This is a genomic window from Lactococcus sp. S64 (genome assembly GCF_016516525.1).
Lineage (GTDB): Bacteria > Bacillota > Bacilli > Lactobacillales > Streptococcaceae > Lactococcus > Lactococcus lactis.
Genome location: NZ_JACVUQ010000003.1, coordinates 57,672 through 173,014, shown reverse-complemented (window position 1 = coordinate 173,014; position 115,343 = coordinate 57,672). Strand labels below are relative to the sequence as shown.

Annotated in this window: 113 protein-coding genes and 4 tRNA genes (2 of these 117 cut by a window edge); 102 read left to right on the top strand and 15 right to left on the bottom strand. The window is 35.3% G+C overall.

Annotation, left to right across the window (positions count from 1 at the left end):
• The 7 genes from IAE51_RS04840 to IAE51_RS04810 all read left to right on the top strand — a co-directional run.
• Positions 1–414 carry the 3' portion of a peptidoglycan amidohydrolase family protein gene (locus IAE51_RS04840; RefSeq protein ID WP_058204323.1) on the top strand. Its footprint begins 372 nt before the window's first position, so the window shows 414 of its 786 coding nt (coding positions 373–786); its start codon lies beyond the left edge, outside the window; it ends in the stop codon at positions 412–414.
• A gap of 122 nt (positions 415–536) precedes the next feature.
• Positions 537–625 (top strand) — tRNA-Ser (locus IAE51_RS04835).
• 3 nt (positions 626–628) lie between these two features.
• A tRNA-Asp gene (locus IAE51_RS04830) sits at positions 629–701 on the top strand.
• An 11-nt stretch (positions 702–712) separates the two neighbouring features.
• Positions 713–791, top strand: a tRNA-Ser gene (locus IAE51_RS04825).
• Between the two features lie 687 nt (positions 792–1,478).
• A complete protein-coding gene (locus IAE51_RS04820; protein WP_129880953.1) occupies positions 1,479–1,757 on the top strand; it encodes a hypothetical protein in 279 nt (92 codons plus the stop codon).
• 82 nt (positions 1,758–1,839) lie between these two features.
• Positions 1,840–1,924 (top strand) — tRNA-Leu (locus IAE51_RS04815).
• 70 nt (positions 1,925–1,994) lie between these two features.
• Complete coding sequence (locus IAE51_RS04810; protein ID WP_129880952.1) at positions 1,995–2,180, top strand: hypothetical protein; 186 nt, start codon at positions 1,995–1,997, stop codon at positions 2,178–2,180.
• Positions 2,181–2,429: 249 nt separating this feature from the next.
• Here the strand turns inward: IAE51_RS04810 and IAE51_RS04805 are convergent, their stop codons facing one another.
• Complete coding sequence (locus IAE51_RS04805; RefSeq protein ID WP_058204320.1) at positions 2,430–2,801, bottom strand: hypothetical protein; 372 nt, start codon at positions 2,799–2,801, stop codon at positions 2,430–2,432.
• Between the two features lie 1,009 nt (positions 2,802–3,810).
• The gene (locus IAE51_RS04800) at positions 3,811–4,059 is read right to left on the bottom strand and encodes a GlsB/YeaQ/YmgE family stress response membrane protein (protein ID WP_058204319.1); all 249 of its coding nucleotides are present in this window, start codon (positions 4,057–4,059) and stop codon (positions 3,811–3,813) included.
• Between the two features lie 320 nt (positions 4,060–4,379).
• On the opposite strand from IAE51_RS04800, the gene IAE51_RS04795 reads away from it, so the two are divergent.
• Positions 4,380–4,649, top strand: a complete 270-nt coding sequence (locus tag IAE51_RS04795; RefSeq protein WP_129880951.1) for a hypothetical protein — start codon at positions 4,380–4,382, stop codon at positions 4,647–4,649.
• A gap of 668 nt (positions 4,650–5,317) precedes the next feature.
• Here IAE51_RS04795 and IAE51_RS12175 read toward each other — a convergent pair.
• Positions 5,318–5,611 carry a hypothetical protein gene (locus IAE51_RS12175; RefSeq protein WP_233611033.1) on the bottom strand — a complete coding sequence of 98 codons (294 nt, stop codon included), beginning with the start codon at positions 5,609–5,611 and terminating at the stop codon, positions 5,318–5,320.
• A 749-nt stretch (positions 5,612–6,360) separates the two neighbouring features.
• Here IAE51_RS12175 and IAE51_RS04785 point away from each other — a divergent pair.
• From IAE51_RS04785 to IAE51_RS04710, 16 genes are all read left to right on the top strand, one after another.
• Entirely contained in the window at positions 6,361–7,197 is an 837-nt protein-coding gene (locus IAE51_RS04785; protein ID WP_129880950.1) for a metallophosphoesterase, read from the top strand.
• 93 nt (positions 7,198–7,290) lie between these two features.
• Positions 7,291–7,788 (top strand): CHAP domain-containing protein, encoded by a 498-nt coding sequence (locus IAE51_RS04780; protein WP_233611032.1) that lies wholly within the window; start codon positions 7,291–7,293, stop codon positions 7,786–7,788.
• A 3-nt stretch (positions 7,789–7,791) separates the two neighbouring features.
• A complete protein-coding gene (locus tag IAE51_RS12340) occupies positions 7,792–7,923 on the top strand; it encodes a hypothetical protein (protein WP_021722678.1) in 132 nt (43 codons plus the stop codon).
• A gap of 348 nt (positions 7,924–8,271) precedes the next feature.
• Positions 8,272–8,634: a TIGR02328 family protein gene (locus IAE51_RS04770; protein ID WP_200094866.1), complete on the top strand. Its 363-nt coding sequence runs from the start codon at positions 8,272–8,274 to the stop codon at positions 8,632–8,634.
• A gap of 81 nt (positions 8,635–8,715) precedes the next feature.
• A complete protein-coding gene (locus tag IAE51_RS04765; protein WP_017864799.1) occupies positions 8,716–9,180 on the top strand; it encodes a hypothetical protein in 465 nt (154 codons plus the stop codon).
• 155 nt (positions 9,181–9,335) lie between these two features.
• Positions 9,336–9,581 (top strand): type B 50S ribosomal protein L31, encoded by a 246-nt coding sequence (locus tag IAE51_RS04760; protein ID WP_003130760.1) that lies wholly within the window; start codon positions 9,336–9,338, stop codon positions 9,579–9,581.
• A 130-nt stretch (positions 9,582–9,711) separates the two neighbouring features.
• On the top strand, positions 9,712–10,242 hold the full coding sequence (locus IAE51_RS04755) for a DUF177 domain-containing protein (protein ID WP_200094864.1): 531 nt from the start codon (positions 9,712–9,714) through the stop codon (positions 10,240–10,242).
• 155 nt (positions 10,243–10,397) lie between these two features.
• Positions 10,398–11,090, top strand: coding sequence for a response regulator transcription factor (locus IAE51_RS04750; protein ID WP_003130756.1), 693 nt, complete (start codon positions 10,398–10,400; stop codon positions 11,088–11,090).
• 8 nt (positions 11,091–11,098) lie between these two features.
• Positions 11,099–12,574: a HAMP domain-containing histidine kinase gene (locus tag IAE51_RS04745; RefSeq protein WP_010906048.1), complete on the top strand. Its 1,476-nt coding sequence runs from the start codon at positions 11,099–11,101 to the stop codon at positions 12,572–12,574.
• A gap of 182 nt (positions 12,575–12,756) precedes the next feature.
• Positions 12,757–13,998 (top strand): ammonium transporter, encoded by a 1,242-nt coding sequence (locus tag IAE51_RS04740; RefSeq protein WP_200094862.1) that lies wholly within the window; start codon positions 12,757–12,759, stop codon positions 13,996–13,998.
• A 131-nt stretch (positions 13,999–14,129) separates the two neighbouring features.
• Positions 14,130–14,471 (top strand): P-II family nitrogen regulator, encoded by a 342-nt coding sequence (locus IAE51_RS04735; RefSeq protein WP_010906046.1) that lies wholly within the window; start codon positions 14,130–14,132, stop codon positions 14,469–14,471.
• Between the two features lie 491 nt (positions 14,472–14,962).
• Positions 14,963–16,315: a UDP-N-acetylmuramoyl-L-alanine--D-glutamate ligase gene (gene murD, locus IAE51_RS04730; RefSeq protein ID WP_200094860.1), complete on the top strand. Its 1,353-nt coding sequence runs from the start codon at positions 14,963–14,965 to the stop codon at positions 16,313–16,315.
• Positions 16,316–16,524: 209 nt separating this feature from the next.
• Positions 16,525–17,598, top strand: a complete 1,074-nt coding sequence (murG, locus tag IAE51_RS04725; protein WP_003130746.1) for an undecaprenyldiphospho-muramoylpentapeptide beta-N-acetylglucosaminyltransferase — start codon at positions 16,525–16,527, stop codon at positions 17,596–17,598.
• On the top strand, positions 17,599–18,777 hold the full coding sequence (locus tag IAE51_RS04720) for a cell division protein FtsQ/DivIB (protein ID WP_058223278.1): 1,179 nt from the start codon (positions 17,599–17,601) through the stop codon (positions 18,775–18,777).
• Positions 18,778–18,926: 149 nt separating this feature from the next.
• Positions 18,927–20,240, top strand: a complete 1,314-nt coding sequence (gene obgE / locus IAE51_RS04715; RefSeq protein ID WP_165379794.1) for a GTPase ObgE — start codon at positions 18,927–18,929, stop codon at positions 20,238–20,240.
• A 27-nt stretch (positions 20,241–20,267) separates the two neighbouring features.
• Positions 20,268–20,438 carry a hypothetical protein gene (locus IAE51_RS04710; protein WP_012898204.1) on the top strand — a complete coding sequence of 57 codons (171 nt, stop codon included), beginning with the start codon at positions 20,268–20,270 and terminating at the stop codon, positions 20,436–20,438.
• Positions 20,439–20,452: 14 nt separating this feature from the next.
• On the opposite strand, the gene IAE51_RS04705 is transcribed toward IAE51_RS04710, so the two are convergent.
• A complete protein-coding gene (locus IAE51_RS04705) occupies positions 20,453–21,070 on the bottom strand; it encodes a hypothetical protein (protein WP_058206965.1) in 618 nt (205 codons plus the stop codon).
• Positions 21,071–21,679: 609 nt separating this feature from the next.
• Between IAE51_RS04705 and IAE51_RS04700 the strand changes: the two genes are divergently transcribed.
• The 8 genes from IAE51_RS04700 to IAE51_RS04665 all read left to right on the top strand — a co-directional run bounded on the left by IAE51_RS04700 (position 21,680) and on the right by IAE51_RS04665 (position 31,974).
• Positions 21,680–21,985 carry a hypothetical protein gene (locus tag IAE51_RS04700; protein ID WP_023164347.1) on the top strand — a complete coding sequence of 102 codons (306 nt, stop codon included), beginning with the start codon at positions 21,680–21,682 and terminating at the stop codon, positions 21,983–21,985.
• Between the two features lie 60 nt (positions 21,986–22,045).
• On the top strand, positions 22,046–22,891 hold the full coding sequence (locus tag IAE51_RS04695; protein ID WP_015426740.1) for a WxL domain-containing protein: 846 nt from the start codon (positions 22,046–22,048) through the stop codon (positions 22,889–22,891).
• Between the two features lie 28 nt (positions 22,892–22,919).
• Positions 22,920–23,711, top strand: a complete 792-nt coding sequence (locus IAE51_RS04690) for a WxL domain-containing protein (RefSeq protein ID WP_012898201.1) — start codon at positions 22,920–22,922, stop codon at positions 23,709–23,711.
• 37 nt (positions 23,712–23,748) lie between these two features.
• Positions 23,749–24,507: a WxL domain-containing protein gene (locus IAE51_RS04685; RefSeq protein ID WP_058203050.1), complete on the top strand. Its 759-nt coding sequence runs from the start codon at positions 23,749–23,751 to the stop codon at positions 24,505–24,507.
• Positions 24,508–24,544: 37 nt separating this feature from the next.
• Positions 24,545–25,300, top strand: coding sequence for a WxL domain-containing protein (locus IAE51_RS04680; RefSeq protein ID WP_058203049.1), 756 nt, complete (start codon positions 24,545–24,547; stop codon positions 25,298–25,300).
• A 36-nt stretch (positions 25,301–25,336) separates the two neighbouring features.
• A complete protein-coding gene (locus IAE51_RS04675; protein ID WP_200094858.1) occupies positions 25,337–30,286 on the top strand; it encodes a hypothetical protein in 4,950 nt (1,649 codons plus the stop codon).
• Between the two features lie 122 nt (positions 30,287–30,408).
• The gene (locus tag IAE51_RS04670; protein WP_200094856.1) at positions 30,409–31,581 is read left to right on the top strand and encodes a DUF916 and DUF3324 domain-containing protein; all 1,173 of its coding nucleotides are present in this window, start codon (positions 30,409–30,411) and stop codon (positions 31,579–31,581) included.
• An 81-nt stretch (positions 31,582–31,662) separates the two neighbouring features.
• Entirely contained in the window at positions 31,663–31,974 is a 312-nt protein-coding gene (locus tag IAE51_RS04665; RefSeq protein ID WP_003130721.1) for a helix-turn-helix transcriptional regulator, read from the top strand.
• A 76-nt stretch (positions 31,975–32,050) separates the two neighbouring features.
• Here the strand turns inward: IAE51_RS04665 and queA are convergent, their stop codons facing one another.
• Positions 32,051–33,088 carry a tRNA preQ1(34) S-adenosylmethionine ribosyltransferase-isomerase QueA gene (gene queA / locus IAE51_RS04660; protein ID WP_129880944.1) on the bottom strand — a complete coding sequence of 346 codons (1,038 nt, stop codon included), beginning with the start codon at positions 33,086–33,088 and terminating at the stop codon, positions 32,051–32,053.
• A gap of 295 nt (positions 33,089–33,383) precedes the next feature.
• Between queA and IAE51_RS04655 the strand changes: the two genes are divergently transcribed.
• The gene (locus tag IAE51_RS04655; protein ID WP_200094854.1) at positions 33,384–34,346 is read left to right on the top strand and encodes an alpha/beta hydrolase; all 963 of its coding nucleotides are present in this window, start codon (positions 33,384–33,386) and stop codon (positions 34,344–34,346) included.
• 151 nt (positions 34,347–34,497) lie between these two features.
• Complete coding sequence (locus IAE51_RS04650) at positions 34,498–35,205, top strand: glucosamine-6-phosphate deaminase (protein ID WP_003130716.1); 708 nt, start codon at positions 34,498–34,500, stop codon at positions 35,203–35,205.
• A 60-nt stretch (positions 35,206–35,265) separates the two neighbouring features.
• Here the strand turns inward: IAE51_RS04650 and IAE51_RS04645 are convergent, their stop codons facing one another.
• Positions 35,266–36,420, bottom strand: a complete 1,155-nt coding sequence (locus IAE51_RS04645) for a hydroxymethylglutaryl-CoA synthase (RefSeq protein ID WP_017864763.1) — start codon at positions 36,418–36,420, stop codon at positions 35,266–35,268.
• A gap of 308 nt (positions 36,421–36,728) precedes the next feature.
• Here IAE51_RS04645 and IAE51_RS04640 point away from each other — a divergent pair, with 308 nt between their 5' ends.
• The 6 genes from IAE51_RS04640 to IAE51_RS04615 all read left to right on the top strand — a co-directional run bounded on the left by IAE51_RS04640 (position 36,729) and on the right by IAE51_RS04615 (position 42,054).
• Positions 36,729–37,868 carry a thiolase family protein gene (locus tag IAE51_RS04640; protein WP_081043122.1) on the top strand — a complete coding sequence of 380 codons (1,140 nt, stop codon included), beginning with the start codon at positions 36,729–36,731 and terminating at the stop codon, positions 37,866–37,868.
• 80 nt (positions 37,869–37,948) lie between these two features.
• A complete protein-coding gene (locus IAE51_RS04635; RefSeq protein ID WP_168784478.1) occupies positions 37,949–39,181 on the top strand; it encodes a hydroxymethylglutaryl-CoA reductase, degradative in 1,233 nt (410 codons plus the stop codon).
• A gap of 88 nt (positions 39,182–39,269) precedes the next feature.
• A complete protein-coding gene (rpsP, locus tag IAE51_RS04630) occupies positions 39,270–39,542 on the top strand; it encodes a 30S ribosomal protein S16 (protein WP_003130711.1) in 273 nt (90 codons plus the stop codon).
• A gap of 95 nt (positions 39,543–39,637) precedes the next feature.
• Complete coding sequence (locus IAE51_RS04625; RefSeq protein ID WP_003130710.1) at positions 39,638–39,877, top strand: KH domain-containing protein; 240 nt, start codon at positions 39,638–39,640, stop codon at positions 39,875–39,877.
• Positions 39,878–40,141: 264 nt separating this feature from the next.
• The gene (gene hemH / locus IAE51_RS04620) at positions 40,142–41,086 is read left to right on the top strand and encodes a ferrochelatase (protein WP_200094852.1); all 945 of its coding nucleotides are present in this window, start codon (positions 40,142–40,144) and stop codon (positions 41,084–41,086) included.
• A gap of 113 nt (positions 41,087–41,199) precedes the next feature.
• On the top strand, positions 41,200–42,054 hold the full coding sequence (locus IAE51_RS04615) for an alpha/beta hydrolase (protein WP_200094850.1): 855 nt from the start codon (positions 41,200–41,202) through the stop codon (positions 42,052–42,054).
• On the opposite strand, the gene IAE51_RS04610 is transcribed toward IAE51_RS04615, so the two are convergent.
• The gene (locus tag IAE51_RS04610; protein ID WP_058204304.1) at positions 42,044–43,003 is read right to left on the bottom strand and encodes an AraC family transcriptional regulator; all 960 of its coding nucleotides are present in this window, start codon (positions 43,001–43,003) and stop codon (positions 42,044–42,046) included. The two genes, IAE51_RS04615 and IAE51_RS04610, sit on opposite strands and share 11 nt — an antisense overlap.
• 142 nt (positions 43,004–43,145) lie before the next feature.
• Here IAE51_RS04610 and IAE51_RS04605 point away from each other — a divergent pair, with 142 nt between their 5' ends.
• The 16 genes from IAE51_RS04605 (at position 43,146) to IAE51_RS04530 (ending at position 58,289) form a co-directional block, all read left to right on the top strand.
• Positions 43,146–44,141 (top strand): DMT family transporter, encoded by a 996-nt coding sequence (locus tag IAE51_RS04605; protein ID WP_017864758.1) that lies wholly within the window; start codon positions 43,146–43,148, stop codon positions 44,139–44,141.
• A 70-nt stretch (positions 44,142–44,211) separates the two neighbouring features.
• Positions 44,212–45,024, top strand: coding sequence for a pyrroline-5-carboxylate reductase (gene proC, locus IAE51_RS04600; RefSeq protein ID WP_017864757.1), 813 nt, complete (start codon positions 44,212–44,214; stop codon positions 45,022–45,024).
• Positions 45,025–45,173: 149 nt separating this feature from the next.
• A complete protein-coding gene (gene rimM / locus IAE51_RS04595) occupies positions 45,174–45,689 on the top strand; it encodes a ribosome maturation factor RimM (protein ID WP_017864756.1) in 516 nt (171 codons plus the stop codon).
• 4 nt (positions 45,690–45,693) lie between these two features.
• Positions 45,694–46,437: a tRNA (guanosine(37)-N1)-methyltransferase TrmD gene (gene trmD / locus IAE51_RS04590; protein WP_003130706.1), complete on the top strand. Its 744-nt coding sequence runs from the start codon at positions 45,694–45,696 to the stop codon at positions 46,435–46,437.
• A 125-nt stretch (positions 46,438–46,562) separates the two neighbouring features.
• Positions 46,563–46,955 carry a DUF1149 family protein gene (locus tag IAE51_RS04585; RefSeq protein ID WP_015426726.1) on the top strand — a complete coding sequence of 131 codons (393 nt, stop codon included), beginning with the start codon at positions 46,563–46,565 and terminating at the stop codon, positions 46,953–46,955.
• Between the two features lie 17 nt (positions 46,956–46,972).
• Positions 46,973–47,818 carry a DegV family protein gene (locus IAE51_RS04580; protein WP_200094848.1) on the top strand — a complete coding sequence of 282 codons (846 nt, stop codon included), beginning with the start codon at positions 46,973–46,975 and terminating at the stop codon, positions 47,816–47,818.
• Positions 47,819–47,918: 100 nt separating this feature from the next.
• Positions 47,919–48,701 carry a 4-hydroxy-tetrahydrodipicolinate reductase gene (gene dapB / locus IAE51_RS04575; protein WP_003130702.1) on the top strand — a complete coding sequence of 261 codons (783 nt, stop codon included), beginning with the start codon at positions 47,919–47,921 and terminating at the stop codon, positions 48,699–48,701.
• A gap of 48 nt (positions 48,702–48,749) precedes the next feature.
• A complete protein-coding gene (locus IAE51_RS04570; protein WP_021722723.1) occupies positions 48,750–49,286 on the top strand; it encodes a GNAT family N-acetyltransferase in 537 nt (178 codons plus the stop codon).
• Positions 49,287–49,504: 218 nt separating this feature from the next.
• Positions 49,505–50,701 carry a CCA tRNA nucleotidyltransferase gene (locus IAE51_RS04565; protein WP_058204326.1) on the top strand — a complete coding sequence of 399 codons (1,197 nt, stop codon included), beginning with the start codon at positions 49,505–49,507 and terminating at the stop codon, positions 50,699–50,701.
• Positions 50,702–50,816: 115 nt separating this feature from the next.
• Complete coding sequence (locus IAE51_RS04560) at positions 50,817–52,241, top strand: C69 family dipeptidase (RefSeq protein ID WP_153242202.1); 1,425 nt, start codon at positions 50,817–50,819, stop codon at positions 52,239–52,241.
• 114 nt (positions 52,242–52,355) lie between these two features.
• Positions 52,356–52,901 (top strand): hypothetical protein, encoded by a 546-nt coding sequence (locus IAE51_RS04555; protein WP_021722725.1) that lies wholly within the window; start codon positions 52,356–52,358, stop codon positions 52,899–52,901.
• 102 nt (positions 52,902–53,003) lie between these two features.
• Positions 53,004–54,080 carry an iron-containing alcohol dehydrogenase family protein gene (locus tag IAE51_RS04550; protein WP_003130693.1) on the top strand — a complete coding sequence of 359 codons (1,077 nt, stop codon included), beginning with the start codon at positions 53,004–53,006 and terminating at the stop codon, positions 54,078–54,080.
• A gap of 97 nt (positions 54,081–54,177) precedes the next feature.
• On the top strand, positions 54,178–55,152 hold the full coding sequence (locus IAE51_RS04545) for a LysR family transcriptional regulator (RefSeq protein WP_081043120.1): 975 nt from the start codon (positions 54,178–54,180) through the stop codon (positions 55,150–55,152).
• Between the two features lie 76 nt (positions 55,153–55,228).
• A complete protein-coding gene (locus IAE51_RS04540; RefSeq protein WP_168784481.1) occupies positions 55,229–57,100 on the top strand; it encodes an ABC-F family ATP-binding cassette domain-containing protein in 1,872 nt (623 codons plus the stop codon).
• A gap of 6 nt (positions 57,101–57,106) precedes the next feature.
• On the top strand, positions 57,107–57,289 hold the full coding sequence (locus tag IAE51_RS04535) for a hypothetical protein (protein WP_021722729.1): 183 nt from the start codon (positions 57,107–57,109) through the stop codon (positions 57,287–57,289).
• Positions 57,290–57,314: 25 nt separating this feature from the next.
• Positions 57,315–58,289, top strand: a complete 975-nt coding sequence (locus IAE51_RS04530; RefSeq protein WP_129880937.1) for a Gfo/Idh/MocA family protein — start codon at positions 57,315–57,317, stop codon at positions 58,287–58,289.
• A 9-nt stretch (positions 58,290–58,298) separates the two neighbouring features.
• Here IAE51_RS04530 and msrA read toward each other — a convergent pair whose 3' ends face one another.
• Entirely contained in the window at positions 58,299–58,850 is a 552-nt protein-coding gene (msrA, locus tag IAE51_RS04525) for a peptide-methionine (S)-S-oxide reductase MsrA (protein WP_003130680.1), read from the bottom strand.
• Positions 58,851–58,990: 140 nt separating this feature from the next.
• Here msrA and IAE51_RS04520 point away from each other — a divergent pair, with 140 nt between their 5' ends.
• The 25 genes from IAE51_RS04520 to IAE51_RS04400 all read left to right on the top strand — a co-directional run bounded on the left by IAE51_RS04520 (position 58,991) and on the right by IAE51_RS04400 (position 80,823).
• Positions 58,991–59,926, top strand: coding sequence for a dihydroorotate oxidase (locus IAE51_RS04520; RefSeq protein ID WP_033901048.1), 936 nt, complete (start codon positions 58,991–58,993; stop codon positions 59,924–59,926).
• 116 nt (positions 59,927–60,042) lie between these two features.
• Positions 60,043–60,750 (top strand): hypothetical protein, encoded by a 708-nt coding sequence (locus tag IAE51_RS04515; protein WP_017864744.1) that lies wholly within the window; start codon positions 60,043–60,045, stop codon positions 60,748–60,750.
• 59 nt (positions 60,751–60,809) lie between these two features.
• Positions 60,810–61,079, top strand: a complete 270-nt coding sequence (locus tag IAE51_RS04510; protein ID WP_200094846.1) for a bacteriocin immunity protein — start codon at positions 60,810–60,812, stop codon at positions 61,077–61,079.
• A 111-nt stretch (positions 61,080–61,190) separates the two neighbouring features.
• A complete protein-coding gene (locus IAE51_RS04505) occupies positions 61,191–62,237 on the top strand; it encodes a zinc-dependent alcohol dehydrogenase family protein (RefSeq protein WP_168784482.1) in 1,047 nt (348 codons plus the stop codon).
• A gap of 179 nt (positions 62,238–62,416) precedes the next feature.
• Entirely contained in the window at positions 62,417–64,861 is a 2,445-nt protein-coding gene (locus tag IAE51_RS04500) for a cell wall anchor protein (RefSeq protein WP_129880935.1), read from the top strand.
• A gap of 3 nt (positions 64,862–64,864) precedes the next feature.
• On the top strand, positions 64,865–65,512 hold the full coding sequence (locus IAE51_RS04495) for a hypothetical protein (RefSeq protein WP_003130008.1): 648 nt from the start codon (positions 64,865–64,867) through the stop codon (positions 65,510–65,512).
• Positions 65,499–66,068: a hypothetical protein gene (locus IAE51_RS04490; protein WP_051880132.1), complete on the top strand. Its 570-nt coding sequence runs from the start codon at positions 65,499–65,501 to the stop codon at positions 66,066–66,068. Before IAE51_RS04495 ends, IAE51_RS04490 begins: the two co-directional genes overlap by 14 nt.
• Before the next feature lie 88 nt (positions 66,069–66,156).
• Positions 66,157–66,723 (top strand): hypothetical protein, encoded by a 567-nt coding sequence (locus tag IAE51_RS04485; RefSeq protein ID WP_226319274.1) that lies wholly within the window; start codon positions 66,157–66,159, stop codon positions 66,721–66,723.
• A gap of 32 nt (positions 66,724–66,755) precedes the next feature.
• Positions 66,756–67,358, top strand: coding sequence for a hypothetical protein (locus tag IAE51_RS04480; protein ID WP_129880933.1), 603 nt, complete (start codon positions 66,756–66,758; stop codon positions 67,356–67,358).
• Positions 67,355–67,807, top strand: a complete 453-nt coding sequence (locus IAE51_RS04475) for a hypothetical protein (protein WP_129880932.1) — start codon at positions 67,355–67,357, stop codon at positions 67,805–67,807. The genes IAE51_RS04480 and IAE51_RS04475 overlap by 4 nt, the downstream gene beginning before the upstream one ends.
• Before the next feature lie 95 nt (positions 67,808–67,902).
• A complete protein-coding gene (locus IAE51_RS04470) occupies positions 67,903–68,742 on the top strand; it encodes a thymidylate synthase (RefSeq protein WP_003130015.1) in 840 nt (279 codons plus the stop codon).
• Between the two features lie 106 nt (positions 68,743–68,848).
• Positions 68,849–69,295, top strand: a complete 447-nt coding sequence (locus tag IAE51_RS04465; protein ID WP_003130017.1) for a MarR family winged helix-turn-helix transcriptional regulator — start codon at positions 68,849–68,851, stop codon at positions 69,293–69,295.
• Positions 69,292–70,665: an MFS transporter gene (locus IAE51_RS04460; protein ID WP_017864738.1), complete on the top strand. Its 1,374-nt coding sequence runs from the start codon at positions 69,292–69,294 to the stop codon at positions 70,663–70,665. The genes IAE51_RS04465 and IAE51_RS04460 overlap by 4 nt, the downstream gene beginning before the upstream one ends.
• Before the next feature lie 223 nt (positions 70,666–70,888).
• Positions 70,889–71,641, top strand: a complete 753-nt coding sequence (locus tag IAE51_RS04455) for an SDR family oxidoreductase (protein WP_129880930.1) — start codon at positions 70,889–70,891, stop codon at positions 71,639–71,641.
• Between the two features lie 14 nt (positions 71,642–71,655).
• A complete protein-coding gene (locus IAE51_RS04450; RefSeq protein ID WP_017864737.1) occupies positions 71,656–72,024 on the top strand; it encodes a DUF2255 family protein in 369 nt (122 codons plus the stop codon).
• A 26-nt stretch (positions 72,025–72,050) separates the two neighbouring features.
• Entirely contained in the window at positions 72,051–72,365 is a 315-nt protein-coding gene (locus IAE51_RS04445) for a carboxymuconolactone decarboxylase family protein (RefSeq protein WP_033901035.1), read from the top strand.
• Between the two features lie 12 nt (positions 72,366–72,377).
• Entirely contained in the window at positions 72,378–72,671 is a 294-nt protein-coding gene (locus IAE51_RS04440; RefSeq protein WP_033901033.1) for an antibiotic biosynthesis monooxygenase family protein, read from the top strand.
• A gap of 15 nt (positions 72,672–72,686) precedes the next feature.
• Positions 72,687–73,088 (top strand): cupin domain-containing protein, encoded by a 402-nt coding sequence (locus IAE51_RS04435; protein ID WP_010906023.1) that lies wholly within the window; start codon positions 72,687–72,689, stop codon positions 73,086–73,088.
• 143 nt (positions 73,089–73,231) lie between these two features.
• Entirely contained in the window at positions 73,232–73,942 is a 711-nt protein-coding gene (gene purC / locus IAE51_RS04430; protein ID WP_010906022.1) for a phosphoribosylaminoimidazolesuccinocarboxamide synthase, read from the top strand.
• A 203-nt stretch (positions 73,943–74,145) separates the two neighbouring features.
• Positions 74,146–74,409, top strand: a complete 264-nt coding sequence (gene purS / locus IAE51_RS04425) for a phosphoribosylformylglycinamidine synthase subunit PurS (RefSeq protein ID WP_010906021.1) — start codon at positions 74,146–74,148, stop codon at positions 74,407–74,409.
• On the top strand, positions 74,409–75,080 hold the full coding sequence (gene purQ / locus IAE51_RS04420; RefSeq protein WP_058204711.1) for a phosphoribosylformylglycinamidine synthase subunit PurQ: 672 nt from the start codon (positions 74,409–74,411) through the stop codon (positions 75,078–75,080). Before purS ends, purQ begins: the two co-directional genes overlap by 1 nt.
• Positions 75,081–75,299: 219 nt before the next feature.
• The gene (gene purL / locus IAE51_RS04415; protein ID WP_200094844.1) at positions 75,300–77,519 is read left to right on the top strand and encodes a phosphoribosylformylglycinamidine synthase subunit PurL; all 2,220 of its coding nucleotides are present in this window, start codon (positions 75,300–75,302) and stop codon (positions 77,517–77,519) included.
• A 111-nt stretch (positions 77,520–77,630) separates the two neighbouring features.
• Positions 77,631–78,476, top strand: a complete 846-nt coding sequence (locus tag IAE51_RS04410) for an oxidoreductase (RefSeq protein ID WP_017864732.1) — start codon at positions 77,631–77,633, stop codon at positions 78,474–78,476.
• Positions 78,477–78,590: 114 nt separating this feature from the next.
• Complete coding sequence (gene purF / locus IAE51_RS04405; protein WP_129880928.1) at positions 78,591–80,090, top strand: amidophosphoribosyltransferase; 1,500 nt, start codon at positions 78,591–78,593, stop codon at positions 80,088–80,090.
• 109 nt (positions 80,091–80,199) lie between these two features.
• A complete protein-coding gene (locus IAE51_RS04400; RefSeq protein WP_180259729.1) occupies positions 80,200–80,823 on the top strand; it encodes an NAD-dependent epimerase/dehydratase family protein in 624 nt (207 codons plus the stop codon).
• A gap of 32 nt (positions 80,824–80,855) precedes the next feature.
• Here IAE51_RS04400 and IAE51_RS04395 read toward each other — a convergent pair whose 3' ends face one another.
• Positions 80,856–82,196: a hypothetical protein gene (locus IAE51_RS04395; protein ID WP_038600119.1), complete on the bottom strand. Its 1,341-nt coding sequence runs from the start codon at positions 82,194–82,196 to the stop codon at positions 80,856–80,858.
• A gap of 233 nt (positions 82,197–82,429) precedes the next feature.
• Between IAE51_RS04395 and clpB the strand changes: the two genes are divergently transcribed.
• The 4 genes from clpB (at position 82,430) to IAE51_RS04375 (ending at position 88,571) form a co-directional block, all read left to right on the top strand.
• The gene (clpB, locus tag IAE51_RS04390; RefSeq protein ID WP_017864728.1) at positions 82,430–85,033 is read left to right on the top strand and encodes an ATP-dependent chaperone ClpB; all 2,604 of its coding nucleotides are present in this window, start codon (positions 82,430–82,432) and stop codon (positions 85,031–85,033) included.
• 182 nt (positions 85,034–85,215) lie between these two features.
• Positions 85,216–86,238, top strand: a complete 1,023-nt coding sequence (purM, locus tag IAE51_RS04385) for a phosphoribosylformylglycinamidine cyclo-ligase (protein WP_200094842.1) — start codon at positions 85,216–85,218, stop codon at positions 86,236–86,238.
• Positions 86,239–86,266: 28 nt separating this feature from the next.
• Positions 86,267–86,815, top strand: a complete 549-nt coding sequence (purN, locus tag IAE51_RS04380) for a phosphoribosylglycinamide formyltransferase (RefSeq protein ID WP_129880924.1) — start codon at positions 86,267–86,269, stop codon at positions 86,813–86,815.
• Between the two features lie 166 nt (positions 86,816–86,981).
• On the top strand, positions 86,982–88,571 hold the full coding sequence (locus IAE51_RS04375; RefSeq protein ID WP_200094840.1) for an ABC transporter ATP-binding protein: 1,590 nt from the start codon (positions 86,982–86,984) through the stop codon (positions 88,569–88,571).
• A gap of 50 nt (positions 88,572–88,621) precedes the next feature.
• Here the strand turns inward: IAE51_RS04375 and IAE51_RS04370 are convergent, their stop codons facing one another.
• Positions 88,622–89,152: a TetR/AcrR family transcriptional regulator gene (locus IAE51_RS04370; protein WP_003130052.1), complete on the bottom strand. Its 531-nt coding sequence runs from the start codon at positions 89,150–89,152 to the stop codon at positions 88,622–88,624.
• A 130-nt stretch (positions 89,153–89,282) separates the two neighbouring features.
• Here IAE51_RS04370 and IAE51_RS04365 point away from each other — a divergent pair, with 130 nt between their 5' ends.
• From IAE51_RS04365 to IAE51_RS04350, 4 genes are all read left to right on the top strand, one after another.
• Positions 89,283–90,320 (top strand): NAD-dependent epimerase/dehydratase family protein, encoded by a 1,038-nt coding sequence (locus tag IAE51_RS04365; RefSeq protein ID WP_033901010.1) that lies wholly within the window; start codon positions 89,283–89,285, stop codon positions 90,318–90,320.
• A gap of 136 nt (positions 90,321–90,456) precedes the next feature.
• Positions 90,457–90,999: a hypoxanthine phosphoribosyltransferase gene (hpt, locus tag IAE51_RS04360; RefSeq protein WP_003130055.1), complete on the top strand. Its 543-nt coding sequence runs from the start codon at positions 90,457–90,459 to the stop codon at positions 90,997–90,999.
• 177 nt (positions 91,000–91,176) lie between these two features.
• A complete protein-coding gene (purH, locus tag IAE51_RS04355; RefSeq protein ID WP_003130058.1) occupies positions 91,177–92,733 on the top strand; it encodes a bifunctional phosphoribosylaminoimidazolecarboxamide formyltransferase/IMP cyclohydrolase in 1,557 nt (518 codons plus the stop codon).
• 176 nt (positions 92,734–92,909) lie between these two features.
• On the top strand, positions 92,910–93,602 hold the full coding sequence (locus IAE51_RS04350) for a YjjG family noncanonical pyrimidine nucleotidase (RefSeq protein ID WP_003130060.1): 693 nt from the start codon (positions 92,910–92,912) through the stop codon (positions 93,600–93,602).
• A 35-nt stretch (positions 93,603–93,637) separates the two neighbouring features.
• On the opposite strand, the gene IAE51_RS04345 is transcribed toward IAE51_RS04350, so the two are convergent.
• Positions 93,638–95,035 (bottom strand): MDR family MFS transporter, encoded by a 1,398-nt coding sequence (locus IAE51_RS04345; RefSeq protein ID WP_200094838.1) that lies wholly within the window; start codon positions 95,033–95,035, stop codon positions 93,638–93,640.
• 103 nt (positions 95,036–95,138) lie between these two features.
• Positions 95,139–95,765 carry a TetR/AcrR family transcriptional regulator gene (locus IAE51_RS04340; RefSeq protein WP_017864721.1) on the bottom strand — a complete coding sequence of 209 codons (627 nt, stop codon included), beginning with the start codon at positions 95,763–95,765 and terminating at the stop codon, positions 95,139–95,141.
• Between the two features lie 355 nt (positions 95,766–96,120).
• On the opposite strand from IAE51_RS04340, the gene purD reads away from it, so the two are divergent.
• Genes purD through purK form a run of 3 tightly spaced genes read left to right on the top strand, consistent with a single transcriptional unit; the run spans position 96,121 to position 99,033 of the window.
• Positions 96,121–97,359: a phosphoribosylamine--glycine ligase gene (gene purD, locus IAE51_RS04335; RefSeq protein ID WP_200094942.1), complete on the top strand. Its 1,239-nt coding sequence runs from the start codon at positions 96,121–96,123 to the stop codon at positions 97,357–97,359.
• 31 nt (positions 97,360–97,390) lie between these two features.
• On the top strand, positions 97,391–97,876 hold the full coding sequence (purE, locus tag IAE51_RS04330) for a 5-(carboxyamino)imidazole ribonucleotide mutase (protein WP_012898130.1): 486 nt from the start codon (positions 97,391–97,393) through the stop codon (positions 97,874–97,876).
• A gap of 50 nt (positions 97,877–97,926) precedes the next feature.
• Positions 97,927–99,033, top strand: a complete 1,107-nt coding sequence (gene purK, locus IAE51_RS04325; protein ID WP_017864719.1) for a 5-(carboxyamino)imidazole ribonucleotide synthase — start codon at positions 97,927–97,929, stop codon at positions 99,031–99,033.
• A gap of 144 nt (positions 99,034–99,177) precedes the next feature.
• On the opposite strand, the gene IAE51_RS04320 is transcribed toward purK, so the two are convergent.
• Positions 99,178–100,131, bottom strand: a complete 954-nt coding sequence (locus IAE51_RS04320) for an AraC family transcriptional regulator (RefSeq protein WP_058203011.1) — start codon at positions 100,129–100,131, stop codon at positions 99,178–99,180.
• A gap of 110 nt (positions 100,132–100,241) precedes the next feature.
• On the opposite strand from IAE51_RS04320, the gene xylA reads away from it, so the two are divergent.
• From xylA to IAE51_RS04285, 7 genes are all read left to right on the top strand, one after another.
• On the top strand, positions 100,242–101,561 hold the full coding sequence (gene xylA / locus IAE51_RS04315; RefSeq protein ID WP_023188758.1) for a xylose isomerase: 1,320 nt from the start codon (positions 100,242–100,244) through the stop codon (positions 101,559–101,561).
• A 66-nt stretch (positions 101,562–101,627) separates the two neighbouring features.
• Positions 101,628–103,133, top strand: coding sequence for a xylulokinase (xylB, locus tag IAE51_RS04310; protein WP_058208504.1), 1,506 nt, complete (start codon positions 101,628–101,630; stop codon positions 103,131–103,133).
• 2 nt (positions 103,134–103,135) lie between these two features.
• Positions 103,136–104,140, top strand: coding sequence for an aldose epimerase family protein (locus tag IAE51_RS04305; protein WP_195228890.1), 1,005 nt, complete (start codon positions 103,136–103,138; stop codon positions 104,138–104,140).
• 53 nt (positions 104,141–104,193) lie between these two features.
• Entirely contained in the window at positions 104,194–105,678 is a 1,485-nt protein-coding gene (locus tag IAE51_RS04300) for an MFS transporter (RefSeq protein WP_200094836.1), read from the top strand.
• A gap of 24 nt (positions 105,679–105,702) precedes the next feature.
• Entirely contained in the window at positions 105,703–107,382 is a 1,680-nt protein-coding gene (locus IAE51_RS04295; protein WP_200094834.1) for a glycoside hydrolase family 43 protein, read from the top strand.
• A 58-nt stretch (positions 107,383–107,440) separates the two neighbouring features.
• On the top strand, positions 107,441–108,043 hold the full coding sequence (locus IAE51_RS04290) for a sugar O-acetyltransferase (protein WP_200094832.1): 603 nt from the start codon (positions 107,441–107,443) through the stop codon (positions 108,041–108,043).
• A 168-nt stretch (positions 108,044–108,211) separates the two neighbouring features.
• Positions 108,212–109,588 (top strand): sugar porter family MFS transporter, encoded by a 1,377-nt coding sequence (locus IAE51_RS04285; RefSeq protein ID WP_012898121.1) that lies wholly within the window; start codon positions 108,212–108,214, stop codon positions 109,586–109,588.
• 64 nt (positions 109,589–109,652) lie between these two features.
• On the opposite strand, the gene IAE51_RS04280 is transcribed toward IAE51_RS04285, so the two are convergent.
• Together IAE51_RS04280 and IAE51_RS04275 are read right to left on the bottom strand one after the other, a co-directional pair.
• The gene (locus tag IAE51_RS04280; RefSeq protein WP_200094830.1) at positions 109,653–110,732 is read right to left on the bottom strand and encodes a GntR family transcriptional regulator; all 1,080 of its coding nucleotides are present in this window, start codon (positions 110,730–110,732) and stop codon (positions 109,653–109,655) included.
• 503 nt (positions 110,733–111,235) lie between these two features.
• Complete coding sequence (locus tag IAE51_RS04275; protein WP_200094828.1) at positions 111,236–112,603, bottom strand: sugar porter family MFS transporter; 1,368 nt, start codon at positions 112,601–112,603, stop codon at positions 111,236–111,238.
• 201 nt (positions 112,604–112,804) lie between these two features.
• Between IAE51_RS04275 and IAE51_RS04270 the strand changes: the two genes are divergently transcribed.
• The 3 genes in view from IAE51_RS04270 to araA are tightly spaced (at most 22 nt apart) and all read left to right on the top strand, a layout consistent with a single transcriptional unit that may run on beyond the window.
• Positions 112,805–114,388 (top strand): xylulokinase, encoded by a 1,584-nt coding sequence (locus tag IAE51_RS04270; protein WP_200094826.1) that lies wholly within the window; start codon positions 112,805–112,807, stop codon positions 114,386–114,388.
• A 15-nt stretch (positions 114,389–114,403) separates the two neighbouring features.
• The gene (locus tag IAE51_RS04265) at positions 114,404–115,105 is read left to right on the top strand and encodes an L-ribulose-5-phosphate 4-epimerase (protein ID WP_200094824.1); all 702 of its coding nucleotides are present in this window, start codon (positions 114,404–114,406) and stop codon (positions 115,103–115,105) included.
• 22 nt (positions 115,106–115,127) lie between these two features.
• Positions 115,128–115,343 carry the 5' end (the start) of an L-arabinose isomerase gene (gene araA / locus IAE51_RS04260; protein WP_200094940.1) on the top strand. Its footprint extends 1,209 nt past the window's final position, so the window shows 216 of its 1,425 coding nt (coding positions 1–216); it begins with the start codon at positions 115,128–115,130; the stop codon falls past the right edge of the window.

Here is a 115,343-nt window from a genome sequence, read left to right as displayed (position 1 = left end):
ACTCGCTTACCACATCACTTTTATCAAATTGTTGGCTCAGGCTCAGGTTCAGGAAATACTGACAATAAGCCACAAATGGTTATGTTAAACATTGATGGTCAATTTGGAAATGCGACTGCTAAACGGTTGCAAGAATACTTTGATACAACTGGTAAAGACGGAGTAATTAGTCACCAGTACAAACAAACCTTTAATCAAAATATATATGCTGCACAATTTGATTCATCACTGACAGGTTCAAATGTGGTCAAAGCATTGCAAAGATTCTTAGGCATTGGTCAAGACGGACTATTTGGCAAAGCTACGATTGAAGCACTACAAAAACATCTTGGAACAACACAAGACGGAACAATTAGCCCAGTATCTGATTCTGTGAGAGAATTGCAACGACGATTAAATGCGAATACATTATAAAAATTAACCCTGACTTCGGTCAGGACTTTTTTGTTTTATAAAAGAAAAAGTAATATATTCGTTACGTTAGTGTTTTATATTTGTTATATGAGAAAATAAATGATATACTAATTTAGTAGTTCGGAGGATTACCCAAGTCTGGCTGAAGGGAACGGTCTTGAAAACCGTCAGGCGTGTAAAAGCGTGCGTGGGTTCGAATCCCACATCCCCTTTAGGTTCTGTAGTGTAGCGGTTATCACGTCGCCCTGTCACGGCGAAGATCGCGGGTTCAATTCCCGTCAGAACCGTTTATAGTTTTGGGGAGTTACTTAAGAGGACGGTTTGCTAAATCGTTAGGTCGAGAAATCGTTGCGAGGGTTCGAATACCTTACTCCCCTTGAGCACTATCCACGAGTAGTGCTTGATTTCTCTTCGATATGAGGATTTCTTACAAATGCCTGTCACAAGACGGGCTTTTTTTACAAAAAAATCCTACTAGCAGCGGACTAGTAGGCTAATTTAAATATTTAACTAGAGGTAAAACATTGCAAAGAATTCTAGCGTAAATAATGAAGGAGGCGGGGATTGAACCCACTAAATAAAAATATTCTCCCAACCATTTCGGGTTTCCTTCTTAATTGATAGTTTAAGAATACCAATAAAAGAGAACGCTATCAAAAGAAATGCTCTAACCGTTATTGGCATATTTTTCTTTTGCTTGATTTAAGAAAGAAGTACTATAATAACTCTATTCCAAAAATAAAACTTTTTCATAAATACTCCTAAGCACCCCTTACTCCGGGTACTTTTTTTGATTTTCATTGTTGTTGACCTCAACAAATATGGTATAATGAAAGTCTTAAACATAGGTGTCAGCAATTTGCTGGTATTTTCTTATAAAAAATCCACTAGTCACAGGACAACTAGTGGATATCTCTGAAATTGTTTGTGTTGATATTGTTAACTATGACTGAGGAGTTATTCAATGCATTGTAATCATAGCAAAGCATTAGTAAATCTGGAAAAAAATTTTGCCTTTTTGTAATTAAAGTGATTTAATTACAAAAAAACAGTATGGAGGATTTATGGGATTAATTTATGACCCTAAGGATGCTGAAGGCTTAACTAAAGCGATAAAGGCTAACATTAATACGGGAGAACAACTTATTGAAAGTTTGCTGTTAGGATGTAACCATCTTATTTCTGTTGTAAATGGAAAGGAGTTATCTGGAGCAGCTTATACAGCTGGTAAAGGGTTATTTGAAGAAATTATTCTTCCTATGGTAAAAAAAGGAGAAGATGCACTAGAGGATTTGAAAAGTGATCTATCTTTAAAACTTAACATATTTATCAAAAAAAGGTAAAAAGTTAACATGCATACCCTATGTAACCATTTCACCTTTTTTCTTTAAAAACGTCAACTTTTCATGTTATAATATACTATCAGCTCGAATGGCGGAATTGGCAGACGCTGCGGACTTAAAATCCGTTGGTTATATAAACCGTGAGGGTTCAAGTCCCTCTTTGAGCATATTAAACTATAATTTAACACGAGGTATTGTGAAGGTAATAGGAATTTAATTGGACGTATAATTGAAGATATGGATTATTATGGTAAAAGCTTTAAAGTTTTTGCAATTAAGAGTAAAAAGAATTCAAATGTTTTTATTGATTATGTAAATGTAGACCAGCCTATTCACGATGATTATCTATATACAGACGACGAAGAGTTTGAAGAATTTATGAATTATTATAAAGAAGGTATTGGGAATCTGGAAGGCCGATAATACGAATGCATGACACTTCTGCAATTGCTTTAATATATTGAAAAATAGCCGGTCGCTGGTTCGAGTCCAGCAAGAACTATAAATATATAGTAGAAACTTCTTAAAATGAGTTTTTTTATTTTGGCTCTTTTGTGCGTTTTAACAAGAAAAAATTCCAACGAAAGGTTGGTATATACGAATTATTGATATATTTTATAAATAAATCTCCATTTTTCTTTACAACAAAAAAACAGGGATTGATCCTGTCTTCTAATATTGTTTTTTCACAAACTCGACTGCATCAGTAGTTCCTAATGTGCCATCTTTACTTATTTGTTGAAATTTTATATGAGTTTTATCAAGAGGAGTGATATGGAATTCAGTTCCTTTCTTACTAACAAGTTCGATCTCTTTTTTGTTATTTTCGTCAGTGTATTCTTGTGAACATCTTGCAATGGTATGCTCTCCATCCTTAATTACCCAGTCATCCTCATTTTGCATAATGATAGAATAAGTTACGTTCCAGTCCTTACTATACCAGTCTCCCTGTAGCCAATCCGAACTATCTTTTCTAGCCTGACAACTACTCAATACGATTAAACTAAAACCTAAAGCTAAAATTGTAAATAATATTTTTTTCATATTGTTCTCCAAGTATATTTTTAAAAAGAATATCAAAATGTAAATGATTATGCAAGGTATTTTAATCAAAACAATATTCTTTACAAAATAGTGTGATGGTAATATAATAATTCTACGAGTAGTATTTTAATAGTGTTTCAGAAAGCACCTTTTGGCTAGGGTGTTTTTCTTTGTTATTGTTCAGAAGTTTAGTATAATAAGTTTCTAACACTGACTCCCCGTAATTGGGGCTTTTTTTGTTAACAAATGTTATTTCGTCATTTTATTGATGTTGTTATAATGATGAAATCATGAATGCTATTCCAATCACAAATACAAATAGCTCAGTATTTATGAAGAGATAAATTGCCCTTTTCCAAAGCGAAGGCGTTTTTCTTTACAGTAAAAAGTATAAATTATATAATGTAGTTCCCCTATAAAATAAGTTTTTTTCATAATAACTTTCGCGCTATTCTTTTATAGAGTAGTTTTTTATTTCACAAGTCGTTTCAGTTTACACTATATTATACAAAGAGTATAGTAATAATACATTCAAATTATAAACGCTTGAACACCTTGCCGCCATGCAGGGTGTTTTTGTTTACAAAATTCTGATTAAAGGTTATACTGTATGTAGTTTTGCAACTATAACACCGTTTTTGACTAAGTGACGGTGTTTTTTTATTATTCGTTTAAGAAATAAGTTCTATAATACATTTATTCCGAAAAAACTTTCATAAAGTTTACTCCGAAGCGCCCCTCTCCTAACTGGGGCGCTTTTTTATGTTATAATGTATCCGAGCGGTTTAGAACTCCTGCTCACCTCGTATAGCCATTCTTCGGAGTGGCTTTTTTATTTCGTGTTAAATATTTAGCTTGGGTTAAGAAATAAGACTTATAATATAGGTGTTCCTACGAAAGTAGGAGTGTGTTTTTCTAAGGGTACCCGTCAGCCATAGGGCGGGTATTTTTATATTAATATGAAAAACCACTATAATGAATAGTGGTTTTACTTTTGGATTTTAAAAAATTATTTTTTGTTATTTAAAGCTCTAATAATGAATGAAGCGATAAGAATAACAATTACTGCACCAATAATTGAAGGAATAAGAGCCATACCAGCAAGTGATGGACCCCATGTTCCTAATAGTGCTTGCCCAACGAAAGACCCAACAAGTCCTGCGATAGTAGTAACTATCCAACCCATACTTGAGTTTCTAGAAGTCAAAGCACCTGCAATAACACCAATTAAAGCGCCTACAATAAGTGACCAAATCATAAAAAGTTCTCCTATAAAAATGTTTGTTAATAATAACAAAAATTATTATATCATTGTAACTAGTCAAAACATAAGATTGTGACTCACAAATATATGATATAATTAAAGTCTTGAACATAGGTGTCAGCATTTGCTGGCGTTTTTTATTTTTGGAAGAATATTGTATAATATTATTGTTGACAAGCTAAAGCGTAAATTTATTAATTTAGCTAGTAATACTTTGCAAACGCTCGGACTTCAGATTCGTTGATTTTTTTAACCGCGAAGGTTTAAGTTCCTGTTTGAGCATATAAAACTATATTTTAACATGAGGTATTGTGATGGGTAATAGAAATTTAATTCTACATACAATTGAAGATATGGCTTGTTATGGCAAGAGTTTTAAAGTTTTTGCAATCAAGGATAAAGATGATTCGAGGGTCTTTATTGACTATGTACATGCTGATCAACCCATTCATGAAGACTATGATTATACAAGTGATAAGGAGTTCGAAGGAATTTTAAATTTTTATAGAGAAGGTATTAAAAAATTGGAAGGTAATGATTTTGAATGTATGACTCTTTTGGAGTTACTAAAACGCATCGAGTAACCGTTCGATCACTGGATAGAGTTCAGCAAGAACTCTAAAAACAAGTAGCATAAAAGTAGCAGAAATAGTCTAAAACTGAAAAAAATTATGCATCTTTAATTTTATTAAAAGTGCTATAAACCCTTTAATATAGGAGGTTTTCTAGTTTTGGTAAATACCAAAAAAAGTTGGTAATGCATGGATCTCATGGATAATTTTAAAAAATAGGATATTGATATAAATGTCTTTGAGTGTGTGACAGTATATTGCTCGTTAGATAATAAAAAAACTCAGAACTACTGAGTTTTTTTATTATCTATTTTTGTATAAGATTGTTACTGCTGAACTTATTATTATGATTCCGATTAGTACAAAACTAAGATCTATATTGCTATTAACACCAGTTTCTGGTAATGTTTTTATATTTTCTTCTTCTGAGGCTTTTGTAATCTTGTTATCCAAGACAATAGAATCTTTTGAAATATTTAATGTATTTTTATTTATAGAGGGAGCAGGTTCAGAATTTTGAATAGGTTCAGTATCAGGATCTGGATCGGGCTTAGGTGCCTCATTAATCTGAATAATATTTGTTATTGAATAGGGAGTTACATGCCGATCATTTTCAGGAAGTGCATCTGTAACGTTAAGTTGAAATGTCTAGCTTCCAGAACTAATATTAGAAGTATCTATCATAATATCAAAGGTACCGTATGGGAATTATTATCAATAGTGATATTTGAAATAACTACATAGTCAAGGTTAGAGTTCACAATTATGTCATGAGTTGTAAGGGAGTCACCACCATAATAACCGAAGGTAGCCCTCCCAGTGATAATGTCACCTTGTGTTACTTCAACAATTCCAGAGTCAAGTCCCATATTGAAAAATTCAATCGTTGAAATACCATACCATTCTTGTTCGACTTTTGCAGAAATATCCGATGATGGAGTATCGAGTTGGTCCGCCATTGAAGGTGAAGGCAAAGTAATTAATAGTATACATGTTAAAAGAGTACATGTAGATAATGCAACAATTGATTTTTTCGTTTTTAAAACTCCTGTAAGATATAAAATACATTTTAACACATTATTTCAATAATTAAAAAGACAATTTTACAAAATTGTCTATTATTTTACTAAAAATACTTTGAGGTTATTGAAAATATGGTCTTAAATTAGAGAAGTTCAGTTATAGGGAACTTGTCTTGTATTGGCTGTTAATGATTCTTATTTTCTCCGAAGCCGAAGACTCAAAAAAGTATAAGTTATTAATTATTTTTTATTATTCATTTAAGAAATAAGTTCTATAATAAATCTATTCCAAAAAATAAACTTTTTCATAAATACTCCTAAAGCGCCTACTAATCTAGGCGTTTTTTTATCCTCTCGCTTACAAGTTTTATTACTTCAGAAAGTGAATAAAATATTTTTAGAGGCATTATCAAGCATACAAAGTATTTTAGAAGTTGAGATTCAAAGTGATACTCAAAATATTAACAATAAAAAGGCATAGGGATAGGTTTTTTCTAAGTTAGTTTTTATCGAGAAGAAAATGTTCTTCACTTATTTACTGGTAAAATAATCAAATTTCCTTATCAATTTTTGTTTATAAATTTTAAATTTCAACTAATCTATTGATTACGCATTTCTATAATTATATGTAGCATGCACTTAGAAAAAGTGAATTCTTTTTGTAAGTTTAAAAAATACGCAATATGTTATAATCTAGAAATATGAAAATTAAAAAAATAGTATTTTCACTTATTATTCTTATAATATGTACTGTTATAGGAGTCTTTTACTATGCTTTTAAAGTTGAACCTTACCGTTTAGTAGTCAATGAGCATCAAGTGAATAATACAAATTCTAAAGAAAATTTGAAAATTGTTCAGTTATCCGATTTACATATTAAAAAGGATTTTAATGCTGATCGATTAGATAAAGTGATTCAAAAAACAAATGAACAAAATCCTGATTTTATTATTTTCTCGGGAGATTTATATGATAATTATTCGCAATACAATGAAAATGAAGCTGTTATTTCTAAGTTAAAAAGTCTGAAAGCAAAATATGGGAAAATTGCAATTTGGGGCAATCGAGATTATGGTGGGGGAGCTGTCAGAGAATATGCAAATATTATGGCTGAATCTGATTTCTCTCTTTTAAGAAATGAAAATCAAGTTTTTACTTTGGATAATGGTAAGAAAATTTTATTCACAGGTTTGGATGATGCTTTGTTAGGAAATCCGCAATTTCCCTCGCCAAATCAAATGGCTGAAACGAGTTATGATATATTATTGACTCATGAGCCAGATGAAGTTAGCCAATATCAAAATAAGGGTTATGAATTAATTCTTTCTGGTCATAGTCATGGCGGTCAAATAAACGTCCCACTTATTCCTCAAATTCAAAAAAAAGCTACGGCATTGATGAGCCATGCGAATAACTATACTGGTGGACTTTATCAGTTAGGGACAAATGAAAAACTTTATGTTAATACCGGGATAGGAACGACTCATTTATCAGCCAGATTTGGTGTAGCTCCTGAAATTGCCGTTTTAACTTTTTAGGTGGCCTATTATAGAGTTTAAATAGAATACATTAGTTTAAATAGCATAAGACTAGGAAAAATGGAGGATTTGAAGGCAAGGGGAAATGTTTATTTGCTACTTAGTATAATAACAGCAGTAGGTGTTTGGAATATCGCTAATGGAACTCAGGTGAAAGCAAGTTCGAAAAGATCAGTTTATCGGCTTTATAATTCCAATGTTAAAGGTGGAGATCATTATTATACCTTGAGTAAATATGAAGCAAAAACTTTGGTCAATCTAGGTTGGCGTTGGGACAATAATGCAAATCCTGTCTTTTATTCAACTGGAACAGTCAATCTTTATGTTTCTTATAATCCTAATGCTCAGTCAGGTGCCCATAACTATACAACAAATATATTTGAGCAGAATAGTTTATTATCTGTAGGTTGGAAATATGGAGCTATTGCTTGGAAAACAATGTCTTCTGACAGTTTGCCTGGAACTCCAGCGGGTTGGAAGATTGATAAACCAATGAATATTGATAATTATTCAACCCAAATTTATGCTTATAAACAATGTACTTGGTGGGTCTATAATCAAGCGAAAGAGTTTGGAATTAACTATGGCTAATATATGGGAAATGGTAAGGATTGGCAAAATCAAGCAGGTTATCAGGTCACATCAACTCCGCAACTCTATAGTGCTGTAAGTTTTAAGGCGTATAAGATGGAGCTGATGCCACTTACGGTCATGTTGCCTTTGTAGAAAAAATTCGTTCTGATGGTTCAATATTAATTTCGCAATCAGGAACAGGTTATAGTACTTTATTTTCTTATCAAGTTTTAAGCAAAGATCAAGCTAGTCGCTTACGTTATGTAATTGGAAATAGGTTTCTTTAAAAAATCAGCTAATCAAATTACTTGAGGGCATCCTTTTATCAAGGTATAATAGATATATCTTTATTTCAGATATTAATTGTTAATTCTAGAACTCATCGGTTGAACAATCGGAAATCAACAATTAATATCTGATTCAAATAGGGAAAAGAGAATTCTCCTTCGGGAGGATTTTTTATAAAAAAATTTTTCTATTCTAAATATGAAAGGGGAGGATATGAGACTTTGGCATGAAGCTTTAATCAAAAAGCTTCCAAGACAGCAACTTTTGGGACAGCATCGTGAATGTTGTGCCCTTCGAGGAAAAGGCTGGGGGAAACCACATTCAACAGTAAATTATGTTTTTAATTATTCGCCCTATAAACTTTTTCAATATCATTTACAAGTCATGACTGAAATGAGAAAAAGAGGCTATCATCCGGATGAAAAATGGCTAAATCCTTTATATCGGGGACAAACTTCTAAAGTCTATATAGAACTAGAAGAAGTTATTCAAACCTTCCCGATCTATCCTGAACATAATAATGATTATCTTGAAGATTGTAAAGAAAATTTGAGAGAAAAGGGAATAATAATCTAGAAAATAAAAAGAGGATTTCCTTTGAAAAGGCTTAAATGATATGATAAAATCATGAGTATAAAATGAGAAAGTGAGCGACTCATGATTATCGATTTAGGAAATGTCTGGGAGGCCTTGAGTGCGATTGGAACTATAGCTGTAGTTATTGTTTCGCTTTATTTGGCAAGAAGAGACTATCGAAAAAAATTAGAAGTTGACTATTGGACTTCTTATAAAATATTCTCTGGAGAAAAAATATCTTTGTGGTCTATTGATCTTGTAAATATTGGATCCGTTCCCGTAAAGATTTATGAAGTCGGTCTTTATCAAAAAAGTTGGTTAAGAAAAAGGCGGAAAAAAATAATATTTATGATGCCTAGAGATTTCGAGTACGAAAGTGCCAAACTACCAATTTTACTTAATCCGCAAGAAGATGCAACTTATTTCATAGCTAAAAATGAGTGGATAACTAAAATAAAAGAACTCGGAATTAATCAACGTAAGATTGGACTTTATGCTAGAGATACTACCGGAAAATATTATTATAGAAAATTTTTATTGGAGTAAATTTACTTTTTTTAAGAATTGAAAAGTTTGTAAAGTTTTTTTCTTGACAAAAGAAAATTTTAACTTGAAATTTATCTATAAATTTGATAGAATGTTTAAGTATTCGTACAACTTTGGTCTGGCAAACAGTCCAAGGCAGAAAGGAAATTCTAACGATGAAACAAAATATCCATCCAAATTACCAACCAGTAGTCTTCATGGACACTACAACTGGTTTCAAATTTTTGACTGGTTCAACTAAAGGTTCTAAAGAAACTGTTGAATGGGAAGACGGAAACACTTATCCATTGATCCGTGTTGAAATCTCTTCAGATTCACATCCATTCTATACAGGTCGTCAAAAATTCCAAGCAGCGGACGGACGTATCGCTCGTTTCGAAAAGAAATACGGCAAACAATAATAGAAATGGTCATTCGACCATTTTTATTTTTACCTGTAAAAGTTGTCATTTGACAGCTTTTTATTATGAAAAAATATAGAAATAAGATAAAATAAAGAAAAATAATTAAATTGTGGGAGAATATTAAAAGATGAAATGGTCTTTAAATGAATTAACGAAAAAAAAACAAATTAGTTTCAATGATGAATTAAGTCTACGTGATGAGTTGCTCAAACGTTCACAAGAAATTTTGGATTGTCAACCAATTGAGGTTAAAGGTGAAATTGCTTATGATGATGATTTATTCTATTTAGATTATCAAATTAAAACAGTATTGACATTACCTTCGTCAAGAAGTTTAAAACCAGTCGAGTATCCAATTGATCTTCTTGTCAATGAAATTTTTGCGACTGAAGAGAGTTTGAGAGGGAATCAAGAATTATTAGACAATGATTTGATTATTATTTTGGATAAAGATTTAATCAGTTTAGATGAATCAATCACTGATAATCTTTTATTGGAAATTCCTTTGCAAATTTTTGCTGAAGATGAAGAGGCAGAAGAGTTGCCGGCTGGTAAATTCTGGTCTGTTTTGAGTGAAGAAGATTATGCCAAACAACAAGAAGAAAAATTGGAAGAAAAGAAATCTCCCTTTGATGGGTTAAATGGATTATTTGATTAGACAGCTCTCATTTTCAAAGGATTTCAGCCTTAAAGCCTAAGAAAGCGAAAACAATTTAAAAAAAGCGTCAAATAGTTTGTACATAAATTAAATTTATCTTATAATAGTATTATAAGAAATCGAATTATACAGTTTTTTTAACAAAGGAGAATGATATGACTTCAAAGAAAATTTTGATTATTGAGGATGAAAAGAATTTAGCGCGATTCGTCTCATTAGAATTAGAACATGAAGGCTATGCGACTGAGATTAAAGATAATGGTCGTTCTGGTCTTGAAGAAGCAACTTCAAAAGATTATGATTTAATCTTGCTTGATTTGATGCTTCCTGAACTTGACGGTTTTGAGGTAGCCCGTCGTTTACGAAAAGAAAAAGATACACCAATCATTATGATGACGGCACGTGATTCAACGATGGACCGTGTTGCTGGTCTTGATATTGGGGCTGATGATTATATCACTAAACCTTTTGCGATTGAGGAACTTTTGGCGCGTGTTCGTGCTTTCTTCCGTCGTGAAGAGCATGGTCATGCCGTTGAACGTGCTGAAAATACTTCTTTCCGTGATCTTGTGATTGACAAAACGAATCGCACAGTTCATCGTGGTAAAAAAGTAATTGATTTAACACGTCGTGAGTATGACCTCCTTTTGACATTGATGCAAAATGTTGGCGATGTTGTGACTCGTGAACATTTAGTTTCACAAGTTTGGGGATATGAAGAAGGAACAGAAACAAATGTTGTGGATGTTTATATTCGTTATCTTAGAAATAAAATTGATGTTGAAGGTCAAGATAGCTATATTCAAACTGTTCGTGGCTTAGGTTATGTAATGCGTGAACGCAAATAAAAAATAAGATGAAAAAATTATTTACTTTCAATAAGAAAAAAGAGACGGTAGAGGAAAGTTCGGCTAAGCGGTCTATCATGCTTAGGTGGGCTTTTGCTAACACCGTTTTTTGTTTTATTACTTTTACTTTGTTTGCTACTTTGACTTATCAATTGACAATAAGTTCTTTTATTAAAGAAGAACAACAATTATTAACTCGCTCTATGGATAGTGTTGAGGAAGTCTTAGAAAAAGCAGATGCTCCTTTGAATTCATCGAATTTGAACACATATATTGAAGCGACATCAAAGATTCAAAATGGTGAGTCTGAAGGAATGAGTTTGGGTAGTATCATTGGGACACGGAAAGCATTTTATATTTATGACTTAAATCATAAATTATTGTATTCAACGAATCGACATACTTTTGGTTTTCAGAATCAGGCTAATAATGAAATGAAAGAGATTCGGGGAGAAAATCCAGGTTATTTAGTTCAGAGAAAAATTATTTCTAAGTCAACAGGACAAGTTGTGGGATACTTACAGGCTTTTTATGATACGACGACTTATCATCGAATTTCTAATCTTCTTTTGATTGTCTTGTTAATTTTAGAAATTGTTGCCTTGATTGTCGCTCAGTTGATTGGTTATTTCATGGCTAATTACTTTATGAAACCATTGGAAAAACTTTATCAGGGCATGCAAGAAATGGCAAATGATCCAACAAATGATTTTGAACCGATTGAAATTCAAAGTGGAGATGAAATCGAAGAGTTGGCTCATGTTTACAATGATATGATGTTGAAGATGAAGGCATATCTTGAACAGCAAAATCGCTTTGTTTCTGATGTTTCTCATGAATTAAGAACACCTTTAGCTGTCTTGGATGGACATATTAACTTGTTGAATCGATGGGGGAAAAATGATCCAGAAGTATTAGATGAATCTTTGCAGGCAAGTTTAGATGAAGTTGATCGAATGAAGAAAATGCTTGAGGAGATGTTGGCTCTTGCTCGCCTTGAAAATGTTGACTTATCAAGTGAAGAACTGGATTGTGATGTTGGAAAAGTTTGTAATCGGGCCCTTAAGAATTTTCAGCTTTTGCATGATGATTTTGAAATAGTGCTTGATAACCGGCTTATTTATCCCACTCATGCGCGAATTTCAGAAAATCATTTTGAACAAGGTTTACGAATTCTGTTAGATAATGCTGCTAAATACTCTCCTGATGATCGTAAAGAAATCGTGATTACTGTTTCTGAGGATGAACAGTTTGTCATTACGAGTGTATCTGACAAAGGAATTGGAATTTCAGAAGAAGATATTAATCATCTTTTTGAGCGTTTCTTTAGAGCGGACAAGGCTCGCAATCGAGAAATTGGTGGAACTGGTTTAGGTTTATCAATTTTAGCTCGATTGGCAGAAAATTATCAAGGGGAAATTGAGGTAAATTCAGAACTGGGTCTTGGTTCAACTTTTACACTAAAATTCCCGAAAATAAAATAAAGAATAAGAGAATTGCTAAAGGGCAGTTCTTTTTTTGCGACGTATGTTATGTTTTGTGACATCAAATGCAAAAATAATTGACTTGTTTAGAAAGTTGTGTTATATTTTATTACATGATTAAATTGTCAGAAAATATTGATAAATATTCTGTTTTAATCTCGAACTTTTAAAGGAGAAATTTTATGGACACAGGCTCAATTGCATTTATTTTAATTTGTGCGGCATTGGTATTTTTGATGACGCCTGCATTAGCATTTTTTTATGGAGGGCTTGGACGCCGAAAAAATGTGTTAAACACAATGATGATGTCTCTTGCACCAATGGCTCTGGCTTCTATTTTATGGGTAATTTTTGGCTTCTCATTTTCATTTTCAGGAAGCAATAATTGGTTTGGTGATTTTAACCATTTGTTTATGAATGGTGTGGATATGGCTAAAAATTCACTTTTCCCTGCTAATCATATTCCAGATGGACTTTTTTCTGGTTTTCAAATGATGTTCTCGATTATCACAGTAGCTCTAATTACGGGATCTGTTGTTGGAAGAATGAGATTTACACCAATTTTGATTTTTATGACTGCTTGGTTAATTTTAGTTTATTATCCTTTGGCTCATATGGTTTGGGGCGGTGGATTTTTGGCTCAAATTCATGCGATTGACTTTGCAGGTGGAGATGTTGTTCATATTTCAAGTGGGGTGACAGGACTTGTACTTGCTTTAGTACTTGGAAAACGTCGAGACTACGAACGTTTAGATTATCGTCCACATAATATTCCTTTTGTTGTTTTGGGCGCTGGTCTCCTATGGTTTGGTTGGTTCGGATTTAATGCTGGGTCAGCGCTTGCTGCCAATGGTGTGGCAATTAACGCCTTTATGACGACCAATACAGCAGCTGCAGCAGCAATGTTTTCATGGATGATTGTTGAAAAAATATTGATTGGTAAACCTTCAATTGTTGGTGCTTGTTCTGGTGCGGTAGTTGGCTTGGTGGCCATCACTCCAGGAGCTGGTTTTGTTTCTTTATGGTCGTCATTGATTATTGGACTTTTGGTTAGTCCTTTATCATACTTTATGATTTCTGTAGTTAAAAAGAAATTGGGATATGATGATGCTTTAGATGCTTTTGGTTGTCACGGTATTGGCGGGATGTTTGGCGGAATTATGACAGGAATTTTTGCAACGCCGGCTTTGGCACCAGAAAAAGGCTACGCTGGTTTAATCTATGGCTCTGGGAAATTGCTTTTGGCTAATGTATCTGCGGTTGTCTTCACAGTTGTTTTCACTGCTCTTGTGAGTTGGATCATTATTAAAGTAATTGCCTTGTTTATGCCAATTCGTGTATCTGACCGTGCTGAAGCTATTGGACTTGACGACAGTGAGCACGAAGAAACTGCTTATCCAACCTTCTTAGGTTTGGATTCTTAAGTTTAATTTTACTGACAGATATTTCTTATATAAAATTGTGAGTTTGTCAGTAAAATCAATTTTGAATGATGTCTTTGAAGTATGCTGACAAGTCTGTCAGTAAAAATGTAAGATACAAAGAGAGAAAAAATATGAAAAAAATTGAAGCGATTATTCGGACAGATAAATTAGAAGATTTGAAAGCAGCCCTATCAGATAATGGCTTGGTGCATGGGATGACAGTTTCTCAAGTTTTGGGTTATGGTGAACAAAAAGGATTTACAGAATATGTTCGTGGTCAACGAATTGAAACTACTTTACTTTCAAAGTTAAAGATAGAAATTGTATCAATCGATGAAAAAGTTGATGATATTGTTAATGTGATTATTAAAGCAGTTCAAACGGGCGAAGTGGGAGATGGTAAAATCTTCATTCAACCTGTTGAGCGTGTAATTCGAATTAGAACCTCAGAAGAAGATGCTCAAGCGCTCTAAGTATCACTGCTTATAACGCTTTGAAGCGTGAATGGGTGCTCTTGCTAGATACCTTATTTCTCACTCATCGGAAAATTATTGTTTCCACTGAGTTCGGTCATAATACGGTAAGAATCAAGCAAAACAAATCGTTATTTTGTGTTACTTATTACGCTCTAAGTCTCATACTTTATAACAGGATAAAGTGTAGATGCTTGGAGACTATCTTTCCAGATTCACTACTGCTGACTCTCGGTGTAACAACTAGCATATTTCGTAAGTCAGCAAAGCTAACAACGACTTTTCTAGGTTAGAAATGATTCTTCTTGCTGAGTTCTATCTTATTGAAAAGTAAGCTGACAAATAGGTCAGCTTTTTGTATTTTTTTGAAAAAATTACTGACAGACTTGTCAGTAAATAAGACTGTTGAAAAAAAGCCCGATTAGGGGTAAAATAGATTAGATAAAGTCGTCAGTGAAATATTTTACTGACAACTTAAAAAGGAATAGAAAATGAAAAAAATAACGAAATTTAAAGATCAAAAAATCTTAGTTCTTGGACTTGCCCGTTCTGGAATGGCTGCTGCCCTTGTGCTCAATGAGTTGGGTGCGATTGTTACGGTCAATGATGGCAAACCTTTTGAAGAAAATAAAGAAGCGCAATTACTTTTAGAAGAAGGAATTAAAGTCATCACAGGGAGTCATCCTATTGATTTATTGGATGAAGATTTTGCACTAATGGTTAAAAATCCAGGAATTCGTTATGATAACCCAATGGTTGAACGAGCTGAAGCATTGAATATTCCTGTAATTACTGAGGTTGAACTTGCTTATCTCATCAGTGAAGCTCCAATCATTGGAATTACCGGAACCAATGGGAAAACAACGACGACAACATTGATTGCTGATATTTTAAATGCCGATGGTCAGTCAGCAAAATTGTCAGGGAATATTGGTTTTCCAGCATCAGAAGTAGCCGAAAAAGCGAGTGCTTCTGATACATTAGTGATGGAACTTTCAAGTTTTCAATTGATGGGCATTGATAACTTCCGCCCTAAAATTGCCTTAATTACAAATTTATTTTCAGCTCATTTAGACTATCATGGTTCGCAAAAAGCCTATGAAGCTGCAAAATGGCGAATTCAAAAAAATATGACCTCAGATGATTTCTTGATTCTCAATTTTAATCAAGAAAAATGTCGTAATTTGGCTGACAAAACGAAAGCGACTGTTCTTGCTTTTTCAACAAAAGAAAAAGTTAATGGTGCTTATTCTAAAGATGGAAAAATTTATTTTAATGATGAATATATCATGGAAGTTTCTGAACTTTCACTTCCTGGTGAGCATAATCTAGAAAATGCTTTAGCAGCCATTGTAGCTTCAAAATTACAAGGAACAAAAAATGAAGCGATTGTAGAAGTACTGACAAGTTTTGCTGGTGTAAAACATCGTCTGCAATATCTTGGCGAAATTGATGGTCGTAAAGTCTATAACGACAGCAAGGCAACCAATATTTTGGCTACTCAAAAAGCACTTTCTGGTTTTGATAATAGTAAACTTTGGCTTTTAGCTGGCGGACTTGATCGTGGAAATGGTTTTGAAGAGTTAGAAAAAGATTTGCAAGATTTGAAAGGAATGGTTGTTTTTGGTCAAACAGCAAATAAATTACGTTTGACTGCAGAAAAATTGAATATTCCCGTTTTTGATAGTGAAAATGTTGCAAAAGGCCTCGAAGAAATTCTACCTCAAACGCAAGCAGGAGATACAATTTTACTTAGTCCAGCTTGTGCAAGTTGGGACCAATATAAAACTTTTGAAGAACGCGGTGATTTATTCATTCAAGCCTTTGAAAATTTGAAAAAATAAAAGTACTGACAACTATTGAATTAATTTATGTTAAAATTAATTTTACTGACAGAAAGAATAATTACGATTCATCTTGCTGACAGCTATCAGATTTAATTTGTACTTTATTTCTATCGTTATTTTCTTGTTTATTAGAGAACAGGATTTAATGAAAGTTGGGTACAAAAATATTTGTCAGAGAATCCCCAAACTATTGGAGAAAAACAAACATGCGAATTATCATTACAGGTGGCGGCACAGGCGGTCATATTTATCCAGCGCTAGCTTTCCTTAAGTATTTGGAAAAAGTAGAACCAGATACAGAAGTGCTTTATATTGGAACGAAAAAAGGCTTGGAGGCAAAAATTGTCCCTCAAGCAGGAATTAAATTAAAAACAGTTGATATCCAAGGATTACGTCGTTCACTAAGTCCGCAAAATTTAAAAACAGCTTATAAGTTTTTTAAATCTGTCTCAGATGCTAAAAAAATTATGAAAGAATTTAAACCGGATGTTGTTTTGGGAACTGGTGGATATGTGGCAGGGCCAGTTGTTTATGCTGCTGCGCAATTAAAAATTCCAACAATTATACATGAAGGAAATTCTTTCCCAGGAATAACTAATCGTTTTCTTGCTAAAAAAGTTGACCGAATTGCAGTAGGTTTTCACGCAGCAGAACAATATTTTCCAGCGAGCAAAACGACTTTTACTGGAAATCCAAGGGCACAAGAAGTTGCAGATGCAGCGGCTCAAGTAGAAAAATTTGAAGAGCCAACCGTTGTTATTTTTGGTGGCTCACGTGGCGCTTTAAAACTTAACAATGCTTTTATTGAAGCCCTTCCTGAATTAGCACAACGTTCATTTAAAACCGTTTATGCTTCAGGAGAGATTTATTATGATGATTACAAGGAAACTTTTAATCAATATAAAGAAAATTCTAATTTAGATATTCGTCCTTATATTAATAATATGACAGAACTTTTAGCAAAAAGTCAGCTCTTTTTAGGACGGTCTGGTTCAACAACTATTGCTGAAGTGACCGCTTTAGGCTTACCAGCCGTTTATGTCCCAAGTCCAAATGTGACAGCTGACCAACAGACTAAAAATGCTCAAGAATACGTTGACCAAGGTGCAGCTATTATCATCAAAGACGAAGACCTAACGGGTCAAACTTTGGTTGAAGCTATTTCAAATATACTCGAAAATAATGAGAAGTATCAAGAAATGCAAGCAGCTAGTCTAAAAGCGGGCGTTCCAGATGCTAGCCAACGCCTTTACAATCTAGTGAAAGAAATTAGTAAATAAATGAGTGAAAAAGATAATAACTTAACCCCTTGGCAGCAAAAACATCTTGAATATCAGAAAAGAAAAGCAGAAGAAGCCAAAAAAGAAAAGAAAGCAAATCAACCTAAAAAGGTTCATTTTTCTTCACCTTTTCTTAAAAGTCTCCCAAAAACTGAAAAAAACTTTGATGACACTAGAGACGAAGCTGAGTCAGCTGAGTTGTTAGAAGAAGGCTTTGAGACTAATAACGAAGAAACTCAATCAAGCGAAGCTCCGATTGAAAATGAAAAAATTATTGCTCAGTTAGAACAACTTTCTCAAGAGAATGAATATGAGTATGAAGAAGAGCAAATCAAAAGACCTTCGAGATTTTCTTCTTTATTTAAAGGTTCAGCTCCACTTTTAAAGAAAATGTGGCCAGCCTTAGCAATTGTTGTTCTGGTATTCGTTGGCTCTCTTTATTTGATTTCACCTCTCAGCAAAATATCAACTTTTAGTGTTTCTGGAAATGCGAATGAAAGTAGCGAACAAGTTGCATTAGCTTCAGGAATTCAAACAAGCGATAGTATTTTTAATATCCTAAATAATAAGGAAAAAATTGAAGCGACAATCGAACAAAAATTCCCTAGAATTTCTGCCGTTACAATCAATTACCATTTTCCTAATCGCTTTGAGGCCATTGTAAAAGAACATACAAACAGTGTCTATGTCAAACGTAATGATCAAACTTACCTTGTCTTAAATAACGGTTACGTGATTACAACACCAGTTGATGCAACTAAGCTTGAGAAATTGCCAGTTTTACAAAATTTTAATGACAAAGAAGTTAAAACTTTTGTAAATGCTTATGAAACGCTTAAACCAGCAATAAAATCACTGATGACTAATGTTACTAAAACTCCTACAGATGCGACGAAAGATTTCATTGCCATTGATATGAGTGACGGAAATCAGGTTCGGGTTTCATTGAGTCAATTAGCTGACCGCCTGCCATATTATCCAAGTGTTGCTAAACAAGTTCAAGCACCACAAGTTGTAGATATGGAAGCTGGTATTTATACGAAGCCAAAAGCTGCTTATGATGCTTATCTTTCACAATTATCTACCTCAAAATCAGCATCTATTTCTGCTCAAAATGCGAAAAAGACTGATGCAAGTAGTGAAAATACTGCTCAAAGCACAACAACAAGTTCAAATTAAAAATAAAAAAAGTGATAATTTAGGATTGTCACTTTTTTAGCACAGAGTAAGCTATAAAAAAAGCTGATAAAATGCTATAATAGATAGCACGCATTTTTGTGGAAAAATAATAAATAAACTATATAAAGAAAATTTAGAGGAGAAACTGTATGTCTTTGTTTTTAGATACAGCACGAATTGAAGTAAAAGCTGGTAAAGGTGGCGATGGTGCAGTTGCTTTTCGCCGTGAAAAATATGTTCCAGATGGTGGTCCTGCCGGTGGTGACGGGGGAAAAGGCGGTTCTGTAATCTTTAAAGTTGATGAAGGAATGTCAACTTTGATGGATTTCCGTTATAACCGTATTTTCCGTGGTAAACCAGGTGAAAAAGGGATGAACAAAGGAATGCACGGTCGTGGAGCCGAAGATTTGATTGTTCATGTTCCTCAAGGAACGACTGTTAAAGATAACGAAACTGGTGATGTTTTAGTTGACTTAATCGAAAAAGACCAAGAATTTGCGGTTGCTAAAGGCGGTCGCGGCGGTCGTGGAAATATTCGCTTTGCCACACCACGTAACCCAGCACCTGAGGTAGCAGAAAATGGAGAACCAGGAGAAGATAAAATTCTACTTTTGGAACTTCGTGTTTTAGCAGATGTTGGTTTAGTTGGTTTTCCATCTGTTGGTAAATCAACATTATTGTCAGTTGTTTCAAATGCGCGTCCTAAAATTGGCGCTTACCATTTCACAACAATCACTCCTAATATTGGAATGGTTCAAGTAGGTTATGGAGATAGTTTTGTTATGGCAGATATGCCAGGATTGATTGAAGGAGCGCACTCTGGTGCAGGACTTGGAATTCAATTCTTGCGTCATATTGAACGTACACGTGTCCTTCTTCATGTTCTCGATATGTCAGAACTTGAAGGACGAGATCCATACGAAGATTACAAAACAATCAATGATGAATTAGAATCTTACAATTTACGTTTGATGGAACGTCCACAAATTATTGTTGCCAACAAAATGGATATGCCAGAAGCTGCCGAACGTTTAGCTGAATTTAAAGAAAAATTAGCTGCTGATTTAGGTCCTGATAAAGAAATGCCTGAAATTTTTGAAGTTTCTGGCCTGACTAAAACAGGACTTCAAGGTTTGCTTGCACGCACAAGTGAATTACTTGCACAAACACCAGAATTCTTACTTTATAATGAAGATGAATTAGCGGATGAAACAGCTTATTACGGCTTTGAAGAAGAAGAAAAACCATTTAAAGTTTCTCGTGATGATGATGGTGGATGGCGCTTATCTGGTGATAAGATTGAAAGACTCTTTATCATGACTAATTTTGATCATGATGAATCAGTTATGAAATTTGCTCGCCAAATGCGCGCGATGGGTGTTGACGAAACACTTCGTTCAATGGGAGCCAAGGATGGCGATTACGTTAGAATTCAAAAATTTGAATTTGAATTTGTAGATTAAAAATTTCAATATTTTCGGAGATTAAAAATGGGATTTAAAATTATTGGTGACCGTGACAAAGACGGAAATTTTATTGCCTCAGCCGATTATTGGACCGATGAACGGATTGATGACTTGTTAAAGAAATACAATCCTCATGGTAAATTGACTTTATCAAAGGCTAATCAAAAGAAAAACGATGAAAAAAAGACTGATTAATTCAGTCTTTTTTTTTACTGACAACTAGAATAGTGATTTCTGTCAGTAATTTTAGGTTCAATTATTTCTTGAAAAATAACCTTATTGACCGTTTTGGATTGGTCAGCAACTTTATAGAGTGCATTACGTTGAAGGGTTTGAACTTGAAAAGTAGGAGTGATATTCAAAGATTTATTCAGATTATCAGTAATAATTTGATTGGGGTTAAAAGAAATATCATCGGGAATCAAAGAAAGAATTGCCGATTTTTCATAGTAGCGTTCAAAAATGTTTTGATTTGCAACATGAAAACTTAAAGCTTTAGGAACTTTGGGGTTCTCAATAGGAAAACCAGCAATGACAGCATTAAAAGAAATATGTTGACCAAAATTAACTTGCTTACTTTTATATTTTTCAAGTTCAGCCCTAAGCAAAAGTTCAGCTTCCTCAAAATTTAAATTAGGTTGATAATAAAATTTCTTGCGAATATTATTGGTAATCAATTCAAATCCGGTAATTCCAACAACAAACCCATTTGGATTACTTTCAAATTTTTTAAAATGACTTTGGGTAAGAACTTCGTTGGTTGTAATTTGTCCATCTGAAATAACACTGATGAAATCAGGCAACATAACAATATTTATAAAACTCATGGTATAAAATCCTTAAAAATTTCTGTCAGCAAAGTATCTAGTAAATTTTACTGACAGAAGAAGTGGTTGATTTTCAAATGTTTCTTATCATTGTATCACTTTTGGGAAATTTTATACTATTTTTTTTCATATTAAAAAACAATTAAATGATACTAAAAAACAATTTATGAAGTAATAAATTGTTTTTTTTAGTAAATATAAAGATGAATTAGAAAAAATAACAGAAAAAAACTCTAATTATTGGTTTTCTTTCCGAAAAACTTCAATTTTTCGTAAAGAACACTAGTTAACTTATCAAATTTTCACTCTAGAATTACTTTGTAACTAAAAAAATTAGATACATACAACTATATTATATAATAATTAATTATTTTGTACAAGATTAACTACACGATTATTAAAAAATATATCTGTAAAATTACACATTACTCAATTACCTAAACAAATCAAGACCTAAAATTGAGCAAAAACATTGCAATACAATGAAAAAATTTCCGAAAAATTGAAGTTTTTCTGAAAATTACATTAGAATTTATAGAGAAAGAGAGGTCTTTTATTGATTACAAAGATAAAAATTTGTAAATGTAAATATTAAGAAAGGAAAGAATATTGAAAAAATTAGTATTAATTATTTTATTGCTATTCTCATCGTCAAATTTATTGACGACCATGGGTTCAGCAGATACAACAAGTTATGATACAAAAGGTCAAGTTGGATTTACGGGAAATTGGGTAGGACCAGAATCGAGTTCAAGTAGTAAAGAAAATCCTAAAAAAGACCCTCCAATTACTCAGACCATACTCCCAAAAACAGGAGATATGGAATTCTCATCAATGGTAACTAGTTATGTTGGCTTATTAATTTTGGCAAGCATAATAGTTTATAAAAAAGAAAGAGGGAGGTTAACTTTATAGGAAATAAATAATAGTCGATTACTGCACCTTTTTTAAGGATAAAACAAATGGAGAAACTTAATGGATAAACTAATTTTAAAATCAACAACACTTCTTGCCGGCATATTGATTTCTGCCCCTATGATAATCACAACCGCTAGTGCGGCGACTACAGGAGGGGATTACACTTCAAGTGCAAATTTGACTTTACAAGCAGGAACTGGTCCAGTCGACCCTCTTGATCCAACAGACCCAACTAATCCTGTAACACCAGTAGACCCAGGTACTCCAGGTGCTTCTGGAAATCTTACTGTCGATTATGGTTCAACCCTTTACTTCGGAACCCAATCAATTTCCACTCAATCTAAAACTTATTATGCACATCCTGATATGGTAAAAGATCAATCTAACGTTGTAAAAGTAGTGCCTAACTATGCTCAAGTAACAGACCAATCAGGTGAGCTATCAGGTTGGACATTAAGTTTAACACAAGCTTCAGATCTTCATATGACTACTGGAACATCAACAGATCCTGGATATGCACTTAGTGGTGCACAAATTAGCTTTACCGGAGGCACTCTCCTTGGAGGAAATGGTATTACCGCTGGGAAGCCAAGTGATGTTGTCGCTTCAGGAACGCTCACACCAGGAGTAGCAACAAAACTAGTTTCAGCTGCAAAAAATGAAGGAGCAGGAACTTGGTTATATAATTTTGGTGATGTAGATGCCTATGATGCAAGTTCAGTTGATACAGCCAATACCACAGATCATACTAAAGTGGCGACAAAATCAGCAATTAGTTTGGCTGTTCCTGCAGGTTTGATTGAGAAAGCGGCACCATATACTACAGATTTGTATTGGAGCTTGCAAGCCGTTCCAGGAAATGATTGGGATGGAAATACATCTGCGGTTACACCAGCACCATAAGTCTGATTTTGATAAAAGGAGAGAATAAATGAATAAAATTTTATTAAAATCAACGGTACTACTAACTGCTGCGTTAATCGTGGGACCAATAATTGCCAGTGAAGCTGATGCCGCAAGCACCGGTGGAGATTATACATCAAATGGTTATGTTAACTTTGCTGAAGGGGATAATACTGGAATTAACCCCGTTGATCCTTTAGACCCCTCTGTCCCTGTAGGACCAACAAATCCTGATGGTACCGACCCAACACCCGGAACAGGAGGAGCACTTTCAATCGATTTTGCTTCAAGTCTAAGTTTTGGAACACAAAAAATTTCTTCAAAGGATGCCACATACTTTGCTCATGCGCAGTGGATTAGCAAAGATAAAGATGGAAGTGCAGTTGATATGACACGTCCTAATTATGTTCAAGTTACTGATACACGCGGAACCTGGGATGGATGGACCTTGACTGTTGCAGAATCCGATCAATTTCAAAATACTTCAGGAGAAAAGCTAACCGGAGCAGAACTATCTTTTAGTAAAGGTTATACCGATGGAACCACTGCTGCAAAACCCGGTTATATCAATAACACTAATTTTGTTGTTAGTACAGCTGCTAGCAAAATTTTAGGAGCAGGTCCAAATCAAGGGATGGGAACTTGGGTATATGGTCTAGGAGCTAATGCAGATTACCAAGAAAATGGTGGAGCGCATCTGGGTAATGAAGCAGTTTCTACAGCATCACCAATCAGTCTTAAAGTTATTGCTGGTACAAATAAAGCGACGTCATATACGACACAATTAATTTGGTCCTTAACGAATACCCCAGGAAATTAAATGTTTATAATTTCTAAACTATGAAAAGGAGGGTACTGTGAAAAAAATAAGATGGTTAAGTATACCTCTCATCTTAATGACATTAGGATTGGAATTTCGAGTTAATGCAGCAGAAGTCCAAAGCTATAATTCGCAAGGAATAGTTGGTTTTGGTCCAGGTAGCGGAGTTCAACCCCCTGTTAATCCTAACAAACCTGATCCAACTTTACCTGTATTTCCACAAAATCCAGATGGTTCAAAGCCTAATCCAGGGGGAAATGGCTCACTGACAATTGATTTTGCTTCAAGTTTTGACTTTGGGAATCATAAAATTTCTAATAAAGATCAAACATATTTAGCTAAAGCCCAAAAGTATTTTGATTCTGAAGTTTTAACACCGAATTATGTTCAAGTAACCGATCGTCGAGGAACATTTGCCGGTTGGAACTTAAAAGTAGTCGAAAAAACACAATTTACTCAAATTGACTCAGGCCCTCAGAAGTACAAAGTACTTAAAGGAGCAACGATTAATTTAAAAAGTTCAGAAACAGCTTCTTTTACTAATGAAAAATCTCCCAAAACACAAACAATTTCGGGACTTATTCCCGGTGTTGAAACTCAAGTAGCTCTTGCCTCAACTGGCGAAGGAGCTGGAACTTGGGTAATTCGCTGGGGAAACGATTCAATGGTCACTGAAGAGGGCTTAACAACAGCAGTTTCATTATTTGTTCCTGGAGATACCCCCAAGGATGCAACTGCTTACACTACAACTTTAAATTGGATATTGTCTGATTTACCGACAAACGTGCCAAATTAATTTGTAACACACATTATTATAGAAAAGAGGACATTATATGTCTAAATCAGTAACAAAATATCTCACTCTAGCAACTTTAGGAATATTAGCAACATCAGTAACTCCACAACTTGCCAGTGCAGCTACAACACAATCATATGGCACGCAAGGAGAGGTGACTTTTACCGCCGGAACAGATACCACAGGTCCAGTTGACCCGCAAGACCCAACTGTTCCAGTAAAACCAACGGAGCCAGATGGCGTTAATCCAGTAGGACCGACAATGCCAGATAGTGGTTTAACTATTGTCTATGCTTCAAGTTTTGATTTTGGAAGTCATCCTGTAAGCAATAAAGCAGAAGTCTACAATGCTGCTGCACAAAAATTAGACGATAATACGACACGTACCAACTATGTTCAAGTTGCAGATAATCGTGGGACTTTCTCAGGTTGGAATTTAAAAGTTCAAATGACCGACTTCACAACAGCAGATAGCAATTTAGTAGCGAATGGTCATGGTACATTAACAGGAGCAACAGTGACTCTAGGTGATGCTGAGATTCAAGGAGCTGGTACAGCAAACCCAGCAGATATCTCTTCAGCTACTACAGTTTTGACACCTGGAGTACAATCGGCAACAATATTGGGAGCAACGGCTGGTCACGGCTCTGGTAATAGTTTGCTTGACTTTGGGGGAAAAGATGGAGCTACAAAAGACACAGCCATCAAACTTTCTGTTCCAGCAGGTGTGGCAGGTGCAGCCAAGTATACAGCGGATTTAACCTGGACACTTGACGATACACCATCTAATTAATATTTTTAGTGGTGAGAAACAAGCAAGGGAGATTTCATGCAAAGAAAATATAAATTTAAACTTGTGACTTTTATAATGTTGCTATCACTGTTACCGACTATAAATTTTAATGGATTTTCTTCAGAAAGTAATAAAGAAAATGTTAAGATAAATTCTCTTGAAAAGATGCTTTCTTCTCAAGGGGTGTCAGCAGCAACTCAGACACTTATAAATCGTCAAAGCGTGAGTCCCAGTGGCACTACTTTCAATGGAAATTCAGTTTCACAACCAAGTCGTACTCCACTTCCACAAAATTCAGTTGAAGATGCGATAATGCCTAATAGCTTTGGATGGCAACAAACTATCTCTAATCTAACGTTACCAACCAATCAAGTTACTGCTGTACAAAATGGAACAATTATAGGAAGTTATCCAACTACAGATGCTGGTGTTCAACAAGCGCTTTATGCAATGTATAGTGCAACTAATGCTAGCACTTCGGATTTTGTCTTATACTATGGAGCTAATACAACACTCAGTAATTCAGTCCTAAAAGCAGTAGTTTCTAATCCAAGTACGACTAATATGACATTTAGCACACTAAAAGGGCATGCTAAAAGTTTAACCTGGATTTCAAATCCAGCCGATCTACTTACGAGCTCAAATAGTTCTCAGCCCTCAGGAACAAATTATACTGTAACCTTACCTTCAAATGTCTATTTTGGAGTTCCAACTATTTTTCGCAATGTAACCGTAGCTGCAAGTGGGGATAATATTTATGCCCAAGGGAATGCATTTGCAACGACAAATGGCTCATGGATAACTGGTGCTCCTAACATTTATGGTGGAACGGACAATAGTGATATATCTGGAAATACAAACCTATATATTGGAGCAACAGGAAGTACTGCGGGCTGGAATATCTATGGTGGTAATGCATCGGCTGGAACAATATCTGGTAATACTCATGTTACGATTGCCCAGTCATCATCTACTATAAATAGTGTAACTGGTGGAAGTGCATCAGGAGCAACAATTTCAGGGAATACAAACCTTGATATAAGTGGAGCTATTGCTTCTCAGATAACAAATATCTACGGTGCTGGAATTGGTACTTCTAATTCTCCTGTTAATGTGAATGGGAATGTTACAACTTATGTTAACTCAACAAATGGAAGTGCAAGATACCAACTTTATCAAGGTGGAACAGTTTATGGAAATATAAGTGGTTCAATCTATAATACTTTAAGTGGGGCAGGAGGATGGACTGGCGCAACTAGTAATATAAATGGTGCTGGTGGTCCAGCATCAACTTTTAACGGAGGTTCATTCCAAGGGAATATAGGGACATCTGGTGCCGGAAATGTTATCTCAAATAGTTACAATACATCATCCTTCACAACGGGTCAAGCTTTATTTACAGGTGGTAATGCTGGAACAGGCGCTTCATATGCTCAGGCAACCAACTCCACTACCGCGGCTCAAGGGATATTATATGCTAATATTACTAACTATATTAAATCTGCTTTTACAACTGGAACAGCTGGGGCAGTTTATGGAATAGTTGGTGGTAATGGTCATGATTCTCTAAAAATTTCTCCATCACAATGGGGACTTGGCAGTCAGACTGGTCTTGATAGTGCAGTTGGTGTATCAGATGCTAAAGCTTATGGACAGATTCCATCTACTACTGTAGTTTCAAATGCCCAAAAAATTACTAGTAATGCAATTTATGGCGATGTTTATACTTGGTTACAATCAGGTGTTATGTCAACAACATCGGGTGGTGGAGCAAACGATTGGACAGGTTATTCATATGGTGCAAGTTCAAATGGGTATCTTCAAGGACAATCAGTTTTAGAAGCTGGAACGGCAAATGCTGATAATTCTGTTGGAGGTGCTGGAGTAGTATATTGTAGTGCCATGGGAGGTACTGCAGAAACAACTCTTGCAGCCCAAGGAACAGTTGCTTATGGTAAAACTGATACAAGTTCTGCCATTAATTCCGGCTGGGATTTATGGGGAGGCGGAGGAACGGTATGGACCTATCGTCAAGCCTTTTTACAAAATGGTAATTCCTATCTTATTCACAATAATGATATTGCCCGTTGGACCTATGGAGGTCAATCTAATGGTAGTCAGGTCGGAAATTCATACAATATTTTGAATGGGGCTATTGTTGATACTCTTGAAGGTGGTGGTTATACCGCAACTACAAAATGGGGAAATACTACAGCACAAGTCAATCAAGGTCAAGTTAATTGGTTCTTGTCAGGCGGTTCTTGGGGAGATTTGTATAATACTGGAAGTGCAACAGTAAATGTTTACAACGGATATATCAACGCTATTACCGGTGGAAACTATGGCCAAGCTGGAGTAGAGACAATTGCTGGTGATTCTACAGTCAATGTTTATGGAGGTGATTTCTCAGGTTCGCCAAGAACAGGAACAAAACAACTTTGCGGAGGTCCGTTCTTTAATGGGGCATCTTCGATTTTAGGAAATACAGCTTTAAATGTTGATTTGACTGGTTCAACTGGCTCAAGCTTCCAACTTCCTTCTGGTACATATTTATCAGGAGGAGCAGGTTATAACAATACTGTGACTCACGTTGGTTCTGGAGTAAATAACAGTATTAGTGTCAATATATCAGCAAATGCTGCATCCGGAAATGTCTTAAATGGTGCTGTTATTTACGGCGACGGGCAGTCAACTGGTTCAAATAGTACATATACAAATGTTGGTACAATCAACATAACCATTAATGCAGATGGCAACACTGTAGGTTCGGTTTATGCAACTAATTATGTAGCCATGCCAGCTTCAGGTCAAAGATACAATACGAATATAAAAATTGGGGATGGTACTACCATTTCTGGTACGATAACATCGGGAGGAAGTAGTGATAATCTAACTGATGCGATTGCCGCAGCTAATAACAATAAATCGGCTATTACATTAGGAAATAGTACTTCACATAACCCAATTACCATAAATGGTTCACTTATCAATTTTAACAGTGCAGAAATTACTGAAAAAGCAGTAGTGAATGTAGCAGGTTCTTTTAAAAATGGAGGTGGAGCTACAGCAGCAAACCACGCTGCAACTTACTCTAAACATGGTTCGATTCAAATGGATACTGATTCTACTCTTGGAATTACTTCAACCTCATCTGTTGTCTCAGCAAGCCAATTAGTTGCCTGTCCAAATGCAACACTTTCTACACCCTATGTCCAAACATCTGGATTGATTAATTTATCCGATTTAGATCTTTCAACCAATAAGGGTAATCTATTTTGGAAGCCGATCGGTAATCCACCAACAAGTATTAGTAATACCTATAATGGAGCCTATTGGGGAACACAAGCGGCATTCCCAATTTTGACGTTTAATGGTGGAGATACTTCTACAAAATCTGGTGCAGTAAATATTAGTCCTAATAATTTTTCTGGTGTAGATTCAGCAAAAAATTATGCATTTTTAGGAGATTATACAATGTCTTCCCTCTCCACCCCAAGTAATCCAACTTGGATTGGTTATGTTGTTCCAGGGCAGGTACGTGTATATAATACAACTGGTGATGCAGATTCAGGAAATTGGCAACATCATTTAAAATCTAATGTTACAACAGGGAATCCCGTTGCTGGTCAAACGATGCAAGCATGGGCCTCGGTAGCATCTGATACTGATGCAAGTTCGATCAAAGTAATGTATGTGATGGGATATAGTGATAGCACAACAGCTCCTTTTAGCTTCACCGCTAAAGCACCATATTACATAAAATCTAGAACAGCCACGGCATTTGATGGAAAGGTTTTAAATAATTATCCATCAACTAATCCTAATTTTGATGTCAATGCTGGAACTACTGGTGCTACACGTAACTTTGGTACGAGAGACTATTTTGTAGGAAATCAACAAGATGGCACAAACGATCAAGCAATATATGGAAGTTATATTGTACAAAATGTGGCTACTGATAACACCACTAGTCTAAGTGCTGGAAACTATATCCTACCGAATAAAGGTTCGGCAATAAATGCATCATCATTGACTCAAGCACAACTCCAAAAAATTGTTGGTTTAAAAGGAGTGGGTGTAATGACAGATATTACGACGAGTGGTGATCCATTAAGTTCAATAAATAATGCAGGTAATACGATTCAAGATCCTACAACTAGTGATACTAATGTAAAAGATAAATCATATGCAGAAATACCTGTGAGCTGGACTTTGGGAAAAAGTTCTACTAATAGTAACATTGTTGTTGTACCACAGGCAGCAGTTATTTCATCAGATAGTCAGACAGCTCTTAATGTTTATGATGCAAGTATGACAAGTGATGATGCACACGATTTAAAAGATCAAAAAGATCTGGATGGTAATTGGACCTATGCTTTAGCTTTTAAAGCGGATGGAACGATAGAAGAACCAGTGATTAGCAGTCCGTCAAATTTGGTTACAACCTTGCAAACTATACAAGCCAATAATCCAATCATTGACGGAGATGGTAATATTCGTCCTGTTACTTATACTTATAATGGATTATCAAAAGATATTACACTTAATTTAACTTTTGGCTCTATAAGTCTTTCTACACCAAATTCTTACGACTTTGGTACATTAGACGTAAGTCCTAAACCATTAATTTCATGGGCCACAAGTCCTGCCAGTGATGTGGTTGTTACTGACACACGGACAGGTTCTGCCTTGAAGTCATGGTATGTGAGTGTCGCACAAACTCAAGATTTAAAAGGTTTGACAAATAATAATAATTTGGCTTCATATCTTTTCTTCAAAGATAGTACAGGAAGTAAAGTAATTACAAGTGATGCCTTACAGATTTATGCCAATACTTCACCAACAACTGGTACTTTTAAGTTAAATCAAAACTGGAATTCAACCTCTGGTGAAGGAATCCAATTGAATATTCCGGTTGATCATCAAGAGAAGGGAACCTATGAGGGAGAATTAACTTGGTCTTTAAATAATGTACCTTCTAATTAGTTGCGTATAGCAATTTTATACAAAGTGGGATTAGTCCTACTTTGTATAACGGACTTATTTTAATTTTATTATAAGATTTTAATCAAAATACTACAGAGATGTAGTTCTAGAAAGAGAACATAATGAAAATTTATCAAAAAGTTTTACTGTTCATTGCCACTATCTTTACTTTAGGGACTGTCAGTAAAGAAGTTCATGCAAATGAATTTAATTTTTCTGTGAACCCGGTTCTTCCAGAAAACCAAATTGGCGAGAGCGGATACTTTAATTTACAAATGAGTCCAGGGCAATCGCAAACTTTGACGATTAGTCTAAAAAATACTACTGACAAAACAGTAGTGGTTGAAGAAGAAATAGCTAGTGCGACAACAAATATTAACGGTGTAGTTGAATACTCACCAAATAAAATTAAAGCAGATTCAACACTAAAGTATAATCTAGTAGACTATGCCTCAATTCCAAAAGAAGTATCACTACAACCAAACTCTTCACAGCAAGTAAAAGTGAGTGTTACTATGCCAAAGGAAAATTTTAATGGTGTAATTGCTGGTGGAATTACTTTTAAAGAGAAAGACTCAGAGAAAACAAATTCTAATTCTAAGGGATTAAGTATTCAAAATAAATATGCTTACGTTGTTGCTTTACTGATGCAACAAAATAAAAATACTGTTGCGCCTGACTTGAAATTAAATAGTGTAGAGCCTAGTCAGGTTAATTATAGAAATGTAATTAATGCCAATTTACAAAATCCAATGGCTGGATATCTAAATCAAATGTATGTTCAAGCAGAGGTCAAAGGTTTAAGTAATTCTAAATTATCTTATAAGGCAAACAAAGAGATGCTGCAAATGGCACCAAATAGTAATTTTGATTATCCTGTTTCTATTGGTGATGGAAATAAGCTTGAAGCGGGTAAGTATCGTCTATCGATGACAGTATATGGGCAAAAAAATAATGACGGAAAGTTCACTTATGTTGATTCAAAAGGAAAAGAACAAAAATTTGATTATCAATGGAAATTTACAAAAGACTTTACAATATTAGGTAAAACAGCAAGTAAATTAAATTCAAAAGATGTAACTGTTAAAAAGACTCCTTGGTATGAAAATTGGCTTATCTGGTTAGGTTTATTATTAATTCTTTTAGCTCTTTTCTTCTTGTTCTTTATTTTATGGAAGAGACGTAAAAAAGAAGAAGAGGAGCAAGATTTAGAAAAAGAAAAATTAAAAGCTCAACTTGAAGAAATGAGAGAGCAAATAAGTAAAGAAGATAATTCTGATGAGATAGATGTTTAGGTTCTACTTAGATTTTTGAATCATAATTATTTACATTTATTAAAGTTAAGTAAAAGTAAAACAAATTGCAGGAGGTTTTTTATGGCCGAGAATCAGCTATTCTATCCACGGTTAGAAGAATTAATAAGAATATCAAAAAAATCTTTTAATCAAGTTGAAAGAGATCTAGGATATCCTAGAAATGCGCTTCATAATTATAAAAACGGTGTGGAACCTTCGGGAATTCGATTGATTGAATTGGCACATTATTTCGGAGTAACACCTGAGTATTTGCTAGGAATAAACAATGACCCCAAAAATAATGGAACTAGAATTATTTTTGAAAGTCTTAATGATTATCAGAAAAAAGATTTATGCATTATTTGTCAAGAATGGTTGTTGTCTTCAAAATAGAGTAAAGAAAGTATAAACTATAAATAAAAAAAGCCTTATAAGGCTTTTTTATTTATAAAAATTAATTAGAATTTAATTATTTTTTGGGGCGAACGAACATTGCATCCCCAAAACTGAAGAAACGATATTTTTCATCAATCGCATGTTGGTAAGCGTCAAGAACAAAATCACGGCCAGCAAAAGCAGCGACTAACATGACCAAAGTTGATTTTGGTAAATGGAAATTGGTGTTAAAAGCATCAACAACTTTCCATTCATAGCCAGGTTTAATGAAAATGTCAGTCCAGCCAGAATCGGCTTGGATATCCCCATCAAATTTACTACCGATGGTTTCCAAAGTACGGATTGATGTTGTTCCAGAAGCAACAATTTTGTGTCCACTAGCCTTAACAGCTCTCAATTGAGCAGCCGCCTCTTCAGTTAGACGATAAAATTCGCTGTGCATTTGATGCTCATCAACATTATCCACACTGACAGGGCGAAATGTTCCCAAACCAACATGAAGTGTTAATTCAACAATTTTGACTCCTTTGTCAGCAATTTTTTCTAACAATTCAGGTGTATAATGTAGGCCAGCAGTTGGAGCAGCAGCAGAACCATTCTCTTTTGCAAAAACTGTTTGATAACGTTCTTGATCCTCGAGTTGTTCGTGGATATAAGGAGGAAGTGGCATTTCGCCTAAGCTTTCCAAGATTTCAAGGAAAATTCCATCGTATTTGAATTCGACAATTCGTCCACCATGATCAAGAACTTCTACAACGACAGCTTTCAAACGACCATCACCAAAAACGACTTCCTCACCAACTTTCATTTTGCGAGCTGGTTTTGCCAATGTTTCCCAACGATTTTGCCCCATATCTTTAAGCAAGAGGAGTTCAATATGTCCACCTGTTTCAGCGCGTTCACCGTGGAGACGGGCTGGGAGTACCCTTGTGTTATTTAGGACAAGAGCATCGCCAGCTTCAAGTTCATCAATAATATTATAGAAATGTCTATCTTCAAGCTCTTCAGTTTTAGGATCAAGAATCAACAAACGTGATTCAGAACGTTTTTCCAAAGGCGTTTGGGCGATCAATTCTTCTGGCAAATCAAAATTAAAATCATTTATATTCATAAGTTGTTTTTATTTTACTCCATTCCGTAAAAGGATTCTAAAATACATTTATTTCAAATTAGTTTAGTTGATTTCAAGGTAATTTTTCTCTCAAATCACTAAATCAATTGGTTGATAAAAAAGCAATGCATATTGTTTTATTATATCATTTTTTGGATAGACTAGCTTTTGGAAGAACGAGAATTATTGTATGACAAAAACACCGTTTTTGTAAGATTATTACTAAATAATATAAGAAGTTGCAAAAAAGAAATTTTAATATTACAATGGTAAAATAAAAATTAAAAGGAATTTTATGAAAAAAAGGAAAAAAATGATTGCTTGGATTTTAGTAGTTTTATCCGTTGTTTTGGTTGGTGGCTATTTCGCAATAGGAAACTATTTTTATGACTTAGCTGTTAACGCGCATACCAATAAATCTTTTCTAACTGCCGGGAGCAAACAGAAGCCTCTTTCTAAAAAAGAAGAAGAAAGAAAAAAGGAAAATAAAGCATTTTTAGAGTATGTAAAATCCGACGCTTGGTATGTTACCTCCTCTGATAAGTTGAAGTTGAAACTCTATGCTGCAGATTATAAGCAACCAACTAAAACAAATAAATGGGCTATTATTGTTCATGGGTATGGTGGACAATCGACCGATATGGCAAGTTGGACACGTCATTTTTACAATAAGGGTTATAATGTTGTTACGCCAGATTTAAGAGGACATGGTAAAAGTCAGGGTGATTATATCGGCATGGGCTGGGATGACCGTAAAGATATGTTGCTTTGGATTGCCAAAATTATTCAAAAAGATCCACAGGTAGAAATTGTCCTATTAGGCGTTTCTATGGGAGGAGCAACGGTGATGAACACTTCAGGCGAAAAGCTTCCCTCGAATGTCAAAGCAATTGTGGAAGATTGTGGGTTCACATCAACAGGTGATGTTTTTGCCTATCAATTAAAACAATTATATGGATTACCAAAATTTCCAGTTCTTTATGCGGCAAATACCTTTGTTAAAATGAGAGCTGGCTATGATATCTTTAAATCTTCGGCAATTAAACAAGTCGCCAAAAGCAAAACACCAATTTTGTTCATTCATGGTGATAAAGATACTTTCGTTCCATTTAAGATGTTAAACCCTCTCTATGATGCAGCAAAAGTTGAGAAAGAAAAGCTGATTGTTCATGGAGCGGGTCATGGAGAATCAGAAAAAGTTAATCCAGACTTATATTGGAGCCATGTTTGGGATTTTGTTGGAAAATATATGTCTTAATTGATTACAAAAAAGTCCTTTTTTAAAAGGACTTTTTATTTTTGCTAATGTATTTTTTGAAGACAATTTTTAGTTGACATGGAGATAATTTATGATATAATGAAAGTGTAGAAAAATTGATATATACCAATTTAGAAATGGAGCATATAAAATGAAAGTTATCGTAGTAAAAAATCAACTCGAAGGTGGAAAAATCGGACTTGACCTTCTTAAAAAATCAATGGCTAATGGTGCTAAAACATTGGGACTTGCAACAGGCTCAACACCAGTAGAATTTTACAACCAAATTGTTAACTCAGACCTTGATTTTACAGACATGGTTTCAGTAAACTTGGATGAATATGTTGGACTTGACGGTTCAAATGATCAATCTTACCGCTATTTTATGACTAAACATTTGTTTGGAGAAAAACCATTTAAAGAAAACTTCTTACCAAATGGTAAAGCAGCTGATCTTGAAGCTGAAGCAAAACATTATGACCAAATTATTGAAGAAAATCCAATTGACTGGCAAATTCTTGGAATTGGTCAAAATGGACACATTGGTTTTAATGAACCAGGAACACCTGCTGAAATTACAACTCATGTTGTTGACCTTCAAGAAAGCACAATCAAAGCCAACGCACGTTTCTTTGAATCAGAAGCAGATGTACCACGTAAAGCAATTTCAATGGGACTTGCTTCAATTATGAAATCAAAAAATATTGTTTTGATGGCTTATGGTAAAGAAAAAGCTGAAGCAATCAAAGGAATGGTTGAAGGAGAAGTGACAACAGAGCTTCCAGCATCAATTCTTCAAAACCACGCTAATGTTACTGTTATCGCTGATGAAGCAGCTGTATCATTGTTGAGCAAATAAAATAAAAAAAAGTCCTGACAGGACTTTTTATTTACTGACAGAAATTCTGTCAGTATTTTTTTATCTTTTTTTATACTTACGGTGATTATCAACAACTTCTGAAACGGAGTAATCTGTCTCATCATTGAAAGAAATATTATGATTCAAATCTAAATATTGATTAAACATGTTTTCGTATTCAGGAATTGATAGACGGGTTCTTGCATCCAACATTGATTGATGTTCAATTTTAAGTAAATGATTTTCATAACCTTCAACAAGCTCACCAGAGAAAAACTCAGCAACAGTACCAGAACCATAACTAAAAAGTCCAATACGCTGACCAGCACTCAATTTATCAGAGTTTTCCAAAAGTGAAATCAAACTCAAATAGAGAGAACCGGTATATAGATTACCCACACGACGATTATAAACGATACCACGTTCAAATTGTTCCATTAATTCTTCAGCATTGGCTGGTTTTTCAGATTCAAGCATTGGCAATAAAGCTTTTTTACCCATTTTAGTATAAGGGGTATGAAAGGCGATAGCTGCAAAGTCTTCAAACTTTAAATTTGTTCTATGGCTATACTCTTTCCAGATTTTAGCAAAAGCATCGATATATGTTTCGTTTGAAAACTTACCATCAACAGAAGGATAAGCCTGACCAAAAGGACGCCAAAAATCATAGATGTCTTGAGTTAAAGCAACGTTATCATTATTTAAGGCCAAAATTTTAGGATCGGCCGTAATAAGCATTGCAACACTTCCAGCGCCCTGAGTAGGTTCTCCACCAGTATTTAGCCCATATTTGGCAATATCAGAAGCAATAACTAAAACTTTAGTATCAGGATTCAAAAGAACGTGGTCACGAGCAAGAGCAAGGCCAGCAGTAGTTGCATAACAAGCCTCTTTCATTTCAATGCTTCGAGCAAAAGGTTGAATACCAAGCAAATCGTGAACAACAACGGCTGAGGCCTTTGATTCATCAAGACTTGATTCAGTACCAACGATGACCATGTCAATGGCTTTTTTATCTTCCTCAGTCAAAATACTTGCTGCCGCGTTAGCAGCAAAAGTAATAATATCTTGAGTAGCAGGATTGACTGCCATTTCATCTTGACCAATACCAATTTGGAATTTTGCAGGGTCAACATTACGAGCATTTGCTAAATCCCTCATATCAACAAAAGTATTTGGGACAAAAAATCCAAGTTTATCTATACCGACTTTCATATTTTAAAAATTTCCTCACTTATTATTATAAAAGAAAGGAACTCCTTTCAATGTCTTTGGAATGCTTTAATTTTATCATAAAAATACGTTAAATTCTTTGCTAAGATATTTTCTTTCTATAAAATACACACATTTAATTTTTTGTTTAATTAATAAAAATTGGAATTAAGTAAATTGGTTTGTATTTTAAATGGTACAAAAAATGCTTGAATAGAGTCATTGATTAGATATTGTTTATTAATTTAATGTAAAGAGACTTTGACAAAAGTAGTTTAAAATATGCTATAATGGCTTTCGGAGGTTCATTCGTGAAAGAAATTGTAATCATTGACGCCTTAAGAACACCAGTTGGAAGATACGACGGTGCTCTTGCTGAATATTCAGCAGCAGAACTTGGAACACATGTTGTTTCAAACTTATTGTCAAAACATGAAAATATAAAATCAGATGTTGAACAAGTTATTTTTGGGAATGTTCTTCAAGCTGGTAATGGTCAAAATATAGCACGTCAAATTGCGATTCATAGTGGTCTATCTAATACAGTGCCCGCTTCAACAATCAACGAAGTTTGTGGTTCAGGAATGAAAGCAGTGATTTTAGCTAAACAACTTTTACAGCTTGGTGAAGCAGAAGTTGTAATCGCTGGTGGGACAGAATCTATGTCTAATGCCCCAATTATAAAGAATCGAAAAACTCAAGAAGAAACATTAAGTATGTTAAATGATGGCTTAGTTGATGCCTTCTCAGGAATTTCTATGGGGATTATTGGTGAAACTATTGCTGAACAATTTGATATAAGTCGAGCAGACCAAGACGCTTTTGCGCAAAACTCTCAAGAAAAAGCGGTCGCTGCAAGTCAAGCCGGAATTTTTAAAGAAGAGATTGTTGCGATTGGAGAAGTCGGAGTCGACGAAACACCACGTCCGTCTTCTAGTTTAGAAAAATTAGCCACTTTAAGGACAGCTTTCAAAGAAAATGGAACTGTGACAGCAGGTAATTCTTCTCCTGTTAATGATGGAGCTTCAGCTGTCATTCTTGCAACGAAAGACTATGCTGAAAAACATGGGATTCCGTACCTAGCAGAACTAGTTGATAGTACAGAAGTTGGAATTGACCCTGCTATTATGGGAGTTTCACCAATTGAAGCTATCAAAAAATTAATTAATCGTTCAGAGCTTGAACTTTCAGATATTGACCTGTTTGAAATTAATGAAGCATTTGCAGCATCAAGTCTTGCTGTCAATCGTGAACTTGGTTTAAATGAATCACAAGTTAACATTTATGGTGGTGCAATTGCATTAGGTCATGCTATCGGTTCAAGTGGTTCTAAAATTCTCACGACTTTGTCTTATGCCTTAAAACGTGAGCAAAAACGCTATGGAATTGCTAGTCTTTGTATCGGTGGAGGCCTAGGTTTGGCTGTTCTTTTAAAAAATCCTAGCCTTTAAAAATTATTGTGGTTTAAACAAGTAATTTTTAAGAAATTAATGGAGGAATTGCCCAGCTTATCTGGGCATTTTTGGAAAATATGAGAAAAAAATTTTATCAAATGTCGCCCAAAGAGCGATTAGATTCATTGAATCTGTCAGAAAATACTCAGGAAGTTTTGAGTGAAATGGCTTTAGATACAAATATTTTAAACAATCTAATTGAAAATCAAATTTCCGAATTTGAATTGCCAATGGGACTTGCTCAAAATTTTGTCATTAATGGAAAAGAATACATCGTTCCGATGGTTACAGAAGAACCATCAGTTATAGCTGCTGCGAGTAATGGAGCAAAAATAGCGGAAAGTTTTACGGCTAAAATAGATGAACGGTTAATGCGTGGGCAAATTGTATTTTATGACGTAAAGAAACCAGAAGAAATTATTAAGAAAATATCTGAATGTAAAAATGAAATATTTGAACAAGCTAAGCTTTCGTATCCTTCAATTATTAAGCGTGGGGGCGGTTTGAGAGAAATTTCGAGCAGACTTTTTTCAAGTGAGAAATTTATTTCAGTTGATTTCAAAGTGGATGTCAAAGATGCAATGGGTGCCAATATTATTAATTCTATATTAGAAGGTGTAGCAGAACTTTTTCGTGGCTGGTTTTCTGAGGAAAAAATTCTGTTTAGCATCCTTTCAAACTATGCAACTGAATCTTTAGTAAAGGTGAGCTGTGAAATTTCAGTTGATGCTCTTTCAAAAAAAACAAATGGTTTAGAAATTGCTCAAAAAATTGCAGTTGCTTCACAATACTCAAAAATTGATCCTTACCGTGCTAGCACACACAATAAAGGGATTATGAATGGGATTAATGCTGTAATTCTTGCAACAGGAAATGATACGCGAGCTATTTCAGCAGCAATTCATGCTTATGCAGCAAAAGAAGGAACATATCAAGGTTTGGCTAAATGGGAAGTTCATGCCGAAAAGTTATTTGGAGAGTTAGAAATTCCTTTACCTGTGGCGACCGTTGGTGGTGGGGTGAAAGTCTTACCTAAAGCACAAGCGGCAATGGAAATTTTAGGAATCACAGATGCTAGAGAACTGGCCAAAGTTATCGCCGCAGTTGGTTTAGCACAAAATTTAGCAGCTTTGCGCGCACTTGTTTCAGAAGGAATTCAACAAGGACATATGAGCTTACAGGCTCGCTCTTTGGCATTATCCGTGGGTGCAAAAGCAGATGAGATAGCAGTCATAAGTCAGCAACTTCGGCAGGAAAAAGTGATGAATCAAGAAGTAGCTCGCCGTTTATTAAATAGTCTCAGAAACTAAAAAAGAACTGTCAAGATTTTTTCTTGACAGGCCGAAATTAGTCTGCTATAATATTAAATATAATAAAAATAGAAATAGGAAATATAAAATGTCTGTAAAAATTCGTTTGACTCGTATGGGTTCTAAGAAAAAACCTTTCTACCGTATCAATGTTGCTGATTCACGTGCTCCACGTGATGGTAAATTCATCGAAACAGTTGGGACTTATAACCCACTTGTAACTGAAGAACAAGTAACTCTTAAAGAAGAACGCGTATTGGAATGGTTGAGCAAAGGAGCACAACCTTCAGATACAGTTCGTAACCTTCTTTCAAAAGCTGGTGTTATGAAAAAATTCCACGAATCAAAACTTTCTAAATAATTTTTGAGATAAGCTGCTTTTTAGCAGCTTTTCGTGAATAAAGAAATCACATATATTGAACTTGAAGATTTTTCAAGTTAGAGTAGAGGTAAGAAATGCAAAAAGATGTGAAAGAATTAGTTCTAACAATTGTTAAACCATTGGTTACTCAACCAGATGAAGTCTCTTTGGAACTCATTGAGGGTGAGGAATTTATGGAATATCACCTTAAAGTTGCGGAGGGTGATATCGGTCGAATTATCGGACGTCAAGGTCGGATTATTCAAGCAATTCGCACAGTGGTTTACTTTGTTCCTGTAGAAGGAAAAAAAGTTCGACTTCTTGTTGATCAATAAGAATTAAAGGCTCACTTAGTGGGTCTTTTATTTTTGCTACTGATTCGGATTTTACTTATTTTAAAGTAAATTAAATATTAAAAGAATTGGAAGAGCGAGGCCTTTTTTTAGATTAGACGAATATTCCTAATAATAATCAAAGACTTCTTTAAGATTCACTTTAATTGTATGAAAAATTATGCTAGAATGAAAAATATTGATTAACAATTGTAGATACAATCGATTATAAATATAAATAAACTGATTTTTTATATAGGTGGAATAATGGATAAAAAAAAAGGAATCTTATTAGTAGCTTTGGGAACTCCGCGCTCATGTGAAGCAGATGATGTGAGGGATTATTTAAAAGAATTTTTGGGTGACCCTCTTGTTATACAAAAACCAAGATGGCTTTGGTTGCCGATTTTAAATGGAATTATTTTAAAAGTTAGACCGCAAAAATCAGCAGAGATGTATAAAAAAATCTGGACAGATGAAGGTTCCCCTTTGATGATTTACACAGTAGCACAAGCAAAGCAACTACAGGATATGCGCGAAGATTTTGATGTTCGTTTTGCCATGACTTACGGAGAGCCACGCATTGATAAAGTAATCGCTGAGATGAAAGCATCTGGTGTTGAAGAAATTACTGTTCTTCCACTTTACCCTCAATATTCTTTAACAACAGTTGAACCTGTAATTCAACAAGTTAAAAAAATTGATGATAAGATAAAAGTAATTAGAGATTTCCACAAAGTAGAATCTTATAGCGATTTACTTGCAGAGTCTATTAGAGAAAAGTGGCAAGCAAATGACTATGATAAATTGGTCCTTAGCTATCATGGAATTCCCTTGTCCTACGTGACCAAGAAAAAAGATGCTTATGAAGAGCAATGTAAAGAAACAACACGTTTGGTAGTAAGTAAACTTGGTTTGAGGGAAGAAGAATACGAGCATACTTATCAATCAAAATTTGGTCCTGAAAAATGGTTAGAACCTGCGACTATTGATAGAGTTGCTGAACTTCCCAAAGAAAATGCTAAAAAAGTATTGATCTGTTCACCAGCATTCGTTGCAGATTGTTTAGAAACTTTATTTGAATTAGAAATTGAAAATAAAGAAGTATTTGTTGAAAATGGCGGAGAAACATTTGATTTTGTTCATCCTTTTAATGACTCTTTAGACTTTACTAGAGTATTAAGTGAAGTAGTTGACCAAAATAGACTCTGAGAAATAAAATCATTATTTTATTAGTTTTGGCCTTTAAATTTTATAACATTACTAAAGAGAAATAGGATTTGTTATAATGGTTCATAATATGCTAAAAATAGTAAGGAAATCCAATGAAAAAACAGTATGAAATTATTTCAATGAAAGACCATTACCGAATTCGCCTTGGAATTTTTGAGCCAGACCAAAAAGCAAAAGCGGTAGTACAATTAGTTCATGGATTTGGTGAATACACAGGTCATTATCTCTATTTAATTAATGAATTAGTCAATGCTGGTTTTGTTTGCCTAATGCACGATCAGAGAGGACATGGTGTTTTGGCAGCTGCTAATCCAAAACTTCAAGGACGAGCTAGAGCTTACGAGAGCCTAATTAGCGATGTCTTAGAAGTGAGGAAGATAATTGGTAAAAAGTATCCAAAACTACCGGTTTATCTGTTTGGACATAGTATGGGGGGAAATATTTCACTCAATGTTCTTCTAAGAAATATTGAAAATCAAAAACTTTACCAAAAAGCAGTAATTGAATCTCCTTGGCTGGCGCTGACAAACCCACCAGCCGTCCCGCTTCAAAGACTGGCAGGTTTTTTAGGAAAAATAAGTCCAAAAATTCGAGTTCGAACAGGCTTAAAAGTTGAAGCAATTTCTCACCGAAATGATTTAGTAGATTTAGTAACCAAAGATGGAATATATCACGAACTTCTTTCTTTGCGGCTCTTTTCACAGATTATGGAAGCGGGGCGTTTTGCACAAAGTCAGGCTGGAAATTTAAAAATACCAACTTTATTATTCTGTGGTGAATCAGATCAGATTTGTTCGCCCGTGGCCATTCGTTCATTTGCAAACAATGCTGGAAAAAACTTAGAATTAATAGAGATTGCAGATGGTTACCATGCTCTCCATTTAGATACAGAGGCAGAGAATTTTATTGAAAGAACTAAAGATTTTTTTAATAAAATCAGAAAATAATTTTATTTTGTTTTCGATATTCTCCAGGAGTCATTCCAACTTGTGTTTTAAAAAGTTTAAAAAAATAGGTCTTGTCTGAATATCCAATTTTTCCGAGAATTTCCTGGATAGATAAATTAGTTTGAGTAAGATAATTTTTAGCGTGCTTAATTCGATAAGTGGTAAGCCAAGTGGAATAGCTTAAACCAGTTTGATGCTTGATAAGTGAAGAAAGATAATTGGGATGAAAATAAAATTTGGTAGATAATTCCTCTAAGCTTGCTGTACGAATATTATTTTCAATGTAGGAAAGAATTTCTTTTATAAGTACACTAGAGGAAATATTGGAATCTTTAAGGATTAAATACTCTTCAGAGTGATGACTTAATTCAACAATCAATAAAATAAAGGCAGCTTTTGTAACTTTATTATTAAAGTAACACATTTTTACAACTTGTTTTAAAAGGAGTAAGGCGTAAAAGTGTGTATCCTCAAGGATTGCGAATTGATAGATACAGAAGTGACTTATTTGCTCACTATCTTTTTCAATACTTTCAACAAAGAAGCGATAAAGCATCGGTTCTTCAATGATTTGGCTGAGGAGAGAATCATCAAAATATTCGGGTTTAAAATAAAAACCAATGATGACTGTCTCATCTGATAACTCTTGATAATCAATTTTTGTCCATTTATTAGCCAGAATAAGACTTCCTTCTTTATAAATTGATTTCTTGTTATCTAGGTAAAGGGATATTTTTCCTGATAGAACATAAATAATTCTAATGTAAGGAGCAGAATAGGTTAATAAACCTGAAGTATTTTGACAAACTAAAGCTGCAATTTCCCGATTTGGATTATTCGCAAATTCTTCTAGTTCTTCAATCATTCCTGATTCACTTTTTATATAGCAATCAAGTGTCTTTAAAAAGTCCCAAAAATGGGTAAATTGTTCTCTAGATACTTTATACATTTTTTTCCAATCTTAAAATAACCTACTAAGAAAAGTATATCTGACATATTTAATTTTTGCAAGCGATTCATTATAATTATGAGTGCAGATGAAAATATTGTGAAAAAATGAGCAATATTAATTTAGTATTTGGAGGAACTATATGACAGATGCACTTAAGAAAAATGTACCTAAAGCAACAACTATTGCTGTTGCTGCGGTTATTGCTAACATTATTTGGGGGACCCCTTTTAAACTTATCAAAGTGATGAATAATGAGATGAAAATTTCTCCGGAAATTTTTGGGAATCATTATCTGGGGCAGGTTTTGGCGACAATAAGTCTTCGTTTCTTTATTGCTGGGATCATGACATTGATTTTTGCAAAATTTATCAAACAAAACATATTCAATATTAAAAAGAGACAATGGAGAGAAGTCATTATTATGGGACTTCTATCTACTACAGCAGCTTATTTCTTTTTTAACATTGCAAATGTCAATATTACTTCGACAATAAATTCAACAATTTTAGCTCAATCCACCATATTTTTTGCAGCAATTTTAGCTCATTTTGCCTACAAAAATGATAAATTAACTCCGATTAAGGTGATTGGATTGGTTGTTGGTTTCATGGGGTTAATTATTTCTCAGTTAACTGGTGGGGTACGTTTGAGTGATATGTTTTCATTTTCACTTACAGGAGAGGGCTTTATGTTGATATATGGTTTAATAGCAGCTTTGGCTACAATGCTAGCTAAAAGAATCGGTTCAACTTTAAATTCTTTTGTAATGACTGGTTGGAACTTAATCATTGGTTCGTTAGGCTTATATATAATTGGTTTTTTTATGGGTGGTCGTTTATCTGCAATAAATTGGACTGTAACTGGTGGAGCGTTATTGATCATTTTAGCTGCGGCATCAGCAATTCCATTTAGCTTATGGTATTGGGCTGCTCAATACGGAAATTTAGGAGAGATTACGGTTTATAAATTTATTATGCCAATTTCTGGTAGTATTTTGGCGGTCCTTTTAGGAGAAAGTGTTACCGTTTCCTTAATGGTAGGATTAGCCTTAGTATGCTTATCAATTATCTTAATTAATCGTCCACCTAAATTTGAAGGAATAAAAGAATCATTACGAAAAGTTGATCAAGTATAAAATTACATATTGAAAGATTAAAAAAAGTTATAATGGAACTTTAAATGTTCTAAAACAGAAAGAAGAAAACATGAAAATTGGATTTATTGGAACAGGAAATATGGCGTCAGCAATTATAAAGGGAATTATTGAAAAAGAATTTATTAAAGCTAAAAATATCTATCTCTTTGATGTGATGACTGATAAGGTAACAGAATTTTCGAAAGAAATTGGAGCAAATGTTTGTCGCTCAAATGATGAATTAATTCGATCAGTAGATGTAGTTGTTCTTTCAGTTAAGCCAAATATTATTGAAAAAATATTAAATGAAACTAGAGAGTTAATTATTGAGAAAAGACCCTTGCTTATTTCAATTGCTGCTGGAACGCCAATAGAAAAATTATCAACATTTTTAAGGAGTAAAGAAGAAGTTTCCATCGTTCGAGTTATGCCAAACGTTAATGCCATGATTGGTAAAGGGGCTGCTGCGGTTTGTGGAAATGAATTTGCAAGTAAAGAGCAAGTAAGTTATGTTCAAAATATGTTTCAATCCCTCGGTATGGCTTGGATTTTACCAGAAAAGGATTTTTCAAACTTTACTGCATTAGCTGGAAGCTCTCCTGCCTATGCTTATCTTTTCATTGATAGTATCGCTCGTGCAGGTGTAAAAAATGGACTTCCAAAAGATCTAGCAACTCAAATTGCTGCTCAAGCTGTCTTAGGGAGTGCAGCGATGATTCTTGAGAGTGCTGAAAATCCATGGACCTTGATTGATAGAGTTTCTTCTCCAGGAGGAACAACAGTTGCTGGTTTGATTGCTCTAGAAGATGAGGGATTTATTTCAACTGTTGTTAAAGGAATTGATGCAACTATCATTAAAGACATCGAACTTAATAGTAAATAGTCTGATTTATATGATAAATAATTTATGTTATTAAAAAGCAAGAGAGTTTTCTTGCTTTATTTTTTTATAAAAAGAAATTCTAATTATAAAATATACTTAAAAATAGTTTCATTTAAATCAGGGGTTATTAGGTATGGTATAATTGTATAATGGAAAAATTTTACAAGGTAGGAACAATTGTTAACACACAAGGACTTCAAGGAGAGGTTCGCGTGATGCCATCGACAGATTTTGCTCAAGAACGCTTCTCAAAAGGTTCAGTTTTGGCACTTTTCGATGATAAGGATAATTATATTCAAGATTTAAAGGTGAAGTCTGGTCGCCCACAAAAGAATTTTTATGTCGTTAAATTTGAAGGATTTTATCATATTAATGACGTTGAAAAGTATAAGGGATATATTGTCAAAATTGCAGAAGAAAACCAAGAGGATTTAGATGATGGCGAATTTTACTATCATGAAATTATTGGCAGTGATGTTTATGAAAATGATGTCCTAATTGGTCAAATTTCTGAAATACTTCAACCAGGGGCTAATGATGTTTGGGTTGTTAAACGTAAAGGAAAACGTGATTTATTATTGCCTTATATTCCGCCAGTTATTTTAAACGTAGATGTGAATCAACACCGAGTGGACGTATCTATTATGGAAGGATTGGATGACTAGAAATATGAGAATTGATATTTTAAGTATCTTTCCGGAAATGTTTGGCCCACTTAATCAGTCAATCGTAGGTAAAGCTCAAGATAAAGGTATTTTGGAGCTACATACACATGATTTTCGAGAAAATGCAACGAATAAACAACGTCATGTTGATGATATGCCTTATGGTGGTGGTCAAGGGATGTTATTAATGCCACAGCCAATCTTTGACACAATGGATAAAATACCTCAGAAGCCTGAAAAACCTGCGCGTGTTATTCTTTTAGACCCAGCTGGGAAAAAATTTGACCAAAAAATGGCCGAAGAATTATCTCAAGAAGAGCAATTAATTTTTATTTGCGGACATTATGAAGGCTACGATGAACGCATTAAAACATTGGTGACGGATGAAATTTCATTGGGAGATTTTGTTTTAACTGGTGGAGAAGTTGCAGCAACGGTGATGGTTGATGCGGTTGTGCGTTTAATTCCAGGCGTTTTAGGAAAAGTGGCTAGCCATGAAGATGATTCTTTTTCTAGTGGACTTTTAGAATATCCGCAATATACTCGCCCAGAAGATTTTAGAGGGATGAAGGTTCCTGAGGTATTAATGAGTGGTCATCATGAAAATATTCGTAAATGGCGGTTAAAAGAATCTTTGAGAAAAACCTTAGAACGCCGTCCAGATTTATTGGATAAATATGAGCCTAATGAAGAAGAGTTAAAAATGCTACAATTATTGCGTGAAAATGTTCAAGATGTGGTAGAATGAAGTAGTGTTAAGATTTTAGTTGAATATTGGGGAATATCCTCTGAATTTGGATGATGAAATCTTTGTTCTTATTGTTCATATCTGGATATAACTAAATTTATAATAAAAAAATAGGGGATTTTAAAATGGCTTTAACGATCGAACGAGAACAAGAATTTGTTAACCAATTTCATTATGATGCTCGTAATTATGAATGGGAAAAAGAAAATGGAACACCTGAGACTAATCTAAATGTTCAATTTCAACTTGTTCCCAAAGAACAACTTGAAAAACTTGGTGAAGGTGACACTGGTATTCACGCTGTTTTGACTTACTTGATTGTACTAGATAATATTGTACTTTCTGGTTTTGTGAGTCAATTGAACTATGTACGTGGACAAATTATTAAGGAACAAGAAGAACTTGAACAAGAGGAATTAGCCCAACTTGCGGCGCCTTTGTTTGAACTTCTTAAACGCTTGGTCTATGAAACAACAGAGGTTGCCTTAGACCAGCCTGGAATAAACTTGGAATTTTAATTAATAGAATAGAATTTATGAAATTAGCTGTTATTACTGACTCTTCGGCAGATTTTGCTGAAAAATATAAAACTTACGAAAATCTTTTTGTCTTAGATATTCCAATTTCCATTGATGGAGTGGATTATGATTTGCAAAAAATTTCTCATGAAGAATGGTACGATCTTATGGCGGAGGCCCAAGAAGTACCTAAAACTTCGCAACCTAGAGTTGCTGAACTTGATAGACTTTTAAAAGACTTAGAAAAACAAGGGTATACTCATGTTTTAGGTCTGTTTTTGCCAGCAGCAATTTCTGGATTTTACCAAAATATTTTTTACTTACAAAGTGAATATGAGCAAATGAAAGTAGTATTTCCTGAAACTTTTATTACCTCAAGTCCGTTGGGCTATATGGTGGAAACAGTATTGGATTTGGCAGAAGCTGGTGTCGAATTTAAAGAAATTATCGCAAAGTTTGAAGAACAAAGAGACGGTGACCGTGCTTATATGCTTGTCGATGATTTACATTGGTTAGCAAAAGGTGGGCGTTTGTCTAATGGTGCAGCTGTGCTTGGGACTTTATTAAATATTAAGCCTGTGCTAACTTTTAGTACTGAAGGTAAGGTTGAAGTTTTTGAAAAAGTTCGGACTGTGAAAAAAACGATGAGCCGGATGAAGGAACTTTTGTTAAAAGATGCCAAAGATCCTTTGGCCTACAAAGTTTATGTTATTCATACTAGAGCTGAAGATCGGGCACAAGAGTTATATGATTATGCTTTATCTCAAGGTTTTGATGATGTGGAAATCGTCACTTTTGGGCCTGTTATCGCAACTCATTTGGGCCTGAATACAGTGGCTTACGGTATTTCACCAAAAAAATAAAGCACGTTTTTACGTGTTTTTATCTAAAAACAAATATTCTGAATAATAAAAATAATAGCTACTTCTATAAAATACTAATTTCTTTATAAATGAATGGGGGATGAAATTGAATAAAATTAAAGTGATTGTTGCTGGATTTCGTGGAAAAATGGGAGCTACTGCGGTACAAATGATTCTTAATGCTCAAAATTTTGAACTTGTGGCTTTATTAGGAAAGAAAGAAGAAGTCTCAGAAGCGTTTGGAGTTCCTGTTTTTAGTCGAAAAGAGGATTTGATTGGATTTGATGCTGACATTTGGCTAGATTTAACGGCTCCTGAAGCGGCTTATAAGAACACTCGTTTTGCTTTAGAAAATGGCTTTAGACCAGTGGTTGGAACGACTGGGTTTACCGATGATGAAGTGGCAGATTTAATTAAATTTTCTAGAGAAAAAGAATTGGGTGGTCTTATTGCACCAAATTTTGCCTTGGGTGCGGTTTTATTGATGCAATTTTCTAAGCAGGCTGTTAAATATTTCCCAGATGTGGAAATTATTGAATTGCACCATGACGGGAAAAAAGATGCTCCTTCTGGAACTGCTGTGAAGACAGCAGAATTGATGTCTGAGGAACGTTTGGCTCATCATCAAGGGGCAGTGGATGAAAAGGAAGCTTTAGCTGGTGCTCGTGGTGCCGATCTTGAAGGAATGAGAATCCATTCGGTTCGTTTACCTGGTTTGGTGGCTCATCAAGAGGTTATTTTTGGTTCAAAAGGTGAAGGGCTGACTTTACGTCATGATTCTTATGATCGTTCAAGTTTCATGACCGGTATTGCTTTGGGAATTCGTAAGGTAATGACGGTGTCTGAGTTAAAATATGGTTTGGAACATTTTTTGGATTTATAATATTTACTTACGAAATAGATTGTGACCGAATGATTAGTGAGGGATTTTATGAGTGAATTAGAGATTCGTAGATTAGAATTAAGTGATGCAGAAGCTTTTATGGTTTATATTGCCAATTGGGCAACAGATACAAGTCCTTTTAAAATCGATGCTGTTAAAGCTTATGCGGAGCTTTCTTTGGAAAATTTTTCGGACTATGTGGAAAAAACTCATAGAGAAGAAACTTTTGCTGAAAATCCCGATTGGTCAACAGCAACTAAATATTTTGCTTTTATTAATGGGCAAATCGTTGGTGAAATTTCTTGTCGTTGGCAAATCGAAAAAGGAATTTTGTTAGAATGGGGTGGTCATATTGGTTATGGTGTGGCTCCTGATTTTAGAGGACATCATTTTGCTGAAGAAATGGTCAGATTTGCTCTTCCTAAATACCGGAAACGTAAAATTTCTCAGGTCATGATTTCTGCTGACAAAGAAAATTTGGCAAGTCGAAAAAGTATTGAAGCAAATGCGGGTATTTTGGAAAATATTGTAGATATTGATGGTGATGAAATTTGTCGTTACTGGATTAATTTAGAAGAACAATAGGATAAAATTACTGATGGATTGCTTGGGTTAATCTGGCAGAGCGTCAGACAAATTCACAGGTGAATGATACAGGGTAAAGCTTAAGAACTAGCTTATGACAGAAATTGATGAGAGCTAAAAGTGCTGACAGGTCTGTATAAACTTTCTGTCAGTAAAATTTTAAGGTGTACAATGGGGCTATGCCCCGTTTTTGTTTAAAAAATGATAAAATAATAGATATGAAATTAGAAAAATTACCCGAGGAGTTTGTACAGGCCAAGCCGGTTTTAGAAAAAATAATCGAGCATGGGTTTGAAGCTTATTTTGTGGGAGGTTCTGTACGTGATATATTGCTTGGGCGAGAGATTCACGATGTGGATATTGCAACAAGTGCATATCCAGAGGAAATTAAAGATATTTTTCCTTATACCATTGATGTGGGAATCGAACATGGAACAGTACTTGTTTTAGCTGGAAAATCAGAAGCTGAACATTATGAAATTACTACTTTTCGGACAGAATCAAAATATACAGATTACAGACGGCCAGATCATGTGGATTTCGTCAGAGATTTACGAGAGGATTTAAAACGTCGTGACTTCACGGTCAATGCCTTTGCTTGTGATGTTAATGGGCAAATTATTGATTTGTTTGATGGACTGACGGATTTGAAGGAACGTAGACTAACAGCGGTTGGTAGCGCTTTGGAACGTTTTAATGAAGATGCTTTACGGATTATGCGGGCCATGCGATTCGCAGCAACTTTAGACTTTCAAATTGAAAATAAAACTTTCTTAGCCATGTGTGAGTCGGCTCACTTACTGGAAAAAATCTCAGTTGAACGAATTTTTATTGAATTTGATAAGCTGTTGTTAGGTCAGGATTGGCGAAATGGTTTGACCTTACTGCTTAAATCAGGGGCTTATAAATATTTACCAGATTTGCAAGATTCGGCCTTGAAAAAAGTACTGACAGACTTGTCAGTAGATTTCCATTTTCAGAATTCTGAGCAAGCATGGGCAGCGTTACTGACCAGATTTTCCAATATTGATGTGAAAACATTTTTGCGAAAATGGAAAGTGTCCAATGAATTTGCAAAATTTGTAGCAGACCTTGTATCAGCTTATGAACTTGACTCTTGGAATTTGATGAGTCTTTATCATTTTGGTTTAGAAAAAGTGCTTTTGGTTGATGAATTGAAAGTGGCTTATGGTTTGAAGATTGATAGAGAACAAGCTGTCACTATTAATAACCAACTTCAAATTCATGATAAATCAGAGATTGTCATTGCTGGAAAAGATCTAATGGAAGAATTTTCGCTTGAACCTGGTCCAGAACTTGGTAAAATTTTAAAAATTATTGAAGAAAAAATTGTCAAAAATGAATTGAAAAATGAGCAGGCTGCTATTTTTGCAGAAGTTAAAAAAATGCTCTGATTAAATTTTACTGACAGAAATTTTGGCAAATAACCAATTGAAATTTAGTATTTATAATAAATACAATTTCTTGGTTTCTAAGTAATGTATTTTATAGATTATAAAGGAGAAATAAATGAAAATTGAAAATCGCCGTAAAGGCTCATGTACAACAGTTCTTGTGGGAAGAAAAGCATCAATTGATGGTTCAACCATGATTGCTCGTAATGATGATGGACACGAAGCTTTGGATCCACAACGCTTTATTGTGATTCAACCTGAAGAACAACCTCGTCATTATAAAGCTGTTTTATCTGGTTTAGAATTAGATTTACCTGAAAATCCATTACGTTATACATCAACGCCAAATGCTGTTTTAAAAGAAGGAATTTGGCCAGCGGCTGGGATTAATAGTGCTAATGTTGCGATGTCTGCAACAGAAACAATTACTACTAATCCAAGAATCTTGGGTCTTGATCCTTATGTGGAAAATGGGATGGGTGAAGAAGACCTTGTAACACTTGTTTTGCCATACATTAAAAGTGCTCGCGAGGGGGTTGAGCGTTTGGGACAATTACTTAAGACTTATGGAACTTATGAGCCAAACGGGATTGCTTTTGCTGACAAAGAAGAAGTTTGGTGGTTAGAAACAATCGGTGGTCATCATTGGGCAGCAGTTCGTATTCCTGATGATTCTTATGTTGTAGCGCCAAATCGAATGAATATTGATGAATTCAAATTTGATAATGATGATTATATGTGTTCAAGTGATTTGAAACAATTAATTGACGCAAATCATTTAAATCCTGATTTTGAAGGCTATGAAAGTCATTATAATTTGCGTCATATCTTTGGTTCATCTTCAATCAAAGATTCTGTTTATAATAATCCACGAACTTGGTATGGTCAAAACTTCTTGGGGAATCCATCTGAAGATCCACAAAATCAAGAACTTCCATTCATTTGTGAAGCCAGTCGAAAAATTACTGTTGAAGATGTTAAATTTGTTTTATCAAGTCATTTTGAAAATACAAAATATGATCCTTACGGCAGCACAAATAGTCCAGAAGAAAGAAAACTTTTCCGTCCAATTGGAATAAATCGTAATCATAGTGTTCATATTTTGCAAGTTAGAAATAATGTTCCTGATGAATTAGCAGGAGTTCAATGGCTTGCTTTTGGAGCAAACACTTTCAATCATGTTGTACCATTCTACACTGCAATTAATGATACGCCAGCTTCTTATCGTGATGCTAAGGGAGAATATGATCCAACAAATATGTACTGGTTGAGCGCAACAACAGCTGTTCTTGGTGATTCTAATTATGATTTATTTGTTGATTTACGAAATACTTTTGAATTAAATACCATGGCAAAATTCCATGAAATTCAAAATGAGACAGATAAGAATTTTGAAACAGCTGAAGATAAAATTGCTTATTTGACTCAAGCAAATGAAAAATTAGCAGAGGCGGCGTTTAAAGCACAAACGGAACTTTTGGGACGTATGGTCGTTCTTGGTTCAGCTAATATGAAATTGCGTTTTGATTTTAATGACTAATTTATTTTAAAAAAAATTGTAAAAAAGTAGTTGAAAAGCTACTTTTTTTAGTTTTCTTTAAAGTACAAAATGGTATAATACTAAATAAGTCTCAAAAATAGAAAAGGGAAAGAAATGAATTCTAGAAAAAGTAAAAAAGTGAGAAAAGGCCGAGGAGGTAAAATTTTTGCGATTTTATTATCCATTGTTATATTTTTTGCTTTAATTATTTTTGGAGTAGTCATGATTGGTCGTCAAGTCATTTCAAGTCAAACGGATAATATTGCTGCTAAATTTTTACCAAGCTCAGGAAGTTCAGGAAGCTCAGAAGGCTCAGCTAGTGTGACTGATGCAGTGAGTCAAATGGGATCGGCAACACCATCAGCTATTGCCACAAAATTAAATGAAAATGCAGATGTAATTAAGAGTCAATCGCAAGGAATGATAAGTTCAGCAAAAGCAACGAGCACTGGCTCTAAAGTGACTTACACCTTGGAATCCTCTAAACTCAATAAAGCAACCGTTGGCGCCCTTTTATTAGCAAGTGGTGACCAAGTTGAAGAAGTAGCGGATAAAGTGTTAGATTCAATGAAAAAAGCTGGGGTTGCTCAACCTAAATTGCAAGTTGATTTGACTGATGATAAGGGGAATGTCATCAAAACGTTGAATTATAGTGCTTAAAATTGGATTTTACAAAAAAACAACATTTATTCAGTTAAATGTTGTTTTTTTGAATCTTAAGTGATAGAATATTCTAATAATTACTTAATTAGGAGGAAAATTATGAATATCTCAGAAGAAGTACGTCCCGGAGCCAATAGATATGTGAGTGGTCAAGGAATTTTGCAAGATTTAGAAAGCTATCTTGCGTCTTTTAATAAACTTGCGATAATTACTGGGGAAAAATCTTTTCAGGTTTTTCAAGATTTTTATCCTAAAGACTTAAGTTATCCTGTTTTTCATTATGATGGCTCGGCCTCTATCGAAAATGGGAAAAAACTGGCCAAAGAAATTGGTCAATCCGATGGCCTTCTTGCAATTGGCGGAGGGCGTTTGATTGATACTTGTAAAGTTGTAGCCCAGGAGCTAAACTGTGAGTTAATTATTATTCCGACCTTGGTTTCTAATTGTGCTCCTTACACACCGGTTGCAGCTCTTTATCACCCTGACCATACTTTTGATAAAGTGGGTTATTTAAATAAAGTGAGCTATTTAACTTTAGTTGATTATGATTTTTTATTGGCAACACCTCATGATTATTTTGTTGCTGGAATCGGAGATACACTCGCCAAATGGTATGAAATGGAAGGAATCGTTCGTCAGGTTTCACAGGAAGAACTTTCAGCCTCAGTTCGTTTGGGATTTGCGAGTGCAAAGGAAATTTTTAAAATATTATTTGCTGATTCTAAAGCAGCACTTAATGATTTGGCTGAACAGAAAGTGACGCCAGCTTTTGGGCGAATTGTTGATACAATCATTGAACTTTCAGGAACAGTTGGAGGTTTTGCTGGGACTTATGGACGGATGTCAGGGGCTCATGCGCTTCATAATGGCCTATCACTTTGCTCAGAGACACATCCTATTTTACATGGCTCAAAAGTCGCTTATGGAGTCTTGGTACAATTGGCTTATACGGGAGATACTTCAGAAATTGAAAAACTCTTGCCATTTTATAAGGAAAATCATTTACCTGCTTCTCTAGCAGAAATTAATTTGCCATTTGATTTGGAAAAATTGCAAGCAGTAGCAAAATTTGCAGCCAGTCCTGTAGAATCTTATCGTTTGATTGATTCAAAAGTTACTGACGAAAAAATCATAAGTGCCATCAAAGCCTTAGAAGCTCTTGTCAGCAAAAAATAAGGTTTGACATTCTATCATTGAATCTAAAAGTTACTGACAGAAATTTTGAAAAATAGAATCAAAGTTTCAAGGTCAAAAATGAAATAAGGAAAAAGGAATGACGATAAGTTTACAACAACTCAAATATTTTATTGAAGTAGCCAGAGTGGGTTCAATTAATCAAGCTGCTGAAATTCTTTTTATTACACAACCTTCATTGTCAAAGGCGATTAAAGATATTGAAGTGGAAGTTGATTTGTCGCTTTTTCAACGGTCAAGTAAAGGAATTTCGCTGACAGCAGATGGTGCAGAGTTTTTGGGATATGCACGACAAGTTGTAGAACAATCTGATTTATTGGAAACACGGTGGTTGGATCGAAAGCCCTCTCGAAAACTTTGTGCGATTTCGACCCAGCATTATGCTTTTGCAGTGAATGCCTTTGTCAATATGGTCAAAAAAACAGAAAGTCAGGGGATTGGAGAATACGAATATACTCTGCGAGAAGCTAGAACTTATGAAATTATTGAAGATGTAAAGTCACTGCGCAGTGAGTTAGGAATTCTTTATAAAAATTCATACAATGCAAATGTTATGGATAAGATTTTAAAAGAAAATCGATTAACTTTTCATCCACTTTTCTTGGCGGAGCCGCATATCTTTGTCAGTTCAACAAATCCTTTAGCTCATAAAAAATTTGTAACATTAGAAGATTTAGAAGAATTTCCCCGCCTATCCTATGAACAAGGAGAACACAATTCTTTCTATTTTTCAGAAGAAATTTTATCTACGGTTTATGCTAAAAAAGACATTAAAGTAGGAGACCGAGCCACCATTTTCAATTTGATGATTGGATTAAATGGATATACAATTTCAACTGGAATTGTCAGTCAAGACTTGAATGGTGACAATATTGTAGCCATTCCCTTAGCAGTGGAAGATAATATTGAGATTGGTTGGATCTCACTAAGTGAACTTCAATTGACCAATCAGGCTGAACTTTATTTAAAAGAATTGGAAAAAATTGTACATCCTTTTGACGTTCGTGAAGGTAAAAAAATTACTGACAGCTCATCAAATGAAATCTGTCAGTAAAAAATTAAAGCCGTCATTACTGACAGGCTTTTTTGTGGTATAATCATAGGTAATATAAGAGAAATTAGGACGAAAAATGGCAGACTTCATCGCACAAAATTTAAGTAAATCAGTTGGAGAAAAAACGGTTTTCAACAAAATCAATTTTATCATTCATGATCTTGACCGAATTGGTCTTTTGGGAGTTAATGGTACGGGTAAAACAACGCTCCTAAATGTTATTTCAGGACTTTCAGGATTTGATGGAGACCGTACGCCTTTTGATCATCCACAAAATTATAAAATTACATACCTTACTCAGGAACCTGATTTTAATCCAAAAGCTACAATTTTAGACACCGTCTTAGATGATTCGCTTCCGCAAATGCGAGCAATTAAAAATTACGAAGCAGCCCTTTTAGATTATGAAAATTTAGCTAAGTTAGAACGTGCCCAATCAGAAATGGATGCTCTGAATGCTTGGCAAGTAGAAGCAGATGTCAAAACAATTTTGACTAAACTTCAACTTCCTGACTCCGCCACTCTAATCGAAAGCCTTTCAGGTGGACAAAAAAGACGGGTTCAATTGGCTCAAGCTTTAGTCAATGATTCCGATTTATTATTACTTGATGAACCAACCAACCATCTCGATGTTGAAACCATCGCTTGGTTGCAAAATTATCTAAAAAATTCTCGAAGAACCGTTCTTTTTGTCACGCACGACCGCTATTTCTTAGATAATGTTGCAACACGAATTTTTGAACTTGAAGATGCGGGGCTTAAAGAATACCAAGGAAATTATCAAGATTATCTTGCAAAAAAAGCTGAAGATGAAGAAAGAGAAGCCGCAGAAAGTCACAAGGCAAAACAACTTTATCAATCTGAATTAACTTGGATTCGTAAATCACCTCAAGCGCGTGCTACAAAACAACAAGCACGGATTGACCGCTTTGAAGACCTTAAAGATTCTATGAAAACTAGTAAAAATCTAGGAGATTTAGAACTCAACATTGCGAGCAGTCGCTTAGGGAAAAAAGTAATTAATTTTAAAAATGCCGCTTTTTCTTATCCTGACCGACCAATTTTTAAAGATTTTGAATTAATCGTTCAAGGGCATTCGCGCTTGGGGATTGTTGGTGATAATGGCGTCGGAAAATCGACCTTACTCAATATCATTGATGGTGAGCTAGCATTAACTGACGGGATTTTGGAAATTGGTGAAACAGTCAAAATTGGTTATTTCAGTCAAGAAATTCGTGGACTTGATGAAAATAAACGCATGATTAACTTTCTTGAAGAAGTTGCATCTGCTGCGCATAACAGCAGCGGTGAAAATATTTCAATTGTTAATTTATTAGAGCAGTTTCTCTTCCCAAGAAGTAGTCATGGAACACTGATTTCTAAACTTTCAGGTGGTGAGAAAAAACGACTCTATTTACTTAAAATTTTATTATTACAACCCAATGTGCTTTTGCTTGACGAACCAACCAATGACTTGGATATTGCAACCTTAACCGTGCTTGAAAATTTCCTAGGCTCTTTTCCGGGTGCTGTTTTGACAGTTTCTCATGACCGCTATTTCCAAGATAAAGTGAGCAACGAATTACTTGCCTTTGAAGATGGGCAAATTAATCATTATTTTGGTGCTTACAGTGACTATTTAGCTGTCAAAATGGAAGAAAAATCTGCTGACAAAGCTGTCAGTAAAATTGAAAGTCCAATAAGTACTGACAAAACTGAAAATACTGACAAAACGAAACTGACCTATATGGAAAAGAAAGAATGGGAAACCATTGAAAGTCAAATTGCTGAAATCGAAGAGCGAATTTCTGAGATTGACACAGAAATGAATGAAAATGGTTCAAATACAGAACTCCTACTGGATTTACAAAAAGAACTAGACAACAAAACAAAAGAACTTGAAGAAAAATATGAACGTTGGGAATATCTATCAGAAAGGGCTGACTAAAACATTATGACAACGCAAGAACTTATTGAAACCTTACAAAAATTTCCGGCAGAAGCAACTGTAAAAATCATTCAAAACGATATCAGTGGTGAACGATTTTTTGATGTTAATACAGTAGAAAATCTGGCCAGAGTCCGTGTTACCACTGCAGGAGTTGAAACCGTAGATACCGTGATTATTGGTATTTAAACCCAGAGACGAAAGAGGAAGTCAAATGTTAAAAATCGGAATTATGGGTGCCGCTAAAATTGTTCCAAGATTTGTAGCAGGTGTAAAAGAGAGTGGTCAAGCTGAAGTTACTGGGATTGCCGCCAGAAATAAAGAAAAAGCACAAAAAACCGCTTTGGAATTAGAAATTCCACAAGTTTATGATGATTATGCAAGCTTAGTAAATGCAGCAGAAATTGATTTAATCTATATTCCACTCATCAATAAACAACATTATCCTCAAGCAAAAATGGCTTTAGAAGCAGGTAAAAATGTACTTCTAGAAAAACCATTTACCTTGACTCTTGAAGAAAGTCAGGAATTATTCAAGATAGCAAATGAAAAAAATCTTTTTTTGATGGAAGCTCAAAAATCTGTTTTCCTACCTGTGATGGCCCAAATCAAAAAATGGCTTGATGCCAATGAAATTGGTAAAATATCTCGTCTTGCAATAAATGATTTCAGACCCCATACCAACCGGGAGAGCTGGGCCTTAGACATAAAAGAAGGCGGCGGCGCTTTTATCATGCATGCCAGCTATCCACTCTCTGTCTTACAATTCTTATTTGGAACAGGTTTTGATGCAGCAAAAGGAATTTATTGGTCTTCTGAAGAAAATAAAGCAGATTTAGATTACGAAATTCTCTTAAAAAAAGCAGAAATTATGATTAATATTTCACTTAGCACGCGCTTAGATAAACCAAATACATTTATCATTTACGGTGAAAAAGGAGAAATTTCAGTTCCAAATTATTGGAAATCAAACCAAGCCAGTCTTATTAAAAATGATGGAACGGTTGAAGAATTTTTTCATCCAATGCCAAGTGAATTCAGCTATGAGATTGATGAAATTGCTGAACTAATCAATAAGGGCAAGAAAAAAAGTGAAAAACTTTCCCCAGAAATGACAATGACGACAGTCAAAATTGTGGAAGACCTATACCAAGAATGGTTTGGTAAAGAGTGGCCAAATATAAAATAAAAACACTAGTTATCTAGTGTTTTTTCTTAAAAATTTAAATTTCCCTTTAAAACGTTGTAAGGCTAAATAACGTTCACGTGCTTTGTGCATCGCTTGGTAACGTTTAGGATCTTTTTTATAGTATTGTTGATGATATTCTTCAGCTGGCCAAAAAGTTTTTGCCTCTTCAATCGGAACAACAATTGGTTTATCCCAAATTCCAGATTTCTCTAAGGCAATTTTACTTTTTTGAGCAGCAATTCTTTGTTCTTCACTTTCAACAAAAATCACTGGACGATAATTTGCACCTCGGTCATAAATTTGTCCGTCAGCATCAGTGGGGTCAATCAATGACCAATAAATATCTAATAGTTCATCATAAGAAATCAATTCATTATCAAATAAAATTTCAACTGCTTCCGTATGGCCAGAAGCTTTTGAGAGGACTTGGTCATAAGTAGGGTATTCGATATGTCCACCAGTATAACCACTAGTTACAGCCAAAATACCTGGACGTTCTTCAAAAGGTTCAACCATACACCAAAAACAACCACCAGCAAAAATAGCTCGTTCTGTACTCATTTTACACCTCCATTTGCTCTAATTTAATTATATCATGTGAAAAAAATGCCACCTCATCATTTGACTCGAACTTTAAAAATTTTGAATTTGACTTTTTTGTGATAGAATAGTTAAAAATAGAAAAGGGGAACGATTTTTTAATGCTAAAAACAACTTTTGCAAATGCGGAATTCGCTAATCCATTCATGAACGCTTCAGGAGTCCATTGTATGACAACTGAGGATTTAGAAGAATTAAAAGCCTCTCAAGCAGGGGCCTATATCACCAAAAGTTCCACATTAGAAAAAAGAGAAGGTAATCCACTCCCACGTTATGTTGACTTAGAATTAGGCTCAATTAATTCTATGGGCCTGCCTAACCTAGGGTTTGATTACTACTTAGATTATGTTTTAAAAAATCAAAAAGAAAAGGCTCAAGAAGCGCCCATCTTCTTTTCCATTGCTGGGATGAGCGCAGCAGAAAATATCGCTATGCTTAAGAAAATTCAAGAAAGTAATTTTTCAGGAATTACAGAATTGAACCTTTCTTGTCCAAATGTCCCTGGGAAACCACAGCTTGCTTATGATTTTGAAGCTACTGAAAAACTCCTAAAAGAAGTTTTTGCCTTCTTCACAAAGCCTTTAGGTGTAAAACTTCCTCCTTATTTTGACCTCGTTCATTTTGATATCATGGCAGAAATCCTCAATCAATTTCCATTGACTTATGTTAACTCAGTCAATAGTATTGGGAATGGACTTTTTATTGATTCAGAAGCAGAAAGCGTAGTTATTAAGCCTAAAGACGGTTTTGGTGGAATTGGTGGAGCATACATCAAACCAACAGCGCTTGCAAATGTTCGTGCTTTCTATACTCGACTCAAACCTGAAATTCAAATCATTGGAACAGGTGGTATTGAAACAGGACAAGATGCCTTTGAACACCTCTTATGTGGAGCTACAATGCTTCAAATTGGTACAGCTTTACACAAAGAAGGCCCTACAATTTTTGATCGAATCATTAAAGAATTAGAAGAAATTATGGATAAAAAAGGTTATCAATCAATTGCTGATTTCCATGGAAAATTAAAATCATTATAAAAAATTATCATAAAAAGCTGAATTTAAACAGCTTTTTTCTTATCTTATAAATGAAATTTAAAAATTACTAAAAGAGATGATATAATGTAAAAGATTAAACAAACAAGGAGAAATATATGGAAATTTTTATGACTTTTATCGTTTATTCTTTTATTGGTTGGATATGGGAGACCTTTTATTGCTCATTTAAAGACCGGCATTTTGTTTTTAGAGGTTTTTTATTAGGCCCTTATTGCCCTGTTTATGGTTTTGGCGTCTCTGCCGTCTTACTTTTAGTTCCAGATACTGGAAATTTATTCAGCCTTTATCTTAATACGATTGTGATTGTGACAGTCGTTGAATTCATTGGAAGTTGGATTTTAGAGAAATTCTTTAATATGAAGTTATGGGACTACTCAACCCTCCCTTTCAATATTGAAGGAAGAGTAGCTGTTCCCGTTTCATTATTTTGGGGTGTAGGTTGTATTATCTTAATTAAATTAGTTAATCCACCTGTTCAAAATTGGATTCATGATTTTAATGAATTAACCCACAGTTGGGGTGTGATTTTGATATTAATTATCTTTCTGGCTGACCTTGTTTCAACATTTATTTTTACGATTTCAACCAAAAAAGAAGTCTTGGCTATGATTGATGATTCTGACAAAGAAAATGCAGCAATCAAAGAATTTCGTCTTAAACATCTCTTTGCAAACCATGAAACAGCAGCAAATCGGATAAAAGTATTAGAATTACTTAAAAATAAACCTCTAAAATTAAAACATTATAATTTGCGCAGAATTCTCAAAAACTATCCAAATATGAATTTGACCAAAAAACGATAATTTAAAAATCGTAAGCGTTTTTAGTAGCCTTAGAAATAAATTCGTGGCATAATGAGGTCATGAATAAAACATTTGAAAAAGAAGAAATTTTAAATGAACTCTATAATCTTATATTAGACCGAAATATTCGTGACTGGGAACGCCAGTGTTTACTTCATACGAAAGTTCAATTAGAAAATCAAGGTCAACTTGCAGATGAGTTAGCAAAATTAGAAGTGACCTTAAGACCACTGGCGTTACGCTATAATCTTACACCAAAGGTCGCTGAATTTTATCAAAAAATTTCCAGCAGCAAACTCTTTGGTCGAGGAGTTGGTGGCATTATATAAGCCCTTAGTTCTCCTTATGCTTTAAAAGCATAAGGAGTTTTTAAAAAAGTATTTTAAAAAAAGTAAAATTCATTTTATAATGAATTCAATAAAAGAAAAGGAAGTACAAAAATGAAATTAGCTTATTTTGTCGAAAAAAATAAAATGGAAGTTAGAGAATTTCCCAAAGCGCAACTTGTAAAAGAAACAGATGCTATCATAAAAATTGTTCGTGCCTGCGTATGTGGTTCCGATTTATGGTGGTTCCGTGGGATTTCTGAACGTCAACCTGGACCGGTAGGGCATGAAGCTATTGGTCTGATTGAAGAAGTAGGCACCGGAGTTAAAAACTTTAAAGTAGGAGATTTTGTCATTGTTCCCTTTACGCACGGTTGTGGACACTGTCCAATTTGTTTGGCTGGCTTTGAAGCCAATTGTCCAAATGCAAAAGATGGTGTGAATGGCGGCTATCAAGGAGAATTCTATCGGGCGATTAATGCTGATGGTGCACTTGTCAAAATCCCGGGCCAACCAAGTGATTATTCTGATGATCAGTTGGCTTCATTGACGACTTTAGCTGATGTCATGCCTACAGGTTTTCATGCAGCTAAAGCAGCAGATGTCCATGAAGGTGATACAGTGGTTGTCTTTGGTGATGGAGCGGTTGGACTTTGTGCAGTGATTTCAGCTAAACTTTTAGGAGCAAAACGGATTATTGCCATGAGTCGCCATGAAGACCGTGCAGCACTTGCGCGTGACTTTGGTGCAACAGATATTATTGCTGAACGTGGTGAAGAAGCGATTCAAAAAATAATGTTCTTAACCAATGGTTATGGTGCAGATGCTGCCTTAGAATGTGTCGGAACAAAACAAGCAATTGAATCTGCTTTTCAAGCGGTAAGAGCAGGAGGGCGAGTAGGTCGTGTGGGAGTTCCTCATGATGTTGATTACAATGAATGGATTGATTCTCTTTTTTGGAAAAATATTCAACTTGGAGGTGGAGTAGCCTCTGTCGCACGCTGGGATAAGGAAATCTTACTTGAAGCAGTTTTAAGTGGGGAGATCAATCCAGGCCGTGTCTTTACAGCAGAATTTAGCTTAGATGAAATTCAAAAAGCATATGAAGCAATGGATCAACGTACAGCAATTAAATCTCTATTGAGAATTTCAGAGGGATAAATAAGAAAATAGTAAATAAATCAAAAGTCTACCAAAGTTGGTGGGCTTTTTTGTATTCTGAAAGTCTTGTTTTTAAATTAAGTTAAAATGATTACTTTATTTTTACCAAAGTTTCTAATTAAGCGTATAATGTTAAATAATCAGAAAACAAAAAACATTCACTAAAAGGAGGTTTTGCATTGGAAAATCAGAAAAAGCACTTTCAGATGAAGTCATCAAGTAAATTTTGGTTACTTAGCACTGGAATTCTTTTAAGTTTGTTAGTGACTAGTCACCCTTTAGCAGTAAAGGCTGATGAAAATTCGGCTGTTACCCCACCAAGTCAAACTGAAGCTGTCACCAATCCAACTGTAAATTCTTCTCTTGCCGCGTCTGATTCGACAACCGAAGGAAATACAGAAAGTTCACAGGCAGAAATGCAAACTAAAGAGGCAAACTCACTAACTTCGCAGGCAAGCACAACCCTAAGCGCCAGTTCAGTTTCATCATCTTCAACCAGTTCGGCTCAGGCTTCAAGTGTAGAAATAAGCTATAATTCGTTAGAAACTGCAAGTTCGACCAGTTCAGGCTCGGAAATAAACGCCTCAACTTCAAAAGCCCCAAGTGTTCCTCTTGATTCATCAAAAGCAAATGTCACAATTGGTTCAAGCCTATCGGCGAGCGGAACAATCATAAATCCTGCTCTCACAAATGGTTCAATTGCCAGCCAAGCCAATGGTCAAGATCCTATTATAAGCTCGATTTCTGCGACAGGTTCAGTCGCTAATGATATTACGGGTCCGTCCACGCTAGATGGTATCAATATTACAATCAAGGCTAATAATCTTGTGCCAAATAACTTTTTAACGCCTGATGGTCTTCATTGGTCGGCAAATACAGAGGTTATTCCAATCACAGGTCAGGTAACAGGTCAAATCAGTACTGAAAACTTTGGACAAACGGATGGCCCGACCATACCTGCGACCACTTATACTATGAATGCAGGAGATTCTGGCCGAATTACTAATGTTGGAAGGACCCTCGCCGGAACCAATCTAGATTTGATCTACAAAGTCATTTCAACAGATGAATCAAGCTGGCAAGCCCCCTCAGAAAGTACGTCTGACTGTCCGATTGGATTGGCTTTTACAGGTGAACAAAACATTGCCAATTCCGACGGAAACTCAATTGTCGCTCTTTATTTTGGGGCAAATAACGTCAATATCAACTATCAAATCGTGGCACATAATACAAACTTTCAAGTCCCTGTCCTCACCTCATTTATCACAACGGATATTGATATGGCACAAGGAGTCAAGACCAATCTTGCCAACCTTTTAACGGTCATTCCAAAGACCACTAATCTTGCGACAGATTCAAGTGGTGTTATTTATGATACAACAATTCCTGATATCGACTTGAACGGTCAAGCTAGTCTACCTTATGGTGGTTATCTGGGTGTCGGTTTTCTGTCAAACTTTGACTATGATTTTTATAGTCCAGCACCCGCTCGTAGTGGAGATTCTTATCAATATTCACAAGGGGTTCGCTATGACCTCTTTGGCTCAGCACTTCAAGCACACCTAACCACCCAAGTCAGAGATATCGTTTATCTTAACTATTACGACGCCGATGAAAACAATCAATTGATTGTGCCACAGCACCAATTTATCTGGTTTCCAAATGTTTCTTGGAATGTTCCAGTAAGTAATTTTCCGCATTATCAATACGGTTGGCAAAACCAAACGACCAAAGGAAACACGATAAATGTTAGTGATTATTATCATATCCAAAGTACCGTCACTTATGATTACTATGGTATGGACGGGGTTTATCTCGGTCAAGAATCCACCACGGGGCTTTATGGACATTCTTATTCGGTCAATGTGCCTTATAACTTTGGCAATTACTATATCGAAGGAAGCACGACGCGGTCTGGACTTTATCCGAAACATGATGAAACGCTAAACGTTTACTACAAATATGTTCCACCGATTGTTTATTACAACACGAGCAATCCTTATGCGACGACTTATTATGCCAATGGTTACGAGTATGTGCCGAATTATATTCCGCCAGTTGTTTATTATGCACCAACTTATGATAGTTATGGCTATGGTGGAGGCTACTCTTACTCTGGAGGTTATGCTTATTCATCAGGTGGATATAGTAGTTCTAGCGGAGCTTACTATCCAAATTATGTCCCACAATCTGCTTATTATTCTAAAGAAGCTCAACTTGTAGCAGAAGAAGGTGGGAATAATTCATCTAAAGTAAATTATTCCACGGATAAAGAAGATAACTCACTTTTGAATTTTGGAGAAAGTGTATGGTCTTCTAGTTTGGGAGAAAGCCTAAAAAATGTGACACGATTTGCTCCTTGGCAAATAAGTAGTTTTGTGGACTATGGGACGCAGATTGTATCGGGAGAGGATGCAAATGATGCTCTAAATAAAACGGCTGTTCATGCTGGACTGAGTGCGGTGGGAGATGTAGCAGGTGAATATGTTGCAGAAGAAATTGGAGGAATGCTTGGGACTGCTCTTGCTCCTGGGGTTGGTACAATTATTGGAATTGGAATAGGTGCGGCTCTTGGTGTTGGTTTTGATTTTATTTACGATAAAATTAAAAAAAGAAGGAGGTAGATAATGGTAAATATAGAAAAGAAAAGTTCTATCTTTGATTCTCATAAACAATTTTTATATGAAGAAGTTGGGAAGAGATATTACATTGATACACAGACCTTTCAGCTTTTTTATATAAAAACTGAGATTAATAATTCTTCTTCAAATCAGAGGAAAAATTTTGCTCAATTTTCAGGGATTCTAGCAACTGTTCTTGGAGTGTTAGCACAATCGATTATTTCTTCACCAACTTATCTGGTAAAAATATCTTTAGTTTTAGGAATGGTTATTTTAACAGTTCTTATCACTTCTCTTTTATATTTTGTTGAGAGAATGTTTGATTATCCAAGATTTAAAGACTTGGATAGAGGATTAAAAGCTTGGAAATACAAAGCTATTGTGTTGGTGCCCGAAAAAAAGTTGAGGATACTTAGAGAAGTGAAAAAGCATATTAGGATAGTTATATTAATCTGTTTGTTTTTCTTAATCTTAACTCCAATATTTGGAGGACTATATGTTACAACTTCAGAACCTAGACTGTTTATTCTATATGGTATTGTATTTTTTCTGTTCACTTTACTCTTTCCATATTTAATTTTGGCAATTAAAAAAGAAAGGATTGTTGATAAATGGGAGAAAAAAACAAGAGAAAATGGTAATGGAAAAAACTAAAATAATATATCTTCGTACTGAAAATATGGTTAATTACTATATCAATGTAGAAAATTATCAGTTATATACCCGTTCTTCGCCTAATAGCAAATCAGCCGCTGGGGTACAACTTGTTTCATTCTCTGGAAGTATTGCGACAATTTTGGGGATTGTATCCAAGGGAAATAATATTTTTGAAAATCCAAGAAACAATCTAATAATTCTCGCCATTATGTGGGGAATTGCAATACCCTCGGCCATATTATTATCAATTTTAGTGATAAGAGAGAAGAAAAAGATAAATATGGGCGAAAAGTTAATTTTAAAAAAGAGAAATAAAGAGGATAAGGGGCTATTGGACAGAAGTTATAAGGCGAGCTATCTATTATCGATCACTTTTCTTGCCCCTATAGGAATGATTATGGGTTCTTTCTATTTTGTAGGAAATGGTAATATGTTGTTCTTCGTCTGTATGATACTCGCAACAATGCTCAGCTCATTGGCGGTTCCTTTTGCTCTGAATATTCCACAAAGCTACAAACTTCTTAGAAAAATGAAGAAAGAAGGAATCTTTTAACTCTGAACATGATGTCTATGGAAAAAAATGAAAGAGGAATACAGAAATAAAAATATGGTTGATATTGGTTTAAACGGAGAAAATGGTAATGGAAAATTCAGAAAAAATATTTCTACTGACAAATGAGGGTGTTGATTATTTTATTGATACTGAAACCTACCGATTATTTACCGATTCAGAACAAAAAACAATTAATGTTCCTCAGTTGGTGGGTGTATCTGGGACGATAGCCACTGTTTTGGGAATAATTTTTAAAGGAAATATTCTTATGATTAACCCTGAAAATAAATTTATAGTTGTACTATTAATGTGGCTTATCATCATTATTTCCTCCATTTTTCTGCCAATTTATCAAATTAAAAGAAACAAAAGGATAATCTCTAGTGGTAGACTAATTGTCAAAAAGATTGATAAATCATATGATGCTTATCTGTTCAATAGGATTTATAGGGCATCAATATTTTACGTAGTTGCTTGGATTGCGCCTCTGGTAATGGTAGTTATGTCAATTTATTTTATTGATTATACTAATGTCATGTTTTTAGTTGCCCTTGTCGTAATGATGATTTTAAGTTCAATTTCAACAACATTCATCATAACAATTCCTAAGCGTTACAAACTACTTAGGAAGATGAAAAAAGAAGGAATCTTTTGACTCTGGACATTGATATCTATGGAGAAATAAAAATGAAAGAAGAACATAGAAATAAAATTATTGTTGATATTGGTGGAAATTCGGATGAGCGATATGGCTATAATTATAAAAATAAAGAACTATTTATAAAGAGTAATAAAAAAATGACGGGTATGGGTATGCTCCCTGTTCTAGTATTATCAGGAGCATTTCCAGCATCTGCGATGAATTTTGCAGAGCAGCATTCTATCACTATTTCTCCTGTAAGATGGATGATTTTGACAACAGTTGTCTGTGTACTCTTATCTTTTGTCCTAGCGAGAATTTTATTATATCTTTCGGAAAACTTTTTTAATTACAGAAACTTTGAAAAATTAGAAGATAGTAAAAAGGTAGAAAAACTTTATCAAATGCAGGACAGTAAAACAGGGGAAATCATTCTGATAGTTTTTGCTGTGATTTGTGGAAGTGTGGGGATAACGTTAGCCGGTCTTTACATCGACTCAGGAGATATAGAACTTTGGTTAATCTATATTACTGATTTAATTCTTGTGAATTTACTTGTGTATATCTACTGGATTTACATCAGGAGGGCAAGAAAATTTAGAACTTTAGCTCTCATGGAATTAAAAAAAGAACAGGAAATTGAAAAATGAAAGAAGAGATTGACGAAAATAAAGAAAAAGAAGTGATTCAAAAAGCATATAAATATAATATCTTTCTTGGAATCTGGATTATCGCTGTATTCATCATTTTTTTGCTACAAATAACAAAAATTATTACAGACCAATATTTAACTTTAGGTTTTGGTTTAATTATTTTAATTTATGCGATTGCGCTTCATACCCAAAATCATAAATTAAAAATAAAAAGTATTGCTTCGATTTTAGTATATGGTCTTAATATCTTGAGTGTTATTGGTGTTGTTTTGATTATTTTTGCAAATCAGGCGCATAATCTTTTGGAGTTAACGGTGGGGGTCTTATTGGGATTGGTGACGCTTATCTTACAATTTTTAGCTGCTATTTTTGCACTATTGTCAGCGAGAAAATTGCGAAAACTCTATCCTGATATTCTTGATAATAGAAGAAAGAATACAAATTAGTATCTTATTTTTTACAAGTAAATATTTGATAAATGCTATTGAATCAAAATAGCAGACTGTGTTATAATGAAAGGAATAAAAAGATAGGAAGATTCATGACTTACGCAGACAAGATTTTTAAACAAAATATCCAAAATATCCTTGATAACGGTGTTTTTTCAGAAAATGCACGTCCCAAGTATAAGGATGGTCAAACCGCAAATAGTAAGTATGTAACAGGCTCTTTCGTTACTTATGATTTGCAAAAAGGTGAGTTTCCAATTACCACTTTGCGTCCAATTCCAATTAAATCGGCAATTAAAGAATTGATGTGGATTTATCAAGATCAAACAAGTGAACTTGCTATTCTTGAAGAAAAATATGGAGTCAAATACTGGGGCGAATGGGGAATTGGCGACGGTACGATTGGACAACGCTATGGGGCAACAGTCAAAAAATATAATATTATTGGAAAATTATTGGATGGTTTAGCAAAAAATCCTTGGAATCGCCGTAATATCATTAATCTTTGGCAATATGAAGATTTTGAGGAAACTGAAGGACTTTTGCCTTGTGCTTTCCAAACAATGTTTGATGTTCGCCGTGAACAAGATGGTCAGATTTACTTGGATGCGACTCTTATTCAACGTTCAAATGATATGCTTGTTGCGCATCATATCAATGCCATGCAATATGTTGCTTTACAAATGATGATTGCAAAACATTTTTCTTGGAAAGTTGGAAAATTTTTCTATTTCGTAAATAATTTGCATATTTATGATAATCAGTTTGAACAGGCAAATGAGTTAGTTAAGCGAACAGCTTCTGACAAGGAGCCCCGTTTGGTGCTTAATGTTCCTGACGGAACAAACTTTTTCGATATTAAACCAGAAGATTTTGAGCTTGTGGACTATGAACCGGTAAAACCTCAATTAAAATTTGATTTGGCAATTTAGATTAACCAAAAAGTTACTGAAAGAACACTGTCAGTAACTTTTTTATTGATAAAAATTTAAATATTGTTCGTTGACGAACAAAAAAGATTGTGTTATAATAATTCGTATGCGAACTAAAAAAGAAGCAATTGGACGACTTTTAAAAGTTGCCAGCAATCAAATGTCACGAGAGTTTGATAATTTTGCAGCTCAGCTTGATTTGACGGGTCAGCAAATGTCAATATTAGATTTTCTTGGAAACCAGAGTGAAGAAGACTCAGGAAAAGAAATCAGTCAGACGATGATTGAATTAGAATTTAATATCCGACGTTCTACAACAACGGAAATTTTGCAACGTATGGAAAAACGGCAGTTGATTAAGAGAAAAGCGAGCCCAACAGATGCTCGTCAAAAATCAGTTGAATTAACTGAAGAAGGTAAACAATATCTACCTGAAATTAGAACATATATCCAAGGTCATAATCAAAAAGCTTTGGCGGGTTTGTCAGCAGAGGAGATTGCTGCAGTTGAAAAATTTCTTAATAATTTTAGCATGCAGAAAGGAAAAGAATGAACACAGAATTAGAAACAAATACAGCCAATCATAAAATTAGCGCGAAAACGCGCTTTTCAATTGTCGCCGTGGCCCTTGTGGCTTTTATGGGGATATTAGCAGAAACAAGTTTGAATGTCACGTTTCCAACGCTTGAAAAGACCTTCGGACTTCCACTGAGTACGGTTCAGTGGGTAACGACCGCTTATTTATTAGTTGTTGCGATTGTTATGCCAACGAGTTCATATATTAGTCAACGCTTTCAAAATAGGACTTTATTTTTTTCAGGACTAATCTTTTTTACCCTTGGAGATTTACTGAGTTTAATTTCTCCGAATTTTACTATTTTAATGGCGGGACGCTTAATTCAAGGAATCGGGACTGGTATTGCCATTCCATTGATGTTTAATCTTGTCTTAACTAAAATTCCGCGTGAGAGAGTAGGACTTTGGATGGGATTTGCTGGGATGATTTTGAGTATTGCCCCAGCACTTGGACCAACTTATGGTGGACTTTTAACAGGGACTTTAGGTTGGCGAATGATTTTTGCAATTATTTTGATTATCCCAATCTGTCTCTTTCCTTTAGGAGCTTGGGCTATTGAGAAAAGTGAAAAAAAACGTCCAGGCAAATTTGATTTTATTGCTTTTATATTTTTGTCATTAGCAATGACCAGCGCTCTTTTAGCTTTAGATTCACTTTCAAGTGCTCATTTTTCATGGATCTGGTTAGTGGTCTTTATCTTGGGGTTGATTGCTTTTATTTGGCGTTCAAAAACAAGTACATTGAATTTTATTGATATCAATGTTTTTAAGAGCCCAACTTTTACTTTGTCTGTCCTAGTTTATTGTATTTTACAATTTGTCAATTTGGGAATTAACTTTATCATTCCTAATTTCTTACAAGTTTCGTTAGGAGCTACAAGTACATTAGCAGGTTTTGCTTTATTGCCTGGTTCATTAATTGGTTCAGCAGCACAAGGTCCAATTGGTGCGCTCTATGACCGCAAAGGGGCCAAGGGGATTTTATATAGTGGAAATACTGTATTCTTTATCGCTCTTGTTTTATTAACGATTTTTACTAAGAACCTGACTTTACTGGGTGTGATGGGACTTTATGTTGTATTCACAATCGGTCGTTCTTCAAGTTTTGCAACAACCATGACCAATAGTTTAGCTCAACTTCCTCATGATAAAGCTGCCTCTGGTAATGCTTGGTTTACTACAACTTCTCAATTTGCAGCGTCAGCAGGAACGGCTACAGCTAGTCTTATTGCAACAAAATCAAGTAATTTAACAACAGGAACTCAACATGTATTTATGTTTTTCCTTTGTCTTGCTTTGCTTAATTTTGTCTTCTATACTTTGATTTTGAACAAGAAGATAAAATAAATCTGATTAAAAAAGTTTCGTAATGATACGAAGCTTTTTTTATAATTTAATATAGTATGCTTAAAAAGCATAATTATTGATATAAAAAGCATTTCACGGCAGGTAAAAAATATTTTATAATAAAATCATCGAAAAGATAAAGCAATGTGAAGCTTTTGAGTTGACTTGAAGTGAACTTCAAGGAATATAATGAAAACAGAAGTTAAAAATGAATGGAGAAAAAATGTCAAACAATATTGAAAACAATGTCGTCTTAATCACAGGAGCCTCAAGCGGTATTGGCCAAGCAACTGCTGAATTACTTGCTAAAAAAGGAGCCAAAATTGTACTAGCAGCAAGGCGTGAAAATCGTTTGCAGGAGCTGGCTGATAAAATTAAAAAGGCTGGTGGACAAGCAATCTATCAAGTGACAGATGTAACTAATCCAGAAGATAGTAAAAAGTTGGTACAATATGCGAAAGAAAATTTTGGCAAAATTGATGCTATTTTCTTGAATGCAGGAATCATGCCAAGTTCCCCTTTATCAGCTCTTCATGTTGAAGAATGGGAAAATATGGTTGATATTAATTTAAAAGGTGTACTTAATGGGCTCGCTGCTGTACTGCCTGAATTTACAGCTCAAAAATCAGGACATGTTATCACAACGAGTTCAGTTGCTGGCCTAAAAGCATATCCCAATGGTGGTGTTTATGGGGCAACAAAATGGGCGGTTCGTGAATTAATGGAGGTACTCCGAATGGAATCTGCTCAAGAAGGAACTCATATTCGGACAGCTACTATTTATCCGGCTGCTATAAATACTGAGTTACTGAATACAATCACTGACAAAGAAGCAGCAGAAGGAATGACAGCTCTTTATGAACAATATGGGATTAGTCCAGAGGCAATTGCTCGCATTGTTGCTTTTGCTCTTGAACAACCTGAAGACGTTAACGTCAGCGAGTTTACTGTTGGACCTACAACACAACCTTGGTAAGAAAAGGAGAAATAATGAAAATTGATGTCAAAAAGTTTTCTAAGATACAAGATATTTATATTAGCCCAGACCCGCAAGAACATCGTCCTGCTTGGATTTGGTTTGCTTATATTGATGATGATTTAGCGGTAGCAGCAGGTCGCGGAACGGCATCAAGTTGGTGGAATTCGGCAATGATTTCACGTAAGGGTCAAATTCACATTGACGGGAAAGTCTATCAAGTGGAATTTGAACCTGTAACAGATAAAGAAAATATTGATAAATTTATTGATTCTTATCGACAACGTTCAGGTTATAGCTGGGATCCTGCTTGGGAGAAAAATTTTAGACCGACAGTGATGCGCCTAAAATTTTTGAAGGAACTTGGAAAAAGCACAAGATAAAATAATTAAAAAATTTGGAGGTTAAAATGGAAAAACAAACCGCAGGACATGAACAACTTGGAGAATTTGCCCCAAAATTTGCTGAATTAAATGACAATACTCTTTTTGGAGAAGTCTGGAGTCGTGAAAAAGAACTTTCAGCACATGAACGTAGTGTCATTACGATTACTGCTTTGATTGCTGGTGGAAATTTTGAACAATTAAATTTTCATATGGCAAAAGGAAAAGAAAATGGAATAAGTCAGGAAGAAATTTCAGAAATAATTACTCATCTGAGTTTTTATGTGGGGTGGCCAAAGGCTTGGTCGGCTTTTAATATTGCAAAAAAAATTTGGGAATAAGAGGGGAAAGATATGACAATTACGGTCAACATTTTGTACCAAGGTGAGGGGGAGAAGGCCCATCTCTTTGCTGACGAAATGGTCAGTTCTGGTCTTGTCTATAAAATACGTCAACAAAGTGGAAATTTACGTTATGAATATTTTGTTCCTTTGGATAATCAACAAGCAATTCTATTGATTGATGAATGGGAAAACCAAGAAGCAATTGACATTCATCATAAAAGTCCGATGATGGCAAAAATTGCTGAATTGAGAGAAAAATATCAACTGCGCCTAAAGGTAACGCGTTATCAACAGATTGATTAGAAAAGAGAGAACGAAATGAATAAAAAAGAATTAGAGAATGCACTTATTTTTCCTCAAGGTGAAAAAAATCCTTATGGCGCTTATTTTACTGGCCAATCTTATTTAGAAGGAATGATTGCGGATAAGGACTTGCCCTTTGGTGTGGGAAATGTGACTTTTGAGCCGGGCTGTCGTAATCATTGGCATATTCATAAAGATGGTTATCAAGTTTTATTGGTTACAGCCGGTGAGGGATGGTATCAAGAAGAGGGTAAGGAGGCCCAACTTTTACATGCGGGCGATACAATTGTTACTCATGCAGGAGTTAAACATTGGCATGGAGCGACAAAAGATAGCTGGTTCAGTCATGTGGCCATTACCGCAGGAGAAGCAGTTTGGTTAGAAGAAGTTTCTGATGAACAATATGAAAACTTATAAAATAAAAGAGTATTTCCGAACATTCAGCAAAACCGAACAATAAATTGAAAAAGTTCTAGTTTTATCCGCTAGAGCTTTTTTTATTTGGCTCATTAGAATAGAATAAGAAGCATAAAGAATTCCTTAAATGGATGGAGGATATTGTGGAAAAAGAAAAGTTGCTCTATGAAGGAAAAGCTAAGAAACTGTATTTTACTGATGATTCAGAGGTGCTCTGGGTGGAATATTGTGACCAAGCGACTGCATTAAATGGTGCTCGTAAAGAACAGATTACGGGAAAAGGTGCTCTAAATAATCAAATTACTTCATTAATTTTTGAAAAATTAAATGCTGAAGGTTTAGAAACGCATTTCATAGAAAAGTTATCAAAAACCGAACAATTGAATAGGAAAGTTTCAATAATTCCTTTAGAAGTTGTTTTAAGAAATGTTGTTGCTGGTTCTTTTGCCAAACGATTTGGTCTTGAAGAAGGAATTGTTTTACAAGAACCAATTGTTGAGTTTTACTATAAGGATGATGCTTTAGATGACCCATTTATTAATGATGAACATGTTAGATTCCTGAACATTGCAACTTATTCAGAGATTGAATTTTTAAAGAGTGAAACGCGTAAAATCAACGAGATTCTTAAAAAAATCTGGGCTGAAATCGGCTTAACTTTGGTTGATTTCAAACTTGAATTTGGCCGTCTTGCTGACGGAAGAATTATTCTTGCTGATGAAATTTCACCTGATACTTCACGTCTCTGGGATGCGAATGGTCAGCATATGGATAAAGATGTTTTCAGACGTAATATTGGCGATTTAGTTGAAACTTATACTGAAGTTTTGAATTTGTTAGAAAATGCGAAATAAATGAGTTCTAGTTTTTAGGACAGTTCCTCACATCTTATATTAACTGAGTTCGGGCCGCTAAAAGTTCTGAAAATAGATAGCTACGCTATCCGTTATTGCTACGCGACTAAAGTCGCAAGGCGAATGATGCAGAACCACATTTTCCTAATTTTCGTCACTTTTGAACGAGCGTCCCTCACATCTTATATAGAAAGAATTTTAAAATGACTAAAGTACGTGTTTACGTGGCTTACAAAGCCTCAATTCTTGACCCTCAAGCCCAAGCGATTAAAGCGGCAACTCATAAAATGGGTTATCAAGAAGTTACAGAATTAAATGTTGGAAAATTTTTCGATTTTGAATTTGATGCAGAAGCTGAGATTGCTCGCGCAAAAGCAATTGAAATTGCCAATGAATTGTTGGCAAATCCAAATATGGAAACTTATAAAGTTGAAATTTTGAATGAACAAAGCGAAGGAGCTAATTAATGAAATTTGCAGTCATTCAATTTCCAGGGTCAAATTGTGATTTTGATTTACTTTGGGCAATTCGTGATGTTATGGGAGCTGAGGCAGAATTTGTCTGGCATGATGAGAAGTCGCTTGCAGGTTTTGACGGAGTGTTGATTCCAGGGGGCTTTTCTTATGGTGATTATTTACGCTGTGGTGCGATTGCGTCATTTGCCAATATTATGCCGGAAATCAAACGTTTGGCTAAAGAAGGAAAACCGGTTTTTGGCACTTGCAATGGATTTCAAATTTTGGTTGAATCTGGGCTTTTACCGGGTGTATTGATTCGCAATGAGGGTTTGAAATTTGTTTCCAAATGGCAAGCTCTTAAAGTTGAAAATAATCAAAGTAATTTTACGACTGAATATGCCAAGGACGCTTTGATTAATTTACCAATTGCTCACGGTGAGGGTCAATATGTTGTTGACGAAGCTCAGCTTGCTGAACTTAAAGCAAATGGGCAAATTATTTTCACTTATGCTGACGAAAATCCTAATGGGTCAGTTGAAAATATTGCTGGAATTGTCAATAAAGAAGGAAATGTGCTTGGGATGATGCCTCACCCTGAGCGGGCCATGGAAGAACTGCTTGGTGGCGCTGATGGAGTAGATTTGTTTGCTTCTGTCTTGAAAAACTTTGTTGGAAAATAAAAAAATTACTGACAGAATTTAGATTTTAAAAAACGAATCTGTCAGTAAATTTGTAATTTGAAATAATTGAATTCAGAGCGCTGAAAGCTTTTAAAGTAGAGAATATACAAGTTGCATTTCTGTTGGAACGTATATTCTTTAGACTACTAATGCAGTAAATTGGGCTGTAGTTTTCTACGTTTTTAAGCAAGCGTTTCTCATATCTTATAGGAGAATAACATGACTTTGGAGATGTCACCAGAACAGATTCAAGAAAGCAAAATTTACCGTGAGTGGGGACTGACGGATGAAGAATATTTGAAAATCAAGGATGAGATTCTTGATGGCCGTTTGCCAAACTTTACGGAAACTGGGATGTATGCCGTGATGTGGTCAGAACATTGCTGCTACAAAAATTCAAAACCTGTCTTAAAAAAATTTCCGACGACTGGGCCACAAGTCTTGATGGGGCCTGGTGAAGGGGCTGGGGTTGTGGATATTGGTGATAATTTGGCGGTTGTTTTCAAAGCTGAATCTCATAATCATCCATCTTACGTTGAACCTTATGAAGGTGCAGCAACTGGTTCTGGTGGTATTATTCGTGATATTTTTTCAATGGGAGCTCGTCCAATTGCAATTTTGGATAGTTTACGTTTTGGGCCAATTGACAATGGTAAAACACGTCATATTGTGGACCAAGTGACAGCCGGGATTGCGGGATATGGAAACTGTATTGGAATTCCGACGGTTGGTGGCGAAGTAGCCTTTGATGAATCTTACGCTGGAAACCCTTTGGTGAATGTCATGTGTGTGGGTTTGATTGAACATAAACACATACAAAAAGGACAAGCTAAAGGTGTAGGGAATTCTATTTTTTATGTCGGAGCGAAAACAGGACGTGACGGCATTCATGGGGCGTCTTTTGCTTCTAAAGAATTTGGTTCTGGTTCAGAAACACAACGTTCAGCGGTTCAAGTCGGTGATCCATTTATGGAAAAATTATTGCTTGAAGCTTGTATTGAAGTCATTCAAAATCATGGCGATATTTTAGTTGGAATTCAAGATATGGGAGCAGCTGGATTGGTTTCATCTACATCAGAAATGGCTTCAAAAGCTGGGTCAGGCCTGCGTCTTAACTTGGATAATGTGCCTCAGCGTGAAACAGAAATGATTCCTTATGAGATGATGTTGTCTGAGTCACAAGAGCGTATGGTGCTTTGTGTCAAAAAAGGACATGAACAAGAAATTATTGATTTATTTAAAAAATACGACCTTGATGCTGTGAATATTGGGCAAGTGACTGATGATGGTTTTTATACGCTTTATCATAAAGGGCAAATGGTTGCTCATGTTCCAGTTGATTCATTGGCGGAAGATGCCCCGACTTATTATCGTGAGGCAAAAGTTCCTGAGCGAATTCAAAAATTTACTGACAGCGAAAAATATCTTCCAGAAATTACAGACAGCGCGGTCAGTGAAATTTTCAAAAAACTTTTGGCTCAACCGACAATTGCTAGCAAGAAATCAATTTATGAAACTTATGATTCGCGCGTGATGACCAACACTGTTGTTGCACCAGGCTCAGATAGCGCAGTTTTACGAGTGCGTGGAACTAACAAAGCACTTGCGATGACAACAGACTGTAACGCTCGCTACCTCTATCTTGATCCAGAAAAAGGAGGAGCAATCGCAGTTGCTGAAGCGGCTCGTAATATCGTGGCCTCTGGTGGAAAACCGCTTGCGATTACTGACTGTTTGAACTTTGGAAATCCGGAAAAACCAGAACAATTTTGGGAATTAACAACGGCGGCTGACGGAATTTCACGTTCTTGTTTGGCTCTTGATACACCGGTTATTTCAGGAAATGTTAGTCTTTACAATGAAACAAACGGTTCAGCTATTTTACCTACGCCGATGATTGGAATGGTTGGTTTGATTGAGAATGTAAAAAATATTACGACTCAAGAATTTAAAAAAGCGGGTGATTTGATTGTTTTGGTTGGTCAAACCTTTGATGATTTTTCAGGTTCTGAACTTCAAAAAATGCTGACAGGAGAAATTTCTGGCAGAATTGATTTTGATTTAGAAACTGAAAAAATCAATCAAGATTTTGTTTTAAAAGCAATTACTGACGGATTGGTCAGCTCAGCACATGATTTGGCAGAAGGAGGGTTAGCGGTTGCCTTGGCTGAATCTGCTTTTGCAAATGGCTTAGGCGTTGATGTGAAAGTTGATTTAACCAATGCCCAATTATTCTCAGAAACGCAAGGTCGCTTTGTACTCTCAATTTCACCAGAAAATCAAGCTGCTTTTGAAAAATTACTGACAGAAAGTTCGGTCAGTGGCGAAGTAATCGGAAAAGTTACTGACAGCGGAATTTTGGAAATGAATGAACTTTCTATTTCTACTGACGAAGCTGTCAGCATTTATGAAGGTGCGTTGCCAGCTCTGATGAAATAAAAGTTGATATAGATGTCTTTTTTTACTTAAAATTAATAAAAATCATTTACTTTACACTAAAGAAACAAAGAAGTATAATTTTGTTATATTTAATCGAAAGAGGGTTTCAAAATGCAAAAAGATGAAGTATGGCTTGTTACTGGAAGTTCAACGGGTTTTGGTAGAGCTTTGGTTGAAGAATTAATTGCTCAAGACTATAAAGTAGTTGCTACTGCTCGGCAATTATCAACTTTGTCAGAGCTTCCTGACAAAGAAAATATTTTAAAAATAAGTCTTGATGTGACGAAAGGAGATTCTATTCAAAAAGCTGTTGCTGAAACAATCGCTAAGTTTGGACGAATTGATGTTCTGGTTAACAATGCAGGATTTGGCTATTTTGGTGTCATGGAAGAATCTGATCAATCAGCAGTGCGTAAGATGATGGACACAAACTTCTGGGGAGCGAATGATATGACCTTAGCGGTTCTACCCTATATGCGTAAACAAAAATCGGGGCGTATTCTAAATACGGTATCCCGTGGTGGACTGACAACAACTGAAAACCTTTCTTATTATCATGCTACAAAATTTGCTATGGAGGGACTTTTTCAAACGCTCCGAAAAGAAGTTGAACCTTTAGGGATTTTTGTGACAAATATTGAACCTGGTTCTTTTCGGACAGATTGGGCAGGGCGTTCCAAAGAGAGTGCTCCAGATAAGTTTTCAGATTATGAAAAGGCGCATAAACTGCTTGAACATCTAAATTCATATTCTGGCACTCAGGTAGGGAATCCAGCATCGGCAGCCAAAGCATTTATCAAAGTTTCCAAACTTGAAAATCCACCAATGCACTATCTTATGGGCAAAGATGCTTACCAACTTTCTAAACAAGTTTTTGAAGAAGCTCTTGCCGAATTTGAAAAATATAAAGAAGATGCCAAGCATCTTGATTTTGGAGAAGAAGATTATTGGAAATGATTTTTCCGAACAATTAACTTGAAAAAATTAAAAAAGTCCTATTAGGACTTTTTATTTCCAAACAATATAGATAGAATTAAAATATAATAAAAGAATCGATAGAGGGAAAAAATTATGTTTGGCAAAGAACAGACGCTTGATTTAAGAGTGCTGGGGAAGAATTCGTCCAATGAAAATAGTTGGTGGCAACAACATCCAGATGACGAACGATCTCATTTAAATGAAGAATGTGGACTTTTCGGTGTTTGGGGACATCCTGATGCCGCTCGCCTGACCTATTTTGGACTTCATGCTCTCCAACATCGTGGGCAAGAAGGGGCAGGGATTTTGGTCAATAATAATGGCAAACTCAATCGTCATCGTGGTCTGGGTCTGGTCACAGAAGTTTTCCGTGATGAAAAAGATTTGGAAGAGCTGACAGGCTCAGTAACCATCGGTCACGTCCGTTATGCCACGGCTGGTTCAGCAAATATCAATAATATTCAGCCTTTCCAGTTTGAATTTCATGATGGAGCACTTGGGCTTGCCCACAATGGAAATTTAACCAACGCCCAATCATTGCGCTGTGAACTTGAAAAATCTGGGGCAATCTTCTCCAGTAATTCAGACACAGAAATCCTCATGCACTTGATTCGTCGTAGTCATCATCCAGAATTTATGGGCAGAGTCAAAGAAGCGCTCAATACGGTCAAAGGTGGCTTTGCCTATCTCATTATGACTGAAAATTCAATTGTCGCAGCCCTTGACCCTAATGGATTTCGACCACTCTCAATCGGTAAAATGAGCAACGGTGCACTTGTTGTAGCCTCAGAAACTTGTGCTTTTGATGTCGTTGGCGCCACTTGGATTCAAGATGTTCAACCCGGTGAAATTATTGAAATTAATGATGACGGCATTCATGTGGACCAATTTACTGACAGCACCAACATGACCATTTGTTCAATGGAATACATCTATTTTGCCCGTCCTGACAGTAATATCGCTGGAGTTAATGTTCATACTGCCAGAAAACGTTCAGGAAAAATTTTAGCCCAGGAAGCCCAAATTGATGCTGATATTGTCATCGGTGTTCCTAATTCATCACTCAGTGCTGCTTCAGGCTACGCTGAAGAATCTGGCTTGCCTTACGAAATGGGCCTGATTAAAAATCAGTATGTGGCAAGAACTTTCATTCAACCGACTCAAGAACTTCGTGAACAAGGCGTTCGCATGAAATTGAGTGCTGTTCGAGGTGTTGTAGAAGGAAAACGCGTCATTATGGTTGATGATAGTATTGTGCGTGGGACAACCAGCCGTCGCATTGTCAAACTCCTCAAAGACGCAGGCGCCGCTGAAGTTCATGTGGCAATCGCCAGTCCCGCTCTCAAATATCCATGTTTTTATGGCATTGATATTCAAGATCGTGACGAACTCATCGCAGCTACACACACGACTGATGAAATCAGAGAAGCTATCGGAGCAGATAGTCTGACCTATCTCAGCCAGACAGGACTTGTCGAGGCGATTGGTCATGATAAACTTTGCTTGTCATATTTTGATGGCGAATATCCAACGCCGCTTTATGATTATGAAGCTGACTATTTGGAATCGTTAGCGAAAAATAGCGTGAAATGAAAAACTAGAGGACTCACTCTAGTTTTTTTAGCTAAATTCTAAAGCGATTATTTTAAATTACTCCTTTTAATATGTTAGGATAAGAAATAAAAGCAAGTGAGGTGAGCAAATGATTATTACAATAGTTGGAGGAACAGGACTAGTTGGCCAAGGTATTTTCAAAGAGCTTGCTCAAGCTGTGGATTATGAATTACACAGTTTATCAAGAAATGGTAAATCTAAAGATAATCTAGTTGAGCCAGTCATCTATCATTCCGCTAATCTAAATGAAACCGGTGATTGGCAAGAACTTTTACAAAAATCAGATTGGGTGATTGATGCGGTAGGAATTCTATTTCCAAGTAAATCAAAGGGAACAACTTATGAAAAAAATAGTATTCAACCAGCAAAAATAATTATTGATACAATAGTTAACTCAGAAAATCAATGTCTTTTTATTTCGGCAAATGATGGTCCTTTTTTTATGAATGACTATATGAAAGCTAAAAAAGAAGTGGAGGCTTATGGTCAAAAACGTTTGAAATCAAGATTTGTTTCTGTTTTTCCAGGAATTGTCTATGATGCTTCACGAAAAAGCAGTTATTTTCCAGCACGCCTATTGGAGCCACTCATAAAAATTCCAATTTTTTCTTTCTTAAAAAGTTATCGTCCAATTAAACGAAGTCAATTTGCTAAAGAGATTCATAAAATTATCGAAGGAAAAGAAAGTTCACTGACCTCTCGTATTAAATAAAAAACTCATGTTTAGACATGAGTTTTTCTAATTTACTTTGATTTTTTAAGAAGTGGAACTATTTTTGGATAAATAAGATAGGCGATGATAATTAAGATAATCAATGACGTAGCAATAAGATTCCATGATTTCATTAGTTCAATACTTCGAGCTGTAGGAATAGGAGTTGAAGTAATGACGAACAAGGTCTTGATAGATAAGCCATTTTTCATGATGATGAGTGAACCTAAAAGCATTAACAAAAATTGGTGAAGAATACTTCCGATATTTTGAATGGTATATTTTACCCAGATCCGTTTATCTTCAACGATATTAACAGTACTTTCATAGTCTTGAGTTAAGCTTGAATTTAAACTTCCTTTGAATAAGCTAGTAAGGAATAAACCTAGAGCAAATAGAGGACTAAAAACAATCAAAAGTAAACCTAGAAAAATGCCGATTAAAGAGTAGGTTTTGACATTATTTCCAAGTAAATTTTTGACCTTAGAGGCAAAGACAATTCCTAAAACATAAGGAAGATAAAACTGTAAAAATAAATGCTGATGACCATAAAAACCAGCGACATACAAAGAACAAAAAAGAAATAAATAATTTCCCACTGCCCCATTAATAGCTGTCAAATATGATAATTTACGAGGGATATTTCTTTGAATTTTATTTTTGAAAAAATTCGTAGCGACAATGTAGAGGGTGACCAAAAAGAAAAATCCGAAAATGAAATAATCAAATTCTAAACTATTGGCAAGTAATCGACTTGAACGTAATAGAAAGAGGCAAACAAAAAATAAAGCAAATAAAATAAGATATTTATATGAAGCTTTTTCTAAATCATTTGGATCAACTTTGTAATTGTCCAAATTTCCAACTAATTGGAAGGAGAGAAGATAAACTATTCCATAGAAGACAAAGAACAGGGGATATTTTAGAGAAGGGGATAAGACAAAAGAAAAGCCAAGTGCTAAAAACAAAAGTAAGCTAACTAAGGTTTTTCCTTTGATAAGCTGGTTAGTATTTTTTAGATAATAATTTACCGAAGTGTTTGACATCGGCAACCAAGCTGCACTCACTCCTAAAAGAATTCCGGATAAAGTATAGAAAGGAAAGTAGAAAGAACCCATAAATCCTAACAAGCAACCAAGTAAACCGGCATACAATGAAATTTTTAAAAGACTATAGCTGTTGATTCTTGTTTTTATTCCCCTTATAAAGAATACGCCAGTCATTCTGAAAGTATAAAAGAGCAAAAAAGGAAGGAGGGCAAGAAGCGAGGTTCCTTTTGCAATTTGAATAAAAATCATGAATGGAAGGACAATAATTGTATTACTTAATATTAAGAGGGCAGACTTTCCCAAAGAATTTAGTTGTTGAGTCATTTTTCTCCTATCTTTTCTATTTTGACATCTAAATCCATTATAAGGCAAAGTGTATTAAAAAGACAGCTTCACTATGATTAGTACACAAATAATTCATTTAAAAAGTGTAAATAATTTTTTATAAATAACGAATCAAAAAGTTTGACCATTACTGACCAAAGTATTATAATTAGAATGTAGTGAGAAAAAGATAATAATCACTACTAACTATGAAATCGAAATGAGGTGTTTTTATGGACATCGAAAAAATGACAACAACGATGCAAGAAGCACTTGGTTCAGCGCAACAAATTGCGCAAGTTCGTCATCACCAAGTGATTGAAGTTCCACATTTATGGCGAATTTTTGTTCAACCTAATAGTTTTGGGGCGAACTTTTATAAAGATTTAGGGATTGACCTAGATGACTTTACAAATTTAATTGAAAAAGAAATTGACAAAATTAATTCAGTAGAAGGTTCAAATATTACTTATGGTCAAAACCTAAGTCCAGATTTGTTCCAAATATTTACTGAAGCAGACAAAATTGCGCAAAAAATGGGCGATGAATACTTATCAACCGAGATTATTCTCCTTGCCCTCTTTGAATTAAAACAAAATCCATTGACCAGTTATTTGGTTAGCCATGGACTAACAAAAGCAAAAGCGCAAGCTGCAATTGAAAAATTACGCGGAGGTGATAAAGTGACCAGTCAAAATGCAGAAGAAACATACAAAGCACTTGAAAAATATGGGGTAGATCTCGTTGCTCAAGTTAAATCAGGTAAACAAGATCCTGTCATTGGACGTGATGAAGAAATTCGTGATGTCATTCGAGTGCTTTCTCGTAAAACAAAAAATAACCCCGTTCTTATTGGTGAACCTGGGGTTGGTAAAACAGCCATTGTTGAAGGATTGGCACAAAGGATTGTCAGAAAAGACGTTCCTGAAAATCTGAAAGATAAAACAATCTTTTCACTTGATATGGGTGCCCTGATTGCAGGAGCGAAATATCGTGGTGAATTTGAAGAACGTTTGAAAGCAGTCCTTAATGAAGTGAAAAAATCAGATGGACAAATTATCCTCTTTATTGATGAACTTCATACGATTGTTGGTGCAGGTAAAACAGAAGGTTCAATGGACGCTGGGAACCTTTTAAAACCAATGCTTGCACGTGGTGAACTCCATTTGATTGGGGCAACTACCTTGGATGAATATCGTAAATACATGGAAACAGATAAAGCACTTGAACGTCGTTTCCAAAAGGTATTGGTTACTGAACCTACTGTTGAAGATACAATTTCAATCTTGCGTGGTCTAAAAGAACGTTTTGAAATTCACCATGGAGTGACCATTCATGATAATGCTTTAGTCGCAGCAGCAACCCTTTCAAATCGTTATATTACTGACCGATTTTTACCAGATAAAGCCATTGACTTGGTTGATGAAGCCAGTGCAACAATTCGTGTAGAAATGAATTCACTCCCAACTGAACTTGACCAAGCTAATCGTCGCTTGATGCAATTAGAAATTGAAGAAGCGGCCCTCAAAAAAGAACGAGATGATGCTTCTAAGAAACGTCTTGAAATTATACGTGGTGAAATTGCTGAACTTCGAGAAGAAAATAATCAACTCAAAGCTCAATGGGAAGCTGAGAAAAAAGAAGTGGGCAATATTTCTGAAAAACGAAATGAATTAGAACATGCTCGCCACGAATTGGAAGAAGCTCAAAATGAAGGAAACTTAGAAAAAGCAGCAGCCCTTCGTTATGGTAAAATTCCTGAAATTGAAAAAGAACTCAAAGCTATTGAAGAAAAAGCAAAATCAGATGATTTATCCTTAGTTCAAGAATCAGTCACTGAAGAACAAATCGCCGAAGTGGTTGGACGCATGACAGGTATTCCAATTACCAAATTGGTTGAAGGTGAACGTGAAAAATTACTTCACTTGCCAGAAACACTGCATCAAAGGGTCGTTGGACAAGATGAAGCTGTTGAAGCCGTATCTGATGCCATTATTCGTGCGCGTGCAGGAATTCAAGACCCTAATCGTCCACTTGGCTCATTCCTCTTCCTCGGTCCAACTGGGGTAGGTAAGACCGAACTCGCGAAAGCTTTGGCTGAAAATCTCTTTGATTCAGAAGAACATATGGTTCGGATTGACATGAGTGAATATATGGAAAAACACTCAGTTTCTCGGTTAGTCGGAGCACCTCCGGGATATGTCGGTTACGATGAAGGAGGCCAATTGACTGAAGCCGTTCGTCGTAATCCTTATACAATCATCTTGCTTGATGAAATCGAAAAAGCACATCCAGATGTCTTCAATATCTTGTTGCAAGTTTTGGATGACGGCCGTTTGACTGACTCTAAAGGTGTTCTCGTTGACTTTAAGAACACAGTGTTGATTATGACTTCAAATGTCGGTTCTCAATATTTGCTTGATAATGTTGGAGAAAATGGTGAAATTTCTGAAGAAACAACTGAAAACGTGATGGCTCAACTTCGGGCACATTTCAAACCAGAATTTCTAAATCGAATTGATGATACCATTCTTTTCAAACCATTGGCACTTGAGGATATTAAGAATATTATCGTTAAAATGACTAGCCAACTTTCACATCGTCTTGAAGAAATGGATGTTCAACTTGAGTTGAGTGAAGAAGTAAAAGTTTGGATTGCCGAAAATGCTTATGAACCAGCTTATGGTGCACGTCCACTCAAACGTTATTTGACAAAAGTCATCGAAAATCCATTAGCTAAGCTGATTATCGGAGGAAAAATTCCACCAAAATCAAAAGTTATTGTAACACTTATAGATAACAAGATTGACTTTGATATTCAAACGATTGCTGAATAAATAGAAAAAAACCGTTAGCTGATGCTGGCGGTTTTTTATATTTGATAGACAGTTACAGTTGAAATAATTTGTTATTTCCGAACGATTCAATCGAAAAGTTTCAGTACTACCCGCTGGAACTTTTTTTATGTTTGAAAATCATTTAACATGGAAGTAGAATAAAATAAATCAGAAAATGGAGAATGACAGTGTCTGAGAATGCGTATGCAAAATCTGGGGTAGATGTAGAAGCAGGATATGAGGTGGTTTCTCGTATTAAGAAGCATGTGGCTAAAACCGAACGTTTGGGTGTGCTTGGGGCACTGGGTGGTTTTGGTGGAAGTTTTGATTTATCCGTGCTTGATGTCAAAGAGCCTGTATTGATTTCAGGGACAGATGGTGTGGGAACTAAATTGATGTTAGCCATTCAAGCAGACAAACATGACACGATTGGGATTGATTGCGTAGCCATGTGCGTCAATGATATTATTGCTGCTGGGGCTGAACCACTGTATTTTTTGGATTATATTGCCACAGGGAAAAATATTCCTGAAAAATTGGAGCAAGTTGTGGCTGGAGTGGCCGAAGGTTGCTTGCAAGCAGGAGCAGCGCTGATTGGTGGAGAAACAGCTGAAATGCCCGGAATGTATGATGAAGATGATTACGATTTAGCTGGTTTTGCTGTGGGTGTGGCTGAAAAATCACAATTAATTGATGGCGAAAAAGATGTGGAAGCGGGCGATGTTTTGCTTGGTCTTGCCTCATCTGGGATTCATTCTAACGGATACTCTTTGGTTCGGAAAGTTTTTGCTGACTTTGATTTGAATGAATCGTTGCCTGAACTTGACCAATCTTTGATTGATACTCTTTTAACTCCGACAAAAATCTATGTCAAAGAGCTTTTACCCTTGATTAAACAAAATAAAATAAAAGGGATTGCTCATATTACAGGCGGAGGATTCCATGAGAATTTACCAAGAATGTTCGGAAATAGCTTGTCGGCTGAAATTGTTGAAGGTTCTTGGGATATTTTACCAATTTTCAAAGCTCTTGAAAAATATGGGGATATCAAACATGAAGAAATGTATGAAATTTTCAATATGGGAATTGGAATGGTAATCGCTGTTGCTCCTGAAAATGCCGAAACTCTCAAAAAAGAGTTGAATGTATTTGAAATTGGTAAAATGGTCAAAAGACAAGATTCAGCAGTAGTGATTAAAAAATAAATTTTTTTCATTGAGAATAGGGGATAGCATGAAAATTGCAGTATTTGCATCAGGAAATGGCTCAAACTTTCAAACACTAGCTGAACAATTTCCAGACCAAGTGAAATTTGTTTTTTCAGACCATCATGATGCTTATGTACTTGAACGTGCTGAGCGATTAGGGGTGGCAAAGGCAAGTTTTGAGTTAAAAGAATTTTCTTCAAAAGTGGATTATGAAAAGGCCTTGGTGGAAATTTTAAAAGATCAAGAAATTGATTTAATTCTCTTGGCGGGCTACATGAAAATTATTGGTGCGACGGTGTTATCAAAATATAAAGGAAAGATAATCAATGTTCACCCTTCTTATCTTCCGGATTTTGCTGGTTCACCTCATGCGATTGAAGAATCACATGAGGCAAAAAAGGGGTTGGGAATCAGTATTCATTATGTTGATGAGGGTGTTGATACTGGGGAATTGATTGCTCAAATCTCGCTCGCTTATCACGAAGATTTAGAAGTCTATGAGCGTTCTGTTCATGAAGCAGAGCACAAGCTCTATCCAGAAGTCGTTCGCCAAATTATACTTCATCAGCAATGATGAAGTTTTTTTCTTACGTTTTAGCTTAATAAAAATAAGAGAAAATTTTCAGTTCTTTTAAGAAAATAAAACATCTAAAATACTTTTGTAAGCGCTATTTACTTTTGAAATTTAAATGCTAAAATGTAGTGGTAACATAATCTTAAGTAAAATAAGAGAAGGAAAAATGGTAAAGTATCTTAAAGAATTCAAATTTGAAAATTTTATGGTTTTCTTACTTATCACGATTGATATTGCTCTTGCGGTTTTGAGTTCGGTCTTTTTAGCAAATGTGCTCAATTCTTTGATTGCAAAAGAGATGAATCAATTTTTCTTATGGTTAGCTATTGATATTATCCTTTGGATGGTCGATAGTTTTGTTCAAGGAGCGCGTGATGTTTGGAAAGAAATTGCCATACAAAAACAGCTTAATGCTGTACGCCGGGATATCATTGAGCCTCTGACGGAAATTTCTTATTCTGATTTTGAAAAAAATAGTAAGGAAGATTATAACTCGTGGTTAAATAATGATACAAAACTACTTTATGATAATGGTTTCCACCAGATTTATTTTGTTTATACGGGAATTGTTGCGATGCTATTCTCAGGAATTGCTATTATCTTTTTCCACTGGGTATTGCTTTTGACAACCCTTTTGGTTGGAGCACTTTTGTTCTATTTTCCAAAAATGTTTAAACAATCAGTGGAACGAGATACGGAACAAGTGTCGGAGCTTGCAAATGATGCCTTAGCGACATCTACGGATTACTTGCGTGGTTATGAAGTGCTTTATCATAATAAACAATTGGGTCTTATGCAAGAGCGAACCATGGGGAAATTTAATCAATTAGCTACGGCGAATGTGAAATTAATTTTTACTCGTGCTTGGATGCAGTATTCTTTATTAGGGACAAGTATGTTAGGGCAGTTTTTGATTTTAGCTGTTGCTGGTTTTCTTATCATGAATGGGCAAATTGGCATTGGTGTTGTCATGAGTGTCGGAAATTTGTCAGGGACAGTAACTAATTACTCAAAAAGTGTAGCAAATAGTTTAATATTGCTCAATGCAACTGGAAAGCTGCTAGAGAAATATGGAAAAATTACTGACGAATCAAAAGTTACTGACGGAGAAGAAGTGACAGCTTTTGAAAGTAAATTAGAATTAAAAAATCTGGCTGTTGCATTTCCTGATGGGCAAAAAATTGAGTATCCAGAAATTGTCATTGAAAAAGGAAAAAAATACGCGATTATTGGAGATAGTGGAAGTGGAAAATCAACCTTGATTAATTTGTTGGTTGGGAATAAGCAAGACTATGAAGGAGAAATTTTATTAGACGGAAAAGATTACAAAGGAATTAATCGAAAATCTTTGCCTCGTGTGATGAGTGTGATTATGCAATTTCCCTATCTTTTTAAGGAAACAGTAGAAGAAAATTTGACTTTAGGGCGCAAAATTTCGCCAGATATCTTTGATAAGTCGATTAGAATTGCTTGTGCTGATGACTTTGTATTTAATAAACTTGATACGGTTTATGATAAAAATTTATCAGGAGGTCAGCAAGAAAGAGTATCTGTTGCTAGAGAGTTAATGGGCAGTAAGCCAATTTTAGTGATGGATGAAAGTACGGCGAGTGTTGACAAAAAAACAGCTCTAGCTGTAGAAAAAAATATTTTAGAAAATCCTGATTTGACGGTGATTATGATTACACACCATCTATATGATGAAACTCAAAGTTATTTGGATGAGGTGATTCATTTAGGACAGGAAATTGCTTAAAAAATAAATTTATATTAAAAAGACACGTGCAAGTGTCTTTTTATTTTTACTTAAATTGTAACAATTTTTCTAATGAGTTCATGTATTTCTTCAATTGACTTATCTTGACCGTTCATTAACCATTTACGCCAAAGAGCATAAACTCCATTTGCGACAAAAGTAATGAAATATTCGTCATTTGTCTTTTCATAAAATTTCTCAATTTCTTCAATATAAATCTGACGAATAATTGGTTCGTAACCTTGACTTTCAGAAAGGAAGAGGTCATCTTTAAATTCTTCAAAGAATTTTAATTGGTTTTCAATTTTTGAACTGGCAGAAACATTCTGACGAATGATTTCAAAACTTTGAGAAATTTGAGGCTGATAGTATTGATAAATGACCTGGTCAATGGACTCAAAGTTACGATAAAAAGCCATTCTGCTAACTCCGGCTCTCTTACAAACGTTTGAAACGGTGAGTTGAGCAAGATTTTTCGGTTTTTCAAATGTTTTTTGAATTCCTAATAGTTGCAAAATTGCTGTAGTAATAAAATCTTTTGTATCGTTTTTGATAGTTTGGGAATAGTTTGTCGCTGCCATTACACTTCTCCTGATTGTGTCACACAAGCTTTTCAAAGGCTTGTATTTTTTACACTTCTATCGTACAATAATTTTACATAAGTTTCAAGTGTAACAGATGTGAATTAAGAAAAACAGAGGAAAAAATTAAATGACAAATACAAATAAAAAAACAATTCTTGTAACAGGTGGTTCTGGATATATTGCTATGTTTATCATGATTGCTTTATTGAAAAAAGGCTATCGAGTACGGGCGACATTGCGGACGATGTCTCGACAAGAAGAAGTGAAAAAAATGATGGCACAAGGCGGAATTTCAGATTTTACAGATTTAGATTTTGTCCAAACTGATTTGACAAAAGAAGAAGGATGGAGTCAAGCCATGACTGGTGTTGATTCTGTGATTCATGTGGCTTCACCAACACCTTTGCAACGTCCTGACGCTGATGATTTAATGGTGAAAATGGCTGTAGATGGAGTGAAGTTTGTGATGAAAGCAGCCAAGAAAGCAGGAGTTAAACGAGTGGTTTTGACCTCAGCATCGGGAGCAGTTTTAGCGGGGCATAAGGATCATCCAGAAATCTTCACAGAGAAAGATTGGACAAATCTTGATGCTCCAATTAATGCCTACCAACGTTCTAAAACGATGGCGGAAATGGAGTTTTGGAAACTTGCAGAAGCTTATGGTATTGAAGGAGCATCGGTTTTACCTACAGCTGTTATGGGTCCAATTCTTGGAAATGATTTTTCACATTCTAGTGCGGCTATAAAAAATATGTTTGAAGGTAAAATGCCCAGACTTTTAAATTTAGCATTTGATTATGTTGACGTTCGTGATGTTGCTGATTTACATTTGCTAGCTCTTGAAAAAAATGAAGCGATTGGTCAGCGTTTCATTGCAACTTCAGGCCAAAATATTACTTACAAAAAGCAAGCTGAGTTTTTGAAAAAGGAATTTGGTACAAAAGCTAAAAAAGTATCTACTCAGGTAATTCCCGATTTTTTAGTCAAAATTTTAGCTCGATTTGATAAAAGTTTGGCGATGCCAGCTACATTTTTGGGGCAAAACACAGCTTGTTCAAATGAAAAATCAGTTAAACTTTTAGGCTGGAAACCACGTTCAGGTGAAGCAGCGATTATTCAAACGGCACAAACGATGTTGGATTTGGGAGTTATTAAAGTTGATTAAGAAAATTATAGTTTTGAAAATTTTCTATTTCCGAACGTTGTAAGCTAAAAAAGACCAAAGTCAGACTTCTGGTCTTTTTCTTCTCTCTAAAAAAGTCTAAAATAGAAACATATTGTGAAAAAAATTGGAGAGAAAAATGCATCCACATTTAAAAGAAGTTTTATTTACCAGAGAACAAATTGCCGAACGTGTCAAAGAGCTTGCGGAAGTTGTTTCACGCGATTATGAGGGAAAAAATCCACTTGTTGTGGGAATATTAAAAGGGTCAATCATGTTTACGGTTGATTTGCTTAAAGAATTATCAATTGATGCTGAAGTTGATTTTATGGATGTTACCAGTTATGGTTATGGGATTTCATCTTCTGGAGAAGTTAGAATTTTGAAAGATTTATCAACCGTGGCTCATGGACGTGATATTTTGATTGTTGAAGATATCATTGACACTGGAAATACTTTGCTCTATCTTAAAAAATTGCTGACAGGGCGTCAAGCACATTCAGTAAAAATTATCTCTTTATTAGATAAACCAAGTGGTCGTAAAGTTGATATTGACGCTGATTATGTTGGCTTTGAAGTACCGGATGCCTTTATTGTGGGCTATGGAATTGATTATGCCGAACGTTACCGCCAGTTGCCATATATTGGAATTTTCAATGAAGAGTTTTTAATTAAAGACTAAAAGTAATTTCCGAACAATTATAATAAAAAAAGCCCAGTTTTAAAACTGGTGCTTTTTATTTCCAAACGATAAATGTAAAATAAAGACATGATAAATATTTACTGACAGTTCTGTCAGTTCTTTTATAAGAAAAAATCTTGACTTGCAGAATTGTCAGCAGAAAACTTGGAGGAAATCATGTCAAAACGTGCACTTATCAGTGTTTCAGACAAAGAAGGTATTGTAGAATTTGCTAAGGAAATTCGAGAATTAGGTTGGGAAATTATCTCAACGGGTGGAACGAAAGCCGTTCTGGACCAAGAAGAAATTCCGAATATTGCAATTGATGAAGTAACAGGATTTCCAGAAATGATGGATGGGCGCCTTAAAACATTGCATCCACTAATTCATGGAGCCCTTCTTGGACGTAGAGACTTGGAAAGTCACATGAAATCAATGACAGAACATCATATTTCTCCAATTGATTTGGTTGTTGTAAACTTATATCCTTTCAAAGAAACTTTGCTTGCTGGGGGCAGTCAAGCAGAAATGATTGAGAAGATTGATATTGGTGGTCCTTCAATGTTGCGTTCAGCAGCTAAAAACCATGCGTCAGTCACAGTCGTTTGTGACCCAAATGATTATGAAAAAGTACTGACAGAGCTGTCAGTAAAAGGTGAAACAAGTTTAAGTTTTCGTCAGCAACTTGCAGCAAAAGTATTTCGCCACACTGCAAGTTATGATGCTTTAATTGCACAATATTTGACAGAAGAATTTCCAGTAGAAAATGTAAAACCAGAAAAATTAACCTTGACTTACGACCTTAAACAGGGAATGCGTTATGGTGAAAATCCGCAACAAAATGCAGATTTTTATGAGTCAGGAATACCTACGACTTATTCAATTGCCCAAAGTAAGCAAATTCATGGTAAAGAACTAAGCTATAACAATGTTCGTGATGCAGATGCTGCTTTACAAATTGCAAGAGATTTTGAAGAACCAACAGTTGTAGCCCTCAAACATATGAATCCATGTGGGATTGGAACAGCAACGGATATCGAAAAAGCTTGGGATTATGCCTATGAAGCAGACCCAGTTTCAATTTTCGGTGGAATTATCGTTTTAAATCGAGAAGTAACTTTGGCAACTGCGCAAAAAATGAGTAAGATTTTCCTTGAAATTATTATCGCACCCTCTTATAGCAAAGAAGCCTTGGAAGTCTTAAGCAAAAAGAAAAATATCCGCCTTTTAACCGTTGATTTTTCTAAAAAAGAAGCCTCAGAAAAAGAAGCGCTTGTAACAGGGGTTCTTGGAGGACTACTTGTTCAAAATCAAGATGTCATTGTTGAAAATCCAAAAGAATGGACAGTGGCGACTAAAGTTCAACCAACTGACAGACAAATGGAGGCCATGAAGTTTGCTTGGAAAGCAGTTAAGTTTGTCAAATCAAATGGGATTATTGTGACCAATGACCACCAGACGCTTGGTGTTGGTCCTGGCCAAACTAACCGTGTGGGCTCAGTAAAAATTGCCTTAGAGGCAACCGCAGATAAATCAGTAGAACTTCAAGAAAATGCGGTTCTTGGTTCGGATGCCTTTTTCCCATTTGCTGACAATATCGATGAAATTGCTAAGGCAGGAATTAAAGCAATCGTTCAACCAGGTGGCTCTGTACGTGACCAAGAAGTGATCGATGCCTGTGATAAATATGGAATTGCGATGGTCTTCACAGGACTTCGTCATTTTAGACATTAATAAAAAGTCTACCTTTAGGGTAGATTTTTTTCTCTAATTTAATATTAAAATTTCTATTGTAAAATCATCTGTCTATTGTCATTGAAAAAATTTTCAAGTTTCAGAACATTCATCTTTATCTCCTTTTCTGATATAATGTAGGGAATGCAAAGAATACATTTAGCAAAGGAAAAGAAATGACTGTACTACTTTTTGATATTGATAACACCTTACTTGATTTTGATAAAGCAGAATATGATGCTTTGGGAAAAATTTTTACCCACTATCAAATTGAAGATAATCAGGAAAATCGTGCGACTTACTCTCGTGAAAACAAAGCGCTTTGGCGTTTACACGAATCAGAAAAACTTTCACGTGAAGAACTTCTATCTACTCGATTTGACCATGCTTTTAGAGCTTTAAATGTGTCAGTAAATTATAATCCAGTTGCTGTTGATGATGAATATCAACTTTACTTATCACAAGGGCATGAGTTGATTAATCATGCCAAAGAATTACTGACAGAGCTGTCAGAAAAAGAGGCAGAAATGTATGTGGTTAGTAATGGAACTTCACGTGTTTCTCGTCCACGAATATTTGAGTCTGGAATTTCTGATCACTTTAGAGAAATCTTTATTAGTGAAGAAGTGGGTCATCATAAGCCTTCACTTGCTTTCTTCGATTATGTCTTTGACCACATTGAAGCGGCCAATCAAAAGGAATTTACAATCGTTGGCGACTCCCTAGCAACTGATATTTTAGGAGGGAATAGAGCTGGAATAAAGACAATTTGGTATAATCCAAAACAATTGGAAGTTAGTGGAGAAGCACAACCAGATGTGCAAATCCAAGACCTATTAGAAATTCCAGCTTTGGTTAAAAATTGGTAATAAAAAACACTGTTTATTTTAACAGTGTTTTTTTATTATGCCTTCACTTTTTTTCTCAAAAATAGACTTAAAATGAAACCGAAGCTTACAAAAATAAGAAGTAAGTAGAAAGTATGATGGAAGGCAGTTAAATTCGCTTGTAAAGGAGAAAGTCCAGTCTGTTTTTTGATTTGACCACTTAAAAATGCTGTCAAAAAGGCAATAGCAAATGAGTTGACTACTTGCATCATTTCATTTGTTAGTGGAGTAACTCGACTGATATTTTTCATTGGAACAGATTGAAGGGCGTGATTATTAACTTGCATATTGACTAAACCTTGACTTAAACCAAGTAAAACAATAGCACAAAGTGTGAAAGCTAAAGAAGAACTAGGTTTAATTTGACTAAAAAGACTAAGACTTAGAGCTCCCAGAATAAAGCCCGGCAGAACTGCGGCTTTCGTCCCAAATTTATCAAAAATACGTCCACCGATTGTCATTCCTAAAAAACTAGCAATTGCCTGCGGAACCATGATTAGCCCTGTATTTTCAGAAGAAAGTCCAACGACATTTTGTAAGTAAAGTGGGACAAAAAGCATGGCCCCGAAAACAACGATTTGATTGAGCCACATGAGCGAAATTCCTTTTGTAAATTCAGGAATTGCAAAAGCTCGAAGGTGTAAAAGAGGATTTTCAACACGTAGTTCAACAATAATGAATAAAAGCAACATGATTATACCAAGGCCTACAAAAGAGAGGGCAGTAGGATTTGACCAGCCTTTATCTGTCCCAACGTGTACACCATAAATTAAAATTGGAAAGGCAGATGGAGAAAGAAGAGTCCCTTTTAAGTCAATTTTACTTGCTTTATTTGCAGGAAAATTGGGGAGAAAGAGGAGAACAAAGATTAGAGCTAGAATTCCAACCGGAAGATTAATCAAAAAGACAGTTGACCAATTGAAGTGTTTAACTAAGAAACCTGAAAGTGCAGGTCCTATTGTTGGAGCGAGCAACATTGGTAACCCTAGAAGGCCCATCATTGAACCTCGTTTTTCCATTGGGATAATTTTAAAAGACATCCCAATTCCGATTGGAGCAACAACGCCACCAGTTAAGCCTTGAGCAATTCGCCAAATAATAAGACTTTGCAGTGAGTGAGCGTTAGCTGCAAGAAATGAAGCGATAGTGAAAAAAATGATTGCTAAAGCAAAAACTTTTTTATCTGAAAAGCGGTCTCCCAAAAATCCAGCAAATGGAATAACTGTGGCCATAGCTAAAGTATAAGCAGTAATGACCCACTGACTATTTGAGAGATTTTGATGGAAAGCAGACTGGATATGCGGAAGGGTGACATTCATAATGGTTGTATCCATCATTACTAAAAGCATTCCAATTGCAATTGTTAGAACCGCAGGTAAGACTTTTTTTAAATTAAAATCATTAGTATTATTCATAAAGAACCTTCTTTTATATTTTTAAAACACTGTTCGGTAAAAATAATACCATTGTTCTAAAATAAAGTCAAGAAAAAAACTTCCTCAGGAAGTTTTTTATAAATTAATTAATTTTAAGCATTTTTTCAATTCCTGAAATAATAAGCTGTAAACCAAACTCAAAACTTTCAGAAGAGCCAAGACTGGTGAGGCTTTCAGTTCGCCAATATTTATCGAGAAAAGGAGCCAGTTGTACCAGAGGAATTTTGACAGTAGAAAGAGGTTTTTCGGGTTGCTCTACTAAACGATCACTATCTATTTTACTGGTGTAAATAAAATTTAGAAAAAGGTTAATGGTGTAAAATTTGTGATCATCAGAAAGCTTGAGATCATCTACAATCATTAAAAGTTTATCAAAGAGCCGAAGATAGTTCTCAGATTCTGGTGGATAATCCATCATCAATTGTGCGAGGTTTGGATAAGATTCTAAAACAGCATAAATATTTTTACCATAGACGAAAAGGCGGTCTTGCCACGTTTTCTCATTTGCTGGAAAAATAATTTCAAGGCTTGCTTTATCAATAAGTTCTGCAAAAAGTGCTTCTTTACTTGAAAAATGGTAGTAAAGAGAAGACACTGTCATTCCTAGCCGACTAGCTAACTTACGCATTGAAAATTCTGTGAGAGGAAGTTCTTCTAAAAGTTCCCAGCTGCTACTAATAATTTTATCTTTGGTTGGTTGAGTCGCCATAAGTTTTCGCTTTCTTTTTCTACTTAGATTTATTTTACATGTTTTTAATGAAAATTGCGATAGAAAAGCTGATAAACAAATTTGTCATTTAAATATTGTAAGGGGAAAACTCTAGCTATAATTGAGTAAATACCGAACAATCTCTCTTCTTATTTCTTGAAACTTTTGTTCAGGCTTTTTCTTTTATCACAAATCTTTTAAGATAGAATTATAAGATTTATAAAGCAAGAAAAGATAGATGAGCTATCGTCACTTTGACTTTTATTATTCGTTCAAGATTTGTTGAATAATAAATAAAATAGCTGAATACACAAGTCTGTGTATATAAAAAGCGTTTGGGAATATCGGAGAAATGATGAAAATTTTGGTAATTGGTTCTGGCGGCCGCGAACATGCCTTAGCAAAAAAATTTATGGAAAGTCCTCAAGTTGAAGAAGTCTTTGTAGCTCCAGGCAATTCAGGAATGGAAAAAGATGGAATTCAAATAGTTGATATTTCCGAACTATCTAATGATAAATTAGTTGAATTTGCTCAAAATCAAAACATTGGACTAACATTTGTTGGCCCAGAAACTGCTTTGATGAATGGCGTCGTCGATGCTTTTATAAAAGCAGAATTACCAATTTTTGGGCCAAATAAAATGGCCGCAGAGCTAGAAGGTTCTAAAGATTTTGCAAAATCAATTATGAAAAAATATGGGGTTCCGACGGCTGATTATGCTACTTTTGATAGCTTAGAGCCTGCTCTTGCATATCTAGATGAAAAAGGAGTTCCTCTTGTGATTAAAGCTGATGGGCTCGCTGCTGGAAAGGGTGTGACGGTTGCCTTTGATATTGAGACCGCTAAGTCAGCTCTGGCCGATATTTTTTCTGGTAGTCAAGGAAAAGTTGTGATTGAGGAATTTCTTGATGGTGAAGAATTTTCTTTATTTAGTTTTATCCATGACGGGAAAATATATCCGATGCCGATTGCTCAAGACCACAAACGAGCTTTTGATGGAGATAAAGGTCCTAACACAGGGGGAATGGGGGCTTACTCACCGGTCCTACATATTTCTAAGGAGGTTGTAAATGAGGCTCTGGAAAAAGTTGTTAAACCAACAGTAGCTGGAATGATAGAAGAAAGCAAGTCATTTACAGGCATTCTTTATGCAGGGTTAATTTTGACAGAAGACGGAGTCAAAACAATTGAATTTAATGCACGCTTTGGGGATCCTGAAACCCAAGTTGTTCTCCCCCGTTTAAAAAGTGATTTAGCTCAAGCAATTATTGATATTTTAGCTGGAAATGAGCCAACATTAGAATGGCTTGAGTCTGGTGTGACTTTGGGTGTGGTTGTTGCTGCAGAAGGCTATCCTAGTCAAGCAAAACTAGGACTTATTCTTCCAGAAATTCCTGAAGGTTTAAATGTTTATTATGCAGGAGTTTCCAAAAATGAAAATAATCAATTAATCTCTAGTGGAGGCCGAGTTTATCTTGTTTCTGAAACGGGAGAAGATGTAAAAAGTACACAAAAATTGCTTTATGAAAAACTTGATAAATTGGAAAATAATGGTTTCTTTTATCGTCATGATATTGGTTCACGAGCAATATAAAAATTTTGGTTAAGAAAAAAGAAGAGGAAAAATGGCAGAAGTAGCAATTATCATGGGTTCGAGCTCAGATTGGGCGACAATGAAAGAAACAGCAAAAATTTTAGATGACTTTGGTTTAGCTTATGAAAAAAAGGTCGTATCAGCACACCGAACACCAGCTTTAATGGCTGAATTTTCGAGCCAAGCTCGTGAGGCAGGTTATAAAGTGATCATCGCGGGTGCTGGTGGAGCCGCTCATTTACCAGGAATGGTAGCTGCTCAGACCCTCGTCCCAGTCATTGGCGTTCCAATAAAATCACGAGCTTTATCTGGTTTGGATTCACTTTATTCGATTGTTCAAATGCCGGCAGGGGTTCCTGTAGCGACAATGGCAATTGGAGAGGCTGGAGCAAAAAATGCTGCTTTATTTGCTTTGCAACTTTTGGCGAATACAAACGAGAATTTATACCAAAAATTGTTGGTCTATCGGGCTGCTGCACAAGAAATGGTTGAGGAATCAAACAAAGCATTACTTTAAAAAGAGTTCAAAAGGTGTCGGATTTCAAATAATGAAGGGTAGGAAGACTTGTGATAAAGAATACAAAGCAAACAATTGGTATTATTGGTGGAGGTCAGCTTGGACAGATGATGGCAATTGCTGCTCAATACATGGGACATAAAGTCATTACACTTGACCCAAATCCAAACTGTTCTGCGGCAAAAGTATCTGATGAACTGATTGTTGCACCTTATGATGACGTTGAAAATTTATTAAGACTCGCCTATGCTTGTGACGTCATTACCTATGAGTTTGAAAATGTATCAGCGAAAGCTTTGCACGAAATTGAAGGCTGTGTAAGGATTCCTCAAGGAATACGTCTGTTAGAGATTACGCAAAACCGTCGCTTTGAAAAAGAATTTTTGACCAATGAAGCTAAAGTTAATGTTGCACCTTGGCAACTCGTAGATTCAGCGGAAAAACTCCCAGAAACAGTAACTAGAAAACAAGTTTTAAAAACGACAACTGGAGGCTATGACGGTCATGGACAAGTGGTTTTAAATGCTGATAAGGACTTGTCAGCAGCTAAATCACTGACAGAACTTTCAGAATGTGTTTTAGAAGATTTTATTTCTTTTGAACGTGAAATTTCTGTTATTATTAGTGGAAATGGTCACGAATATGTGGTTTTTCCTCTAGCTGAAAACGAACATAGAGAAAATATCTTACATCAAACGATTTCTCCGGCTCGTATATCTGCTGAAATTACAGAGAATGCTTATAAAATTGCGACCTCAATTGCGGAAAAATTAGAGCTATCTGGCGTGCTTTGTGTGGAAATGTTCTTAACAGCAGATGGTCAAATCTATGTCAATGAACTAGCACCAAGACCACATAATAGTGGCCACTTTACCATTGAAGCTTGTGATTTCAATCAATTTGATTTACATATTAAAGGGATTTTAGGAGAAGACCTACCAGAACCTAAACTTTTGAAACCTGCCATTATGTTGAACGTTTTAGGGCAACACGTTGAGGCAGTTAAGAAACTTAATCATGAGCATGCCGATTGGCATCAACATGATTATGGAAAAGCAGATGCTAAACATAACCGAAAAATGGGACATGTGACGATCTTAACAAATGATTTTGACCAAACGATTAATGAAATTAAATCAACTAAAATTTGGGATTAATAAAAAATACTTGGTAAAAGCCAAGTATTTTTTTTATTTGATTTAGGTATGATAAAATGACAACATTTCCCCTGAAAAATAGAACAAAACAGTAAGATAAGATTCTTAGAAAGCGATATCATTAACTTGTTAAAAATAAAGAGTCTAAAAATGACTACTTGTTTTTTCAAAGTTTTTTTCTAAATAATATTGCAAAATATCAAAAGAGCCTCTATCAGAATAAAAAACTTGATTATCAATTTTATCTTGATTGAAAGTCATATAGTTGAGATTTGGGAAGAGTACACTATTTTTTCTAAATTCCTTCGGTAGAACACCATAAGATTTAAGAAAAGCGGTGTTGAGCGTTCTGATATCTGAGAAACCACACATGTAAGCAATATTTAATAAATTATCTTTAGAAGAAGAAAGTAATGTTCTTGCTTTTTCAGAACGAATCTTATTTAAATACTCGTTGAAATTAATCCCAAAATTACTTTTAAAGAAATGGGAAAAATACGTTCTGGAAAGTCCTTCATGCGAAGCAATCATTTCTAAAGAAATTTTATGGTCGTAGTTTTCATGAATGTAAGAAGAAATTCTTTCCATTCGCTCTTGGAGATCCATTAATTTATTTTGTTCAGAACTGCTTAAAATACTGTATTCAGAAATACTTAATAAGCGATCTAATAAAAGGGAAGTGTATCCGTGAGTACGCAAGGAATTATTCTTATCATCAGCAAAATAACTTAAAGCCGCTTGTAAGAGTAATTTTAAAGTTTCAGGTTGATTTTTTAGATTGAAAGGATGGCTTTCAAAATAAATTTTATCAAGCTGAGGGAAGATAATTTTAAAAATTTCTGATGAAAACTGTAGAATCAAAAGTTTCATAGAGTCGCTTGAAGATAGTTCGTGAACTTGGCAACTATTAAAGATAATTGCCTGTCCAGCTTTGATTTCAAAGCATTGCTCTTGTGTTATTACCTGACCAGCCCCTTCTAAGACAAAAGCTAATTCAATGTCAAAATGAAGATGAGGTTTTCTGTAAGTAATATCGACAAGTAGAAAATTAAGATTATTTATTTTTGAGTGATAAATATTCTCTAATTCGTTTTTCATGTTCATTCTCTCCTAATCACTATTATTATGACATATATTACAAGAAATGTATAGTAGTAATTACGAGTTTGAAAATAATATTAATATCATAAAGAGGAGGAGCTATAAAAATGGCTTACTTTAACGACATCGCACCTATCAAATACGAAGGTACAAAAACTAAAAATATGTTTGCCTTTCGCCATTATAATCCAGAAGAAGTAGTTGCTGGTAAAACAATGGAAGAACAACTTCATTTTGCCCTTGCATTTTGGCATACAATTACAATGGATGGGTCAGATCCCTTTGGGGGAGCAACAATGGAACGCCCTTGGGATTTGGAAGGTGGTTCTGAACTTGACCGTGCTCACCGTCGAGTAGATGCTTTCTTTGAAATTGCTGAAAAATTAGGTGTTAAATATTATTGTTTCCATGATATTGATATTGCACCTACTGGAAATTCTTTGAAAGAATTTTATGCTAATTTGGACGAAATTACTGACCACCTTCTTGAAAAACAAAAAGCAACAGGGATTAAATTACTTTGGAATACAGCAAACATGTTTTCAAATCCCCGCTATATGAATGGTGTTTCAACTTCTAACCGTGCTGAAGTCTTTGCTTATGGTGCTGCACAAGTTAAAAAAGGTCTTGAACTTTCTAAAAAACTCGGTGGCGAAAATTATGTCTTCTGGGGTGGTCGTGAAGGTTATGAATCACTTTTGAACACAGATATGGGTCTTGAAATGGACCACATGGCAAAATTCTTCCATTTGGCAATTGATTATGCAAAATCAATCAACCACTTGCCTATTTTCTTGATTGAACCAAAACCAAAAGAACCAATGACTCACCAATATGATTTTGACGCAGCGACAGCCCTTGCTTTCTTGCAAAAATATGATTTGGACAAATATTTCAAACTCAATCTTGAAACAAATCACGCTTGGCTGGCTGGTCACACTTTTGAACACGAATTAAATACTGCACGTACTTTCAATGCTTTGGGTTCTATTGATGCCAATCAAGGAAATTACTTGCTTGGTTGGGATACAGATGAATTCCCAACACTTGTTATTGATATCACACTTGCGATGCACCAAATTCTTTTGAACGGTGGACTTGGCAAAGGTGGAATTAACTTTGATGCGAAAGTACGTCGTACAAGTTTCAAAGCAGAAGATTTAATTCTTGCTCATATTGCAGGGATGGATACTTATGCGCGTGCTTTGAAAGGTGCAGCAGCAATCATTGAAGATAAATTCTTGTCTGATATTGTTGACGAACGTTATAGTTCATACAAAAATACAGAAGTTGGTCAATCCATTGAAAATGGAACAGCAACTTTTGAAAGTCTTGCCGCATTTGCACTTGAACATGGTGACGATATTGAACTTGATTCTAATCACTTGGAATACATCAAATCAGTATTGAATGACTATCTTGTTTAAAATTTAGAACTTAAAAGAGGGCGAGGAATTCCTCCTCGTCCTTCTCTTTTATTATGAGGAATAATAATGACTTACGTGTTAGGAATTGACTTAGGAACATCAAGTCTTAAAGGAATTTTGATGGATGAAGTTGGTAATTTAATTACAACAAAATCTGCTGAATACCAAATTGATACGCCCAAACAAGGCTATTCTGAACAACGTCCAGAATATTGGATTGTGGCACTTGAATCAGTACTGACCGGTTTGTCAGTAGAAATTTCAGATTTTGGTCAGCAACTTGCAGGCATTAGTTTTTCGGGGCAAATGCATTCATTAGTCGTTTTAGATGACAATAATAAACCAGTTTATCCAGCAATTCTTTGGAATGATGTGAGAACAAGCAAACAATGTCAAGAAATTACTGACAGACTTGGTCAGCGACTTTTAGAGATTACAAAAAATATTGCTCTTGAAGGATTTACCTTACCAAAAATTCTTTGGCTCCAAGAAAATGAACCAGAGGTTTGGTCAAGAGTTAAAAAAATAATGTTGCCAAAAGATTACTTGAGCCTTTGGCTGACAGGAAATATTTATACCGAATTTTCTGACGCAGCAGGAACTTTACTTTTAGATATTGAGAAAAAACAATGGTCAGAGGAAATTACTGACGCATTCAATATTGATAGGGGAATTCTACCTGAATTGATTGAATCCACTGACCGAACAGGATTTGTCAAAGCAGAAATAGCTGAACGCTATAAACTGACAAATGAAGTAAAAGTATTTGCTGGTGGAGCCGATAATGCTGCCGCCGCTCTGGGTGTTGGTTTAATCAATGAAGAAGTGGGCTTGATTTCAATGGGAACCTCCGGAGTCGTTTCCGCTTATGAACCTAAAATTGCAGATTATAAAGGAAAACTTCATTTCTTTAATCACACGGTTCCGGGTGCTTATTACTCAATGGGAGTAACCTTGGCTGCCGGAAATTCTTTAAACTGGTATAAGGAAACTTTTGGAAAAGGCTTGAGTTTCAATGAACTTTTGTCAGAAGTTTACACAGTTTCTCCTGGTTCAGAAGGATTGCTCTTTACGCCATATATTGTAGGTGAAAGAACACCACATTTTGATTCAAAAATTCGCGGAAGTTTTATAGGAATTTCTGCTCATCATGAACAAAAACATTTTTCAAGAGCAGTGCTTGAAGGAATTACCTTTTCATTGCGTGATTCTAAAGATATCATGGAAAAAACGAAAAACAAGAAGTTTAAACGTTTGATTTCCGTAGGTGGGGGTGCGCAAAATCCCGACATTATGCAAATGCAAGCAGATATTTTTAATTCTGAAATGATTCGCTTAACGGTTGAGCAGGGACCGGGACTTGGTGCTTGTATGATTGCTGCTTTTGGTTGCGGACTTTTTGATAGCTTAGAAGCGGTCACTAAAGCTTTTGTTCATTACAAGGAAGCCAGTTTCATACCAAATCCAAAAAATGTAGCACGTTATGAGCAAATTTATCAAATTTGGAAACAAGTTTATAAAAATACCTCTGAAATTTCTCATCAATTAGTAGAATTTAATGACGAAGGTTAATTATGACATTTACCATTTTCAAAGAATCTTTGCCTTTTAGAGCTGACAAATCAATTAGTCAGATTACATTATCAAATGAACGACTCACCATCGTTGTCCATGATTATGGAGCAAGAGTCCATCAACTCCTCACTCCTGACAAAAATGGAACATTTGAAAATATTCTTTTATCCAAAAACAATTCCGAAACCTATGCAAATGATGGAGGATATTATGGTGTAATTTGCGGTCCAGTTGCCGGGCGTATTTCAGGTGCTACTTATGATTCTGTCAGTTTAGAGGCAAATGAAGGAAAAAATAATTTACATTCAGGAAGCCATGGCTGGGAAAGACAATTTTGGTCTTATGAAACTTTTGAAACAGCATCATCTCTTGGCATTAAACTAAGTTTAAGAGATGAGGAGTCCGGTTTTCCAGGTCAAATCCAAGCAGAAGTCACTTATAAATTAACTGACAATAAGTTAGAAGTGACAATATCAGGTCTGTCAGTAACTGACACAGTCTTTAATCCGGCTTGGCATCCTTATTTTAATCTGTCAGCAGAATTATCAACGACTCATAAGCATTTCATTCAAGCAAATGTTGACTTTCTAGTTGAAACCAATCAAGAGAATATACCAACTGGTCGTCTTCTAACTGTTGACGACAGTTCTTATTCAATTAAAGAAAGCGTTTCAATCAAAAAGCTTTTAAAAGATAATCCCGAAGGACTAGATGATTGCTTTGTTTTTAATCCCAAAGGAGATAAAAGTTTAATGCTTTATGACCCTTTATCTGGTCGGAAACTAGTAGCTCAAACTGATAGACAAGCGGTCGTGATTTACACAGCCACAAATCCAGAAATAGAGTCAATGATTAATGGCAGACCAATGTCCAAAAATCGCGGAATTGCTATTGAATTTCAAGAAATACCTGACCTTGTTCATCATCCTGAATGGGGAACGATTGAGCTTAAAGCAGGTCAAAAAAAGACTTTTATAACAGAATATCTATTTACAACGAATTAAAATTTACTGACAGACTCATCAGTAAAAATAATTTTAATAAAATAATAGGAGGGATGTACTCAAAAATGAGTAATGAAATCAAACAAGTTCAACATGATGAATATCATGAATTAACGCTTGGAGAACGTATTGGTTATGGAATGGGGGATTTTGCACAAAACCTTGTCTTTGGGACTGTTGGTGGCTTTTTAGCACTCTATATGACAACAGTCAATGCGATTGGAACTGCAACAGCCGGTTTTATTTTTCTGTTCGTCCGAATTATTAATGTATTTTGGGACCCAATGGTTGGGACTTTTGTTGATAAAAGAACATCAAAAGCAGGAAAATATCGTCCTTGGCTTTTAAGAGCAGGTATACCTCTGGTAATTTTAGCCGCCTTACTTTTTGCACCTCTACCAGGTGTTAAAGGGTCTGTTCCCTTTGCTTTTATCGTTTATTTTGCCTTAGACTTAGTATATTCAGTTGTTAATATTCCTTATGGTTCACTTAATGCATCATTAACTCGTAATCCGGAATCCGTTGATAAACTGACAAGTACACGGATGATGTTGGCAAATGGAGCCAATCTCCTAGTCTACACCCTCTTTCCAATGTTTGTTCAAATGGCAGCACCGAAAGGAAGAAGTCTTAAAGATACTGGATTATTTGGCCTTAAACTTCATATGGGGAATTATACTGACCCTTCAGCGGGACATGCTTGGTTTGGAGTTTACTCAGTTTATATGATTATTGGTGCAATAGCTTTATTCCTATGTTATAAATTGACCAAAGAACGTGTGGTTGCAACAGCAGAACAATCGGCAGAAGTTAAAACAACTGACCTCTTCCTTGAATTAAAGAACAATCGTCCACTTGTGATTCTAGGGATTTTCTTCATGTTAGCTTTTACTTTCATGTTTTTTATGAATACTGTAAATGGTTTCTTTAATCAATTTGTTGTTGGACATTCAGAATGGATGGGAGCCATTGGCCTCATTGCTTCAATTCCAGGAATTGTTTTCCCAATCTTTTGGCCTCGTTTAAAGAAAATTTTCGGTAAAAAAGGTTTCTTTCATCTTTTTATCGGAATGTTCATTGTTGGAGAAATTTTGACATATATTTGGTCCCTTAATGGAATGCATGATGCCCTCTGGTTAGCTTATGTTGCAACCTTTATTAAACAATGGGGCTTAACTTCAGCAACAGGGTTCATGTGGGCATTAGTTCCTGAAGTTGTCGCTTATGGAGAATTCAAATCGGGTAAAAGAAATGCTGCGATTATTAACGCAATCATGGGACTTTTCTTCAAAATTGGTTTTACATTAGGTGGAGCGATTCCACTTTGGTTCTTAGCAGCTTATGGTTTCAATGAGACAGCAGCACATCAACATGCTAACGCCCTAGCTGGTATAAATCTCACAGCAATTTGGATTCCAGCCGTTCTTGCTCTTGTATCAATGATTATTATGCAACTCTATCCAATTTCTGATAAGGATGTAGCAGACATTAATCAACAACTTGATGAAAAACGTGCTCAACTTAAGGAAGCGGAATAATTTATATTAAAAGGAGACAAAATCATGTCACTTATTCAAAACCCAATTCTTCCCGGCTTTAATGCAGACCCAAGCATTATTCGCGTAGAAGATACTTATTACATCGCGAACTCCACTTTTGAATGGTTCCCTGGTGTTCGTTTGCACGAATCAAAAGATTTAGAACATTGGAACCTACTTCCAAGTCCATTGTCAACAACCACTTTGTTGGATATGAGAGGAAACTCAGCTTCAGGTGGGATCTGGGCCCCTGATTTATCTTATGCTGATGGTAAATTTTGGCTTGTTTATACAGATGTTAAGGTTGTCAATGGTGCTTTCAAAGATATGACCAATTATTTAACAACAGCTACAGACATCAAAGGACCATGGACAGATCCAATCAAGCTCAATGGTCTTGGCTTTGACGCTTCACTTTTCCATGATAAAGACGGACGGAAATACTTAGTTCAACAAACATGGGATCATCGTGAATACAAGCATCCATTTGACGGAATCACATTGACTGAGTTTGATGTGACAACAATGAAACTACAACCTAAAACAGCTAAAACGATTTACAATGGTACAAATGTCAAATTGGTTGAAGGTCCACACCTCTACCAAATTAATGATTATTATTATCTTTTTGCGGCTCAAGGTGGAACAGTCTTTACGCACCAAGAAGTCGTGGCCCGCTCTAAAACATTGGATACTTTATCTTTTGAAACTGAACCCGGCGATCCATTTATCACAAACTTCGATACTCCTAATCATTATATTCAAAAACAAGGACACGGAGGTCTTGTATCTACACCCAAAGGTGAGTGGTATTATGCTTCCTTATGCGCTCGACCATGGAATCATAAAAATGAATCAAGCACAGACCCTCGTGGTTGGAGCTCTTTAGGTCGTGAAACTTCTATCCAAAAAGTGGAATGGGACGAAGAAGGTTGGCCACGTATTGTTGGTGGTCATGGTGGAACAACTTTTGTTGAAGGACCAAAAGATGCAATTCAAACTAATGCACCTGCTGACCACAGTCAAAAAGACGATTTTGCAAGTTCTACTTTGGATATTAACTGGAATACATTGCGTGTCCCATTTACTGAGAAAATGGGTTCAGTTGGGAATGGCAAGTTGACATTAATTGGTCAGGGCTCTTTGGCAAATAATTTTGATTTATCTTTGATTGCTAGACGTTGGCAAGCTTTCTATTTTGACGCAGAAGTCAAAGTAAAATTTGACCCATTTTCTTACCAACAAATGGCTGGATTAACCAACTATTACAATGACCGTCATTGGTCCTTCGCTTTTATCACATGGAATGAAATCAATGGAGCTGTCATTGAAGTTGCTGAAAATAACAGAGGAAACTATACTTCTTATTTAAAAGATAATGCCATTAAAATTCCTGACGGAACTGAATATGTTTGGTTCCGCACTAAAGTCCGTAAAGAATCATATTCTTATGAATATAGTTTTGACGGCAAAAAATTCATAGAAATTCCTGTAGTCTTAGATGCGGCTGTCCTTTCAGATGATTATGTTTTACAAACTTATGGCGGATTCTTCACTGGAGCATTTGTCGGGCTTGCTGCCGTTGATTATTCTGGATATGATAGAGTTGCAGAATTTTATAACTTTGACTATAAAGAATTAGGAGACAAGGTCTTACCAGACGGTTCTTATACTTGGAAAGCAAGTGAATCAAGATTTGATTAGTCTATAATCCCTTACCTACATATTTGTAGTAAGGGATTTTTAGTAAAGGAAAAAGTCGATGAGAATGTTAGATGAAGCAGAAAAATTACGTTTAGCAAAGCTATCTATTTTTGATAAAATAAATAAAGGTGATTGGTACCAATATAGCAAAGAAGTAGAACTACAAAAAATAGTCAAAAATTCTAGTCAAAAAATTTCTGAAATTAATGATAAGGCAAAAGAAAATATTGATGAAGCAAGAAAACTCTTGGAGGATTTTCTTCCAAATTTACCTCAAAGTTCAGAAATATATTTTCCAATAACTGCTTTGGAATACCCCAATCGTTTTAAAGTCGGAGAAAATACTTTTATTAATAGTGGACTTCAGATTATTAGTGCGGGTAAGGTTAAGATTGGGAAAAACTGTTTTATTGGACCAAATTGTCAATTATTTACACCTAATCATCATGCCAAAGATGTGTTTTTAAGACGTGAAGGCTGGCAATATGATGGGCCAATAGTAATTGGTAATGATTGTTGGCTTGGCGGTTCAGTGATTCTTTTGCCTGGAGTTTCTTTAGGAGATGATGTTGTCGTTGGTGCTGGCTCTGTGGTGACCAAATCATTTCCTAGCCACTGCATAATTGCTGGAAATCCGGCACGCTTAATAAAAAATGAATAAACTAATTAAAACTGCTCTTACATAAGAGTAGTTTTTAGCTTTATTATGAGCAACATTTCCATTTTAAAATATCAAGGATTACAAGAAAGTAAGTGCGGAAAGCGGTATCATTTGTGGGTAGTAAAAAAGGCAAGAAGACTTGCAAATAAAAATTAAGGAGTTACTATTATGAGAAAACTTTCTCCCACTTTCATCTATTTTTTTGGTGCTTTAGGTGGCTTATTATTTGGATATGACACAGGCGTCATATCGGGAGCGCTACTTTTTATTGAAAAAGAGAGCTGGCAGGTGAGTTCTTGGGCTTGGATGGAAGGATGGATTACAGCGGCAGTTTTAATGGGAGCTGTAATTGGCGCGGTCGTAATTGGACCAATGAGTGACCGTTTTGGTCGGAAACGTCTGTTACTTTTGTCAGCGGTCATCTTTTTTGTTGGAGCTTTAGGTTCAGGGCTTTCAAATAGCGCTGAGTTACTAATTATTTCTCGGGTTATTCTCGGGATGGCTGTTGGGTCAGCTTCAGCTTTGGTGCCGACTTATTTATCAGAACTTTCACCCGCTAAAATTCGTGGTGGAGTTTCAACTATGTTTCAATTGATGATTATGACTGGGATTTTATTAGCCTATATCTCAAACTATGCTTTAAAAGGAGTTTCAGGAAATTGGCATTGGATGCTTGGTTTGGCCACTGTTCCAGCAGCCCTTCTTTTCATCGGTGGACTCTTTTTGCCAGAATCTCCAAGATTTCTTGTTCGTCATGATAATGAAGCAGGGGCCCGTGAAATATTAGGGATGATAAATGATGATCCAAACTCGATTGAAGCAGAAATTTCTGATATTCAATTGATGGCTAAGGAAGAAAAACAAGGTGGCTTACAAGAATTATTTGGTCAAATGTCACGTCCAGTTTTAATTATGGCAATTGGTCTGGCAATTTTTCAACAGGTTATGGGCTGTAATACAGTATTATACTTTGCACCATCAATTTTTGTTGCGGTAGGATTTGGGGCAAGCGCAGCTTTACTTGCTCATATTGGGATTGGTATTTTCAATGTTATTGTAACTTATATTGCTATGAGAGTAATGGATAAAGTTAATCGTCGGTGGATGCTCAATTTTGGTGCTTGGGGAATGGGAATTTCTCTTGTATTGATGTCAGTAGGGATGATTTTAGCAGAGAATGCTCATATTGGCTTTGGTAAATATTTAGCAGTTATTGCTTTAACGGTATATATTGCCTTCTTCTCAGCAACATGGGGACCAGTAATGTGGGTGATGATTGGTGAATCTTTCCCACTTAAAATCCGTGGCTTAGGAAATTCATTTGGTGCTGCTGTCAACTGGGCTGCTAACTGGGTGGTGTCATTAACATTCTTACCATTATTATCATTTTTTGGAACAGGTAAAATTTTCCTGATTTATGCGGCTTGTTGTTTCCTCTCAATTTGGTTTACTAGTAAAAAAGTTATTGAAACAAGAGGCAAAACACTCGAACAAATCGAAGCAGAATTACTGCATCGTGTGCATCATTTAGAAGAAGAGGGATAAAAGATTTAAAAGAACTCCTTGCATAAGAGGCGAGGAGTTCTTTTATATAACTTGGTATCAATCTTCAGTTTTTTAGTTTTTTTACAGAATTTCTACGAATTAATTTTGGCGGGTAAAGAATATCTTTCTCAAATTTCCCATTTTTTATGGTATTAACAATCCATTTTGCAGCGTCTATTCCCATTTTTTCTTTAGGATGGACAGTTGTTGTTAAACTAACTTCTCCCATTTGACTTAGAGTAGAGTCATCGTTTCCAACAATTGAAAAATCATCAGGAATTTTATAGCCAAGACTAGAAAGTTTTCCAATTAGCGTTTTAGCAATCTTATCATTGTAACAAACAATTCCACTGATGTCAGTAAATTCTTTTAAGTGAGAAATTATTTTGTCATAGATTGACACTTCGTTTTCAGTAGTATAAGTAATAATGGAATTTGAAGAAAGTTTAATTTCTTTTTCTTCGCATGCCTTTATAAAACCTTTCATGCGGTATTTACCTTGTAAGTCGTCAATTTTAGTTATTAATAAGAGGCGTTGGTGATTATTATCAATAAGTTCCTTTGTTGCTAAAAAGCCAGTTTCAACATCATCGACATGAATCGATGGAGTACTTAGTTCTTCATAAGTTGCATTAATCATAACAATTGGAATGTTATGTTCTCGTAAAGTGACATAGGTTGCCAGATTAGGATTATATTGATTACTTTTTGTCGGCTCAACGATTAATCCGTCTACACCAAATTCAATCATTCGATCCAAGCACTCTTTCTCTTGAAGATAATCATTATTAGTGCTCGAAAGAAGAAGAGAATAGCCATCAGCTTTCAGTTCTTTTTCAATTCCTCGGATAATTGTTGGGAAGATATAGTCAGAGATATAAGTTGTTATGACACCAATTGTTTTTTTAGGAGATGTTTCAATAGTTGAAGTTGGGGGTTCATTGACATAGGTTCCAGAACCTTTTTCTTTTCGGAGATATCCTTCACTTACTAATACCGATACCGCTTGTCTTACGGTATATCGACTTGCATGATATGCTTCTTGCAATTGCAACTCTGTTGGAATGACTCCGCCAACGGCATATTCAGTTGAAATAATTTTATCTCGAAGTGAGTCAGCGATTACTTGGTATTTTGGTTTCATGGAAAGATCTCCTTTCTTACTTATTTTTAGTGATATTTAAAGATTTTAACTTACTTTAAACATTTACTATTATACTATATTATATCATAGGTACGGACAAAAAAGTAGATTAATAAAAGCCTCGCTTTATACGAGACTTTGGTTAATCTAGCTAGGATTTTTGGCTAGATTTTCAGAGGAGTGATCACTTAAATTATCAATAAATTTAGGCTTTTCTAAGAAAAGCAGAGCAAAAATTTAGATGATTAAGACAACCTTTCCCATTATAAGATAAGTCGTTTGGAAGCCGAGAGAATCATACATAGCTCTTGGGCCCAATATATTGGATTTTTCGTCAGCAGTTAGCATTCCCATACAATAGTTCTCAACAGTAGCACTTTACTGAGTAAGTCAAAAAAAGTTTTCCATTAAGTTGTAGTGAAGTTGCATCAAGTTCAAAAAATCTATTGGTGTTAAAATTTGGCCTTTTTTAACCCAATTATTTTCATTTTCCATGTAGGAATTTAATTTTTTATATGTTTTTCAATTTCTTCAAGTGTACGGCCACGGGTTTCAGGGACGAAGAATTGGACAAAGAGCACTCCTAATAGACAAATTACACCAAATATAGCAAAAACAGCTTCTTGGCTCATTGATGCGGTCATAATTGGAAATAGAAGTCCAACAAGGAAGGAACCAATCCAGTTAAAGGATGAGGCTAATCCAGAGGCACGTCCTCGAATAGCTAGAGGGAATACCTCACCTACAAGCACCCAAGTTAATGGAGCCCAGGTACATGAATAAAGGGCGACGTAAATACACAAAAAGAAAACAATCATCATAGGACTCGAATTGGGTATGATGAAATTGATGATGGCTGGAAGAATAAAGGAGAGCCCCATGATACTTCCACCCAATCGGAGGAGAGTACGTCTATCAAAGCGATCAGCAATTACCAAGAAGAAAAGTGCACCAATCACGAGGATAATTCCTTGAATAATCGGCCACATCAATGCTTCACTAGCAGAGTGTCCCGTTGCTTTTTCTACAATAAGTGGAATGTAGTAGAAAATTGCATTTGCCCCTTGAAATTGTTGAAAGGCAGCAACACCTAGGCCAGCTACTACTAAATACCTATAGCGACTTTTGAAGAGGGTTCCCCAGCTGGTAGAAGACAATGCAGCTGATTCTTGTTTAGCTGTATCTTGGATTGATTTTATTTCGTTTTCAATTTCGTCAGGTTTACGTATGAAGCTAAGAACTTGTTTAGCTTCATTTATTTTTCCAGATTTAATGAGGAATCGAGGTGACTCTGGCAAAGCTAATACCCCAAAGAAAAGAATTAATGCTGGGATTGCAGCAGCACCAAGCATAATACGCCAAGCAATATCCGTGGATAAATTTTTTAGAAAATAATCGGCGATATAAGATAAAAGCATACCAGAAACGATCATCACTTGATTAATACCTGACAGCCGTCCTCTAATATTAGCGGGTGACATTTCAGACATATATGATGGTACAAGGGCAGAAGCGGCTCCCACTGCTAGTCCCAATAAAATTCGGACAACGATTAAATAATATTGACCATTATGAGGGGAGATGGAAGAAAGTAACGAACCTAGCATAAAGATTAGTGAGGAAATCAGAATCATTTTACGTCGACCCAGACGATCAGACAAAAGTCCAGCTGCTGCACCACCAAAGATCGCGCCAAACATTACTGATGAAGTGATCCACCCTATAATTGTTGCATTGTTGGTTAAGCCCCAACTAGTTTGTAAAAAAGGGAGGGCTCCAGTCATAACTCCTATATCGTAACCGAATAGTATTCCGCCAAATGCCCCAAAAAAGTAGATAAAAGAAGCAGAAATTTTTTTATTAGTTTTCATGCTATTGAAAATCTCCTTATAAAATTATGTAATTATGTAAGCGCTGCGTTCTAAGCGTTTTCATTATATCTTTTATGTACGGACAAGTCAAGCGATTTTTAAAAAAATTTTTATTTTTTTCTTGACATGTCCGTACATAAGTGATAGTATTTGTTCTGTAAGCGCTACGAATTAGCGAATAATTAAGAAAAAGGAGAAAAAATGGTCTCTTTAAGAGCGGGAGAAATGTTAGATATTGTTGATGTCCGCACAAATTTGGGGATTGAGTTTGGGTCCACGCGAATAAAAGCGGTATTAATTGATTCCAAATTTCAGACAATTGCATCTGGAAGCTATGAATGGGAAAACAAGTTAGTTGATGGTTACTGGACTTATTCGACAGAAGAAGTATGGAAAGGGCTGCGAAGGAGCTATAGAGAACTAGTAACGGAAGTCTATAAAAAATATGGACTAATACTTGAAAAGGTTGCTTCGATTGGATTTAGCGCAATGATGCACGGCTATATGGCCTTTGATAAAACTGATAAACTTCTAATCCCTTTTAGAACTTGGAGAAATTCAACGACATCAGAAGCCTCAAGAATGTTGACAGAACTTTTTGATTTTAATATTCCTGAACGATGGACTATTGCTCATTACTATCAAGCGATACTAAATCGAGAAAAGCATATCAATCAAGTTGAATATTTAACAACTTTAGCTGGCTATGTCCATTGGCAATTGACAGGGGAAAAAGTTTTGGGAATTGGTGATGCTTCTGGAATGTTCCCGATTGACAGTGCAACAAAAACATATAATAAAAAATTTATTAATCTTTTTGAAAAAGAGACTTCAACGAGTTTAGAAAATATTTTTCCGAAAGTTTTACGAGCAGGTGCAAAAGCAGGTGCATTAACAGAGCAAGGAGCATTTTTGATTGATCCTACCGGAGCTCTTAAAGCTGGAATTCCTCTTTGTCCGCCAGAAGGAGATGCAGGAACCGGGATGGTAGCGACAAATAGTATAGAAGTTCGCACGGGAAATGTTTCTGTTGGGACTTCAGCATTTGCGATGATTGTTCTTGAGAAGTCTCTTTCAAAGGTCTATCCTGAAATAGATATTGTGACCACTCCTGACGGAGAACTTGTTGGTATGGTTCATGCCAACAACTCTACTTCAGATATCAATGCCTGGATAAAGCTTTTTGAAGAATATACGACAAGTTTAGGAATTACTGTTAATCGTGAGAAAATATTTTCAATACTTTTTAATAAAGCTTTGAAAGCGGATAATGATCTAGGAGGGCTATTAAGTTATGGTTATTTTTCTGGTGAAAATATAACAAAGGTAAGTGCAGGACGTCCTTTATTTGTTCGATTACCCGATGGTAATTTTAACTTAGCGAATTTTATGAGAACGCATATTTATAGCGCTTTTGGCGCAATGCGTATTGGTATGGATCTTCTAAAGCAGGAAAAAATCGAAATCAGCGGTTTAGTAGGACATGGAGGAATTTTCAAAACTCCAGAAGTTGGGCAGCAGATTTTAGCTGCTGCACTGCAAAAGCCTATCACGGTTATGGAAACGGCAGGAGAAGGTGGTGCTTGGGGAATGGCTGTCTTGGGAGCATTCAGTTCGAGTGAAAATGATAATTTAAATAAATTCTTAAAAGAAAAAGTTTTTGCAGCTGTTAAAAGTATTACAATAAATCCTAATCCTGAAGACGAAAAAAGTTATAACTTGTTCATTAAACGTTATCGTGAAGGGCTTGATCTGGAGCGTCAAGCTGCTGAAAAAATAAATTAAATAGTAAGGAAAAAAATGTTAGAAGACTTAAAAGAAAAGGTATTAAAAGCAAATCTTGAACTTCCTGAACATCATCTTGTTGAATTTACTTGGGGAAATGCGAGTGCTTTTGATAAGGAAACAGGCTATTTTGTCATTAAGCCAAGTGGGATAGATTATGGGAGCTTAAAAGCATCTGACATGGTAGTGGTTGATTTGGAAGGAAAAGTTATTGAAGGAGAATTAAACCCATCGTCAGATACTCCAACGCACGCCGTACTCTACAAAAAATATCCGGAATTAGGTGGTATTGTGCATACACATTCGAATTGGGCAACTGCATGGGCAGAGTCAGGTGTAGATGTTTCGGCTATGGGTACAACTCATGCGGATACCTTCTACGGTCCGGTTCCTTGTACTCGCTACTTGACAAAGGAGGAAATTGATAAAGGATACGAGTATGAAACTGGTAAACTTATTATTGAAACTTTTGAAGAAAGAGGGATTGATATCTTAGATATACCAGCTGTTTTACTCCATGGCCATGGTCCCTTTACATGGGGGGGGAATGTTGAAGCTGCTGTATATAATGCAGTAGTTTTAGAAAATGTTTGTAAGATGAATATTTTTGCTCGTCAAATTAACAGTTATGCAGCGGATTTACCTCAAAGAATTTTAGATAAGCATTACTTACGTAAACATGGTAAAGATGCTTATTATGGACAAAAAAATAAATAATATGAAGAAAGTTGGTAGAAAAATGTTAGAAAATACTCAAAAAGAATTTTGGTTTGTTATAGGGTCTCAATTTTTATATGGTCCAGAAGCTTTGGCGACTGTTGAAAAAAATGCTCGAAAAGTAGTTGACGAAATGAATAATTCTGGTAGCCTCCCTTATCCAATTATTTTTAAAATAGTTGCAACAACTGCTGAAAATATTACTCAAATTATGAAGGAAGCAAATTATCAGGATGAA

Excerpts from the sequence above, each read along its gene's own strand:
- IAE51_RS04770 (WP_200094866.1), top strand. The coding sequence starts at position 8,272 with ATGAGACTTTGGCATGAAGCTTTAATCAAAAAGCTTCCAAGACAGCAA.
- IAE51_RS04755 (WP_200094864.1), top strand. The coding sequence starts at position 9,712 with ATGAAATGGTCTTTAAATGAATTAACGAAAAAAAAACAAATTAGTTTC.
- IAE51_RS04280 (WP_200094830.1), bottom strand. The coding sequence starts at position 110,732 with ATGAAACCAAAATACCAAGTAATCGCTGACTCACTTCGAGATAAAATT.
- rpsP (WP_003130711.1), top strand. The coding sequence starts at position 39,270 with ATGTCTGTAAAAATTCGTTTGACTCGTATGGGTTCTAAGAAAAAACCT.
- IAE51_RS04765 (WP_017864799.1), top strand. The coding sequence starts at position 8,716 with ATGATTATCGATTTAGGAAATGTCTGGGAGGCCTTGAGTGCGATTGGA.
- IAE51_RS04750 (WP_003130756.1), top strand. The coding sequence starts at position 10,398 with ATGACTTCAAAGAAAATTTTGATTATTGAGGATGAAAAGAATTTAGCG.
- IAE51_RS04375 (WP_200094840.1), top strand. The coding sequence starts at position 86,982 with ATGGTAAAGTATCTTAAAGAATTCAAATTTGAAAATTTTATGGTTTTC.
- IAE51_RS04680 (WP_058203049.1), top strand. The coding sequence starts at position 24,545 with ATGTCTAAATCAGTAACAAAATATCTCACTCTAGCAACTTTAGGAATA.
- IAE51_RS04285 (WP_012898121.1), top strand. The coding sequence starts at position 108,212 with ATGAGAAAACTTTCTCCCACTTTCATCTATTTTTTTGGTGCTTTAGGT.
- IAE51_RS04645 (WP_017864763.1), bottom strand. The coding sequence starts at position 36,420 with ATGAAAGTCGGTATAGATAAACTTGGATTTTTTGTCCCAAATACTTTT.
- IAE51_RS04760 (WP_003130760.1), top strand. The coding sequence starts at position 9,336 with ATGAAACAAAATATCCATCCAAATTACCAACCAGTAGTCTTCATGGAC.
- IAE51_RS04610 (WP_058204304.1), bottom strand. The coding sequence starts at position 43,003 with ATGTATAAAGTATCTAGAGAACAATTTACCCATTTTTGGGACTTTTTA.
- IAE51_RS04495 (WP_003130008.1), top strand. The coding sequence starts at position 64,865 with ATGGTAAATATAGAAAAGAAAAGTTCTATCTTTGATTCTCATAAACAA.
- IAE51_RS04565 (WP_058204326.1), top strand. The coding sequence starts at position 49,505 with ATGAAATTAGAAAAATTACCCGAGGAGTTTGTACAGGCCAAGCCGGTT.
- IAE51_RS12340 (WP_021722678.1), top strand. The coding sequence starts at position 7,792 with ATGGGAAATGGTAAGGATTGGCAAAATCAAGCAGGTTATCAGGTCACA.
- IAE51_RS04295 (WP_200094834.1), top strand. The coding sequence starts at position 105,703 with ATGTCACTTATTCAAAACCCAATTCTTCCCGGCTTTAATGCAGACCCA.
- IAE51_RS04615 (WP_200094850.1), top strand. The coding sequence starts at position 41,200 with ATGAAAAAACAGTATGAAATTATTTCAATGAAAGACCATTACCGAATT.
- queA (WP_129880944.1), bottom strand. The coding sequence starts at position 33,088 with ATGAATATAAATGATTTTAATTTTGATTTGCCAGAAGAATTGATCGCC.
- IAE51_RS04370 (WP_003130052.1), bottom strand. The coding sequence starts at position 89,152 with ATGGCAGCGACAAACTATTCCCAAACTATCAAAAACGATACAAAAGAT.
- IAE51_RS04650 (WP_003130716.1), top strand. The coding sequence starts at position 34,498 with ATGAAAGTTATCGTAGTAAAAAATCAACTCGAAGGTGGAAAAATCGGA.
- IAE51_RS04450 (WP_017864737.1), top strand. The coding sequence starts at position 71,656 with ATGAAAATTGATGTCAAAAAGTTTTCTAAGATACAAGATATTTATATT.
- IAE51_RS04820 (WP_129880953.1), top strand. The coding sequence starts at position 1,479 with ATGGGATTAATTTATGACCCTAAGGATGCTGAAGGCTTAACTAAAGCG.
- IAE51_RS04460 (WP_017864738.1), top strand. The coding sequence starts at position 69,292 with ATGAACACAGAATTAGAAACAAATACAGCCAATCATAAAATTAGCGCG.
- IAE51_RS04455 (WP_129880930.1), top strand. The coding sequence starts at position 70,889 with ATGTCAAACAATATTGAAAACAATGTCGTCTTAATCACAGGAGCCTCA.
- IAE51_RS04345 (WP_200094838.1), bottom strand. The coding sequence starts at position 95,035 with ATGAATAATACTAATGATTTTAATTTAAAAAAAGTCTTACCTGCGGTT.
- IAE51_RS04480 (WP_129880933.1), top strand. The coding sequence starts at position 66,756 with ATGAAAGAAGAACATAGAAATAAAATTATTGTTGATATTGGTGGAAAT.
- IAE51_RS04605 (WP_017864758.1), top strand. The coding sequence starts at position 43,146 with ATGACAGATGCACTTAAGAAAAATGTACCTAAAGCAACAACTATTGCT.
- IAE51_RS04365 (WP_033901010.1), top strand. The coding sequence starts at position 89,283 with ATGACAAATACAAATAAAAAAACAATTCTTGTAACAGGTGGTTCTGGA.
- IAE51_RS04435 (WP_010906023.1), top strand. The coding sequence starts at position 72,687 with ATGAATAAAAAAGAATTAGAGAATGCACTTATTTTTCCTCAAGGTGAA.
- purQ (WP_058204711.1), top strand. The coding sequence starts at position 74,409 with ATGAAATTTGCAGTCATTCAATTTCCAGGGTCAAATTGTGATTTTGAT.
- IAE51_RS04490 (WP_051880132.1), top strand. The coding sequence starts at position 65,499 with ATGGAAAAAACTAAAATAATATATCTTCGTACTGAAAATATGGTTAAT.
- IAE51_RS04350 (WP_003130060.1), top strand. The coding sequence starts at position 92,910 with ATGACTGTACTACTTTTTGATATTGATAACACCTTACTTGATTTTGAT.
- IAE51_RS04695 (WP_015426740.1), top strand. The coding sequence starts at position 22,046 with ATGGATAAACTAATTTTAAAATCAACAACACTTCTTGCCGGCATATTG.
- IAE51_RS04705 (WP_058206965.1), bottom strand. The coding sequence starts at position 21,070 with ATGAGTTTTATAAATATTGTTATGTTGCCTGATTTCATCAGTGTTATT.
- murG (WP_003130746.1), top strand. The coding sequence starts at position 16,525 with ATGCGAATTATCATTACAGGTGGCGGCACAGGCGGTCATATTTATCCA.
- IAE51_RS04535 (WP_021722729.1), top strand. The coding sequence starts at position 57,107 with ATGACAACGCAAGAACTTATTGAAACCTTACAAAAATTTCCGGCAGAA.
- IAE51_RS04465 (WP_003130017.1), top strand. The coding sequence starts at position 68,849 with ATGCGAACTAAAAAAGAAGCAATTGGACGACTTTTAAAAGTTGCCAGC.
- xylB (WP_058208504.1), top strand. The coding sequence starts at position 101,628 with ATGACTTACGTGTTAGGAATTGACTTAGGAACATCAAGTCTTAAAGGA.
- IAE51_RS04485 (WP_226319274.1), top strand. The coding sequence starts at position 66,157 with ATGGAAAATTCAGAAAAAATATTTCTACTGACAAATGAGGGTGTTGAT.
- IAE51_RS04720 (WP_058223278.1), top strand. The coding sequence starts at position 17,599 with ATGAGTGAAAAAGATAATAACTTAACCCCTTGGCAGCAAAAACATCTT.
- clpB (WP_017864728.1), top strand. The coding sequence starts at position 82,430 with ATGGACATCGAAAAAATGACAACAACGATGCAAGAAGCACTTGGTTCA.
- IAE51_RS04810 (WP_129880952.1), top strand. The coding sequence starts at position 1,995 with ATGGATTATTATGGTAAAAGCTTTAAAGTTTTTGCAATTAAGAGTAAA.
- IAE51_RS04510 (WP_200094846.1), top strand. The coding sequence starts at position 60,810 with ATGAATAAAACATTTGAAAAAGAAGAAATTTTAAATGAACTCTATAAT.
- msrA (WP_003130680.1), bottom strand. The coding sequence starts at position 58,850 with ATGAGTACAGAACGAGCTATTTTTGCTGGTGGTTGTTTTTGGTGTATG.
- IAE51_RS04470 (WP_003130015.1), top strand. The coding sequence starts at position 67,903 with ATGACTTACGCAGACAAGATTTTTAAACAAAATATCCAAAATATCCTT.
- IAE51_RS04400 (WP_180259729.1), top strand. The coding sequence starts at position 80,200 with ATGATTATTACAATAGTTGGAGGAACAGGACTAGTTGGCCAAGGTATT.
- hemH (WP_200094852.1), top strand. The coding sequence starts at position 40,142 with ATGGATAAAAAAAAAGGAATCTTATTAGTAGCTTTGGGAACTCCGCGC.
- obgE (WP_165379794.1), top strand. The coding sequence starts at position 18,927 with ATGTCTTTGTTTTTAGATACAGCACGAATTGAAGTAAAAGCTGGTAAA.
- IAE51_RS04530 (WP_129880937.1), top strand. The coding sequence starts at position 57,315 with ATGTTAAAAATCGGAATTATGGGTGCCGCTAAAATTGTTCCAAGATTT.
- IAE51_RS04785 (WP_129880950.1), top strand. The coding sequence starts at position 6,361 with ATGAAAATTAAAAAAATAGTATTTTCACTTATTATTCTTATAATATGT.
- IAE51_RS04710 (WP_012898204.1), top strand. The coding sequence starts at position 20,268 with ATGGGATTTAAAATTATTGGTGACCGTGACAAAGACGGAAATTTTATT.
- IAE51_RS04550 (WP_003130693.1), top strand. The coding sequence starts at position 53,004 with ATGAATATCTCAGAAGAAGTACGTCCCGGAGCCAATAGATATGTGAGT.
- IAE51_RS04745 (WP_010906048.1), top strand. The coding sequence starts at position 11,099 with ATGAAAAAATTATTTACTTTCAATAAGAAAAAAGAGACGGTAGAGGAA.
- IAE51_RS04275 (WP_200094828.1), bottom strand. The coding sequence starts at position 112,603 with ATGAAAACTAATAAAAAAATTTCTGCTTCTTTTATCTACTTTTTTGGG.
- purN (WP_129880924.1), top strand. The coding sequence starts at position 86,267 with ATGAAAATTGCAGTATTTGCATCAGGAAATGGCTCAAACTTTCAAACA.
- dapB (WP_003130702.1), top strand. The coding sequence starts at position 47,919 with ATGAAATTGAATAAAATTAAAGTGATTGTTGCTGGATTTCGTGGAAAA.
- rimM (WP_017864756.1), top strand. The coding sequence starts at position 45,174 with ATGGAAAAATTTTACAAGGTAGGAACAATTGTTAACACACAAGGACTT.
- IAE51_RS04800 (WP_058204319.1), bottom strand. The coding sequence starts at position 4,059 with ATGATTTGGTCACTTATTGTAGGCGCTTTAATTGGTGTTATTGCAGGT.
- murD (WP_200094860.1), top strand. The coding sequence starts at position 14,963 with ATGAAAAAAATAACGAAATTTAAAGATCAAAAAATCTTAGTTCTTGGA.
- IAE51_RS04740 (WP_200094862.1), top strand. The coding sequence starts at position 12,757 with ATGGACACAGGCTCAATTGCATTTATTTTAATTTGTGCGGCATTGGTA.
- IAE51_RS04805 (WP_058204320.1), bottom strand. The coding sequence starts at position 2,801 with ATGAAAAAAATATTATTTACAATTTTAGCTTTAGGTTTTAGTTTAATC.
- IAE51_RS04735 (WP_010906046.1), top strand. The coding sequence starts at position 14,130 with ATGAAAAAAATTGAAGCGATTATTCGGACAGATAAATTAGAAGATTTG.
- IAE51_RS04625 (WP_003130710.1), top strand. The coding sequence starts at position 39,638 with ATGCAAAAAGATGTGAAAGAATTAGTTCTAACAATTGTTAAACCATTG.
- IAE51_RS04675 (WP_200094858.1), top strand. The coding sequence starts at position 25,337 with ATGCAAAGAAAATATAAATTTAAACTTGTGACTTTTATAATGTTGCTA.
- IAE51_RS04270 (WP_200094826.1), top strand. The coding sequence starts at position 112,805 with ATGGTCTCTTTAAGAGCGGGAGAAATGTTAGATATTGTTGATGTCCGC.
- IAE51_RS04410 (WP_017864732.1), top strand. The coding sequence starts at position 77,631 with ATGCAAAAAGATGAAGTATGGCTTGTTACTGGAAGTTCAACGGGTTTT.
- IAE51_RS04580 (WP_200094848.1), top strand. The coding sequence starts at position 46,973 with ATGAAATTAGCTGTTATTACTGACTCTTCGGCAGATTTTGCTGAAAAA.
- trmD (WP_003130706.1), top strand. The coding sequence starts at position 45,694 with ATGAGAATTGATATTTTAAGTATCTTTCCGGAAATGTTTGGCCCACTT.
- purH (WP_003130058.1), top strand. The coding sequence starts at position 91,177 with ATGTCAAAACGTGCACTTATCAGTGTTTCAGACAAAGAAGGTATTGTA.
- proC (WP_017864757.1), top strand. The coding sequence starts at position 44,212 with ATGAAAATTGGATTTATTGGAACAGGAAATATGGCGTCAGCAATTATA.
- purM (WP_200094842.1), top strand. The coding sequence starts at position 85,216 with ATGACAGTGTCTGAGAATGCGTATGCAAAATCTGGGGTAGATGTAGAA.
- IAE51_RS04520 (WP_033901048.1), top strand. The coding sequence starts at position 58,991 with ATGCTAAAAACAACTTTTGCAAATGCGGAATTCGCTAATCCATTCATG.
- IAE51_RS04290 (WP_200094832.1), top strand. The coding sequence starts at position 107,441 with ATGAGAATGTTAGATGAAGCAGAAAAATTACGTTTAGCAAAGCTATCT.
- IAE51_RS04545 (WP_081043120.1), top strand. The coding sequence starts at position 54,178 with ATGACGATAAGTTTACAACAACTCAAATATTTTATTGAAGTAGCCAGA.
- IAE51_RS04555 (WP_021722725.1), top strand. The coding sequence starts at position 52,356 with ATGAATTCTAGAAAAAGTAAAAAAGTGAGAAAAGGCCGAGGAGGTAAA.
- IAE51_RS04440 (WP_033901033.1), top strand. The coding sequence starts at position 72,378 with ATGACAATTACGGTCAACATTTTGTACCAAGGTGAGGGGGAGAAGGCC.
- IAE51_RS04540 (WP_168784481.1), top strand. The coding sequence starts at position 55,229 with ATGGCAGACTTCATCGCACAAAATTTAAGTAAATCAGTTGGAGAAAAA.
- IAE51_RS04340 (WP_017864721.1), bottom strand. The coding sequence starts at position 95,765 with ATGGCGACTCAACCAACCAAAGATAAAATTATTAGTAGCAGCTGGGAA.
- IAE51_RS04265 (WP_200094824.1), top strand. The coding sequence starts at position 114,404 with ATGTTAGAAGACTTAAAAGAAAAGGTATTAAAAGCAAATCTTGAACTT.
- IAE51_RS04560 (WP_153242202.1), top strand. The coding sequence starts at position 50,817 with ATGAAAATTGAAAATCGCCGTAAAGGCTCATGTACAACAGTTCTTGTG.
- xylA (WP_023188758.1), top strand. The coding sequence starts at position 100,242 with ATGGCTTACTTTAACGACATCGCACCTATCAAATACGAAGGTACAAAA.
- IAE51_RS04655 (WP_200094854.1), top strand. The coding sequence starts at position 33,384 with ATGAAAAAAAGGAAAAAAATGATTGCTTGGATTTTAGTAGTTTTATCC.
- hpt (WP_003130055.1), top strand. The coding sequence starts at position 90,457 with ATGCATCCACATTTAAAAGAAGTTTTATTTACCAGAGAACAAATTGCC.
- IAE51_RS04395 (WP_038600119.1), bottom strand. The coding sequence starts at position 82,196 with ATGACTCAACAACTAAATTCTTTGGGAAAGTCTGCCCTCTTAATATTA.
- IAE51_RS04570 (WP_021722723.1), top strand. The coding sequence starts at position 48,750 with ATGAGTGAATTAGAGATTCGTAGATTAGAATTAAGTGATGCAGAAGCT.
- IAE51_RS04305 (WP_195228890.1), top strand. The coding sequence starts at position 103,136 with ATGACATTTACCATTTTCAAAGAATCTTTGCCTTTTAGAGCTGACAAA.
- IAE51_RS04690 (WP_012898201.1), top strand. The coding sequence starts at position 22,920 with ATGAATAAAATTTTATTAAAATCAACGGTACTACTAACTGCTGCGTTA.
- purS (WP_010906021.1), top strand. The coding sequence starts at position 74,146 with ATGACTAAAGTACGTGTTTACGTGGCTTACAAAGCCTCAATTCTTGAC.
- IAE51_RS04445 (WP_033901035.1), top strand. The coding sequence starts at position 72,051 with ATGGAAAAACAAACCGCAGGACATGAACAACTTGGAGAATTTGCCCCA.
- IAE51_RS04670 (WP_200094856.1), top strand. The coding sequence starts at position 30,409 with ATGAAAATTTATCAAAAAGTTTTACTGTTCATTGCCACTATCTTTACT.
- IAE51_RS04320 (WP_058203011.1), bottom strand. The coding sequence starts at position 100,131 with ATGAAAAACGAATTAGAGAATATTTATCACTCAAAAATAAATAATCTT.
- purL (WP_200094844.1), top strand. The coding sequence starts at position 75,300 with ATGACTTTGGAGATGTCACCAGAACAGATTCAAGAAAGCAAAATTTAC.
- IAE51_RS04585 (WP_015426726.1), top strand. The coding sequence starts at position 46,563 with ATGGCTTTAACGATCGAACGAGAACAAGAATTTGTTAACCAATTTCAT.
- purD (WP_200094942.1), top strand. The coding sequence starts at position 96,121 with ATGAAAATTTTGGTAATTGGTTCTGGCGGCCGCGAACATGCCTTAGCA.
- IAE51_RS04665 (WP_003130721.1), top strand. The coding sequence starts at position 31,663 with ATGGCCGAGAATCAGCTATTCTATCCACGGTTAGAAGAATTAATAAGA.
- IAE51_RS04300 (WP_200094836.1), top strand. The coding sequence starts at position 104,194 with ATGTACTCAAAAATGAGTAATGAAATCAAACAAGTTCAACATGATGAA.
- IAE51_RS04795 (WP_129880951.1), top strand. The coding sequence starts at position 4,380 with ATGGGTAATAGAAATTTAATTCTACATACAATTGAAGATATGGCTTGT.
- IAE51_RS04505 (WP_168784482.1), top strand. The coding sequence starts at position 61,191 with ATGAAATTAGCTTATTTTGTCGAAAAAAATAAAATGGAAGTTAGAGAA.
- IAE51_RS04515 (WP_017864744.1), top strand. The coding sequence starts at position 60,043 with ATGGAAATTTTTATGACTTTTATCGTTTATTCTTTTATTGGTTGGATA.
- IAE51_RS04475 (WP_129880932.1), top strand. The coding sequence starts at position 67,355 with ATGAAAGAAGAGATTGACGAAAATAAAGAAAAAGAAGTGATTCAAAAA.
- purF (WP_129880928.1), top strand. The coding sequence starts at position 78,591 with ATGTTTGGCAAAGAACAGACGCTTGATTTAAGAGTGCTGGGGAAGAAT.
- purE (WP_012898130.1), top strand. The coding sequence starts at position 97,391 with ATGGCAGAAGTAGCAATTATCATGGGTTCGAGCTCAGATTGGGCGACA.
- IAE51_RS04635 (WP_168784478.1), top strand. The coding sequence starts at position 37,949 with ATGAGAAAAAAATTTTATCAAATGTCGCCCAAAGAGCGATTAGATTCA.